This window comes from Streptomyces sp. NPDC005393, from assembly GCF_040606675.1.
GTDB lineage: Bacteria > Actinomycetota > Actinomycetes > Streptomycetales > Streptomycetaceae > Streptomyces.
The window spans coordinates 57,672-154,781 of the sequence record NZ_JBEXFG010000012.1 but is presented as its reverse complement, the minus strand read 5'-3'; the positions used below and the strand labels follow the sequence as shown (position 1 = coordinate 154,781).

At 70.5% G+C, this 97,110-nt stretch carries 87 protein-coding genes and 3 pseudogenes (1 of these 90 cut by a window edge); 48 read left to right on the top strand and 42 right to left on the bottom strand.

Annotated features, from left to right (window positions below):
* Positions 1–658 precede the first annotated feature (658 nt).
* Together ABZS71_RS13835 and ABZS71_RS13830 are read right to left on the bottom strand one after the other, a co-directional pair.
* Positions 659–2,338, bottom strand: coding sequence for a DEAD/DEAH box helicase (locus tag ABZS71_RS13835; protein WP_356209833.1), 1,680 nt, complete (start codon positions 2,336–2,338; stop codon positions 659–661).
* Positions 2,339–2,425: 87 nt separating this feature from the next.
* The gene (locus ABZS71_RS13830; RefSeq protein ID WP_356209831.1) at positions 2,426–2,803 is read right to left on the bottom strand and encodes a DUF2267 domain-containing protein; all 378 of its coding nucleotides are present in this window, start codon (positions 2,801–2,803) and stop codon (positions 2,426–2,428) included.
* 622 nt (positions 2,804–3,425) lie between these two features.
* Between ABZS71_RS13830 and ABZS71_RS13825 the strand changes: the two genes are divergently transcribed.
* Positions 3,426–4,187: an SDR family oxidoreductase gene (locus ABZS71_RS13825; protein WP_356209828.1), complete on the top strand. Its 762-nt coding sequence runs from the start codon at positions 3,426–3,428 to the stop codon at positions 4,185–4,187.
* Between the two features lie 88 nt (positions 4,188–4,275).
* Here the strand turns inward: ABZS71_RS13825 and ABZS71_RS13820 are convergent, their stop codons facing one another.
* The 5 genes from ABZS71_RS13820 to ABZS71_RS13800 all read right to left on the bottom strand — a co-directional run bounded on the left by ABZS71_RS13820 (position 4,276) and on the right by ABZS71_RS13800 (position 8,215).
* Positions 4,276–4,533, bottom strand: coding sequence for a hypothetical protein (locus ABZS71_RS13820; RefSeq protein ID WP_356209826.1), 258 nt, complete (start codon positions 4,531–4,533; stop codon positions 4,276–4,278).
* Positions 4,534–4,566: 33 nt separating this feature from the next.
* Complete coding sequence (locus tag ABZS71_RS13815; protein WP_356209824.1) at positions 4,567–5,163, bottom strand: dihydrofolate reductase family protein; 597 nt, start codon at positions 5,161–5,163, stop codon at positions 4,567–4,569.
* On the bottom strand, positions 5,144–5,806 hold the full coding sequence (locus ABZS71_RS13810) for an FAD-dependent oxidoreductase (RefSeq protein ID WP_356209822.1): 663 nt from the start codon (positions 5,804–5,806) through the stop codon (positions 5,144–5,146). The genes ABZS71_RS13815 and ABZS71_RS13810 overlap by 20 nt, the downstream gene beginning before the upstream one ends.
* A gap of 449 nt (positions 5,807–6,255) precedes the next feature.
* Positions 6,256–7,023, bottom strand: coding sequence for an NPP1 family protein (locus ABZS71_RS13805; RefSeq protein WP_356209820.1), 768 nt, complete (start codon positions 7,021–7,023; stop codon positions 6,256–6,258).
* Positions 7,024–7,519: 496 nt separating this feature from the next.
* The gene (locus tag ABZS71_RS13800) at positions 7,520–8,215 is read right to left on the bottom strand and encodes a CBS domain-containing protein (protein WP_356209817.1); all 696 of its coding nucleotides are present in this window, start codon (positions 8,213–8,215) and stop codon (positions 7,520–7,522) included.
* A gap of 201 nt (positions 8,216–8,416) precedes the next feature.
* Between ABZS71_RS13800 and ABZS71_RS13795 the strand changes: the two genes are divergently transcribed.
* Entirely contained in the window at positions 8,417–10,135 is a 1,719-nt protein-coding gene (locus ABZS71_RS13795; protein ID WP_356209815.1) for a GAF domain-containing protein, read from the top strand.
* A gap of 98 nt (positions 10,136–10,233) precedes the next feature.
* On the opposite strand, the gene ABZS71_RS13790 is transcribed toward ABZS71_RS13795, so the two are convergent.
* Positions 10,234–10,947 carry a response regulator transcription factor gene (locus tag ABZS71_RS13790; RefSeq protein WP_356209813.1) on the bottom strand — a complete coding sequence of 238 codons (714 nt, stop codon included), beginning with the start codon at positions 10,945–10,947 and terminating at the stop codon, positions 10,234–10,236.
* Between the two features lie 397 nt (positions 10,948–11,344).
* On the opposite strand from ABZS71_RS13790, the gene ABZS71_RS13785 reads away from it, so the two are divergent.
* The gene (locus ABZS71_RS13785; protein WP_356209810.1) at positions 11,345–12,232 is read left to right on the top strand and encodes a universal stress protein; all 888 of its coding nucleotides are present in this window, start codon (positions 11,345–11,347) and stop codon (positions 12,230–12,232) included.
* Between the two features lie 124 nt (positions 12,233–12,356).
* Here the strand turns inward: ABZS71_RS13785 and ABZS71_RS13780 are convergent, their stop codons facing one another.
* Together ABZS71_RS13780 and ABZS71_RS13775 are read right to left on the bottom strand one after the other, a co-directional pair.
* Positions 12,357–13,142, bottom strand: coding sequence for an SDR family NAD(P)-dependent oxidoreductase (locus ABZS71_RS13780; RefSeq protein ID WP_356209807.1), 786 nt, complete (start codon positions 13,140–13,142; stop codon positions 12,357–12,359).
* 30 nt (positions 13,143–13,172) lie between these two features.
* Positions 13,173–14,015: an NAD-dependent epimerase/dehydratase family protein gene (locus ABZS71_RS13775; RefSeq protein WP_356209805.1), complete on the bottom strand. Its 843-nt coding sequence runs from the start codon at positions 14,013–14,015 to the stop codon at positions 13,173–13,175.
* A gap of 150 nt (positions 14,016–14,165) precedes the next feature.
* Here ABZS71_RS13775 and ABZS71_RS13770 point away from each other — a divergent pair, with 150 nt between their 5' ends.
* On the top strand, positions 14,166–14,654 hold the full coding sequence (locus ABZS71_RS13770; protein ID WP_356209802.1) for a MarR family transcriptional regulator: 489 nt from the start codon (positions 14,166–14,168) through the stop codon (positions 14,652–14,654).
* 149 nt (positions 14,655–14,803) lie between these two features.
* Here the strand turns inward: ABZS71_RS13770 and ABZS71_RS13765 are convergent, their stop codons facing one another.
* The 7 genes from ABZS71_RS13765 to ABZS71_RS13735 form a co-directional block, all read right to left on the bottom strand.
* Positions 14,804–14,944: a DUF4180 domain-containing protein gene (locus ABZS71_RS13765; RefSeq protein ID WP_356209846.1), complete on the bottom strand. Its 141-nt coding sequence runs from the start codon at positions 14,942–14,944 to the stop codon at positions 14,804–14,806.
* A 27-nt stretch (positions 14,945–14,971) separates the two neighbouring features.
* Positions 14,972–16,171, bottom strand: a complete 1,200-nt coding sequence (locus ABZS71_RS13760) for a 4-hydroxybenzoate 3-monooxygenase (protein ID WP_356209800.1) — start codon at positions 16,169–16,171, stop codon at positions 14,972–14,974.
* A gap of 477 nt (positions 16,172–16,648) precedes the next feature.
* Positions 16,649–17,035 (bottom strand): DUF4186 domain-containing protein, encoded by a 387-nt coding sequence (locus tag ABZS71_RS13755; protein WP_355853447.1) that lies wholly within the window; start codon positions 17,033–17,035, stop codon positions 16,649–16,651.
* A 32-nt stretch (positions 17,036–17,067) separates the two neighbouring features.
* Positions 17,068–18,012, bottom strand: coding sequence for a phosphotransferase (locus tag ABZS71_RS13750; RefSeq protein ID WP_356209797.1), 945 nt, complete (start codon positions 18,010–18,012; stop codon positions 17,068–17,070).
* 439 nt (positions 18,013–18,451) lie between these two features.
* Positions 18,452–19,003, bottom strand: coding sequence for a hypothetical protein (locus tag ABZS71_RS13745; RefSeq protein WP_356209795.1), 552 nt, complete (start codon positions 19,001–19,003; stop codon positions 18,452–18,454).
* 88 nt (positions 19,004–19,091) lie between these two features.
* Positions 19,092–20,333 carry an MFS transporter gene (locus tag ABZS71_RS13740; protein ID WP_356209792.1) on the bottom strand — a complete coding sequence of 414 codons (1,242 nt, stop codon included), beginning with the start codon at positions 20,331–20,333 and terminating at the stop codon, positions 19,092–19,094.
* Between the two features lie 264 nt (positions 20,334–20,597).
* Positions 20,598–21,284 (bottom strand): hypothetical protein, encoded by a 687-nt coding sequence (locus ABZS71_RS13735; RefSeq protein WP_356209790.1) that lies wholly within the window; start codon positions 21,282–21,284, stop codon positions 20,598–20,600.
* Between the two features lie 258 nt (positions 21,285–21,542).
* On the opposite strand from ABZS71_RS13735, the pseudogene ABZS71_RS13730 reads away from it, so the two are divergent.
* From ABZS71_RS13730 to ABZS71_RS13720, 3 genes and pseudogenes are all read left to right on the top strand, one after another.
* Positions 21,543–22,786: pseudogene (locus ABZS71_RS13730) on the top strand (aminotransferase class I/II-fold pyridoxal phosphate-dependent enzyme).
* Positions 22,787–22,994: 208 nt separating this feature from the next.
* Positions 22,995–23,348: an MFS transporter gene (locus ABZS71_RS13725; protein ID WP_356209787.1), complete on the top strand. Its 354-nt coding sequence runs from the start codon at positions 22,995–22,997 to the stop codon at positions 23,346–23,348.
* A 145-nt stretch (positions 23,349–23,493) separates the two neighbouring features.
* Positions 23,494–23,652 (top strand): hypothetical protein, encoded by a 159-nt coding sequence (locus ABZS71_RS13720; RefSeq protein ID WP_356209785.1) that lies wholly within the window; start codon positions 23,494–23,496, stop codon positions 23,650–23,652.
* A 104-nt stretch (positions 23,653–23,756) separates the two neighbouring features.
* Here ABZS71_RS13720 and ABZS71_RS13715 read toward each other — a convergent pair whose 3' ends face one another.
* The 7 genes from ABZS71_RS13715 to ABZS71_RS13685 all read right to left on the bottom strand — a co-directional run bounded on the left by ABZS71_RS13715 (position 23,757) and on the right by ABZS71_RS13685 (position 29,880).
* Positions 23,757–24,719, bottom strand: coding sequence for an alpha/beta hydrolase fold domain-containing protein (locus ABZS71_RS13715; protein WP_356209782.1), 963 nt, complete (start codon positions 24,717–24,719; stop codon positions 23,757–23,759).
* Between the two features lie 241 nt (positions 24,720–24,960).
* Positions 24,961–25,509, bottom strand: coding sequence for a hypothetical protein (locus ABZS71_RS13710; protein WP_356209779.1), 549 nt, complete (start codon positions 25,507–25,509; stop codon positions 24,961–24,963).
* On the bottom strand, positions 25,443–25,685 hold the full coding sequence (locus ABZS71_RS13705; protein ID WP_356209776.1) for a hypothetical protein: 243 nt from the start codon (positions 25,683–25,685) through the stop codon (positions 25,443–25,445). The genes ABZS71_RS13710 and ABZS71_RS13705 overlap by 67 nt, the downstream gene beginning before the upstream one ends.
* Positions 25,686–25,844: 159 nt before the next feature.
* Positions 25,845–26,660: an ABC transporter permease gene (locus ABZS71_RS13700; RefSeq protein WP_356209773.1), complete on the bottom strand. Its 816-nt coding sequence runs from the start codon at positions 26,658–26,660 to the stop codon at positions 25,845–25,847.
* Between the two features lie 35 nt (positions 26,661–26,695).
* Complete coding sequence (locus ABZS71_RS13695; RefSeq protein WP_355851172.1) at positions 26,696–27,580, bottom strand: ABC transporter permease; 885 nt, start codon at positions 27,578–27,580, stop codon at positions 26,696–26,698.
* 7 nt (positions 27,581–27,587) lie between these two features.
* Entirely contained in the window at positions 27,588–28,781 is a 1,194-nt protein-coding gene (locus ABZS71_RS13690; protein WP_356209770.1) for an ABC transporter substrate-binding protein, read from the bottom strand.
* Between the two features lie 61 nt (positions 28,782–28,842).
* Complete coding sequence (locus tag ABZS71_RS13685; protein WP_356209767.1) at positions 28,843–29,880, bottom strand: ABC transporter ATP-binding protein; 1,038 nt, start codon at positions 29,878–29,880, stop codon at positions 28,843–28,845.
* Between the two features lie 101 nt (positions 29,881–29,981).
* Between ABZS71_RS13685 and ABZS71_RS13680 the strand changes: the two genes are divergently transcribed.
* The 4 genes from ABZS71_RS13680 (at position 29,982) to ABZS71_RS13665 (ending at position 33,880) form a co-directional block, all read left to right on the top strand.
* Complete coding sequence (locus ABZS71_RS13680; protein WP_356209763.1) at positions 29,982–30,776, top strand: GntR family transcriptional regulator; 795 nt, start codon at positions 29,982–29,984, stop codon at positions 30,774–30,776.
* The gene (locus ABZS71_RS13675; protein WP_356209761.1) at positions 30,769–31,566 is read left to right on the top strand and encodes a hypothetical protein; all 798 of its coding nucleotides are present in this window, start codon (positions 30,769–30,771) and stop codon (positions 31,564–31,566) included. The genes ABZS71_RS13680 and ABZS71_RS13675 overlap by 8 nt, the downstream gene beginning before the upstream one ends.
* A 143-nt stretch (positions 31,567–31,709) precedes the next feature.
* Entirely contained in the window at positions 31,710–32,069 is a 360-nt protein-coding gene (locus ABZS71_RS13670; protein ID WP_356209758.1) for a hypothetical protein, read from the top strand.
* A 236-nt stretch (positions 32,070–32,305) separates the two neighbouring features.
* Positions 32,306–33,880: a GMC family oxidoreductase N-terminal domain-containing protein gene (locus ABZS71_RS13665; protein ID WP_356209756.1), complete on the top strand. Its 1,575-nt coding sequence runs from the start codon at positions 32,306–32,308 to the stop codon at positions 33,878–33,880.
* A 25-nt stretch (positions 33,881–33,905) separates the two neighbouring features.
* On the opposite strand, the gene ABZS71_RS13660 is transcribed toward ABZS71_RS13665, so the two are convergent.
* A complete protein-coding gene (locus ABZS71_RS13660) occupies positions 33,906–35,027 on the bottom strand; it encodes a DUF3533 domain-containing protein (RefSeq protein ID WP_356209753.1) in 1,122 nt (373 codons plus the stop codon).
* 88 nt (positions 35,028–35,115) lie between these two features.
* On the opposite strand from ABZS71_RS13660, the gene ABZS71_RS13655 reads away from it, so the two are divergent.
* On the top strand, positions 35,116–35,781 hold the full coding sequence (locus tag ABZS71_RS13655) for a TetR family transcriptional regulator (protein WP_356209751.1): 666 nt from the start codon (positions 35,116–35,118) through the stop codon (positions 35,779–35,781).
* 93 nt (positions 35,782–35,874) lie between these two features.
* Here the strand turns inward: ABZS71_RS13655 and ABZS71_RS13650 are convergent, their stop codons facing one another.
* Complete coding sequence (locus ABZS71_RS13650) at positions 35,875–37,080, bottom strand: alpha/beta hydrolase (RefSeq protein WP_356209749.1); 1,206 nt, start codon at positions 37,078–37,080, stop codon at positions 35,875–35,877.
* A gap of 481 nt (positions 37,081–37,561) precedes the next feature.
* Here ABZS71_RS13650 and ABZS71_RS13645 point away from each other — a divergent pair, with 481 nt between their 5' ends.
* From ABZS71_RS13645 to ABZS71_RS13605, 9 genes are all read left to right on the top strand, one after another.
* Positions 37,562–38,014 carry an ATP-binding protein gene (locus tag ABZS71_RS13645; protein ID WP_356209747.1) on the top strand — a complete coding sequence of 151 codons (453 nt, stop codon included), beginning with the start codon at positions 37,562–37,564 and terminating at the stop codon, positions 38,012–38,014.
* Positions 38,015–38,182: 168 nt separating this feature from the next.
* Positions 38,183–39,367 (top strand): Scr1 family TA system antitoxin-like transcriptional regulator, encoded by a 1,185-nt coding sequence (locus ABZS71_RS13640; protein ID WP_355851205.1) that lies wholly within the window; start codon positions 38,183–38,185, stop codon positions 39,365–39,367.
* Positions 39,354–39,542, top strand: a complete 189-nt coding sequence (locus ABZS71_RS13635) for a DUF397 domain-containing protein (protein ID WP_356209745.1) — start codon at positions 39,354–39,356, stop codon at positions 39,540–39,542. Before ABZS71_RS13640 ends, ABZS71_RS13635 begins: the two co-directional genes overlap by 14 nt.
* Positions 39,543–39,789: 247 nt before the next feature.
* Positions 39,790–41,133: a monooxygenase gene (locus tag ABZS71_RS13630; RefSeq protein WP_356209743.1), complete on the top strand. Its 1,344-nt coding sequence runs from the start codon at positions 39,790–39,792 to the stop codon at positions 41,131–41,133.
* Positions 41,134–41,387: 254 nt separating this feature from the next.
* Entirely contained in the window at positions 41,388–44,174 is a 2,787-nt protein-coding gene (locus ABZS71_RS13625) for a BTAD domain-containing putative transcriptional regulator (protein ID WP_356209741.1), read from the top strand.
* Between the two features lie 221 nt (positions 44,175–44,395).
* Positions 44,396–44,740 (top strand): STAS domain-containing protein, encoded by a 345-nt coding sequence (locus ABZS71_RS13620; RefSeq protein WP_356209739.1) that lies wholly within the window; start codon positions 44,396–44,398, stop codon positions 44,738–44,740.
* A complete protein-coding gene (locus ABZS71_RS13615) occupies positions 44,737–45,702 on the top strand; it encodes a sensor histidine kinase (protein ID WP_356209736.1) in 966 nt (321 codons plus the stop codon). The genes ABZS71_RS13620 and ABZS71_RS13615 overlap by 4 nt, the downstream gene beginning before the upstream one ends.
* A gap of 152 nt (positions 45,703–45,854) precedes the next feature.
* Positions 45,855–46,244: a TraR/DksA C4-type zinc finger protein gene (locus ABZS71_RS13610; protein WP_356209733.1), complete on the top strand. Its 390-nt coding sequence runs from the start codon at positions 45,855–45,857 to the stop codon at positions 46,242–46,244.
* Between the two features lie 274 nt (positions 46,245–46,518).
* Positions 46,519–47,154: a pentapeptide repeat-containing protein gene (locus ABZS71_RS13605; protein ID WP_356209731.1), complete on the top strand. Its 636-nt coding sequence runs from the start codon at positions 46,519–46,521 to the stop codon at positions 47,152–47,154.
* Between the two features lie 115 nt (positions 47,155–47,269).
* Here ABZS71_RS13605 and ABZS71_RS13600 read toward each other — a convergent pair whose 3' ends face one another.
* From ABZS71_RS13600 to ABZS71_RS13570, 7 genes and pseudogenes are all read right to left on the bottom strand, one after another.
* On the bottom strand, positions 47,270–47,626 hold the full coding sequence (locus ABZS71_RS13600) for a hypothetical protein (RefSeq protein ID WP_356209728.1): 357 nt from the start codon (positions 47,624–47,626) through the stop codon (positions 47,270–47,272).
* A gap of 379 nt (positions 47,627–48,005) precedes the next feature.
* Positions 48,006–48,338: pseudogene (locus ABZS71_RS13595) on the bottom strand (CHAT domain-containing protein); the annotation flags it as partial.
* 53 nt (positions 48,339–48,391) lie between these two features.
* On the bottom strand, positions 48,392–49,459 hold the full coding sequence (locus ABZS71_RS13590) for a LacI family DNA-binding transcriptional regulator (RefSeq protein WP_355851347.1): 1,068 nt from the start codon (positions 49,457–49,459) through the stop codon (positions 48,392–48,394).
* Positions 49,459–51,144 (bottom strand): glycoside hydrolase family 13 protein, encoded by a 1,686-nt coding sequence (locus ABZS71_RS13585; protein WP_356209725.1) that lies wholly within the window; start codon positions 51,142–51,144, stop codon positions 49,459–49,461. Before ABZS71_RS13585 ends, ABZS71_RS13590 begins: the two co-directional genes overlap by 1 nt.
* Before the next feature lie 26 nt (positions 51,145–51,170).
* Positions 51,171–52,043, bottom strand: a complete 873-nt coding sequence (locus tag ABZS71_RS13580; protein ID WP_355851232.1) for a carbohydrate ABC transporter permease — start codon at positions 52,041–52,043, stop codon at positions 51,171–51,173.
* Entirely contained in the window at positions 52,040–53,050 is a 1,011-nt protein-coding gene (locus ABZS71_RS13575) for a sugar ABC transporter permease (protein WP_355851235.1), read from the bottom strand. Before ABZS71_RS13575 ends, ABZS71_RS13580 begins: the two co-directional genes overlap by 4 nt.
* 24 nt (positions 53,051–53,074) lie before the next feature.
* Positions 53,075–54,349 (bottom strand): extracellular solute-binding protein, encoded by a 1,275-nt coding sequence (locus ABZS71_RS13570; protein WP_356209723.1) that lies wholly within the window; start codon positions 54,347–54,349, stop codon positions 53,075–53,077.
* Positions 54,350–54,763: 414 nt separating this feature from the next.
* On the opposite strand from ABZS71_RS13570, the gene ABZS71_RS13565 reads away from it, so the two are divergent.
* The 16 genes and pseudogenes from ABZS71_RS13565 (at position 54,764) to ABZS71_RS13490 (ending at position 73,889) form a co-directional block, all read left to right on the top strand.
* On the top strand, positions 54,764–55,810 hold the full coding sequence (locus tag ABZS71_RS13565) for a LacI family DNA-binding transcriptional regulator (protein WP_356209720.1): 1,047 nt from the start codon (positions 54,764–54,766) through the stop codon (positions 55,808–55,810).
* Positions 55,811–56,025: 215 nt separating this feature from the next.
* On the top strand, positions 56,026–57,321 hold the full coding sequence (locus ABZS71_RS13560) for an aminotransferase class III-fold pyridoxal phosphate-dependent enzyme (RefSeq protein WP_356209718.1): 1,296 nt from the start codon (positions 56,026–56,028) through the stop codon (positions 57,319–57,321).
* Entirely contained in the window at positions 57,318–57,725 is a 408-nt protein-coding gene (locus tag ABZS71_RS13555; protein WP_356209716.1) for an ATP-binding cassette domain-containing protein, read from the top strand. Before ABZS71_RS13560 ends, ABZS71_RS13555 begins: the two co-directional genes overlap by 4 nt.
* Before the next feature lie 55 nt (positions 57,726–57,780).
* Positions 57,781–58,065: a hypothetical protein gene (locus ABZS71_RS13550; RefSeq protein ID WP_356209713.1), complete on the top strand. Its 285-nt coding sequence runs from the start codon at positions 57,781–57,783 to the stop codon at positions 58,063–58,065.
* 41 nt (positions 58,066–58,106) lie between these two features.
* Positions 58,107–58,919 (top strand): ABC-2 family transporter protein, encoded by an 813-nt coding sequence (locus tag ABZS71_RS13545; RefSeq protein ID WP_356209711.1) that lies wholly within the window; start codon positions 58,107–58,109, stop codon positions 58,917–58,919.
* The gene (locus ABZS71_RS13540) at positions 58,916–59,716 is read left to right on the top strand and encodes an ABC-2 family transporter protein (protein ID WP_356209709.1); all 801 of its coding nucleotides are present in this window, start codon (positions 58,916–58,918) and stop codon (positions 59,714–59,716) included. Before ABZS71_RS13545 ends, ABZS71_RS13540 begins: the two co-directional genes overlap by 4 nt.
* A gap of 8 nt (positions 59,717–59,724) precedes the next feature.
* The gene (locus ABZS71_RS13535) at positions 59,725–61,197 is read left to right on the top strand and encodes a hypothetical protein (protein ID WP_356209706.1); all 1,473 of its coding nucleotides are present in this window, start codon (positions 59,725–59,727) and stop codon (positions 61,195–61,197) included.
* 2 nt (positions 61,198–61,199) lie between these two features.
* A complete protein-coding gene (locus tag ABZS71_RS13530; protein WP_356209704.1) occupies positions 61,200–63,302 on the top strand; it encodes a glycogen/starch synthase in 2,103 nt (700 codons plus the stop codon).
* Complete coding sequence (locus ABZS71_RS13525) at positions 63,295–64,407, top strand: sugar phosphate nucleotidyltransferase (protein ID WP_356209701.1); 1,113 nt, start codon at positions 63,295–63,297, stop codon at positions 64,405–64,407. The genes ABZS71_RS13530 and ABZS71_RS13525 overlap by 8 nt, the downstream gene beginning before the upstream one ends.
* On the top strand, positions 64,404–65,324 hold the full coding sequence (locus tag ABZS71_RS13520) for a carbohydrate kinase family protein (protein WP_356209698.1): 921 nt from the start codon (positions 64,404–64,406) through the stop codon (positions 65,322–65,324). The genes ABZS71_RS13525 and ABZS71_RS13520 overlap by 4 nt, the downstream gene beginning before the upstream one ends.
* A gap of 15 nt (positions 65,325–65,339) precedes the next feature.
* Positions 65,340–68,357: a Cof-type HAD-IIB family hydrolase gene (locus ABZS71_RS13515; protein WP_356209695.1), complete on the top strand. Its 3,018-nt coding sequence runs from the start codon at positions 65,340–65,342 to the stop codon at positions 68,355–68,357.
* Positions 68,354–70,437, top strand: a pseudogene (gene malQ, locus ABZS71_RS13510) (4-alpha-glucanotransferase). Before ABZS71_RS13515 ends, malQ begins: the two are co-directional and overlap by 4 nt.
* Complete coding sequence (locus ABZS71_RS13505) at positions 70,409–71,584, top strand: sedoheptulose 7-phosphate cyclase (protein WP_356209693.1); 1,176 nt, start codon at positions 70,409–70,411, stop codon at positions 71,582–71,584. Before malQ ends, ABZS71_RS13505 begins: the two are co-directional and overlap by 29 nt.
* Complete coding sequence (locus tag ABZS71_RS13500) at positions 71,577–71,948, top strand: cupin domain-containing protein (RefSeq protein WP_355851277.1); 372 nt, start codon at positions 71,577–71,579, stop codon at positions 71,946–71,948. Before ABZS71_RS13505 ends, ABZS71_RS13500 begins: the two co-directional genes overlap by 8 nt.
* The gene (locus ABZS71_RS13495) at positions 71,929–72,969 is read left to right on the top strand and encodes an ROK family protein (protein WP_355851280.1); all 1,041 of its coding nucleotides are present in this window, start codon (positions 71,929–71,931) and stop codon (positions 72,967–72,969) included. The genes ABZS71_RS13500 and ABZS71_RS13495 overlap by 20 nt, the downstream gene beginning before the upstream one ends.
* Positions 72,966–73,889 (top strand): sugar nucleotide-binding protein, encoded by a 924-nt coding sequence (locus tag ABZS71_RS13490; protein ID WP_356209690.1) that lies wholly within the window; start codon positions 72,966–72,968, stop codon positions 73,887–73,889. Before ABZS71_RS13495 ends, ABZS71_RS13490 begins: the two co-directional genes overlap by 4 nt.
* Before the next feature lie 376 nt (positions 73,890–74,265).
* On the opposite strand, the gene ABZS71_RS13485 is transcribed toward ABZS71_RS13490, so the two are convergent.
* Genes ABZS71_RS13485 through ABZS71_RS13475 form a run of 3 tightly spaced genes read right to left on the bottom strand, consistent with a single transcriptional unit; the run spans position 74,266 to position 77,425 of the window.
* The gene (locus ABZS71_RS13485; protein ID WP_355851286.1) at positions 74,266–74,652 is read right to left on the bottom strand and encodes a DUF742 domain-containing protein; all 387 of its coding nucleotides are present in this window, start codon (positions 74,650–74,652) and stop codon (positions 74,266–74,268) included.
* Positions 74,649–75,080, bottom strand: coding sequence for a roadblock/LC7 domain-containing protein (locus tag ABZS71_RS13480; protein WP_356209687.1), 432 nt, complete (start codon positions 75,078–75,080; stop codon positions 74,649–74,651). The genes ABZS71_RS13485 and ABZS71_RS13480 overlap by 4 nt, the downstream gene beginning before the upstream one ends.
* Entirely contained in the window at positions 75,077–77,425 is a 2,349-nt protein-coding gene (locus tag ABZS71_RS13475; protein ID WP_356209684.1) for an ATP-binding protein, read from the bottom strand. The genes ABZS71_RS13480 and ABZS71_RS13475 overlap by 4 nt, the downstream gene beginning before the upstream one ends.
* A gap of 592 nt (positions 77,426–78,017) precedes the next feature.
* Here ABZS71_RS13475 and ABZS71_RS13470 point away from each other — a divergent pair.
* Positions 78,018–78,905 carry an adhesin gene (locus ABZS71_RS13470; protein WP_356209681.1) on the top strand — a complete coding sequence of 296 codons (888 nt, stop codon included), beginning with the start codon at positions 78,018–78,020 and terminating at the stop codon, positions 78,903–78,905.
* A gap of 394 nt (positions 78,906–79,299) precedes the next feature.
* Here ABZS71_RS13470 and ABZS71_RS13465 read toward each other — a convergent pair whose 3' ends face one another.
* Both ABZS71_RS13465 and ABZS71_RS13460 read right to left on the bottom strand, forming a co-directional pair.
* The gene (locus ABZS71_RS13465) at positions 79,300–80,844 is read right to left on the bottom strand and encodes an MFS transporter (protein WP_356209679.1); all 1,545 of its coding nucleotides are present in this window, start codon (positions 80,842–80,844) and stop codon (positions 79,300–79,302) included.
* 4 nt (positions 80,845–80,848) lie between these two features.
* Entirely contained in the window at positions 80,849–81,463 is a 615-nt protein-coding gene (locus ABZS71_RS13460; RefSeq protein ID WP_356209677.1) for a TIGR03086 family metal-binding protein, read from the bottom strand.
* 187 nt (positions 81,464–81,650) lie between these two features.
* Between ABZS71_RS13460 and ABZS71_RS13455 the strand changes: the two genes are divergently transcribed.
* From ABZS71_RS13455 to fabI, 5 genes are read left to right on the top strand one after another with little or no spacing between them, the layout of a single operon-like run.
* Complete coding sequence (locus ABZS71_RS13455; RefSeq protein ID WP_356209674.1) at positions 81,651–82,361, top strand: SGNH/GDSL hydrolase family protein; 711 nt, start codon at positions 81,651–81,653, stop codon at positions 82,359–82,361.
* On the top strand, positions 82,358–83,464 hold the full coding sequence (locus tag ABZS71_RS13450) for a methyltransferase (protein WP_356209671.1): 1,107 nt from the start codon (positions 82,358–82,360) through the stop codon (positions 83,462–83,464). The genes ABZS71_RS13455 and ABZS71_RS13450 overlap by 4 nt, the downstream gene beginning before the upstream one ends.
* Positions 83,461–85,971, top strand: coding sequence for a hypothetical protein (locus tag ABZS71_RS13445; RefSeq protein ID WP_356209666.1), 2,511 nt, complete (start codon positions 83,461–83,463; stop codon positions 85,969–85,971). Before ABZS71_RS13450 ends, ABZS71_RS13445 begins: the two co-directional genes overlap by 4 nt.
* Positions 85,972–86,008: 37 nt before the next feature.
* The gene (locus ABZS71_RS13440; RefSeq protein WP_356209663.1) at positions 86,009–86,896 is read left to right on the top strand and encodes an alpha/beta hydrolase; all 888 of its coding nucleotides are present in this window, start codon (positions 86,009–86,011) and stop codon (positions 86,894–86,896) included.
* Positions 86,893–87,663 (top strand): enoyl-ACP reductase FabI, encoded by a 771-nt coding sequence (gene fabI, locus ABZS71_RS13435; protein ID WP_356209661.1) that lies wholly within the window; start codon positions 86,893–86,895, stop codon positions 87,661–87,663. Before ABZS71_RS13440 ends, fabI begins: the two co-directional genes overlap by 4 nt.
* A 63-nt stretch (positions 87,664–87,726) precedes the next feature.
* Here fabI and ABZS71_RS13430 read toward each other — a convergent pair whose 3' ends face one another.
* Genes ABZS71_RS13430 through ABZS71_RS13420 form a run of 3 tightly spaced genes read right to left on the bottom strand, consistent with a single transcriptional unit; the run spans position 87,727 to position 90,654 of the window.
* Entirely contained in the window at positions 87,727–89,079 is a 1,353-nt protein-coding gene (locus ABZS71_RS13430) for a PLP-dependent aminotransferase family protein (protein WP_355851329.1), read from the bottom strand.
* A gap of 4 nt (positions 89,080–89,083) precedes the next feature.
* Positions 89,084–90,049: an alpha/beta hydrolase gene (locus tag ABZS71_RS13425; RefSeq protein ID WP_355851332.1), complete on the bottom strand. Its 966-nt coding sequence runs from the start codon at positions 90,047–90,049 to the stop codon at positions 89,084–89,086.
* A 14-nt stretch (positions 90,050–90,063) separates the two neighbouring features.
* Positions 90,064–90,654 carry a TetR/AcrR family transcriptional regulator gene (locus ABZS71_RS13420; protein WP_356209842.1) on the bottom strand — a complete coding sequence of 197 codons (591 nt, stop codon included), beginning with the start codon at positions 90,652–90,654 and terminating at the stop codon, positions 90,064–90,066.
* Between the two features lie 226 nt (positions 90,655–90,880).
* On the opposite strand from ABZS71_RS13420, the gene ABZS71_RS13415 reads away from it, so the two are divergent.
* Both ABZS71_RS13415 and ABZS71_RS13410 read left to right on the top strand, forming a co-directional pair.
* Positions 90,881–91,957, top strand: a complete 1,077-nt coding sequence (locus tag ABZS71_RS13415; RefSeq protein ID WP_356209659.1) for an alpha-hydroxy acid oxidase — start codon at positions 90,881–90,883, stop codon at positions 91,955–91,957.
* A gap of 258 nt (positions 91,958–92,215) precedes the next feature.
* Entirely contained in the window at positions 92,216–93,598 is a 1,383-nt protein-coding gene (locus ABZS71_RS13410) for a class I adenylate-forming enzyme family protein (protein WP_356209657.1), read from the top strand.
* Between the two features lie 5 nt (positions 93,599–93,603).
* Here the strand turns inward: ABZS71_RS13410 and ABZS71_RS13405 are convergent, their stop codons facing one another.
* On the bottom strand, positions 93,604–94,272 hold the full coding sequence (locus ABZS71_RS13405; protein ID WP_356209655.1) for a 4'-phosphopantetheinyl transferase superfamily protein: 669 nt from the start codon (positions 94,270–94,272) through the stop codon (positions 93,604–93,606).
* A 20-nt stretch (positions 94,273–94,292) separates the two neighbouring features.
* On the opposite strand from ABZS71_RS13405, the gene ABZS71_RS13400 reads away from it, so the two are divergent.
* The 3 genes in view from ABZS71_RS13400 to ABZS71_RS13390 are tightly spaced (at most 54 nt apart) and all read left to right on the top strand, a layout consistent with a single transcriptional unit that may run on beyond the window.
* Positions 94,293–94,556: an acyl carrier protein gene (locus ABZS71_RS13400; RefSeq protein WP_355853277.1), complete on the top strand. Its 264-nt coding sequence runs from the start codon at positions 94,293–94,295 to the stop codon at positions 94,554–94,556.
* A gap of 54 nt (positions 94,557–94,610) precedes the next feature.
* Positions 94,611–96,263, top strand: coding sequence for a class I adenylate-forming enzyme family protein (locus ABZS71_RS13395; protein WP_356209653.1), 1,653 nt, complete (start codon positions 94,611–94,613; stop codon positions 96,261–96,263).
* Positions 96,260–97,110 carry the 5' portion of a beta-ketoacyl-[acyl-carrier-protein] synthase family protein gene (locus tag ABZS71_RS13390; RefSeq protein ID WP_356209651.1) on the top strand. It continues 424 nt past the right edge of the window, so only the first 851 of its 1,275 coding nucleotides appear in the window; it begins with the start codon at positions 96,260–96,262; its stop codon lies off the right edge, out of view. Before ABZS71_RS13395 ends, ABZS71_RS13390 begins: the two co-directional genes overlap by 4 nt.

Here is a 97,110-nt window from a genome sequence, read left to right as displayed (position 1 = left end):
AACGCGGGCAACCAGTGCATCCAAAACCGTTCGGGATGCGCGCAGTGCCTGGCAGTGGGTCCAAGACTCACTCCTGCTCACTGATTAGGAACGGTCCCAGCAGATCACTCGGCGGGGTGCGCCGAAACCGTCGTCGCCTTCGCCCAGGATGGAGGTGATCCCCCACAGCAAGCTGAGCGGCAATCCCACGGCCCACCAAAGTGCCCACCAACGAGGCGGCCCCCGGTAGCCCCGGACGGCGGGGCCCCACCGGCTCCACGGTCCACTGCGTCCGGCCGATCCGCAGGAGGGCGCGGCGGCGGAGTGTGATCCTCCCGAGCGGGGCGCCGTACGGATCCTCGACGCGGTAGACGACGGCGCGCCCGCTCACGCGCGAGCCGAGGGGCTGCTCGGTCGTCAACCCGCGCGATGGGGGTCCTGCCCGTCGGGGACGACGTGGAAGGCGCGGACGGAGCGACGGTGGTCACGCTAGGGGCCGTTGGGATCATGGTGCCGCGGCGGACTTCGGCTCGACGGCTGAATCCGCCAACCGACCGTTCCTCAGCAGCACTACGAGCCCGTCCAGAGGTGAATCCCGGGTGCCCGGACCGTGGACGCCCGAAGGGAACGGCCCGCAGCGCCAACGCAGGACCCCTGCGACCGTGGTGGAGCGGTACGGTCAGACCGCCCGGCTCCGCTCCCTGCGGACGGCTGGTTTCCGCCCCTTGATGGTGGTGCCGCGCAACGCGCGGATCACGTCGTCGGCAGCGGACGCGGGGACCTCCACCAGGGAGAAGCGGTCGGCGATCTCGATCGAGCCGATATCCCGCCCGCTCAGCCGGGACTCGCCGGCGATGGCGCCCACCAGATCCTGCGGCCGGATCCCCGCGCTGCGCCCGGCACCGACGAACAAGCGCGTCATGCCCTCCGTGGGGGCCCTGTTTCCCCGCGGTGGACGGGCCGGGGCACCGCGCCGCTCACGATCCCCGCGCCCGCTTCGGGGAGCGATCTCGGGGATCTCCTCCTCGTCGACCGCCGCGCCGCCTGCCTCATGCGCCAGCTTGACCGCGGCCAGCGCCACATCCATCACGTCGAACTCGTCCGCGAGGGTTTCCACCACCACCCGGAAGTGGTCAAGGTCGTCCTCGACGATGCTCTCCTGCAATGCCGCTCGTGTCAGTTCCAGGCGGCGAGCGCGCAGGTCGGCGACGGTCGGCACCTTCTCCACGCGGATCTGCCGCCGGGTCGCCCGCTCGATCGCCTTGAGCATCCGATGTTCCCGGGGCTCCGCCAACGTGATGGCAACGCCCTCCCGCCCGGCTCGCCCGACCCGGCCGATCCGGTGGACATAGGACTCCGGCGCGGACGGCACGTCGTAATTGACCACATGCGTGAGCTGCTCGATGTCCAGCCCGCGGGCGGCCACATCGGTGGCGACCAGCAGGTCCGCGGTGCCGCCGCGCAACCGTCCCATCACCCGGTCCCGTTGTTCCTGGCTCATCCCGCCGTGCAATGCCTCGGCCCGGTACCCCCGCCCGTTGAGGGTCTCGGTGAGGCGGTCGACCTGGTCCCGCGTCCGGCAGAAGACGATGCTGGCCTCGGGCGACTCGACGTCCAGAATCCTCCCGAGCGCGGTGGGCTTCTGCGCCCGCGCGACGACGTAGGCGGACTGTCGCACCCGCGGGGCCTCCCCCGGGGCCGCCTTCTCCCGCTCGATCTGGATGCGCACCGGATCACGCAGATGACGCCGGGCCATGGCGTCGATGCGCGCCGGCATCGTCGCGGAGAAGAGCACTGTCTGGTGATCCGCCGGAACGCCCTCGAGTATCGAGTCGATGTCCTCGGCAAAGCCCATGTCGAGCATCTCGTCGGCCTCGTCCAGCACGAGTGTCACCAGGCTGTCGAGCCGCAGTGTCCCTCGCCCGATGTGGTCCAGCGCCCGGCCCGGTGTCGCCACCACTACGTCGACGCCGCGCTCCAGGGCGCGCAGCTGCCGCCCGATCGGCTGCCCGCCGTAGACGGGCAGGACCCGGGTGCCCAGGTCGCGTCCGTAGCGATGGATGGCCTCGGACGCCTGCATGGCCAGCTCCCGGGTGGGCACCAGCACCAGCGCCGAAGGCTCCGTTCTGCCGCCGTCCTGACTGATGCGCTGAAGCACCGGCAGGGCGAACGCGGCGGTCTTCCCGGTGCCCGTCGCGGCCTGGCCCAGCAGATCACGACCGTCCAGCAGCGGAGGGATGGCCTCCCGCTGGATCGGGGTCGGCTCCTCATAGCCCAGCCCTGAGAGTGCCCGCAGAAGCTCAGGCCGCAGCTCCAGGTCGGCGAAGCCGACCTGTTCGGCGGTCGCGTCTGTTGTCATGGCCTCACTCCTGGGCGAGGCCCCGCCCTGGTGGGCCGCCGTGCAGCCGGTGGCGCGCACCAGGACGGCGGCTCCGGTCGGGGCGGGTCAGGCCGGCATATGGACGAGTTCCTCGAACTCGTTCGGCAACTGCGACATGACATGGCGGAACTCACCGCCGCTGACCGCGTCCCGGACCGTACTCAGCACCGCTGCCGCGCCCTCCCGGGCGGTTTCCGGGCTGGCCTCGGCCCGAGTGCTCACCCTGTTGACGAACTCCTCGAGTCCGAAGGCTTCGGCCTCCGGAGTCGGAGAGACGAGCGATTCCTTCAGCTGCTTGGGCAGCTCCGAGGCAAGGTCATCCGCCTCGCCCCTGGTGATCCGTTCGGCCAGGGTTCCCAGAGTCGCGTGGATGACGGCCTCCGCCTTCTCGCGGGGGAGGCCGGAACGCTGGGTGACGGTGTCGACGAACGTCGCGTAATCCATGAGAGGCCTTCCTTTTTCGGGCGTGCGTGAGCTTGCGGTGGAAGTGACATGTGCTTGCGGGCCTCCCGGATGCCGGGCGCACGCAGAGTACGTTCTGCCACCGAGGTTCACCAGCATGGCGATCCAGGCGGCCTGCCGCGTACGCACGCGAGGTCCAAAATCCGCGGCCTTGCTCGATCTGCCGTGCCGAAGCGGCCGGTCGGCGGGCTGTCCGTATGCGTGCCCGCATGTCCCGCAGCCGCACCGTGCCGTGCCCTTTGCCGTGCGGTTCCGGGTCAGTACCGCACCACCGCGACCTGGTGCGGATGTCCTGGACGGGCGCGGGGCCGGCCGGTGGGTCGGCGGTCGTCGTCGATGAACCGGCCCCTCCAGGCGCGCGGCCCCTCCAGGCGCGCGGCGCCTCACCCGGCGGCGGCGTGGCCGGCAACTCGCGGGCGGCGTCGCACAGTTTGGCCGGCCCGTCCCGGTAGGCGGCCGCTCCCTGGCCGTCGGCGGTCTCCCGTCGCCGTCAGTTGCCAACTGGGGGCGCCTCCACTTACAGTAAGGAAGTGGAGGCTCCTCCACTTTCACCGCGGGGCATGCACGCCCACCTCCGCAGCACCCACCGCCACAGGAGAAGAAGATGAGCCTCTCGCTCGAAGGAAAAGTCGCCGTTGTCACGGGCGGCGCGTCCGGTGTCGGCCTGGGCATCGCCCAGGAGTTCGTGGACCACGGCGCCCACGTCGTCATCACCGATCTCCACCAGCCTCAGCTGGACAAAGCCGTCGCCGCGATCGGACCGGACTGTACGGGGATCGTGGCTGACGTCACCCGGCTCGCCGACATGGAGGCGATGTACCGAGAGGTCGAGTCGCGCTACGGACGGCTCGACGCGGTCGTCGCCAATGCCGGGATCGGCGACCACGCCCCCCTCGGCTCCATCACCGAGGAGCAGTTCGACCGGACCTTCAACGTCAACGCGAAGGGCGTCCTGTTCACCGTCCAGCCCGCGCTGCCGCTGATGCGGGCGGGCGGAACCGTCGTGGTCATCGGATCGACGGCATCCATCCAGCCTCCCCAGGCGATGAGCCTGTACGGCGGCTCCAAGGCCGCGGTGCGCAACTTCATCCGTGCCTGGATCCAGGACATCAAGGGATCAGGCATCCGGATGAACGTCCTCAGTCCCGGAGCCGTCGACACGGCCTCCCTCCGGAGCGCGGCAGCGATGGCACGGGGAGCCGACCAGGTGGACGCCATGGTCACGGCGATGGGCGAGGGCAACCCCACCGGGCGGATCGCGGACCCCCGCGAGATGGGCAAGGCCGCGGTGTTCCTCTCCGGCGACGCCTCCAGCTTCATCACCGGCGTCGAGCTGTTCGTGGACGGCGGCATGGCACAGGTGTGAGCCGCCGAGCGGTCCGGCCACCGGCCCGGGCCGCCACCTGCCCGGGCCGCCACCTGCCCGGGCCGCCACCTGCCCGCTGCCGCTTGTTTCAGTCGGCGTGCCGCCCGTGCCCTTCCGGGCGGCGTTCTCGTTCCCGGCCGAACACGACCGCGTCCCCGAGGAACGGCGTCATCTCCGCGGCGATGTCAGGTATCAGATCGTCCGCGGAGTGCGGCATCGGCTCGGCGAAGCGGGCTCCGCGGCCGGGCAGATGGGCGGGCGTGGACGTCGAGGCGGGAGCCGAGCGCGGGCAGCCAGGCGTGCTGCCCCGCGGATCGGCGCCGGTGAGCCGGGAGCTGTGCGGCATCGCCCCCGGACAGGTCCGTCCCCAGCACCCGGCCTACCCCTCGGCGACCGGCCGGTAGGTGAACACCTGCGCGCCCGTGCCGCTGGCGACCGTGGAGACCAGCTCGAGCGTGCGCAGCGCACCGTCGTCGGGGAAGATCGTCTTGCCGCCGCCGAGGATCACCGGCATGAGCATGAGCCGGAGCTCGTCGACCAGGCCCTCGCTCAGGAGGGTGCGCACCAGCGTGGGGCTCCCCATGACCAACAGGTCGCCGCCGTCGGTCTTGTGCAGCTCCCGGATGCGGGCGACAGCCTCCTCGCCGGGGATGCGCGTGGTGTTGTCCCACGTCAGCTCGTCGTCGCCCAGCGTCTTCGACACGACGTACTTCGGGATGGCGTTCATCCGGTCGGCGAACGGGTCGCCCGCTCGCTCGGGCCACGCCGCGGCCATCGACTGCCACGTGCGGCGCCCGAACAGCAGCGCCTCGGCCGTGGTCATCGCGTCGGCGAAGGCACCGCCCACCACCTCCGGATCGAAGAACGGGTGCGACCAGCCGCCGTGGGCAAAGCCACCCTCGGTGTCCTCCTCGGGTCCGCCCGGCGCCTGCACCACACCGTCCAAGCTCATGAACTCACTGATCACGATACGCATGGGACTCGCTCCTCTTCCGCGCTTCGGGGTTACGGCTGTAAAGACGGTCGCGCCACCCGGAAATCATCGCCCCCCTCGATCCCGCGGGCCTAGCGTTTGGGTGAGAAGCGGGCAACGCGAGCGAATCGTGACCCTCGGGTGAGCGCGGAGGCGACGATGTGACCGGAGACGCCGCCCAGCCCCGCCCCAAGAGGGCCGGCGAACGGAGTTCGCTGCTCATCAGCCCGCCGATCGATTCGATGTGGTCACCCAGCCGGCCCAGGCCGGCCAGGTACGCGGCCCCATCGGCTTCGTGTGCGAAGCCTGCGGCGGTGCGTTCCGGGTCCCGGTGCGCCGGCGTGACCCGTCCGTCATCGGCCACGCTCGCAGTGACCCATTCATCGGTGTTGCGGTACTCCAGCCCATGCCGGCGCAGCTGCTCCCCGAGGCTTGCGAAGGCCGGGCCGGAGACGAACAACGGGTGCCAGGAGGAGTAGGTGTCGTGCAGATAGCCGGGCAGGGTGCGCTCCTCGGTCGCGATGAACCCGCCGATGTCATGGTTGCGCTCCACCAGGACGACGGACCAGCCGGCCAGGGCCAGCTCCGCCGCGGCGACGAGGCCGTTGACACCAGAACCGACGACGACGGCATCGGCTTCAGCCATCCGGTATTCCTCCTCCTCATGCGTTGGCCGCAGCCCAGGGAGAGGCGCCGCGATGTGAGGCCCTTTCGGCTCGCGGTGGCCGGCGCCGTCATGCTGCCATGGTTCATGGGGCGGTTCGCCCATCAGTACCGGGGTTGATCCGGGCGGGGTGGGAGCGGGCCGCGCGGCTGGAGCGTGAGCAGCGGCTGACCGCATAGGCGGCAAGGGTCCCGACCTCGAGCCGTTCCGGCCCCGTATCGCGTATCTGTTTCCATGGCCACTGACCGTAGGAACGGAAGCGGCCCGGCACCTCAGCCGAACGGCAGGGCGAGACCTACACCATCGTCAGGATTGACGCCGCGCACTTCCGCCCCTCCCCCACCTACCACGACCACGGAGGCGTCCGCTCCCAGTGCCGGCCTGGGAGCGGACGAGGTACGTCACTGGGCCACCGGCCGCCGCAACGCTCCTCAGGCGTTGGGGTCGAACGGAATGCCGGCCGGCTTGGCCTTCTCGAGGTGATAATTGAAGTTGCCGTCCTTGAGGCCGAAGACGGCACTGCCGAAGTCGGCCTGGCTCAGCTTGTCGCGCAGACCCGCGGGGTAGCCGTTCCAGCCGACCAGCGCGGGGAACTGCCACCCGTGATAGTGGTTCTCCGGTGGCTCGTCGTTGGAGTTCGCCGGGCGGAAGCAGTGCGTGCTCACGCCGTCCTTGTGATACACGACCTTGGGATGGGTGCCGTCCCACCGGATCTGGTCACGGCTGTAGACCTTGAAGTTGCCGTGGGCCGAGGTGGAGACGTACCGGGCCTCGTTGTTCTGGACCCACACCACGACATGCTCCCAGTCGTGGCGGTGCCCGCCGAGACCACTGCCGGCCACGGCCTGGTCCTTCTCGAAATACAGGCCGTACATGATCGCGCACCAGCCGTTGTTGCACTTGTACCGGGCGTACCCGTTGGTGTTGTCGAGATCCCAGGAGTCGCGGCACTGGCCGTTGAGGGCCCCGCTCGGGTTGAGACCGGGGGCTACCGTCCCGTCGGATCCGATGGCGGGCGTGGGGTAGCAGCCGTCCGTGTCGTAGTCGTAGGCCGGCTGGAACGTCTGCTCCAGTCCCTCCGCGTTGGCGGGCAAAGCCTTGGGCGGGTCCGCGAGCGCACTGCCCGGAAAGGCAACGACCAGCGCGACGGCGCTGCCAAGGATGAGGGACACTCTGCGCGTCCGCGAACTCGTCTTCACTGCGTCCTCCTGATCAACCGCGGCGTGGGGGCCACACCGCATGATTGGCATGCCCAAGTCAGCATGATCGCACCTGCCGACCCGCCGAAGCTCGGCGGGTTGCACAGCGATGAAAAGTCAACCAACAGAGCAGGCAGGCGACTTGGGGCCGGGTCAGGACAGAGTCGATGGCACAGCGACTCCGGTCCAGCCGCTGGTTGTGGAGGCAACCGGCCCCCACGGGAATGCCGGACAATGGTGCATGGTTAAACTATGTGCGGGTGCCAGTCGGTGGGACAGTGTCCCCGGGCCTCACCCATCGTCCGTGGCGAAGATCGTTCGGCTGAAGCTCCACGGTGCCTTCGCCGCGAAGGCGACCGCCACCACTGGCAGCCCGCACCCCTGAGCCGGGCGCCGGCCAGGTCCCCCCGTCCTGGCCGGCGCCCTTTCCACGCCGGTGGGGCGTCGAGCAGGTCGGCGAGCTCGCCAAGGCTGCGCCCCTCGGCCCCGGCGGTCGCTACGTCGACGGGATCCGGTCCGCGCTGATGTCCACTGCCGCGAGGGTGTCATCGGTGCGAAATCCGAGCTGGTCGGTGACCGCGACGACGCCTTCGACGCACCGGCACAGGCGCACCAGTACGGAGACCAGGCTCTTGCGCTCGACTATGCCGCTGAGCGTCACCTCTCCGTCGTGGACACGGACATCGACCGCGTCCCGGGGCAAGCCGAGCGCACGGCTGATCACATCACGCCGAATCTCTTCGAGGATCGCCTGGTCGCGGCGGAGGAAACCCCGAAGCAGGTCGCTGCGGCCGACGACGCCGACCAGCCGCCCGGCCTCATCGACCACCACCAGTCGTCTGACCCCCCGCCGGCCCATCACTCGGGCGGCTTCGACCACGGTCCATTGCGGCGAGGCGCACACGGCCGGGCTGGTCATGAGACCGGCCGCGTTCGTGGCCCGGCTCTTCAGGCGGGCATCCGGCGACAGCCGCGGGGTGAGCATCAGCCCGGTCGGGTCTTCCTTGGCGGCCTCGTTGCACAGCAGATCGGCCTCGGAGACGACGCCCAGTGGCCGGTCCTGGTCGTCGAGCACAGGCACTGCGGTGAGATGGTGCTCGACGAGTACGTTGAGGATCTCCTTGAATGACGTATCGGGCCGCACATGCACGACGGCCGTCGTCATGGCCTCTCCCACGATTCGGTGTTTCATCGCCGTACCACGGTTCCCTTCTGGAAACGGAAGGTGAAGAGCCGAGGCCGGCCTCGGCCTCTCCACTGTGGCCTCGCGCTGTATCCCCCGGAGTGGGCCGACGGGCCCCGGTGCGCCGCCGGCCGGCCCGTCGTACCGCCATGGCCCGCTAACGTGAGGACCGTAGAGCGTGCCTTCCAGCAGTACACAAGGAGGATGCCAGTGGGCGGGAACGAGGCGCTTCCCCGGATGCCGCAACTGCGCCTGGATGAGCTGCTGGAGGAGCTGCAAGCACGGATCGACGCCGCGCGCGGTACGCGTGACCGGGTGCACAGCCTGCTGGAGGCCGTGCTGTCGGTAGGGCGGGAGCTTGATCTCACCCAGGTGCTGCGGCGTATCGCGGAGGCCGCCGCCATCCTGGTCGACGCGGAGTACGGGGCGCTGGGCGTGATCGGGCCGGACGGACACACCCTGTCCCAGTTCCTGACCGTGGGGCTGACTCAGGATGAGATCGCCGCGATCGGCCCCTTCCCGGCCGGGCACGGAATTCTCGGGGAGCTGATCCACCATCCCAAGCCGCTGCGACTGACCGACCTGAGCGCGCATCCCTCTTCCTATGGCTTCCCCGCCCACCATCCGCCGATGCGCTCCTTCCTCGGGGTTCCCATCCGGGTACGCGAGGAGGTCTTCGGCAACCTGTATCTGACCGACAAGCGTGGTGGGCATGACTTCGACGCCGAGGACGAGGCCGTGATCACTACCTTGTCCATGGCCGCCGGTGTGGCCATCGACAACGCCCGCCTGTACGAGGAGGCGCAGCGCAGGCAGCGTTGGCTGGAGGCGAACGCCGAGATCACCAGCAACCTGCTCTCGGGACACGCACGGGGGGATGTGCTGGAGCTGATCGGCTTACGGGCTCAGGAGATCACGAACGCCGCGGTGGCGGATATCTCGGTGCCCGTGGCCGGCGCCGACGAACTGATGGTGGAGCTGGCGATCGGCGGGCGGGCCGAGGCGCGCCGGGGACTGGTGGTACCCGTCAAGGGGACTCTGTCGGGAGCCGCTTATCAGGCGGGCACCCCTGCGACGACCGCCTGTATGGCCGACGACACCCGGTTCACGGCCGGCCCGCGGCGCGTTGCCGGAATCGGAGCGGCCGTCGCGGTCCCGCTGGGCACCGCGGCCGCGGAGGCGCGCGGCGTCCTGCTCTTGGGCCGTGCCGCTGGAGAACCGGTCTTCACCGACGAAGAGATCGGCCCCCTGCTGGGGTTCGCCGCACAAGCGGCTCTCGCACTGGAGCTGGCCGAACGGCGCCGGGACGCCGAGCAGTTGGCGCTGCTCGAGGATCGCGACCGCATCGCCAGGGACCTGCACGACCTCGCCATCCAGCGGCTCTTCGCCACCGGAATGACGCTGCAGAGCGCGGCGCGTCTCATCGAGAACACGGGAGCCGCGGAACGCGTCACACGGGCCGTTGGCGATCTGGACGACACCATCAAGATCATCCGCTCGACGATCTTCGGACTCCGGGCCATGGACACGGATGCCGCGCCGACGCTGCGTGCTCGAGCGGCCCGGGCTGTCGGGGAGGCAGCCGCGGCCCTGGGCTTCCCGCCGCGTCTGAGCCTGGAAGGGCTGCTGGACACCGATGTAGCCCCGCAGGTGGCGGATCACGTCATGGCCGTCCTCAGCGAGGCTCTCAGTAACGCGGCCCGGCACGCCCACGCGACACGGGTCGAGGTGACGTTGAAAGCCACCGGCAAGGAGATCGCACTGACGGTGAGCGACAACGGCGTCGGTATCCCGGAACAGGGTCGCCGCAGCGGCCTGAACAACCTCGCCGACCGCGCCCGGAGCCTCGACGGCGCCTTGCGCATCGAGAACCCTCCGGACGGCGGCAGCCGCCTGATATGGACAGCGCCCCTGGTGGCCGGGGCATAAGCGTCCACCCCCGGACCGTCACACGACACGGCGGCGGGGCCAGGCCCGCAGATCACCCCTTCGGCGCGGGCTCGCATGCGTCGCGGCGGCCCGTACCGCTATCCGCCGCCCGCGCTCGGCAGGGGACCTCCGCGTCGATCGCCGGCCAGGGCCTCGGTGGCGATGACCGCGGCCTGGACGCGGCGCTCCACCCCTAGTTTGGCCAGCAGCCGGGAGATGTGGTTCTTCACTGTCTTCTCGGCGAGGTAGAGTCGCTGCCCGATCTGACGGTTGGTCAACCCCTCTCCGATCAGCACCAGGATCTCGCGTTCGCGGTCGGTCAGCCCCCGCAGGGCCTGCGGCTGGCGCTTGTCCGCCTCGTCTCCCCTCAGGCGTGCCATCAGGCGAGTCGTCGCGCCCGGGTCGAGCATGGACTGGCCGGAGGCCACGGTGCGCACGGCTGTGACCAGATCGGTTCCGCTGATCTGCTTGAGGATGTAGCCCGCCGCGCCCGCCATGATGGCGTCCAGAAGTGCTTCCTCGTCGTCGAAGGAGGTCAGCATCAGGCACGCCAACTGCGGGATGCGCGAGCGCAACTCCCGGCACACCGTCACGCCGTCTCCGTCCGGCAGCCGTACATCGAGTACGGCGACGTCCGGGCGCAGGGCGGGGATGCGGGTCAGTGCCTGCTGCACGGTGCCCGCCTCGCCGACCACGGTCAGGTCGGGCTCGGCCTCCAGCAGATCGTGTACGCCCCGGCGCACCACCTCGTGATCGTCGAGGAGGAAGACCCGCACCGATGTCCGGGAGTCATCCGCCGCACTGTCCGACATTCCCACGCTCTCCCTCACCTGAACGGCCCGTCGGCTGAAGGGGTGTGACGGGTACCTGCCTCCTGACCCTGACCGTCTCAGAGGCATCCGGCCAGGGCCCAACGGCCCCAACCTGCGTGCCTGCTGTCGGCCCCGTCGCCCTCGGCGGCGTCGCGCCGCGGCCGGTGACACCTGGGGCTTCGGAACGGCCTGGTCGCGCCCGCCACTCGTGCGCGCCCGCCACTCGTGCGCGATCACTGCTGGCTGCGCGCCGAACGTCGCCCGGAGGGTCGTCCCGCGCCATGACCTCGGCCTCCGCATGGGCCGGTCGGCCCCAGACCGGGACCTCGGACCCATCCCGCCGCAGGCCCCCGGGCCGACAGGGTGGGAGCGCTTGCCTCACAAGGAGGTCCCCCTCATGTCCCGCACCGTCACCGTCGGCCTGGACGGTTCGCCTCAAAGCCTCGCCGCGGCACGCTGGGCGGCCCGGGAGGCATGGAGTCGCCGACTGCCGCTGCGCCTCGTATGCGCGCTGGACTGGCACTCGTTCACGTACGCACCACTGACCGGAACCGACACGGTCACGCGATGGGCCCGGCGCATGCCGCACGAGGCCGAGGCGAGGCTGCGACGTGACCACCCCGACCTGCGGATCATCAACGAGCAGGTCACCCGGGAACCCGTCACCTCGCTGCTGACCGCCGCCGAGGACGCCGAGCTGCTGGTCCTCGGCTCCCGGGGCCTGAGCAGGGTCACGGGATTCCTGGTCGGCTCCGTGGCCCTGTCGGTCATGGCCCGAGCCGAGCTTCCCCTCGTCCTCGTACGAGCCGATGAGGCCGCCGAGAAGGAGCGCCGGCGGGACTCCGCGGCGATGGCCTCCCGGACGGCCGCGTGCCGCGATGTGGTGCTGGGGCTCGATCTTCGGCGGCCCGCCGACCCGGTGATCGAGTTCGCGTTCGACGCCGCCGCCCGCCGAAAGGCGGCACTGCGCGTCCTCAACGGCTGGAGCCGGCCCTTCCCGTACGGCTACACCGCCCCCTTCGACGCCGAGCCGGCGGTACAGAACGCGAGCGAGCTGAGGGACGTACTGCGCCCGTGGCGGGAGAAGTTCCCCGACGTCGAGGTGAGAGAGCGGTCCGTGATCGGCAGCGCCGCGGGGCACCTGGTGGACGCCTCGGCCGACGCCGCCCTGGTGGTCGTCGGCCGCTTCACACACGGCCCGTGGCCCGGCCCGCGCATCGGTCCGGTCACCCACGCCGTGCTGCACCACTCCGCGGCGCCGGTCGCCGTGATCGCACACGACTGACGCCCATGAACCGCGCCGGCAGCTCTGCGGGCGCCTCCTCGTCCCCACGGGGGGACAGACCGAGGGCCGACCGAGGACGTCGAGCCTCTCCGGCTGCCCTGTAGGTGCCGGTGACTCGGCGCGCCTACCGCTCGCTCTCGAGCATGGACGCGACGGTCGCCTGCCAACCGGCGTCGTCGCTGTTGGCGCGCTGTGCGATGAGTGCTGCGACGGCGTCGTCGGCAGGCACCCGCAGCGCGGGGCGGGGTGTCTCCAGGGTGTCGGCGAGCCTGACGGCGACCTCCTGGGCGCTCGGTGCGTTGGTGACACCGCGTGCGTAGAGCCTGTCCCGCCGTCGGTGCAGATCGGCGTAGGCGGAGCCGGTGCGCCGGGGCGCGGAGACCGCCATGCCGGTGGCCATCGCCCCGACTTGAAAGAGCACCACATCCACCTGGAAGGGTGCCGTCTCCAGCCGAAGCGCCTCGGTGAGTGCTTCCAGCGCGTGCTTGCTGGCGGCGTACGCACCGCTCAGCGGCAGGACGGCCCGGCCGGCGCCGGAGGAGATGTTGATGACCGCGCCGCTTCGCCGCTCACGCATCGACGGAAGGAACGCCGAGATCGTGCGCAGCGGCCCGGCGACATTGGTCTCCCATATGCGGGTCGCGTCCGCGGCGGGCGTATCCTCCACGGCGGCGGTCAGGGTGATGGCGGCGTTGTTGATCAGGATGTCGACCGGCCCGGCCGCCGCTGCCGCAGCCGTCACCGACGCGTCGTCGGTGACGTCCAGCTCCAGGGCGGCGTGGGCGTCGAGGCCTGCCAGGTCACCTCTGCGGCGGGCCGTGGCGATGACGCGGTAGCCGCGGTGGGCGAGTTCCCGGGCGGTGGCGCGGCCGAGACCACGTGCGGCGCCGGTGATCAGGGCAGTTCTCAACTGGGAGCTCCTTCGGCGAGGGTGGCGGGGTCAGGCAGCTGTGTCGCGGTAGGAACCGGCAGTGAGGTCGGTGACGACATCGGTCTGCCGAGGGATCCAGCCGAGCTCTCGCCGGGCCTTGGCCGACGAGACGACCGACTCCATGGCGAGTGTGGGAGCGAGTGGGCCGAAGATCCGCTCGGCCTGCTCCTCGGTGATCTGACGGACCTGCCCGCCCACGCCGGCCGCTGCGGCGAGGGCTTCGGCCAGCCGACGGGTTGTCACGGGATGCCCGTCCTCCGCGAGATAGACCGAGCCGTGCTCGGCGCCTTCGAAGGCCAGTGCGTACAGCCGGGCGAGATCCTCGACATGGACGAATGAGTGCCGGGCCGCGCCGTCACCGGTATGTACGGCCGCCCCGGTCCGCCGGGTGAGTTCCAGCAGTCGTGCCGGACCGCCTCCGCCGTTGCCGTAACAGCTGGACGGACGGATCACGACCCCTCGCACGCCCGGGGCGGACCGTACCTGACGCTCGATGGCGGCCTTGAACGCCAACGCCGCGGGTGGCGCCAGAGGCGAGTCCTCCGTGGCGGCCCGCCCGTCGGTCGGCCCGTGCATCAGGCTCCCGCTGGTGTACAGCAGCGGGCCTCCGGTGCCGGACAGCGCGCCCAGCAGCGCGCTGATCGCGGTGCGTTCCGTTTCCGGCCACTGGGGAGTCGGCGCGCCCGCGGCGTACACGACGCCGTCGGTGCCGTGGACGGCGCGGGCCAACAGCTCCACGTCGGCGAGGCCGCCGGCCAGTGTCTCGTATCCGGCTGCGTCAAGGGCGGCCGTCGCGGCGTCGCTCGCTGCCAGGCCGAGAACGGTGGCCGCGTCGGGCGAGTTCGGCGGCAATCGCCGATCCTAGGTAGCCGGTGGCGCCGATCATCAGTACGCGGGACATGCCAGCCCTCCATCGGTATCCAAGTAGTGAAGTCGCTTCACTACTCTACATTTAGTGAACGTACTTCACTAAGATGTCGGAAAGAGTCGAGGAGGTGACGGATGCCGAGTGGACAGGACACCGGAACGGACGCGGACACGGGCGCGGACACGGCGCTGGTCGAGGTGCTCGATTCCGTAGTCGGCCTGTATCGCGGTTGGCTCGACGCCTGGTTGCGTGAGAGGGGCCTGAGCGCGGCCCGGGTCGGCGTGCTGACCCGGCTGCGCTATGACGGCCCCCAACCGATGAAACAGCTCGCCGCCCGTCTGGCGGTGACCCGCCGCAACATCACTGGCCTCGTCGACTCCCTTCAGGCCGACGGGCTGGCCTGCCGCGATGCCAACCCCGACGACGGAAGGTCGACCCTGGTGTCCCTCACCGACGCGGGTGCTCAGTTGATGGACGAGCTGAAGCGTGAGCACACGACCGCCGCGGGCGCACTCCTCGGCACGCTGCCGGACACCACACGCGAACAGCTACGAGCGCCGCTCGCCGCATTGCGGCGGGTCCTGCTCGACATCCACGAGCACCGAGGACCCGACCGCCCTTGACGGCAACGCTTGCGCACCGCCCTCACGCGCGCCTTCACATGCATGAAGGCGGCACGGTCACCCAGGCAACCGTCCGCATCCTGATCACAGGAGAGCGCCACCGCCGGCGCCAGCCAACCGAATCCGTCGACGCGGTCGACTCGGCGGGCTCATCGCCTGGACGGCCGCCGCAACCGCTGCCGCTTCTGGTCGAGTTCTTCCTCTGTTGTCACGAACCACACCTGACGACCGCGGTTCGCCTCGCGCGCAAAGTCACGCAGGGCCTGGCTCCCGGCTACATGAGGAGCGATGTCGCGCCACCGCCCCGTCGCTCCTGCTCAGAAGTCGGTGTGTTTGCCGATGTACAGCTCGGCGAACGCTTGGGCCGCCGTCGGCGATCCCAGCAGCCGCCGCAGCCGCGCCCGCGCGGCGCGGGCGCGGAACGGGTCGGGGGACGGACCCAGTTCGGCGGACGGGCCGTGCAGCACCTCCGACAGCCACTGCGAGAACTCCTGGATCTGCCAGACCCGCCGCAGGCACGCGCCGTCGTAGCCGGCCAACGGCGCGTCGTCGTCCCGGTACCAGGAGGTGAGCGCCGCGGCCAGAAGCAGTGCGTCGTGCAGCGCGAGGCTCATGCCCTTCGCCGCGATGGGGGCCACCAAGTGGGCCGACTCCCCGGCGAGATACAGCCGGCCGTAAGACATCGGCTCGATGACGTAGTTGTGCATCTCCAGGACCCGCTTCTCGATCAGCCGGCCCTCGGTGATCTTCCCGTCGGGCACGGCGAGCCGGGTCTGCAGCTCCTGCCACACCCGCTCCTCAGGCCAGGCGGCCGGATCGTCCCCGGCCGGACACTGCAGGTAGAAGCGGGTGACCTGCGGGCTGCGTGCCATGTGCGCGGCGAAGCCGCGGGGGTGGATACCGAAGACCACGCCGTCCGAGGACGGCGGGGCCTCGGCGAGCAGGGCCAGCCAGCCGATCCCGTAGTCGTGCCGGGAGACCCGCGTGGTGTCCCGGGGAAGGTAGGTGTTCGAGACGCCACGAGCGCCGTCGCAACCCGCCACGTAGTCGCACTCGACGCGGTGCCGCTCGCCGGTGTGCGGATCCGTGTAGGACACGGACGGCCGCGGCGAGGTCAGGTCGTGCAGCCTGACGTCCCCCACCCCGAACCGGGCATCGCCGCCGCCGTCAACGAACAGCCCCACCAGATCCGTCACGAGCTCCTGCTGCGGGTACACGAAGTGGTGGTGGCCGGTGAGCTCGGCGTAGCGGAAGGTGTGCCGGGCACCGTCGACGCGGAACTCGAAGGCGCCCTGGCGCTCCGCCTGCCGCACCAGGCGGTCGGCCAGTCCGTGGCGCTGAAGGGCGCGGACCGCCCACTCCTCGAGGAACCCCGCGCGGGGCCGCCCCTCGATGAAGGCGCGGCTCTCCGCCTCCAGCAGCACGCAGTCGATCCCCTGCCTCCGCAGCAGGTTGGCCACCGTCAGACCGGCCGGCCCGGCGCCGACGACGGCGACCCGGGTGTTCGTGGATGCCACGCGCTGTCTCTCCCCACTACGTGCCAGATACCGCGGCGAGCGTAAGGCATCAACGCCCCTGCCGTGGAGGGCTCGCGTCTCCGGCCGCGCACCCATTCCCGCACGGTCGGAGGGATCGGCGGGCGACCCCCTCCCCCGCCAACGCGCCCGCCCACTCGCCCGAGATGACGCATCGACATCAGCGCGACGCCACAGCAACATTTCGGAGGCTGATCAGGCCAGACGCCTCGGATGCTGACCGTTGGGGAGGGCCCTTTGCAGCGCCGGTCTCGCGCCGACACTCCGCGTAGCCCCAGCGCGGGACCGACGTGGCGCCAGTTTGTGCGCACCCTCTCGCAACTGTCGACATCGAGTGGGCCCTGGAGGAGGACACCGACGAGCCAGTGGTGCTCCAGGCCCGGCCCATCACTCGGGCAGTTCCGATGCGGTGAGGTCGCATCTGTGACGTCCGGGGCAGCGCGAGCATCTGGCCCGGGTCTACTCGGCTCCCGACGAGCCCGCCACCTCGCGTTCGATCCAGCGGCAGATCACGTCCACCACATAGGCGCGCTCCGCGCGGCTCAGTTCCCGCCCCTTGGGGATCTGGTGCCAGCGCTGGAGGCAGGTACGGCAGCAGGTGGCGGTCGCGTGTTGGGCCACGAAAACCGGGTGGCCGCGGTAGGGGGTCTGCTTGCCGTCCTTGTACGGCTCGGCCGGGGCCAGCCGCTTGGCGATGAGGTCGTAGGCATGCCATCGCATCGTGGACGGCCCACTCAACTCGGCCGTGGCCCGCTCGCGACCGCGCAGATGGAACTTCGCACGGAACGGATGCCGCGCGATGGCGTCCAGCCGTTGGTCGAGCGAGTCAGGCGTCGGATCAGGCATCGGATCAGGCATCGAGCGTTCCAAGGCAGGCGTCACCGGTCCAGGGCATCGGCGACGGCGGGGTCGTTCAGCACCGAGGTGCACCAGGCGAAGTGCTCGTCACCGCCGCCCGGGGCGAAGGCGTCACTGGTCGCCATCGCATAGGCGGCGCGGTACAGCAGCAGGTCATCGACGTGGTAGCCGAACTCGTCGGCGAAACGCGTGGTGAGCTGCCGGGTGATCTCCGGTGCGTGCTCGGTTCCCGTGGTAAAGATCGCCGCACTGACAGCGGCGTCGAACCGGGGATCTCCGGCCGTGGACAGGAAGCCGTAATCCACCAGGGCGCAGGGCCGCAGATCGTCGTCCACCCAGATGGTCTCGGGGAAGAGGTCACCGTGGACGAGCGTCTGCGGGGCCTCGGGCAGGGACCGCAGTTTCTCGGTGAGGCGGGCGTGCTTGCCCTCGAAGTCGGTGATGTCCGCGGTGAGCGGGTCACCGCAGCGGGCGACCCGCCGATCGAGGAGGTCCGCGAGGGCGGAGGCAAAGGTGGCATGGCCCTCCCACAGCGGACGGTCCTCGTCCAGGACATGCAGCTGCTTCATGTCGTCGACGTCATGGACGGCCGCCAGGGCGTCCAGTACCGCGACCAGGCAGTCGACGGCTTCCGGTAGCAGCTCGGGGCCCTCGGTGGACACCTTGCCGGCCAGTGGCTCGCCGGTCAGCTCCTGTTCCAAGGTCATCGGGACGCCGGCGATGTCCTGGACGGCGAGGATCTGAGGTGAAGCGAACGGCAGGTGCCCGGCGGCGTCCGCGTAGAAACCCTGCATCCGTCGCAGCTCGGCCGCCTGGCGGTGCTCCCAGACCTTGGCCACCGTTCCATCGCCCAGCCGGTAGACCGCTCCTTCCACCGCCGCTTCGACGGGCTCGGCATCGGGATATCCGGCGTCGACGAAATGCCGGACACGTTCGGCCGTCCGGGCCTGCATCGCATCGGACATCTCGCGCCTCCTTCCGCCCCCCGCGGGGACCACGGGACCCGCACGTCACGTGTGCGGCTCCCAGGGCACGCGCGCGACCGTCGGCGGATCGGGGCTGCCCGGATGGGGCTGCGTGTGCCGACTGTGCCTGCGCCTACGTCCCACCGTAAATCCTTCGCCCCGACACGGCACCGGACAGACGCTCCGCCTCTCGCGCGACGGCTGACGGCCGGCGGCTGGCGGCTGACGGCGCAGGTGGGCATCACCCGGCTTCGCCGTCCAGGTACTGGTCGGCGGGTCGGGCCACACCGTGGTGATCTCGCAGTGTGCGCCCGGTGTACTCGGTGCGGAACAGACCACGCTCCTGCAAGATCGGTACCACTCGGTCGACGAAGGCATCCGTAGTGCTCGATGTCGGTGTCCGCCAGCGGATCGCTTTCCGGAAAACCGCCAGGCCGACTCATGATGGCCGACGCTGCTCAAAAACGCATTGAGGTGCAGCTTCCGGGTCACCGTGCTCCCCCTTTGACAACTCCGGGAACCCTCCGACCTCCCAGCCGTACTCGGGCAGCCATTGCTCGAGGTCGTCCAGCGAGGTGATCACGGGATGCCCCGAGGCATACCGGAACATGTTGATGATGTTGGCTTGGAGGTCCGATCCGGGTGCGGGCCACTCCGGGTCGCCGGTGAGGAAATCCGAAGGCCCCAGTTCACGGGCGCTCTTCAGTAGTTTCTCGGCCTCTCCCCGCACCTCTGGGACGATGGGCGCGTCGACGGGCTGGTTGCCCTTGTTGTCCGGCCCCTGGGCGTCGTCGAGATTGATCGCGACACGCTCGACGGTGATGTCCGGGCGGCTGCCCCCTTGGCCGGTGGCGACGACCAACTCGGGCTCCACGCGAAGGGTCACCTTGCGCAGGGCTTCTATGGAATCACCGAATACGCACGGCAGTAGGACGACTTCCAGTTCCAGTCCGGCCGGGGGTCGTCGGCCACCAGTCGGCAGGCCTCCCACGCGGAATTCAAATAATTTCTACCGAAAGGTTCGACTGCGGTCAACAGGACGCGGGAAACGGTAGCCTCCGAGTAGCTAGGCGGTCGTGTCAGACGGCGTGCCGCAATCCCCGTACCGAGGGGACCGCAAGGGGGCAGAGGGTGAGGACGATCCACAGGAATCCGCCGACCAGCGCCACACGGGAAGCCCCGAACACGCTCGCCAGTGGAGCCGCAGAGAGTTGCCCCGCCGGAATGGCGATGAAGGAACCGAGATTGTCGTACGACGAGATGCGCGAAATCATATTCTTGGGGATCTGCTCCTGCAGCGTGGTTTCCCAGGCAATGCTGTAGAGACCAAGGCTCAGCCCCGCGATGAATGTGGAGGCCGCGAGCCAGTACACATTCGCCACGAGTCCCAGAGCGATCAGGGGAAGACCCACCAGCGCCGCACAGGTCTGCGCCACGGGCAGCAGACGCTTCAAGGTGATCCGGTACATCACGACGGCCATGAGCAGCACGCCCACCGCCTTGACGCTGAGCACGAAGCCCCAGGACGTCTCGCCGATTCTCTCCTTGGCGATCAGCGGCCCAAGGACGGTCCAGATGCCGACCTGAATGTAGTTCGCCACGCCGAACGAAGCGACGATCGTCCACACCCAGGTCCTGGATTTGAATTCCGTCCAGCCCTCACGAAGAGACACAAAGACACTCGCCTTGCGAGGGGGCGTCTTACCGGTCTCCCTCAGCCTGGCCATGCAGACCGCCGCGACGAAGTAGGTGGCGGCGTCGATGGAAATAGCCCAGCCACCGCCCGCGGTGGCGACGATCGTGGCCGCGGCTGTCGGCCCCAGCACTTTCGCTGCGTTCTTCGCCGACCCCAGAACTGAATTCGCCCGCTGAATCTGTAACTTGGGGACGATGTCCGGGACGATGCCGCGCAGGGCCGGATTCGTGAAGGCCGCCATCGTTCCGTTGAGGGCTTCCAGCAGGATCAACGAACCGAGGCTGTAGTTCCCCGAGATCAGCAGGAATGCGACGATCGCTTGCGTCAGTCCGGCACCCAGGTTCGAGAGGAGGAGTACCAGTCGCCGCGAGAACCGGTCACCGACGACGCCGCCGGCCAGCGTGAAGACGATGAGAGGAATCGTGTTGGCGGTGAGCACCGCTCCCATATCGCCGGCACTGTTCGACGCGTTGAGCACCGCGAGGGACAATGCGACGGGAGTCATCGCGCTACCCAGCAGTGAGACAAGCCGTCCCGTGAAGAACCATCTGAACGCCGGCAGACCGAAGGGGCTTCCGGCTTCCTGGTCCGGATCTTCAGCGGTGGTTTCGGTTTTCAGGCTCATTCTCTCATCCTGCTCGATACGGACGGAACGCGGTGAAGAGACGCCAGAGCCTAAACGCCAACTCTTCACCCTCGCAACGCGATTGACGGTACGTCGCTTGCATTTTGCGTGGATGACGTCGTGCCTTCCTCTGGAATGGTCCGGAACCAGACTGTCGCCGGCCGGGACAACCGGGCTACCCGGAAAACCGACCGGCGGTCCCCGACGCGGACGGGCGCGGCAGGCGCCGTGCCCGTCCGCCGGCTCTTCGTTAGTGGTCGTAGCTCATGGGGCACCTCCTTCTTGGTCGGTCGGCGGTTGATCACAGGCACGGCGCTTCTCCCGGCTCTCGACGGAGGCCCGGGAAAGCGACGACTCGCACGCCGTCACCGGCCTGCGCGTCCGCGCCCGCCCGGCACGGTAGGAGGTGATCTCCTTTGCCGCCCCGTCGCCGAGCACCTCGTCCCAGGTGCCGGCCAGCGCCTGTGCGGTCGCGCTCGGCTGATCCCGCTTCGCCGCGGTGTGGCGTTCGAGCACGCTGGCGGCTGGCAGTTCGGGCAGCCGCCGGGCAATGCGCGTCGCGGTGCTCACCAGGTGGTTCTGCGGCCAGTGCGCCACGGACAGGTTGACGGCCCGTACGACCGGCACATGCGCGGACAGCTCCCTCGCGGCCGCCAGTTCCCCAGGAGCGAGGTCTGAGGCGCAGATCACCAGCGCGGCGCCCGTCTCCTTGCAGTACGCGGCGGTCCGCAGCAGAACGGCTCCGCGGCTGGCGTCGATGACCACGGTGGGCGGGCGGACCGGCTCGCTCTGCGACGTCGGCGCCGCGCCCCACGCCTCGCTCGTCGCTGTCCAGGTGACGGGGATGCCGCGTCGGGAGCACTCCCCGACGATGCTCGACCCCAGTCGTCCGGTGGCGCCGACCACTCCGACCAGTTGCGGCCGCTCGTGGGAGTGTTGATGAGGGGGCATGCGGGCGTCCTCCAGGGGAGTCGGGCGGGGGTAGGGGGAGGGGCGGGTCCATGCCTCGCCTCAGCGCAGCACGTTAGTCACGCCCGATTGCCCTGAGCGGCAGTTGGAGTGGCAGATGATCAGGGCGGCGCTCATGCGCCGGAAGAGCGCCGGCCACCTACGGACGGGGCTTTTGTAAGGTGCTGGCGACGTCTCGTTCCGTACGCCGCGCGTCCTAAGGAGATCGCCATCAATCCCACCGAGCCCAGCACCGATGCCCTGGTCGCCCACCGAGATCGCGCGCAGCGGGACTACGCCGAGCTGGTGGGGCGGCGCCTCTCCCTCGACCTCACGCGCGGGAAGCCGGCTGCGGACCAGCTCGACCTCTCCGCACCGCTGCTCGCCCTGCCGGGCGACACATATACCAGCGCCAAGGCCGTGGACTGCCGCAACTACGGTGGTCTGCAGGGCCTGCGGGAGCTGCGGGAGATCTTCAGCGAACCGCTCCAGGTCCCCGTCGAGCAGCTCGTGGCCGCGGCAACTCCAGCCTGGAGCTGATGCACGACTGCCTGGTGCACGCGCTGCTGAGCGCGATGCCGGGGGCCAAGTCCCGCTGGGTGGACGAGGAGCGCATCGCCTTCCTCTGCCCCGTTCCCGGATACGACCGGCACTTCGGCGTCTGCGAACGCCTCGGTGTCGAGATGATTCCGGTTCCCATGACCGACCAGGGGCCGGACATGGAGGTCGTGGAGCGGCTGGTGACCGAGGATGCCTCGATCAAGGGCATCTGGTGCGTGCCCAAGTACAGCAACCCGGACGGGATCAGCTACAGCGACGAGGTCGTCGCCCGGCTCGCGGCCATGTCCACCGCCGCCCCGGACTTCAGGATCTTCTGGGACAACGCCTACGCGGTGCACCACCTGACCGACGAGCGCGTGGAGATCAGCGATCTGCTCGCCGCCTGCGCGCGCAACGGCCATCCCGACCGGGCCTTCGTCTTCGGATCCACCTCCAAGATCACCTTCGCTGGCAGCGGCGTCGCCTTCTTCGGCTCCTCCCCGGACAACGTCGCCTGGCTGCTGGCCAACACCGCGAAGCGCACCATCGGCCCGGACAAGGTGAACCAGTTGCGCCACGCACTGTTTCTCAAGGGCGAAGCCGGCGTCCACGCCCACATGGAGCTCCATCGCGCCAAGTTCCGCCCGAAGTTCGACGCCGTTCTGCGCATCCTCGAAGCCGAGTTGGGCGGCACGGGTCTCGCCACGTGGACGGAGCCCAAGGGCGGCTACTTCATCACCCTGAAGGTCCTCGACGGCTGTGCCCGCGCAGTGGTGCGCCGCGCTGCCGAAGCGGGCATCGTCCTCACTCCCGCGGGCGCCACCCACCCCCACGGCCAAGACCCGGACGACTCGGTTATCCGGATCGCGCCCAGTTTCCCCACCCTCGACGAGCTGGCGCAGGCCATCAGGGGCGTCACCGCCTGCGTGCGGCTCGTCGGCTACGAGAAGCTATTGGCGAGGTAACTGCCGGTCCGGCTGCCGCTCATGAGGGGCAGCCGGACCTACGGTTGACGGCGTCGCGCTCCGTGGGGGGCCGCCGCGCCGTCGGGCACACCCAGCGATGATGCCGAACTCGCCGAGCCCGATGATCACGGTGACGATGTTGCCGTTGCGGAAGGAGGCGACAGAGAACAGGCGGACGTCATAAGGGCCTGCGTGGCGTCGCCGCCTCGTGCTCCCCCTGTGGCTCCAGTTCACCCTCGGCTACGGCGCCCTCCAGGCCGGACTCGCCCTGGTCCCCCTGGCCATGGGCAGCTTCGTCGCCAGCGGCGCGAGTTTCGGGGCGGCCTCCAGGATCGCGCCGCTCGGCCAGGTCCGTATCGGTATGGCTCTTGAGGTCGCCGGCCTCGCCTGGCTGGCGCTGACCGCCGCCACGGACAGCTCGTGGTGGTCCATCGCGCTGGTGCTCTTCCTATACGGCACCGGAGTGGGATCCGCCACCGCCCAAGTCACCAACGTCGTCCTCGCCGACGCGCCCGAGCACAGTGCCGGACAAGCCTCGGGCATCCAGAGCGCCTTCCGGTAGCTGGGCTCCGCCCTTGGCATCGCCGTTCTCACCACGATCTTCTTCACCACCCCCGGCTCCAAGCTGCACAACCGCCTCACCGGGACCGGCATGTCCACCGCGCAGTCCGACAAGCGCCTCAGCCGCCGACGCGGCACACGCGGCGATGACCGAGGCCATCACCCTCGGCGGCTACGTCGCCGCGCGCTTCGTCGCCCTCGGACTGATCGCCACCGCCCTCATCCCCACGACCCCCACCACCCCCACCGGGACAACCACCGCAACCGCCCCCTACCCGGCCGAAACGGAAAGGGCACACCCCTGACACCGTCCGGCCCGCCGTGAGGAGGGCCACCCGTCAGCCGGGAGAGCACGGCACAAGGCTGCTTCCGGCCCGCCGCCGGTTCTGCATGGCTCACCAGCGCATTCTCACAGGGCGGAGATCACGCGTCTGCGGTCATCCATGGCCCGGCGTGCGAGCAGGGAGGTCGGGGCGAGGCGGTCGTAGCCGTGGACTGCGCCACTGTGGACGTGCAGTTCTACCGGAATGGCGGCGTCGGCGAGCCGTTGCGCGTAAGTGACCGACTCGGCCCGGAAGATGTCGAGCTCGCCGACCTCGACGTAGGCGGGTGGGAGACCCTCAACGGTGTCCAGGCGAGCGGGTGCCGCTGCCGGCGGGACGGCGTCGGTGCGGAACGCGTTGCCGAGCAGGGCGTGCCAGCCGGTCCAGTTGTCGTCCCAGGTCCAGGCGAGATAGGGCTTGAGTCGCGGGTCCGCTGTGAGATTGCGGTCGTCGAGCATCGGATACATGAGGAGCTGGCGGGCGAGGTGGATGCCCCTGTCGCGCGCAAGGGTCGCTGTTCCCGCGGCGATTCCTCCGCCGGCGCTGTCGCCCATGACGGCGATGCGGTTCGGGTCGACTCCGAGGTCGGCGGCCTGGTCGCGCAGCCAGGTCAGTCCGGCGAACATGTCCTCGGCAGGGTCGGTACCGGTTGCTTCGTCGGGGGCCAGGCGGTAGTCCACGGACAGGAACGGCACCCCGGTTGCCTGCACGTATCCGGCGATGACTGGATCGTAGAGGTCGACGCTGCCGAAGATCATCCCTCCGCTGTGGGCGTAGACGACCGCGGAGCCCGGCGCGGAGTCGGCCTTCCCGTAGTAGCGGACGGGGATCTCCGCTCCGTCCCGGGACCGCACGGTGTGCGAGGACGCCTTCACGTCGGGATAGCCGGACGGATAGGCGGGGAGCAGTGAGGTCATCCATTGCATCCCGGCTGTGCCCATCGCGCGCAGCGACTGCCAGTCGTCGCGCTCGGGCAAGGGAGCGGGGCCGCTCTGCTCGGCGAGGGCTTGAAGGGCCGCGGCGAGCTCAGGGTCAAGCGTGTAGGTCATGGTCGATTCCATTCAGGGACTGCGGGGCAACTGCCGTGCGGCCGGACTTGCTCGGCCGGATCCGGGTAGGTCCGCCGATGGTCCGGCGATCTCATCAACGCGATCTCATCAACGCGGCCTCATCGGTCGGCGGGGACCAGGGGCAGCAGGTTGGCGTGACTGTCCTCTGAGATTCCAGCATTGCGCTTGAGCGTCGGTACAGACGTGAGCAGGGCGGTCGACGTTGACGCGGATGCCGCGGTCACGGGTTGTTGGACCAGGAGCGGGCGAAGGCGCGCAGCGCCGCCGTTGACACGCCGTACCCGGCCGGACCGATGAGCCCGGCGCTCCCGCTGATCGAGCTCGGCTGGAGGACATACGGGCCGGCCTGGACCTGGCCGACGCGGAAGGAGACGCCGAATCCGCGCGGCGGCTGTCGGACCGGGCCGGGGACCTGACACTGGCCGAGGGAAGGCCCGAGGACGCGCTGCCGTACTACGCGCGGGCAGGGCGCTCTGACCGGTTGAGCCACTGCCATGAGCAACTCGACGATTTCCGGGCGGCTTTGGAGACCTGCCCGGCGCACGAGCCGGAACGCCTGGCGCATCTCGCCGGTGAGTGCCAGGCGGAGATTGACGTCCTGGTCGAGCAGGGGGAACGCGCCGAAGCCGTACGGCGGACCCGCGCACTGCTGAGCCGGCTGGACCAGGCGGAACCGGCCGAACCGGTGGCGCGCCGCCGCGATCAGTTGGAGGGCCTGCGCCAGGCCGTGATGGCGGTCGAACGCCGACGCCTCCAGGGCCTTTTCCACACCGCCCCCGACGACGGCGCCGCAGGTCGGTGCACGAGGAATGGAGCCGCTTCGAGGAACAGGCCGGGGAACTCCTCGAAGCGGCCAGGCACGCCGAGGACGCCGAGGAGCACTACCGTGCGCACCGCCTCTACCAGGCGGTCGAGCGCTTCGGCGACGCCGACCGCGTCCTGCACAACGACGACTCCCCGGAAGGTCTGGCCGCCCGGGCAGCGACCCGTCAAGGGTTCCCTGACAGGACGTCCCTCCTCCGGAACCTGCTCGTAGGGATGCGGCATCAGCTCGGGACCCCACGGGTCCGGAGCGTCGCGGGAGCCCCGGGCCATGGGGGTTCCTCAGATCCTGCTGCCCGAGGCGGTGTCGGACGACAGCCGCTGGGCGAGGTAGATCGGTATGACCGACAGCAGGACGAGGACCGCGGCGACAACGTTGACCACGGGTGCCTGCCGGGGCCGGGCCATGTTGGAGAAGATCCAGACGGGGAGGGTCTGGACGCCGGGCCCGGCCGTGAAGGTCGTCACCACGATCTCGTCGAAGGACAGGGCAAAGGCGAGCAGCCCGCCTGCCACGAGCGCGGAACGCACCAGGGGGAAGGTGATGTCGACGAAGGCGCGGAAGGTGTGTGCGCCCAGGTCCATGGCGGCTTCCTCGTACGAGCCGGCCATTCGGCGCAGCCGGGCGACCACATTGTTGAAGACGACCACGACGCAGAAGGTGGCGTGACCGACGACGACCGTGAACATGCCGAGGCCGACGCCGAGCGGTTCGAGGACCGTACGGAAGGCGGTGTTGAGCGCGACGCCGGTGACGATGCCGGGCAGGGCGATCGGCAGGACGATCACGAAGGAGATGGTCTCCCGGCCGAAGAACCTGAAGCGCTGGACGGCGAAGGCGATGAGCGTGCCGAGGACCAAGGCGATCGCGGTAGCGCCGAGCCCGGCCTTGACCGAGGTCCACAGTGCGGCGCGGGCACCGGTGCTTCGCCATGCGTCGCCCCACCAGTGAAAGGTGAGTCCGGGCGGCGGCCAGCCCGAGCTGCGGTCCGGGTTCAGGGAGTTGACCAGGACCAGCAGCAGCGGGAGGTAGATGACCGCGAAGCCGAGCACGGCGGCGATGCGCACGGTGATACGCGCGGGGCGGGAGAGATTCATCGAGGGGCCTTCGGTTTGCGTACCGTCAGAGGCTGTCAGAGGCTGCTGAGGGCTCCGGTGCGGCGCACCGCGAGCAGATAGAACACGATGATCACCACGGGTACGGTGCCGAGCGCCGCGGCGAGCGGCAGGTCGAGGGTGATGTTGGAGTAGATGAGGTTCCCGATCAGCTGGGTCTTGCCGCCGACGATCTGCACGGCGATGTAGTCGCCGAGGCTGAGCGAGAAGGTGAAGATCGAGCCGGCCGCGATGGACGGCAGAATCATCGGCAGCACCACCAGGCGGAAGGTCCGGCCGGTGCGGGCGCCGAGGTCGGCGGAGGCGTCCAGCAGGCTGGCCGGGAGCTGTTCGAGTCCGGCGTGGATCGGCAGGATCATGTACGGCAGCCACAGGTAGGTCAGCACCAGGACGGTGGCCGTCAGTCCGTAGCCGGGTCCGTGGAGGCCGAGGGGCGCGAGCAGCCAGTCCAGCAGACCGCCCTCGGCGAGCATGAGCCGCCAGGCGTACGCCTTGACCAGATAGCTGGCCCACAGCGGGGTGAGGATGGCGACCACCAGCAGGGGCCGCCACCTGGGCCGCGCGATCCGGGCCGTGTAGAAGGCGACCGGGAAGGCGATCACGGCGCACAGGACGGTGACCACGAGGGCGACGCCGATGCTGCGCAGGGCGACCTGGCGGTAGACGTCGGTGGTGAACAGGGCGGTGAAGTTGTCCGTGTTCCAGACCTTCACCACACTTGAGGTGAAGCTGTCCGTGGTCCAGAACGCGGACATGAACAGCGCGGCGAGCGAGCCGAGGTAGGCGAGGACGAGCCAGGCCAGCGGCGCGGAGAGCAGCAGGGACAGTTGCAGCCGGGGACGGCGGTGCAGGGTCCCGGCGAACCGCCGGACGAATCCGGCGGTCGGCACGGTCTTCGTCATGTGATGCTCAGCCCTTGATCTCGGTCCATGCCTGGACCCACTTGCTGTAGGGCACGCACTTGGTGTCCTTGCGGCCGTCCAGGCACTGCGGGACGGGCGTGGTCCAGAAGTGGACCTTCTTCCAGTACGGCTCGTCGGCCGCGTGGTACGTGGCGCAGTGGTCCTTCACCGAGGTCAGGGCACAGGACTTGGCGTTGGACGGGGCCTCACCGAAGTACTCGGCGACCTGGGCGTTCACCTTGGGAGAGATGATCCAGTCCATCCACTTGTAGGCGCAGTTGGGGTGCTTGGCCTTGGCGGAGATCATCCAGGTGTCGGACCAGCCGGTCGCGCCCTCCTTCGGCAGCACCGCCTTGACCGGGGCCTTCTCCGCCTGTGCGGCGTTGACGATCACCTGCCAGGCGGTGCCGACGACCGAGTTACCGCTCTTGAAGGCGGAGATCTCCTTGAGGTAGTCGCCCCAGTATTCGCCGATGTTGGCGTTCTGCTCCTTGAGCAGATGGACGGCGGCGTCGAACTGCTTCTGGTCCAGGGCGTAGGGGTTCTTGATACCCAGCGACGGCTTGCTCTTCATCAGGTAGAGGGCGGCGTCCGCGATGTAGATCGGTGAGTCGTACGCGGTGACCTTGCCCTTGTGGGCCGAGGCCTTGTCGAAGACGGCGGACCAGGAGTCGGGGGCCGGGGAGACCTTCTTCGTGTTGTACATGAGGAGGTTGGCGCCGCGGCCGTGCGGGATGCCGTACGGGACACCGTGGACGGAGTTCCAGTCCTGGTTCTTGAGACCGGCGAAGACGTCCTTGTAGTTGGGGACGAGCTTGGTGTTAACGGGGGCGGCGTCGCCGGAGGCGATCAGGCGCAACGAGGCGTCGCCGGAGGCCGAGACCGCGTCGTACTGACCGGACTTCATCAGGCTGACCATCTCATCGGAGGTGGCCGCGGTCTTGGCGCTGACCTGGCAGCCGGTCTGCTTCTCGAAGTCGCTGGCCCAGTCGACCTTCGGGTCGTTGGAGCCGTCCTCGACATAGCCGGCCCAGGCTATGAGGTTCACCTTGCCCTCGGTCTTGCCGAGCTTCTTCTGCGCCTTGAGGTCGGGCGGGTTGAAGCCGTCGGCTGACGAGGACGTGCCGGACGAGCCGCAGGCGGTGGCGAGGAGGAGGGCGCCGACCGCGGTGGCGGCCTTCAGCGAACGGGACATGCGCACGGAGAGCTCCACAGGGGATGGGGGGAAAGGTGGCGGCGACAGGACGTGCGGGGTGGTGCGATCACTGCGATTCCGGAACACGGACGTTGTGGCGTGGCTGCCACTGGAGCCTGACCCGCGAGCCGCGATAGGCCGCGACGTCCTCGGACGAGGTCTCCAGGTTCTGCTGGAGGGCGGTGAGCCGCCCCCCGGCGTCGAGGTCCACGAGGAAACGAGTCGCGTCCCCGAGGTAGACGACCTCAGCGACGGTGCCGACGGCGCTGGAGCACTCCGGCTCGCCGCTGTCCCGGTCCTCCTTCAGCACGCGGATCTTCTCCGGACGGATGCTGAAGGTGCCGGCCGTGCCCACCACCCGCTCCGCGGCCTGGCCGGTGAGCAGGTTGGAGGTGCCGACGAAGCCGGCGACGAAGGGCGTGGCGGGACGTTCGTAGATCTCGGCGGGGGTGCCGACCTGCTCGATGCGGCCCTGGTTGAAGACCGCGATGCGGTCGCTCATGGTCAGCGCCTCGTCCTGGTCGTGGGTGACGAAGACGAAGGTGATGCCGACCTCGCGCTGCAGCTCCTTGAGCTCGATCTGCATCTGCTCGCGCAGCTTGAGGTCGAGGGCGCCCAGCGGCTCGTCGAGCAGCAGCACCCTGGGCGTGTTGACCAGGGCCCGGGCCAGCGCCACGCGCTGCCGCTGGCCTCCGGAGAGCTGGGACGGCCGGCGGTCGCCGAAGCCTTCGAGCCGCACGTTCGCCAGGGCCTCGCGGGCCCGCCCCAGGCGCTTGGCCCTGGGAACCTTGCGGATCTTCAAACCGTAGGCGACGTTCTGTTCGAGCGTCATATGCGGGAAGAGCGCGTAGTCCTGGAAGACGGTGTGCACATCCCGCTCGAAGGGGGCGAGGCGGGTCACGTCCCTCCCGGCGAGTTCGATGGTGCCGCTGGTGGGCGGCTCAAAGCCGGCGATCATCCGAAGCACGGTGGTCTTGCCTGATCCGGACGGCCCCAGCATCGAGAAGAACTCGCCGTCCGCGATGTCCAGATCGACCCCGGCTACCGCCTTCGTCTGCCCGAAGGACTTGCACAGGCTCTGCAGTCGGACGGCTTTCCCTTCCATGGGCGGGAACCTTTCTGGCGCTGCCGGACGTTGACCTTAAACATATGAAGTCATAGTTCTAGTTTCAATACCTCGCTAAGGTAAAGCCTGAGTCAACGAACATGGGGGTGGTTGCCGTGACGCGAGAACTGGGCGGCGCCCGGCGGACCGTCTTCACACCCGTCGACAATCAGGCCCGGGTGGACGCGGTCGTGCGGCGGCTCGGCGACGCCATCGAGCTCGGGCTGCTGGCGGACGGGGAGCAACTGCCCGGCGAGTCCGACCTCGCGACACAGCTCGGGGTCTCGACCGTCACCCTGCGTGAAGCACTGATGGCGCTGCGCCAGCAGGGGTTGGTCACCACCCGCAGGGGGCGGGGCGGAGGGAGTTTCGTCACCGTTCCCGAAGGTCCCGCCGAGGAGCGGCTGCGGAGCCTCCTCGCCGGCTGGAGCACCGAGGAACTCCGCGACCTCGGCGACCACTGGGCCGCCGTCTCGGGGGCCGCCGCCCGGCTCGCGGCCCAGCGCACCGAGCCCGGGGATCTACTCCCACTGCGCAGGTCTGTTGAGCAGTTGACGGAGGCGGCTGACGGCGCGGCACGCAGCCGGGTGCACGGGCGCTTTCACGTGGAACTGGCCGCCGCGGCCCAGTCCGCGCGGCTGACCCGGGAGGAGATCGGCATCCAGACAGAGGTGGGGGCGCTGCTGTCTCTCGTGCTCGGCGAGGAGGGGTATCTCAAGGACGTGTGCGATCGTCACCGCACCGTGATCTCCGCACTGCAAGATGGTGCGGACGAGCAGGCGAGAGCCCTGACCGAGGGGTGCGTCCAGTTGTGCATGGCGCGCTTGGTCGAACTCCGCCTCGGCACCTCCGGCTCCGCTGGTGGTCCCCATCCCCAGGAGAACACCTATGGGTAGCAGTCCCCGTCCCACAGGCGGCGGACCCGACAACCTTGACGAGGTGACGGCCGCCGACGTGGCAGCCTGCGTCCGCGACACCCTGGAGGGCGTCTTCGACGCCGTCTCCGAGACCCGTACGGACGCGGCGGCACTCCTCGCCTCGGCCACCGAGAGCGGCCGGCGGCCCCTCACCGGCGACCTCGCCGCGCTCCGCCCCGGCCTGCACACCCGGCTCACGCGACTCGATCTGGTCTCCGGCGCCGGGTTCGTGGCCGCTCCGGGGCTGCTCGCCGACGTATCGGCATGGCTCGAATGGTGGCAGATCGGCGCGGGCGGTGCCGTGCGCCCGCTGCTGCTGGACCTGGACCCGGAGCGCTCGGCGTACTCCGACTACACCCACTGGGACTGGTTCGCACTGGCCCGCGACACCGGGCGGCGCGCGGTCGCGGGGCCGTACGTGGACTATCTCTGCTCCGACGAGTACAGCCTCACCCTGTCCGTGCCGGTGGCGGTCGGGGGCCGCTTCACGGGAGTGGCCGCGGCGGACGTGTACCTCTCGCATTTCGAGGCGGCGGTGATGCCGGTCATGCAGAAGCTGCCCGGCCCTGCCTTCCTCGTCAACGCGCGCGGCCGTGTCGCCGCCTCGGCCTGTGCCGACTATTTGGCCGGTTCTCTCGTCAAGGGCCCGGACTTCGGGGCCGTACTGGCCGGACCGGCGGACGGCGTCGAACACGGCGGGCTGCGGCTGCGACCCTGCGGTGACATCCCCCTCATCCTGGTCACGACTCCGCCGGTAGGGCGTGCGTAGGTCTCCGAGCCTCCCGCCTACCGGCACTGCCGACCCGGCCCGGACGAGCGTCACCCGCTGTACTGCGCCGGCACGTTGCCGCGCCCAGGCCCTGCTGGGCTGACCGGGCACTGCCGCCTCTAATGGCCAACACGGGGGCGCCCGTGCCGATCGTATTGATCTTCCTGATCGCCATCGGTGTGGTTCACGCCGCGTTGACGGGCACTCAAGCGGCCTGGTTCGCCGGACTGTTCACCACCAGCACGCGGACGTCCGGAGCCTCGCTGGGATACCAGACGGCAGCGTCGTTGGCCGGCTTCGCCCCGTTCCTCGCCGTGCTGCTGGCGGAGTCCTTCGGATGGACGGGGCCTGCGCGGTTCTACGGGTGCATCGCGGTGGTGGGCCTCCTCGGGGTGCTGTCCACTCGCGAGACCTGGGGTCGCGAGCAGCGCGCGGCCGTCCCGGCCACCACGGAACAACCGACCGGCGTCCCCACCCAACCCCCCGCCCAGCAGCACCACTGACGGTCCGCCAAGGAACCACCAGGCCGCTGACGGCTCGGACACCGGACCGATCATAGTCGGCCATCCCTTCGGATACGTCCTCGTGCGCTCAGGACGCGGTGGCATGCTCTCCTTGCGTCCTGAGGGTGCTGAGGCCCGCGGCCGGGTGACGCCGCTTTCCCGCTGTGCGCCGCGGGCCGGCTGCCCGCCGGACGGCACCCGGCACGGCGTTCCGTTCATCGGAGAGGGGAGAGCCCGTGCTTGTCGAGAGCCACGACTACCTTGTGGTCGGAGCAGGTTCCGCCGGCTGTGTGCTGGCCGCCAGGCTGAGTGAGGACCCTGGCGTCCGCGTACTGCTGGTGGAGGCCGGCCCGTCCGACGATGCCCCGGAGATCCACATTCCTGCGGCGTTCGGAAAACTGTTCAGGACCACGTACGACTGGGACTACACGACGGAGCCCGAACCCGGCCTCGGCGGACGCCGCTGTTACCTCCCGCGCGGCCGGATGCTCGGCGGCTCGTCGTCCATGAACGCGATGATCTACATCCGCGGCAACCACCGGGACTACGACGCCTGGTCCGACGCCGGCGCCAAAGGGTGGAGCTGGGACGAGGTCTTCCCGTACTTCCTGCGCGCGGAGGACCACCATGGCGGCCCGTCCGACTGGCACGCTGCGGGAGGCCCGCTCACCGTCAGCCAGGGGCGCTCCCGCAGCCCGCTCATGGCGGCATACCTGGAGGCGGCGCAGCAGGCGGGCCATCCGCTCAACCCGGACTTCAACGGCCCTGAGCAGGACGGGGTCGGCTCCTACGAACTCACCCAGCGGAATGGACTGCGGTGCAGCACATCGGACGCGTATCTGCGGCCCGCCATGGAGCGGCCGAACCTGACGGTGCTCTCCGGGGCGCAGTGCACCCGGCTGCTGTTCTCCGGTGATCGTGCCCTCGGCGTGGAGGTCGAACGGAACGGAGCACTGGAGGAATTACGCGCCGAGCGGGAGGTCATCCTCGCCGCGGGCGCCTACAACTCCCCTCAGCTGCTCATGCTCTCCGGGATCGGCGTCGCCTCGGACCTCGAAGCCCTCGGCATCACCCCCCGTGTCGACCTCCCCGTCGGCGAGAACCTGCAGGACCACGGGCACCTGCCCCTCATCCATTTCACCGATACCGAGTCTCTGCTGACCGCGGAGTCCCCGCAGAACCTCGCGCTCCTGGAGTCCGAGGGCCGCGGACCGCTCACCTCCAACGTGGGCGAGGCGGGCGGCTTTGTGCGCACGCTCGACGGGCTGGCCGCGCCGGATGTGCAACTCCACGCACTTCCGGCCATGTTCCACGAAGAGGGCCTCGGCGCCCAGACCGCACACGCCTTCCACCACGGCGCGGTGCTCCTGGGCGCCACCAGCCGCGGCAAGGTCTCCCTCCGGTCGACACTGCCCAGCGCCAAGCCGCGCATCCTGCATCACTACCTCGCCACGGAAGAGGACCGTGCGGCAGCGGTACGAGCCATGCGGGTGCTCCTCGACATCTCGGCCCGCCCCGCCCTGCGAGCACACCGGCGGTCCGACTACCGCATGCCGCGCTCGGACACCGACCGCGACCTCCTCGACTTCGCCCGACGTGAGCTCCACACCCTCTACCACCCCGCGGGCACCTGCGCCATGGGCCCGGTCGTCGACTACACACTGCGGGTGCACGGGGTGACCGGGCTGCGCGTGGCAGACGCCTCGGTCATGCCGACCCTCGTCCGGGGCAATACCAACGCACCCACGATCATGATCGCGGAGAAGGCCGCCGACCTGATCCGCGGCACCGCCGGCACCTCTCCTTCCTGAGTGGTCGGACCGCGCGAGTGTCCGGTCAGGCGAGAGCGCCGGCCGGGTCCATCTCGGGCGACAACCGCCGGTGCACCAGGGTGGCCGTCAGGAGGGTGACCAGGACCCCGCCGAGCGCGTAGGCAGCCAGCACCGCCAGGTTCGCGGCGGTGCCGTGGCCGGCGAAGTACATGATGTGGCGTACGGCGTGGGTCGCCGCGCCATTGGGGAGGGCGGGGCTGATCGCCCGCCAGAACGGCGGCAGCAGTTCGGGCCCGTAGGCGCCGCCGGCACTGGGGTTGCCGAGTACCACGAAGAGCAGCACCGTCACCCCGATCCCCAGCACGCCGAAGAGGACCTGGAGGGCTATCGTCACGGCCGCGGCGCCGAAGACGACCAGCGCGCCGATCCCCCACAGGGCGAGGAAGTGACCGTTCAGGGCGCCGAGCAGGGGGCCCACGATCGCCGCACCACCCAGGCCGGACAGGACGGCGTACGGAACGGCCGTCAGCAGACGCTGCGCGGCGCGGCGTACGGTGGCCGGCCGGGCGCCCTTGGACACGCCCAGGAGCGCGGCGAACAGATAACCGCCGACGGTCCATCCCACGACGAGGTAGAAGCTGCTCAGTCCTCGGGCGTCACCTGCCTGCGCCGGTACCGCGTCGACGACCGACGCGGTACGGTGCTGCGCCTTCTCGGCCTGGGCGATCACGGATTCCAGCACGTTCGCCGTGGAGGCGCCCCCGGCGCCGGCGACCAGCAGAGTGTCGGTCCGGGACGTGGAGTCCACGATCAACGCGCCACTGGCGTCCCCCGTGCGCAGCCCCGCGCGGGCCGTCGGCTCATCGGCGGCTTCGGTGGCCTTCAGCGGGTGACCGGGTATCGCGTTGAGTTTCCCGACGACGCTCGGGGACATCTGCTGCGGCGCCACGACCGTGATCGGGATCCGGTGGGGCTGCGGATGGTGGAACGCGCCCACATAGGAGAGCACGAAGCCCAACTGCAGCAACAGAGCGCCCAGGACGAGGACCGCCATGCGTGGTGCGGCCGCACCACGCAGCTCGGCCCAGAACCCAGCGGGCGCCGCGCGGCCGGCTTGAGGCCGTTCCCCCCGCCGCTCCGAGCTCGACCCCGAGGTCTCGTCGTGGTCCGTGTCCACCTGGCTCATTGGTCCGCACTTCCTCACTGCGTCTGGATCCGGCGTTACGATACAGAACTGTATCGGATGCATTGATGTATCGGATTAGGATGGGTGCATGACGGAAGCCAGTAACAGCGCGGTCGACCGGCGAGCACTGCGCACCGGCCGGCGAGCGGACGGCACGCCCGCACGCGTCACCCGGCGTCGAGCCGAGACACGGGAACGCCTGCTGAACGCAGCGCTCACGGTCTTCGCGGAGCGTGGCTTCGGCCGGGTGGGAATCGAGGAGATCTGCGAGGCGGCCGGCTACACCCGTGGCGCCTTCTACTCCAACTTCGACAGCATCGACCAGCTGTTCTTCGTCCTCTACGAGCGGCAGGCCGAGCTCGTCATGGCCCAGGTGCATGACGCGCTGGCCGGCGCCACGCCGGACGAGGGGCTGCCGGCCTTGCTGGACCGGGTCATCGATGCCCTGCTCATCGACCGGACCTGGGTCCTGGTGCGCACCGACTTCCTTCTGTACGCCGCACGCAACCCCGATACCGCCACCGCCCTGATCCAGCACCGCGAAGCGATCCGCGAAACGCTGCAGCCGGTCGTCGTGGGCGTGGTGGACCTGGACACCATGCCGCCCGCGCTGCGCGACCCCGAGGCACTCACCGCCGCCGTCCTCGCCCTCCACGACGCGGCGGCCGGCAGGCTCCTGCTCGAGCCGGACCTCGCCACTCTGCGGCCCTGGCTGCGCGACATGCTCACCGCCCTCCTCAGCCCCCGCCGGTAGCGTCTCCGCGACAAAGACCGGTGACATGGCCTGCTCGCGCCGACGGCTGCGACGGGCACACGGCCCCGCGGGGAAGAGGGGCGCCGAACGCACCTAGGTCCGAGGTGTCGCTCCGTCCAGGAAGCGCAGGAGGAGGGTCCGGCTGATGGTGCCGGCGATGCTGTGGTACGTGGCGTCGAAGGCGTGGTCGCTGTAGGGGACGGCGTCGAACTGGGCGCGGTCGTGGGCTTGGCGCAGCCGGTCGGCGAGGGCGTGGACGCGGGATTGCCGGATGAGGTGGTCGGAGGCGCCGGTGACCAGGAGAGTAGGCATCAGGCCCGGGCGGACGCGGCTGGTGGCGGAGGCGTAGCGGTAGCGCTCGGGGTGCTGGGCGGGGGTGCCGCCGGTGTAGGCCTCGGTGATCTCTCTTCCGTAGCCCAGGAGGCCGTTGTCCTGCCAGGTTCCCTTGAGGTCCGAGGCGGGATAGAAACCGGCGACGGCGACCGGCGGGGCGGGCAGGCGCGTCGTGCAGCTGCTGTGGATACGGCCGGTCTCCAGCCCGTACGCGACGTTCAGCGCGAGGCTCCCGCCCGCGGAGCCGCCGACCAGCACGGTGCGGGAGGAGTCGATACCGTACGGGCGGACCTGCCTGGCGAGGCGGGACATGGCGCAGATGACATCGCCGGAGGCGTCCTTCCAGCGCGGTGGGGGCGTGAGCCGGTAGTCGATGGATACGACCGGGTAGCCGTGGTCCGCCAGCCAGCGGTAGTCGCCCTCCCTCTGGTCCCGGCTGCCGGTGGAGAATCCGCCGCCATGGACCCACACCACCATGGGCCTGGCCCCCTGCGGATGCCCTCCGGGCGGCGTCCACAGTCCGGCCTTGAGCGTCCGGCCACCGAGGCGGGCGTAGTCGATCACGTGGTCCGGCGGCGCCGCGGGCTGATCGACGGCGAGGACATCGGCGGCGGACACCGGCACGTGGTGGGAATGGGCGTCGAGCAGTTGCGTGGTCAGCACGGCCGCCGCGCCGATGGCGGTGACCGCTGAGGTGACCGCGGTCCACAGCGCCGTCCTGCGCATCCTGCGGACCCATGCCACCGCGGCGCCCACGGCGATGATCAGCCCGAAGACCACAAACCACAGCGGCCGGGGCCCGACCCACTCGGTCCCGACATACCCGACGACCGGAACGGCCGGAATGATCGCACCGAGCACGAGCAGCGCCACCAGCACCGAGGCCACGACCCACAGGACGAGACCTGCACGGCGCCACCAGCGGGTGTGGGGGCTGCGGGCTTGCATGCGGACACGGGCGTTCATCGGGGCGTTTCTCCTGTGTCGTCGGCGTGGCTCAGGCCGGAGGCCATCAACAGTGAGGAGCGCCCAGCTTTCGCATCAGGGTAGACGCGAAGAGGCTCGGGCCCGGACCGCGAGGGCCGCCGGGTCCCGGTAGGGCCCGATGCGGGGCGGTCGGCTCGGAGACAGGGCATACGCGGCGGTAACAGCAGCGACGAGCCGTAGGCGGCTTACTGCCGACATACCACCGCTCTCCTCGCCTCCTGCATGGTGCCCCACACCCACCGGCCGACGCCGTGGACGTTCCATCGGCCGCACCATCCCATTCACTCCGGCATACGGAGCCGACATGACTTCTCCTGACTTCCCCCGCCCCCGCGCCGCGCGTTGCTCCTCCGCATCCTTCGACAGGGAGGTTCTGGGTCCCTGGGAGGCCGTGCCGGCTGCCCGCGGCGACAGCGACAAAGCGAGGCTGCGGAGGACCGTCGGCGGAGGTGCCGGGACGGTGAGCGTCCGCAACCTCGCTTGTGCCGACTGCGACCTGGCCTTCGACTGGCATCTGCACCTCCATCTGCCCCCGGCGCCGGAAGAGGTAAGCAGGGTGCGCCGGGGTGTACATACGGCCCTCTCCTCGTGGGGCTGCCCGTCCCATGTCATCGACGACAGTGTGCTGCTCGCCAGCGAGCTGGTCGGAAACGCGGTCAAGTACGGGACTGACGCATTGATCACGGTGAACCTGCTGCAGGTCGGCGACCGGCTGCTCCTGGAGGTCACCGACGCGTCCTCCGCGCGCCCCGCGGTCCGGCGAGCTGACCCCGAGGACGAGCAGGGCCGCGGAATGTACCTCGTGCAGGCGATCGCATCGGCGTGGGGTTCGCGTTGGGACTCCTGCGGTGGCAAAACCACGTGGTGCACTCTCGCTCTCGACGGCAGCGGCGACACGACCCCACCTCGGTGACCCTCGGCGTTCCGGCCGTCGGTGTCACGGACGTGCCGGACCGAGACCCAGACCGAGACCGAGCCCTGGCCGATGTGCGCTCTTACCGCCGATATACCGCTGCTCGCCGTGCCGCCTGCACGGTGGAGGGGCAATCTCCGCCTCCGTAGGCGACCCGAGGGAGGACATGTGAACGACGTAACGAACAACAAGGAACAGAGTGCTCCCGCGCCACGGCACGGAAGCCTCTACCGGTGGGACATCCACCAGGTCTCCAACAGCCGGCACCAGCAGGGGCCATGCGGCACCTGCACGACCGAGGACAGTGCGCGCGCCTGCATCGAGGCGGCCCTGTCCGCCGCCGTCGGTCCGGGCGTGTACGCCTGGGGGCTGCTCAGCCGCATGCCCGCGGGGCTGAGGGAGCCCACGCCGTCGTCGCCCCGTACTCCCCTCGCGTGGGCCGCACCCGGGCCGGACGGGACGGTCGCCTGGCTGCCTCATGCCGGACGGCCGCTCATCACGGAGGAGACGAGCGAGACGCCGGTGGTGTCCTCCGGCCAGAGCATCTCGTCTTTGCTGTCCCGTTTCGGCGGCGAGGTACAGCGGTACCGGCTGATAGCCGGACTCACCCAGGGGGAGCTCGCCGAGCGGGCGCACTGCGCCACGACGACGGTCCAGCGCCTGGAGAACGCCGAGCAGATGCCCTCGCGCGTCTTCGCGCAACGGGTCGACCGGCTTCTCGGCGTCGACGGCGCACTGGTGAAACTCTGGCCGTCGCTCATCCGGTCCGCGTACCCGGACTGGTTCTGGCAGGTCATCGAGCTCGAACAACAGGCCAGTTTCATCCAGGAGTTCGAGACTGTCGCCGTCCCCGGCCTGCTGCAGACAGAGGCCTATGCGCGCACCATCTTCACCGCGGCCCACCCGGTGGCCTCGAAGCTGCGGATCGAGCAGTTGGTAGGCGCCCGGATCGACCGGCAGCGCATACTCACCAGACGTGAACCACCCCAGATCATGATCACGCTTGATGAAGGAGTGCTTCGCCGCCGCATCGGGGGGAACAGCGTCATGAGCGAGCAGCTGGGGCACTTGCTGCAGACCGCTGACCTGCCCAAAGTGCACCTTCAGGTGCTCCCTTTCAACGTCCGGGAACACCCCGGGGGCATGACCCCGTTCCGCCTCATGGGATTCCGGGACGGCCCTGACGTCCTATACGGGGAGACGTTCATAGGCGGTCAGACGACCAACGACGCCAGTCAGATCCAACAGCACAAGCTGGCCTTCAACCTCATCCAGTCCAAAGCACTCTCCCGAGACGACTCATGCGTTTTCATACGCGATGTGAAAAAGGAAATCGACCGTGAATCTGACTGAACTCCCGTGGCGGAAAAGCAGCTACAGCATGGGGAACGGCGGAAATTGCGTCGAAGTCGCGGAGGCCGAGAGCTTCATCCACGTACGGGACAGCAAGAATCCCGACGGGCCGGCGCTCAGGTTCGATCGCGAGCAGTGGCAACTCCTCGTCAAAGCCTTCAGGAACGACTGCTGAGCCTTTCTCATCGGGTCGACGCGGTCTCGCCTCCGCTACGAGGCCGACCCCGGCGCGGAAGCCGAGGACGCCGGTGAACAGGGCCGGGTGGCGTGGGACGCGTCCAAGGCGGCGGGCTGCGACACCCGGCCCGATCGGGCGACTCCGGGGAGGTGACACCTCCCCCACCACAGGCTTAGACTCGGCCCCCCGCTGCCGCGAATTCCCGTGGCGTCATACGTTGATGCGGATTTCTTGAGGAGGGTGTATGAGTGCAGTCGGCGGGCATGCGGTGGTCATCGGCGGCTCAATGGGAGGACTTGTCGCAGCGCGCGTACTGAGCGGCAGATTCGCCCGGGTGACGGTGGTGGACCGGGATGCCCTCCCCGAGGACGCGCAGGACCGGCGCGCGGTGCCTCAGGGCGGCCACGTGCACGTATTGCTCACCAGCGGGCAGAGGACACTGGAAGAGCTGTTTCCCGGCCTCACCCATGAGCTGGTCAAGGGTGGTGCAGTGCCATTTGATTACGGCTCGGACCTTTTATTCCACCAAATGGGGGCCCACCGGATCCGCTTTTCCAGCGGCAAGCCGGGGATCAGTCTCAGCCGCGCCTTTCTGGAGCGCACCATACGGAAGCGGGTGGCCGCGCTGCCCGATGTGGACGTCCGTGACCGGCTCGCGGTCCGCGGGCTGACCGGCGCCGCAGGCAGGGTGACCGGGGTCGAGCTGGATGGCGGCGAGGCGCTGGCCGCCGACCTGGTCGTGGACGCCACGGGCAGCAGCGGCGAGCGGACGGACCGGTGGCTGCGGGCGTTCGGCTGCCAGACCCCCGAGACGGTCACCGTCAAGGTCGATGTCGGGTACACCACCCGGCTGCTGCGGCGCCGTCCCGACGAGCGGCTGCTCGACGACGGACTGCTCTACCTGATGGCCACCGTCCCGCCGCACGACAAGCGGGCGGCCGCCGCCTTCCCCGTCGAGGGCGACCGATGGATGGTCACCCTGGCCGGCTGGCACGGGGCTCACGCACCCGTCGACCCCGAGGGTTTCGCCAAGTTCGCCGCCGAGCTGCCGACCCCGCACATCGCCGAACTGATGGACCGCGCGGAGCCGGTGAGCGAGGGGGATGCCCGCAAGTTCACCTATCCGCAGGCCCGCCGGCGCTACTTCGAGCGGCTGCGGCAGCCCCCGGCGGGCTATGTGGCCCTCGGCGACGCCGTGTGCAGCTTCAATCCGCTGTACGGGCAGGGGATGAGCGTCGCCGTTCTGGAGGCGGTGGAGCTCGGCCGCTGCCTGGACCGGTCCGGCACCGCGTCCTCGGAGATGGCCCGCGCGTACTACCGGGCGGCCGCCAAGGTGACCGCCGCACCGTGGCAGCTGGCGACGGGCGGCGACTTCATGTACCCGGAGACCGTGGGTCCCAAGCCGCCAGGTGTCGACCTGCTCAACCGCTATGTACGCCAGGTGATGCTGGCCAGTCATGTCTCGCCGGATATCCACGACGTCATGCTCGACCTGCAGAATCTGCTGGCCCCGCCGACCGCGATCCTGCGGCCCGCCACGGTCGTGCGATCGCTGCTGGCCGCCCGCCGGTCACCGGCTCGGCGGTAGCGCGGAAGGAAAGCCCGCAGGAGCGGTGCCCGGCAGACCGGGCGCCGCTCCTTTGTGCTGGATGCGTATTCCCTTGCTCTCCCGGGAGTCCGGCCCAAGAATGTCGGGATCGCCGCGCTCCGCGTTCTCGTCGCCCCCGGGAGGGACACATGATGGTCGGCCAGGTCCGGTCAACCGGCCCTCGCCCGCATCCGATCCCGCAAGGTGCTTGCACCACGCCTTCCCTGTCCGGGTGACGACTTACGGAGCATGGCATGCGGTATCGGGTCCTTGGGCCACTCGGGCTGTGGCGCGGCGGTCAGCAGATCCCACTCGCCCCCGGGAAGTGGCGAATGCTGTTGGCGGTGCTGCTGTGCGACGCCAACCGGGTGGTCCCCACTGACAGACTGGTCGCGGAGCTGTGGGGCACCCGGCCCCCGCAAAGCGTGAGCAAGCTCCTGCAAGGCTATGTCTCGCGGGTGCGGCGCACGCTGGGCGACGAGACAGGCCGGCTGCTGGTGACTCATGTGCACGGTTACCGGGCCCATGGCTACCGGCTGGTCGTCGGACCGGACGAGCTCGACGCGCACAGGTTTGTGGAACTGATCAAGCAAGGGGGGCAGGAACTCGACCGGGGTTCGGCCGAGACTGCCGCGGCCCGGCTCGGCGAAGCGCTGGACCTGTGGCGCGACGCCCCCTTCGCCGACGTGCCGCTGTCGCCGACCGTGGAGGCCGAGGTCACCCGCTTGGCGGCATGCCACACACAAGCGCGGGAACTGCTCATCGAAGCGCGGCTGCGGCTCGGCCGCCATGAGGCGGTGCTGGACGAGCTCGAGGCGCTGGTGGCCGAGCATCCACTCCGGGAGGGCCTGCGGGGTCAGTTGATGCTGGCGCTGTACCGAGCCGGCCGGCAGGCCGACGCGCTGGCCGCCTATCGGGACCTGCGTCACCATCTGGCCGAGGAACTGGGAATCGAGCCCGGCCCGCCGCTACAAGAGCTCCATCAGCGGGTCCTCACCGCCGACACCTCGTTACTCCTCGAACCCGAGCCTCCTGCCGACCGCCCGAAGATCGCAGCACGGACGCCGTCCGTGGTGCCCAGGGAGCTTCCCCACATCAGCACCGCCTTCGTCGGCCGCACCAGCGAGAGCTCAGTGCTGCACAAGCTGCTGGAGCGCAGTGGCGCGGGGCAGGTGACGATCGCCGCGATCGACGGCGCCAGCGGCGTGGGCAAGTCGGCCCTGGCCATCCACACCGCCCACCAGGTCGCCGACCGGTTCCCGGACGGCCAGTTCTACGTCGATCTTCACGGATCGACCGCCGGGCTGACGCCCCTGGAACCGGCTGAGGTGCTCGGGCGCTTCCTCAACACACTCGGGGTACCGGAAGTGGCCATACCGGCCAACACCGACGAGGCAGCGGCCAAATTCCGCTCACTGGTCGCCGACCGCCGCATCCTCATGGTTCTCGACAACGCCGCCGGTGTGGACCAGGTGCGTCCCCTGCCGCCCGCCGGGCCGGGCTGCGTCGTACTGATCACCAGCCGCGAGATGCTCACCACCCTTGAGGGCGCCACCCACCTCCATCTCGGCGTCATGTTTCACGACCAGGCGACGGCCCTGCTGGAGCGGCTCGTCGGTCCGGAGCGGGTCGCGTCCGACCCCGAGGCGACGGACGCGATCATCCGGATGTGCGGCGGTCTTCCTCTCGCCCTGCGGCTCGTCGGGGCCCGGCTGGCAGCCCGCCCCGGCTGGTCCCTGAGCGCCTTCGTTCAGCGGCTGACCGACGCCCAGAGCCGCCTCGACGAGATCCGCGTCGGCGACGTGTCGGTACGCGCGAGCTTCCATGCGAGCTACGACGCCCTCTGCCAGAGCGCGAACTCCGTCGACCAGGCCGCCGCACGTGCCTTCCGGCTCTTCGGGGTGGTACCGGGGTCGACCATGAGCCTGTCGGCCGGGGCCGCGCTGCTCGGCGTGGAGAACTGGGCGGCCGAGGACGCACTCGAGCGGCTGGTGGACGCGCATCTGCTGGACAGCCCCGCCGCTTCCCGCTATCAGATGCACGACCTGCTGCGGCTGTTCGCGCGCGAGCAGGTGCGTAGCGAGGAACCGGCGGCCGAGCGCGAACGGGCGCTTGAGCGCATACTGCGCTTCTATCTCGCCATGGCACAGCAGACCGTGGCGTTCCTTGACGTTCCGCCGCGGCTGCCCCGGCCCACGGACGAGCCCGAGGGCGCCACCACGTCCGCCTGCCCAGCGAAGACGATCACGAGCCGCCGTGAGGCGGAGGCATGGCTGGATACCGAGCGCGCGAACCTGATGGCCGCCATCACCCACGCCGCCACGCAGTCCGACACCACGGCGCGCCTCGCGGTGCGGCTGACGCGGCCGCTGCAGTGGTACCTCTACCCGCACGCCCGCGCGCGGGAGCTGCGGACCTTGGGCGAGCTGGCCATCCACACCGCCCGGCGCCTGGGCGACCGGGAGAGCGAGGCGTGGGGCCTGGACAACCTGTCCGCGGTGTACTGGCTGCACGGCGAGTACGACGGGATGCGGCAGTGCCTTGAGGCGGCGCTGGCCATCTGGCGTGAGATCGGCGACCGCGACGGAGAGCAGCGTTCCCTGTTCAACCTCGCGGACGCACTGGCGGAACTGGAGCTCTACGAGGAGGCCGTTGCCGTGCAGTCGCGGCAGCTCGAGGTCGCGCGCGAGGCCGGCGACCGCCTGGCCCAGGTGTCCGGCCTGGGCAACCTCGCCCGCGCAATCCGGGGCCTGGGCCGTCTTGAGGACGCCCGGTCCTGCCTCGAGAAGAGCATCCAGCACGCACGGGACATCGGGGAAGAGGCTCTGGAGAGCTTCGCGCTGCGCGAGATCGGTCTCGTCTGCCTCGATCAGGGCAGGATCTCGGAGGCGCGGGAGTACCTGAGGCGGGCCGCCGCCGCCGTCGTGGGAGAGAGCCTCACGGTGTATGTGAGCTGGCGCGGGCACGCGTGGAGCGCGTTCTTTCCCGCCTGCCTGAGTCTGCGCATGGGCCCGGAAGCCCTTGGCCCGCCGCCCGTTTGAGGGTGCGCCGGGTGGTGAAGGCGGTGTGGTGCCTCGGTGCACCGGCTTACCGCCGCTATACCGATCGCGCGCACAATGAGGAACACCCGTTGTCAGGTGCGGAACCCCGAGGGAGGCCCCACCGCACGCTTCGGTTCGGGGACTCCCGGCAAGCCCCGGCCTCCTCCACGGTCAGGCGCGGCTCCGCTCACACCCACCATCCCAGGACTCGGCAGGCCCTTATGGAAGTCATTCCGGAATCGGACGAGCGAATCTTCCGGATCACCCGGATCGTCGACCCTCCCAGCCTTCGCCTGGAGGGCGAACTCGACGCGACGCGGCACAGCGATGTCACGGAGGCACTGTCCCCCCTGGTGGCCCAGGGCAGTGAAGTGCGGCTCGACCTCGCCCAGTTGCGCTTCATCGACCTCGGCGCCCTCAGTTTGCTGACAGGCTTCGTGGAAGGCCGCGACAGCGGGGTCCGGATCGTCCTGGACAATCTGCCGCCCGATGTGGAGCACCTCATCGAGACAGTGGGTTGGGAGCGTCTGCCCGGGCTCGTCCAGGGCCGGAAGGGAATGTCATGACCATCGGGACACATGCGGATCAGTCCGTGGAAGACGGCCGGAAGGATCAACTCCACACACTCGAGCACCAGGGACTCCTGTACCGCGGCGAGCGGGAACTCCTCGCCGCAGCCCTTCCCCACCTGCGCGCGGGCGTCGACGCCGGCGACGCGACGTTCGCGGTCGCGGGAAAAGCAGAGACCGAGGCACTGCGCGACTCGCTCGGACGGGACGCCGCCGCCGTGCAGTTCATGGACCCGTCGGAGCTCTACAAGAACCCCGTCCGGGCCATGGCCGCTTTCACCGCCGTCGCCAGGACGCTGGGCTCACGCCCGGCCTGGGTGCTGGTAGCGGACGACTGGTCGAACAAACCGGATGTGAAGGAGTGGATGCGTTACGACTCGATCGTCAACCTGGCCTTCGCGAGCAGGGATTTCCGGGGATTCTGCTGCTACAACGCCGAGAACCTGACCCCTGAGGCCATCGCGATGGTGCGCCGGACCCATCCGAAGATGGTCGAGAGCGGGTCACTGCGGGACAACCCGGACTACATGGACCCCCAGTCCTTCGTCGCCGATCTTGACCGGCAGCCGCTTCCGCCCTCGCCGCACTCCGCCGTCTCGATGCAGATCCGGCCCACCGATCTGCACACCGTGCGGGCCTTCGTCACCGAGCAGGCGAAGCGCTGCGGGGTGGCAGGCGATGCGCTGCACAACCTGCTCGTCGCCGTGACCGAGGTCGCCACCAACGCCATCCGCCACGGCGGCGCGCCGGTGACGCTGCGCGCATGGCCCGACGACGGCCTGATCTGCGAGATCACCGACTCCGGCCACTGGCAGCCCGAGGAGTTGCTCACCTGGACACCGCCGGAATCCGCCCTGGAGGCCGGCTTCGGACTCTGGGGAGTGGGGATGCTGTGCGACACCGTGCGCGTACGGACGGGGTCGAAGGGCACCACCGTGCGGCTGCGGACCTGTGCCTGACCGAGGCGCCTCGGCCGACCTGCTGCCACGCCGACGCCGCGACCGGTGGCCGCTCGCGCGAATCCGCACGTCACTGGCCATGGGCTGGGATTTCGACACCCAAGGCGCGGGATGCGCGGAATACGAACCCGGGTGCTGATGTTGTCGTATCGGTGAGCGATTCGTCCGGTGATGCCGCTTTCCCCCCGACCGACCGCGAGTCCGTCCGCGAGCGGCTGGCGGCCGAACGTGCCGGCACGACCGCGCAGATCGCGGCATTGAGCCGTGACTTCGACGGGATCGTCGAGGCGAATGCCCTGGTGGCGATCGACGACGAGCACGACCCGGAGGGGTCGAGCACCGCCTTCGAGCGGGCCCATGTCGCCGCCTTGCTGGCACAGGCGCGCGACCATCTGGCCGATCTGGATCGGGCGCTGGAACGGCTGGAGCGAGGCGAATACGGGCGGTGCGAGCGGTGCGGCGAGCCGATCCCGGCGGAACGTCTGGAGGTGCGCCCGGCGGCGAGCACCTGCGTACGCTGCGCCGCGGCCCGCCCCCGCTGACCGGGGCGGGCTGAGTCCGCCGCCCAGTGGGACCTGTGCCGCTCGAAAAAGGCATCGCCGCAGGTGGGCAGGGTGCGGGTCCGGAAGGCAACACGCGGGAACCACGGCGACTACCGCTCCGGCTCCCGAGACTCGTCTACGCTGGCGTGAGGCGCCGGCCCCGCCGATGTCACGGGCCCGCACCCTCATCGGTACTGCTCGGCACTCCGCGACCAAGCGGTGGCAGGGATGGCCCATGAACACGCGTTGGCCTCGTTCGCTCTCGTGCCTCATCGTGACCGCCGTGTCCGCCGCCTTCCTCATCGGCTGCGGGCAGGACAGGCATGGCCGGAGCTGTCCCCACCGCACGGGCAAAGACCTCTCCGGCCGCACCGTCGCCGGTCCCGAGCTATGGCAGAAGAAACTGCGGTGCGTCAACCTCGAACGCTCTACACTCACCGGGCTGGTGTCCGAAGCGAACCTGAGCCGCGGCAACCTCTACGAAGCGCGACTACCCGGTGCGTCGCTGGAGAACGTCGACCTGCGCGGCGCTGACCTGCGCCGCGCCAAGCTCACCTCCGCCACCCTCTCGGAGGTCGACCTGCGCGGCGCCGACCTGAGCGGGGCCGTGCTCGGCAAGGGTCTCCTCACGAACGTCAGCCTCGACGGTGCACAGCTGGCGGGCGCAGATCTGCGCGCGGCATCGCTCACCCACGTCGGCTTCACCAAAGCGGACCTGCGCGGCGCCGATCTGGCCGGGGCCACGCTGTCCGACTCGGATCTACGCGGCGCGCGGATGCAGGGGGCTGATGTCTCGAAGACGAGCTGGGAGAACGTCGTCTGCCCGGACGGCTCCAGATCGAACGCCAGGCTGTCCTGCACGGACCATCTCGCCCAGGCGGGCCGGCACCCCGGTCAGCCGGACAGCTGACCGGCACCGCATCCGCCTGAGGAAGCATGGCGGGGCATCACCGGGTTTCCACGGCACCGGGATGCCCGCCCCAGCGCCCGGCTCCGCGACGACGGTCGCGCGCCCAGCCCCCGGGTCAGCTCCCGGTGCCGTCGGCCGCCTTGTCGACCCCGTCCTGCGATTGGTCCTGTGCGGCCCGGGTCGCTTGGTGGAGGCCTTCCAAGTAGGCGTCGAGGTAGTCGGCGTCCGACAACGGGACGCACGGCTTGGGGACGGGCTCGGAGCGGACTGCTCCGCCCTTGGTGGCGGCGGCTCGGTCGGCGATGGCGTCGACGCAGCGCCGGATGATCTCGGCTTTGCTGAGCGCGGCCTCGGTGGCGGAGGCCGAGGCGCCGGCCGGGGTGGGCTTGTCGCGGCCGTCGCTGGTGGAGCAGCCGGTGAGCAGCAGGGTGGTGGCGACGACGGCCGCGGCATTGGTGGTGTGGGTGCGCATCTGTCCCCCAGGTGCGTGGATGGTGGGGTGCATCATCCGGCGTGCAGGGGGCGGCGTGGGAGTGCTGTGGGGGCGTTGTGATGGAATGGTGACCGAGTAGGCGCGCGCAAGGGCCGCTCCCTCCACCTGACGGAGCGGCCCTTGTTCGTGCGGCGGGGTCAGTCGACGGGCCTGCCACCTGCGGTCCCTGGCCCCCGGCTACGGTCCGGTGTGGACGTACGGCGCCCAGCTCGTCGGTGCGTGCGGGACCGGTCCCGGATCCGGAGGATCGCGGTGTGCAGGGCGAACGCCGACGCGCCCGTGCCAAGCCGTCGCACCTCGTCGTGCACGAGCGCGGCGACGTCGGTCGCGATCGTGTCGTCGATGGGCCGATGACGTGCCGGTAACCGGCGAGGTTGAGCGCGTACGCCACGCTGATCGCCTCGTTCACCAGGGCCACGCTGCTGCCGCCGGTATCGCAGGCCGACAGATACGCGAACTCCGCGTGGTCCAGGCGGAGTCCGACGATTTCGCGGAGCGGGAGCGCCCGGTCGTGCAGGAAGAGCGCATTGCGGGAGGGGCGGCCGAGGTCGTACGCGCGGTGGGAGGCGAAGTGCGCCCAGGAACAGCGGGCGAGGGCGGCAAGCACCGCGTCCGCCGTCCCGGACGGGCCGGTGAGCAGCTCGGCGTCCGGATACCGCGCCCGGTGGAGGCCGGGTGGGCGGTTTCTCAATGCAAGAACTTACGCAAGCATGGCAGAGGCAAGTCTCCCGCCAGAGGTGAGCCTCACTCGCCGTCGTCGCGTCGCCGCATCGCCTGGGCCGTCGATCCGCGCACCACCAGCTCCGCCTGGAACACGAACTCCGTCCGCTGCACCGGGTTTCCCCCGATCTCCTCAAGGAGCGCTCCCACGGCGGCGGTGGCCATCGCCTGGACCGGCTGTCGCACGGTGGTGAGCGGCGGATCCGTGAAGGCGATCAGCGGCGAGTCGTCGAAGCCGATCACCGAGATGTCCCGCGGCACATCGAGGCCGCGCTCGCGCACCGCCCTGATCACGCCCAGCGCCATGAGGTCGCTCCCGCAGACGATGCCGGTGCACCCCTGGTCGAGCAGCGCCCCGCCTGCCGCGTGCCCGCCTTCGACGGTGAACAGCGTCCGCTGGATCAGCTGCTCGGCCTCCTTCCGCCGCGTTCCGAGCATGCTGTGCAGGGCCGCGACGAAGCCCTCGGCCTTGCGCCGCGACGGCACGAACCGGGTCGGGCCGATGGCCAGACCGATCCGTTCGTGCCCCAGATCGACGAGGTGGCGCACGGCCATCCGGGCGGCCGACCGGTCGTCGGGGGAGACAAAGGGCGCGTTGATGTACTCGTTGAACCCATTGACCAGGACGAACGGCACGCCCCGGCCCGCGAGTTTGACGTAGCGCGCGGTGTCGGCCGTCGTGTCCGCGTGCAGTCCGGAGAGAAAGACGATGCCGGTGACATCGCGTTCCTCCAGTTGCTCCACGAGTTCGTCCTCCGTGGACCCGCCGGGCATCTGTGTGCACAGCACCGGGGTGTAGCCGTACCCGGCGAGCACCTGCTCGATGATCTGGGCGAAGGCCGGGAAGATCGGATTGGTGAGCTCGGGAATGACCAGACCGATGAGTCCGGCGCTGCGAGAGCGCAGGCGTACCGGCCGCTCATAGCCCAGGACGTCGAGGACGGCCAGGACCCGCTGCCGGGTCGCGGGGGCGACACCGGGCTTGCCGTTGAGTACCCGGCTGGCGGTGGCCTCGCTGACTCCGGCCTGCGTCGCGATGTCCGAGAGCCGCGGGGTGCCGCCGTCGACACCACCCCGCGGCGTGGGAAGCATCACGTCGCCCACCAGACCGCGCTGTCCGCGGGCAGCTCCGTCTCGTCCCCGGGCGCGGCCAGCGGGACGCTGGCCAGCAGCGGCCGACCCGGAGCGGGCAGGCGCACGGGCTCACTCGTCGTGTTCACGGTGCAGAGGAAATCGCCGTGCCACGCGGCGCCGCCATCAACCCGTGCCGTGCGCCGGAACGCCAGGACGCCTTCGGGGGCGTCCAGCCACTCGACCGCGTCACCCGCGCCCAGCGCGGGGTGTTCCCGGCGCAGGGCCAGCGCGCTGCGGTACAGCTCCAGCGTCGAGTCGGGATCACCGGTCTGCGCTTCGACGCTCAGCTCGGCCCAGCTCGCGGGCTGCGGCAGCCAGCTGGGGCCGCCGGCCGCGGGGCCGAAGCCGTACGGCGCCTCGGTTCCGGACCAGGGGAGGGGAACCCGGCAGCCGTCGCGCAGCCCGTCCTGGCCGTTCTCCTTGAAGAAGGACGGGTCCTGGCGCACCTTGTCGGGCAGGTCGGTGACCTCGGGGAGGCCGAGCTCCTCGCCCTGATAGACATAGGCCGATCCGGGCAGTGCCAGCATCAGCAGCGCCGCGGCGCGCGCCCTGCGCAGCCCCTGTTCCGCGCTCTCGTCGGCGAAACGGGTGGCGTGGCGGACGACGTCGTGGTTGGAGAGCACCCAGGTGCTCGGGGCGGCGACGGGACGCATGGCGTCCAGGGACGCGTCGATGGCCTCCCGTAGCGCGGCCGCGTTCCACCCGGTGCCCAGATAGTGGAAGTTGAATGCCTGGTGCAGCTCGTCGGGGCGCAGATAGAGCGCGGTGCGCTCGGCGCTCGGTGTCCATGCCTCGGCGACGCCGATGCGGTCACCCGCGTACTCGTCGAGGACCTTCCGCCACGAGCGGTAGATCTCGTGCACGCCGTCCTGGTCGAAGAACGGCAGGGCCTGGTTGCCGAGCAGCCTCAGCTGCCCGGCGTGGCCCATGTCGGGCAGCCCCGCCGCCTTGACCAGCCCGTGGGCGACATCGATACGGAAGCCGTCGGTGCCCATGTCGAGCCAGAAGCGCAGGATGGAGCGGAACTCGTCCTGGACGGCCGGGTGTTCCCAGTTGAAGTCGGGCTGCTCGGGAGCGAAGAGGTGGAGGTACCAGTCCCCGTGGGTGCCGTCCGGGTTCTTGGTGCGGGTCCAGGCGGGGCCGCCGAAGATGGACTCCCAGTCGTTGGGGGGCAGTTCACCCTCGTGACCTTGGCCGGTCCGGAAGTGGAATCGCTCCCGCAGCGGGGAGCCGGGCCCCTCGGCGAGGGCCCGCTGGAACCAGTCGTGCTGGTCCGAGCAGTGGTTGGGCACCAGGTCGACGATGATCCGCAGGCCGAGGGCGTGTGCGTCGCGGATCACCGCGTCGGCGTCGTGCAGGGTGCCGAACATCGGGTCGATCGCGCGGTAGTCGGCGACGTCGTAGCCGGCGTCGGCCTGCGGGGACGCGTAGAACGGGCTCAGCCAGACAGCATCCACGCCGAGAGCCTTGAGATACGGCAGCCGGCGGCGTACCCCTTCGAGGTCACCCATGCCGTCGCCGTTGCCGTCGGCGAAACTGCGCGGATAGACCTGATAGATCACCGCCTCTCGCCACCACTCCGGCCTTTCGCCAGGGTTGACGGATTCCGTACCAGAGGTGGGGGCAGCAAGGTGCTGAGTCATGTCTTCCCTGAATACGATGGGGGTGGTCAGGACTTGGTGGCGCCCGCGGTGAGTCCCGAGACGAGGTGGCGCTGGACGAAACCGAAGACCACCGCGGCGGGAACGGCGATGATCACAGCGGCCGCGGTCAGCGAACCCCAGTCACTCGTGTACTGGTTGACGAAGGTCTGCAGACCACCGGCGAGCGTGAGGTTCTCCTCGCCGGTCATGAAGGCGGAGGCGTACGCCACTTCGGCCCAGCCGGTGATGAAGGTGTAGAACGCGGTCACCGCGAGCCCCGGCTTGGCCAGGGGCAGGATCAGCCGCCAGAACGTGCCGAAGGGGTTGAGGCCGTCCACCCGCCCGGCCTCGTCGATCTCGACCGGGATGCCGTCGAAGTAGCCCTTCATCATCCAGGCGCAGAACGGTACGGCGACGGTGAGGTAGGTGACGACCAGGCCGCTCGGCTGGTTGAGCATCCCCAGGTTCGCCAGCAGGTTGTAGAGCGGCACGATCAGGACCGCGACCGGGAACATCTGGGTGATCAGCAGCAGCCACATCAGCGGCCGCATCCCGGGGAACCTGAAGCGGCTGACGGCGTAGCCGGTGGTGGCGGAGATGAAGACACCGACCACGGTGGTCAGGCCGACCACGATCAATGAGTTCTGCAGCCAGGACAGAAAGTCGGTGTCGTTCACGACATGGCTGTAGTTGCCCAGCGTGAAGTCCTTCACCAGCGCGGTGTCGAAGGCGTCGGTCTTGGGCTTGAACGAGGTCACCACCAGCCACAGCGGCGGGAAGACCGCGATGACGGAGGCGACCAGCAGGGTCAGATGGAGTCCGATCGAGGCCAGCGGGCCGCGCTCGCCGCGCTTCCTGGGGCCGGTGCGCGTGGGCCTCTCGGTTGTCAGGTCGGTCACCAGGCGTCTCCCTGCTTGCGGAGTGCGCGGCGGTAGACCACCGCGAAGAGCGACAGGACGGTCAGGATCAGTACGCCCCACGCCGCGGAACCCGCGAAGTCGCGCGGGCTGATGACGAAGGAGAGCCGGTAGGCATACGTCACCAGGATCTCGGTGGCGTCCCCCGGGCCGCCCCGTGTCAGCAGGAAGATCACCGGGAACATGTTGAACGTCCAGATGGCGCTGAGCAGGACGACCGTGCTGGAGACCGAACGCAGTCCGGGCAGGGTGATGTGGCGGAAACGCTGCCAGGGGCTCGCTCCGTCCATCTCGGCGGCCTCGTAGAGCTCACCGGGGATGGACTGCAGTCCGCCGAGTGTGGCGACCAGCATGAAGGGCACACCGAGCCAGATGTTGACAGCGATCACGGCGACCTTGGCCCACGTCGGGTCGTTGAGCCAGGAAATCGCGTCGAACCCTCCGCCGGTGAGGAGCTTGTTGAACAGACCGCTGCGCTCGTTGAACAACAGCCGCCAGGTGAAGACCGAGACGAAGGCGGGCACCGCCCAGGGCAGGATCAGAGCCATCCGGTAGAACGTGCGGCCCTTGATCTTCCGGTTCAACATGGTGGCCAGGGCCAGGCCGAGGGTGAACGAGAGCGCGACACAGGTGACGGTCCACACCAGGGTCCAGCCGAGCCGGTCCCAGAAGACACTGTCGGTGAGGATCGCCTTGTAGTTGTCGAGGCCGACGTACTTGTAGGTGGCGGGGATGTGGTTGACCCCGATGGTTCGCTCGACATTGGCCTCGTTGGCGTCCGTGAGCGAAAGGTAGACACCGCGCGCCAGGGGATAGCCGACGATCAGGCCGATCACGGCCACCACCGGGGCAACCATGCTCCAGGCGTACCAGTGGGTGGCGAGCGCCCTGCGCAGCCGCCCCGGGTTCCTCTCAGTGCGGCGGCCCCGGCCGCGGGCGCTCGGCGCGCCCGCGGCCTTCGCCACCGACTGGCTGGTCTCGACAGCCATTGGTTGGTCAGCCCTTCCCGTGGCTTACTTGTAGTCCTTGAGCAGCTTGCGGTAGGCGTCACCGGTGGCCTTGGCCGCCTTGTCCGGGCTGGTCTTGCCGGAGAGCACGTTGGCCATCTGCAGTCGGAGCGGCTCGAAGAGGGCGTTGCCCTGGGCGATCCACGGCCGCTCCACGGCCTTGTCCACGGCCGGCTTGAAGAACTTCACCATCTCGTTGCCCGCGACGGACGGGTCCGCGTACACGGAGGTGCGCGTCGGCAGCAGGCTGAGCTTCTCCGTGGTCGCCTTCTGCACCTTCGCCGAGCTCATGTACTTGACGAACGCGTAGGAGGCGTCGAGGTTCTTCGAGCCCGCGTACACGGAGAGGTTCCAGCCGCCCTGCGGGGAACCCTGCTTGACGCTGCCGGCCGGAACAGGCGCGACACCCAGGTTCGACTTGTCCTTGAACTGCGCTCCGGCGCGGGCGTCCTCGATCGCCCACGGGCCGTTGACCATCATCGCGACCTTGCCGGACTTGAAGGCGTTCTCCATGTTGTTCCAGCCGTCCGAGGCATCGGTGATGGCGGCCTTGGAATCAACGAGGTCCTTGATGACCTTGTACGCCTTCACACCGGGCTCGTCGTCGACGGTGACCTTCTTGCTCTTCTCGTCGACCAGGTCACCGCCCTCGCCGTAGAGGTAGGGAAGGAACCAGTACGGGTCGTCGCCCCGCAGGTAGAGACCGGTCTTGCCGGACTTCTTCTTGATCTTCGCGGAGGCGCCCTTGAGCTCGTCGAGGGAGGCCGGGACCTCGACCCCGGCGTCCTTGAGTATCTTCTTGTTGTAGAAGAGCGCCAGGGTGTCGATCACCTGCGGCGCCGCGTAGGTCTTGCCATTGAACTTCGTGCTCGCTGCGGCGGTCGGCAGGTAGTCCTTCTCGTTGTCGAGCGCGGCTGTGCCGTCGAGCGGGGCGAGGTAGCCGATGCTGGCGAAGTCCGCCACCCAGGCCACCTCGGTGCGCATCACGTCGGGGGCGCCGGAGTTGCCGCCCGCCGCGTTCTTGAACTTGGCGTTGGCGTCGCCGAAGGGGACGTTGACGTACTTGACGTGAACCTTCGGATGTTCCTTCTCGAAGCCTTCGGCCAGGGCCTTGTAGGTCCCCTTCTCGGCCTCGTTCGAGGTGTCCCAGAAGGTGACGGTGCCGGAGAGCCCCTTGCCGCTCTTCTGGCCGCTGTCCCCGCTGTCGCCGTCCCCACCGCACGCTGCCGCTGTCATCGCCAGGGCCGCGACCAGCGCGGTGGCCGCTATGCCACGCCGCATGTGAACTCCTTCACGTGTTCCCGGACTGGCGGAGACGAAGACGCCTCCTGCCAACCGCCTCCTCGCGGCGCCGGGTTCCGAGGAACGTAACAGGGTTGAAAAGCTCTCGAAAGACCTTGCGACAGATTTCTGCAAGAGGTGCTGATCGTTACGGTGACGTGTCCCGAGAGTTGCCGACGGATCGCTTGACAAGGCCGCGACCGTGCGGTTTGGGCCCAACGCACGCCCGCGACCGCTCCGGAGAGCCGTTCACCGCCGCCGCCCCACAGGCGTTCGTCGGCCAGTCGACTTCCTGCAACTCCTTGCAGCCACACCCCCGCACGCGCCGGCCGGGACGCATGGATATCCGGATATGTAAGTCGAATCCGCCAGCCGGTGGGCAATCCCACGGGCAGCCCGGTACAGTCCCGTCCCATGACCGCGCGGCTCTCCGACATCGCAGCCCAAGCGGGGGTCAGTGAAGCCACCGTCAGCCGCGTACTCAACGGCAAGCGCGGAGTGGCCACAGGCACCCGTGAATCCGTGCTCACCGCACTCGACACGCTCGGTTACGAGCGTCCTGTCCGGCTGCGTGCGGCGCGCAGTGCGGGGCTGATCGGTCTGATAACCCCCGAACTGGACAACCCGATCTTTCCCGCGCTCGCGCAGGTCATCGGGCAGGCTCTGACCCGGCAGGGGTACACCCCCGTGCTCGCCACCCAGACACCGGGCGGCTCCACGGAGGACGAGCTCACCGAAATGCTGGTGGAGCGAGGCGTCGCCGGGATCATCTTCGCCTCCGGACTGCATGCCGACACCACCGCCGACACCCGGCGCTATGCCCAACTGCTCGGTCAGGGTGTTCCGTTCGTCCTCATCAACGGGTTCTCGCCCGAGATCGAGGCACCCTTCGTCTCGACCGACGACCGGGCCGCGATACGGCTGGCCGTGACGCATCTGGCCTCGCTCGGCCACACCCGCATCGGTCTCGCGGTCGGGCCCAGGCGGTTCGTGCCGGTCGCGCGCAAGATCGAGGGCTTCCGGCTCGGAATGCAGGAACGGCTGGGGCTTGCTCCCGAGGAGTCGGACGCGCTGGTCCAGCACTCCCTGTACACCGTGGAGGGCGGCCAGGCCGCGGCGGCATCGCTGCTCCAACGGGGTTGCACGGCCCTCGTATGCGCCAGCGACATGATGGCGCTCGGCGCGATCCGGGCCGCCCGTCGGGCGGGTCTGCAGGTGCCCGGGGACGTGTCCGTGGTCGGTTTCGACGACTCCCCCCTCATAGCGTTCACCGATCCACCGCTGACCACGATCCGCCAGCCGGTGCAGGTCATGGGGCAGACGGCGGTCAGGACCGTCCTCGATGAAATCGGCGGAACTCCCGCCCCGCGCACCGAGTTCATCTTCATGCCCGAACTGGTAGTCCGCGGATCAACGGCTGCCGGCCCCCAGAGCCTGGGCGCCTCCGCTCGGCGGAGCTGACGCCCTCTCGCGGGTACGCACTCCCGGCACACCCCGGCCTGAGGATTCACGCGGCCTCTTGTCCGACTCAAGCAGATCGGAATGACCGCCCGCAAGAGCCGTCTGAAACTTTCTGCAATCTCTTGCTACAGCCGTCGCGATGATGTTTGACTGAGGCCGAATCGCCCGACCGCGCTGCCCTGCGGGCCAGTTCGCACACCGAGTGGGGGGCCGGAGTGATACGTCGTCACCACCAGCGCAAACAGCTGGACCGGGAGGCACAGCACCTGGCGCCCGGCGCTTCGGAGGAGGCGGCCATCGGACGGCGGGTGTTCGCCGAGGGGCGCGGCCCTGTGCTGACCGACCTCGACGGGAACCAGTACCTGGATTTCGCCGCGGGCACCCTGACCCAGTCGCTCGGCCACACCCACCCCGAGGTCGTCGAGGCGCTCACCACGCAGGCCCGGCGCCTGTGGAACGTGCACGACTCCGCCACGCCCGACCGGGCCGAACTCCTGGATCTGCTGGCCCGGCTGCTGCCCGACCACCTGGACACCTACGCCCTCTTCTCCACGGGCGCCGAGGTCGTCGAGGCAGCCCTGCGCGTGGTGCAGGCGACCGCGCCGCCCGGCCGGAACAGAATCGGCGCACTGCGCCACGGTTTCCACGGCAAGACCATGGGCGCTCGGATGCTGGTGCAGTGGGACGTCGGCCACCAGGCCTTCGCCGGGAACAGCATCCTGGGCTACTCCCCTTACTGCTACCGCTGCCCCCTCGACATGGAGTACCCCTCATGCGGTGTGCGGTGTGCGTCCTTGGTGCGCAAGCACATCGCCGACAAGCCGAACGTCTCCGCGCTGGTCTTCGAACCCGTCCTCGGCGCGGCCGGTGTGATCGTTCCACCGCCCGGCTACTGGAAGCAGATCTCGGACGCCTGCCGCAGCCAGGGCGTTCTGCTCGTCGCCGACGAGGTACTGACCGGAGGCGGCCGTACGGGGGCCTTTCTCGCCAGCGAACGGCTGGGCATCGAACCGGACGTGGCCGCACTGTCCAAGGGGACCGCGAACGGCTTTCCGTTCGCGGTCCTGGCCGGGCGGTCCGCGGTCCTGCACGACCCGGCGGCCGCCCGGCCCGGAGCCTACGCGTCGACGTATGCGAGCAATCCGCTGGGCATCGCCGCGGCCCGCGCCACCCTGGAAGTCATCGAACGGGACCAGCTGGTCGAACGCGTGCGGGTGCTCGGGGAGTTACTCGACGCACGGCTGAACGCCCTGCACGCCCGCTTCGAGAACCTGGGCGATGTGCGCGGGCTCGGACTCCTGTACGGCCTGGAGTTCGTCACCGACCGGAGCAGCCGCAGGCCGGCCCCCGAGATCGCCCGCGCCGTCTACGCCACCGCGCTCGACCTGGGTCTCAGGGTCGCCCTCGGAGGCCACATTCTCCGCCTCGCCCCACCGTTCACCATCGACGAAGCGCTTCTCGACGAGGGCGTGAAGCTGCTGGAGAAGGCCATCGAGCAGGTGGTCGCGTGATCGTCGCGGAGAACCTGGTCAAGGAGTTCCGCATCGCCGAACGGAAACCCGGACTGATCGGCAGCCTCTCCACCCTCTTCACCCGCAGACACCGGGTGGTCCGGGCGGTGGACGGCGTCTCCTTCGAGATCCCGGCCGGCTCGAAGACCGCGTACATCGGGGCCAACGGGGCCGGCAAGTCCACCACGATCAAGATGCTCACCGGCATCATGACGCCCACCTCCGGACGCTGCCTCGTCGCCGGCCTCGAGCCCTACCGTGAAAGGCAGCGCAACGCCCGCACCATCGGCGTCGTCTTCGGGCAGCGCAGCCAGCTGTGGTGGGACCTGTCGGTGCCCGACTCCTGTCCTGATCAACCGCGCCAACCGGGAACTGGGCACCACGGTCGTCCTCACCAGCCATGACATCGCCGATATCGCGGCGATCTGCGACAGCGCCCTGGTCGTCGACCAGGGACGGGTGGTCCATCAGGGCAGCATCCAGGAGCTGCTGCGCACCGCCGACCGGCGCTCGGTCCTCTTCGACCACCGGGACGGGCCGGCGCCGGAGGCGGCGTGCGCCCGGGTGGAGCAGGGCCTGCCGGGTGTGCGGGCCACACTCACCGACGGCGGGCGCATCAGGATCGACTATCCGGCCGACCGCTTCACCTCACGGCAGGTGCTCGCCTTCCTCCTCGACCGCTTCGACCTGGCCGACTGCTATGCGCCCGAGCCCGGCCTGGAGGACGTACTGCGGGAGATCTAGGGCCGCTCCCGGGTCCCGGCCGGAGCCGAAGGCGGTGCGGTATGAGGCCCCGCGTCCGTCCCTATCTGCCGTTCGCGACCGGAGGTCTCCAGTCGCTGTTGCAGTACCGCTCCATGTTTGTGATCAGCGGGGTGACGGCCGCCGCGGGCGCCGCGGTCACCGTCTTCCTGTGGCGGGCCGTGTACGCGGGCGCGCCGGCGGGCGGCGGGCCCGGCGGCTTCACCGCCGCGAGCATCACCACGTATCTGCTGGTGGCGCAGGTGCTGCAGGTCCTGCACACCAACCGCGTCGACGACGAGGTCGCGGCCGAGGTGTACCGGGGCGACGTCGCGGTGATGCTGGTGCGGCCCGTCAGCTACCCGGTGGTGCGCTTCTTCGCCTGCCTGCCGGTGGTCGGGGCCAACGCCGTGCTGGTCGGCGTCCCGGTCCTCGTCCTCTTCTCGTTCCTGGTGCCGCTGACCGTGCCCCGCCCCGCGGACGCGGTGCTGTTCACGCTCTCCACCGTGCTGTCCGTGCTCATCGCCTTCTGTGTGAACCTGCTGACCGGCATGACCGGTTTCCTCACCACCAACACCTGGGGGGTGCGGATGGTCAAGCAGAGCGTGGTCGCCTTCTTCGCCGGTCAGCTGGTGCCGATCGCGCTGATGCCGGGGCCGCTCGCGGCGCTCGCGTCGGCGCTCCCCTTCCGCGGGATGGTCGACGGTCCGCTGACGCTGCTGCTCGGGCGGTACGACGGGTGGCCGGGGGCCGCGGGGGTGCTGGCCCAGCAGCTGGGCTGGGCAGCCGGTCTCATGCTGCTGTGCGCCGCGTTGTGGCGGGCCGCGCTCAGCCGTCTGGAGGTGCTGGGCGGATGAGACGCACGGCACTGCGCTACGCCCGGCTGTCCTGGTTCCTGGGCGGGGTCGGCCTGCACCGCCTGACCATGTACCGCCTCGACTTCGCGCTCGGCGCGGGGGCCTTCCTCGTGCGGGTGGGCATCCAGACCGCGGTCGTGGGCCTCGTCTTCCGGCAGGTGCCCGCGGTGGGCGGCTGGTCGTACCACGAGGTCCTGTTCCTGCTCGGCTTCTCGCTGCTGCCGCGCGGGCTCGACCACCTCTTCACCGACCAGCTGTGGGAGCTGGGGCGCAAGCTGGTGCAGCGCGGCGAGTTCTACCGCTATCTCATCCGGCCGGTGAACCCGCTCTTCTCCCTGCTGTCCGAGCGCTTCTTCCACCCCGACGGCCTGGGCGAACTGGCCGTCGGAGCGGTCCTCGTGGGCTATGCCGGCTCCGAGCTCGATCTGGAGCCGACCGCGGCCCAGTGGGCACTCGCACCGCTCCTGGTGCTGTGCGGGGCGCTGATCCACACCGCGGTGAAGCTGTTCTTCGCCTCCCTGTCCTTCTGGACCGTGACGAGCCTGCCCGCGATGTACGCGGCGAGCCAGGTGTCGGACTTCGCCGCCTATCCGCTCGACATCTACCACTCTTCGCTGCGCGCCCTGCTGACCTGGGTCCTGCCGTTCGCCTTCACCTCCTATGCGCCGTGCGTCTATCTGCTGACCGGCGCGACAGACCTGGTGATCTGGCTTCCCGCGGTGACGGCGGGGGCCCTGCTGATCGCCCTCACCGTGTGGCGGCGCGGCATCGCCACGTACGAGATGACCGGGAGTTGACACCCCGCATGATCCGCGACGAAGACCTCGAGCCGCTGCTGCGCACCGCCCCCTGGATGTCCGAGGACGGGCGCGAGGCCGAGCGGTACGAACGGGTGGACCACGCGGTCCTCGGCTCCGCCGCCCTGCTGCTCGTGGTGGCCGCGGTCGGCGGGCCCGCGGCGGGACAGCGGTTCTTCGTCCCCGTACACACACCGGACGGCACGGGACGACTCGAAGAGGCCCTGGGCAGCGCGGAGTTCACCACCGCCGCGGTGACCGCGGCCCTCGCCGGCCGGCGGCTGCGCACCGCCCGCGGCGGCGTCGTGGAGTTCCGCGGCGCTTCGGCCACGGCGGGCGAGATCCGGCGGCTGCCCTTCGAGCGGGGCTGGTCCTCCAACGCCCTTTCCCTGGTGGAGATCGGCGGCATCCGGCACATCCACAAGACCTACCGGCGACTCGACGAGACCGTACACGAACCCGAGCTGCTGAGGCTCATGAAGGGCACGGGCCGCACTCCGCAATGGGCCGGGGACTACACCTACACCGACGCGTCGAGCGGCACCCGCCACCCCCTGGGCCTGATCTACCGCTACGCGCGGGGGGACGGCATCGACGTACCCCTGAGAGAGAACCTGCGGTCGATGTGGCCCCGGCTGACGGACACGGAGCGGCCGACCGACGTCGTACGGTCCCATCTGCGCCCGCTGGAGCCGCGGTTGCGCGCCGCCGGGGACTTTCTGCGCGGCTTCCACCACGATCTGGCGAGCCGCCTGGGCGGCTCCACCGCCGCGCGGTACCCGGCCGGTGAGGCCCTGACGCAAGCCTCCGCGCGGCTCGCCGCACTCGCGAACGCCGAGGTGGCACTGGAGGACACCGCGCTGAAAGCCGCCTTCGCCGCCCTGGACGCCGAGGTCGCCGCACTCCGCGAGCGGTTCGACGGCCCCGAGGCGGCGGGCTCCGCCGGACCCTGCCATGGCGACCTGCACCTGTCCCATCTGGTGTGCGGCCCGGAACTCGGCGGCGACGGCACCTGGCGGATGAATGTCATCGACCTGTCCACGCCCGCCCTCGGGCCCGGCGAACCAGGCTGGGACGCGCAGTCGCCCTTGCAGGACCTCGTCGCCGTCCAGCGCGCGCTGGAGTACTTCGCGGCCGACGAGGCCGCGTACGAGAGTGCCCGGCGGCTCGGCGTGGACCAGGAGGAGACCATGCGCGGCGCCCTGGACGGCGCCCCGGGGTGGCCGCTCGGTCAACAGGCCGTGCTGCGGCAGGTGTTCCATGCGGCCGACGTATGGCGCGAGCGCGTCCTGCACCTGCTGCTCGGCCCGGGCGTCGACAGCCCGCTGCGGCGCCTGCTCTATCTGCGGCGGCTGCTGCACGAGCTCGCCTACAACCACGCCCACGCCCGCCCCTACCACGCGGCGATCGACCTGCGCCACGCCATCGGGTCAGGCGCGCATGCCCCGGCCCTCTCCCCCTCCCCCTCCGCGAGGACGTGAACGTGACCGAGCCCCGGATGCACATCATCGAGACGTATTTCGAATGCTGCGGTTTCGACCACACCTTTCTGCAGGGAGGCACCTCGGTCTACCTGTGGAACCTCTCCCGTGCCTTCGCCGCGCGCGGCCACCGGGTTTCCATCGTCACCCCGGCGCACGGCCGGCTCGACGATCTGCGCGGCCGGTACGAGGTGGAGGACCTGCCGTACGACGACGTCTACACGCTGCCGATCGTCCTCGACCCGGACGTGTGGACGGGCTTCCCAGCCGAGGCGAAGCTCACCTTGCACACCACCGCGCACCGCATCCGGCTGGACGGTGTCGACCTGTACTTCCTCGCCAACGAGTATCTGAACCGGCTCCCCGACACCTTCTACCCGCCGTACTCCGCCAAGGGCCATGACCTGGTCTTCTTCAAGCCACTCGTCTTCCAGGTGGACAGCGTGCGCTTCCTGCGCTCCTGGTTCGGCGACGAGAGGGCACTCGTCCACGCCCATGAGCCGTACTACCACTATCTGCTCCCGGCCGCGCTGCGCGACGACCCCTCGAAGCTGGTCGTCAGCAATGTGCAGAGCAATATGCCGATCGCCAAGAAGGTGTACGGGCCCAAGGTGCGACGCCTGTTCGAGCTGCTCGACGTGGACGTGGAGCTGCCGGCCCCGGAACCCCCGTCCGGTGACGGCGCGCCCGAGGCGATCCGGCAGTACCAGCAGCTGACCCATCTGCACTACGACTATCCGCCGGATCATGTCGCGATCTACGAACTGACCGCCGACCACGCCGACTTGATCGACTTCCTGTCCCTGGGCCAGCTGGACTTCTACGCGTCCTTCCGCGACACCCCCTTCGAGCGGCTCTTCAGGCGGCTGCCGATCGCCCGGGTCGTGCGGCGCAACGCGCACAAGATGTTCGTCGGCGGTTGCGCGATCTCCGACGAGTGGCTCGGCTGGGACCCCGCCACCGTCGACCGGGCCGAGGTGCTCGGCGGCCTCGGCCTCGATCCCGCGCTGCCCACCTTCTTCCACAACGCGCGCTACGCGGTCCACCACAAGGGTCAGGTGGAGCTGATACGTGCCGTGGACCGGGTCCTGACCGCCGGCCTCGCGGCCAACTTCATCGTGCGCTGCATCTCCGGCAACGGCATCGACGACCCGCTCTTCCACGAGATCGCGGCGCGCCACAGGGGACGTCTGCACCTGGAGTGGGAGCGCGTCGACGAACGGCGCGTCTTCTCCTACGCCGCCAGCGCGGACTTCGGTCTCTTCCCGTCCAAGTTCGAGATGGACACATTCCTCATCGCCCAGGGCGAGGCCATGGTCGCCGGAGCCGTGCCCATCGCCACGGACCAGCGGGGCATGGCGCACTTCCGGCATGCGGACGGCCCCGCCACGAGCACCGGCTTCGCCGTGAACCGCTCATTCGCGGAGGACGACGAGCTGCTCACCGCGGCGCTCGCCGGGCGCATCCAGGAAGCGGTGACCCTGTGGTCGCGGGACCCCGGCCGATACCGGGAACTGTCGACCCGCGCGGCGGCCGTCGCACGAGTCTTCACCTGGGCGCACTGCGCGGAGCTGCATCTGGCCGCGTTCACCCGGCTGTGGAAGGGCGAGCCCGCGGTCCTCCCGGCCGGGCGGGCGCTGCGCCACGGCTGGTTCGACCTGCTCTCCGACGGACAGATCACCCCGGACGCGGCGGTCGAGCACGGCGACATCGCCGCGTACGAGCGGTGCGCCCCACTGGACACCGAGGCCGCCTCGCGGATCTTCCGGGCCGCGTGGGAGCGGGCCGACTTCGCCGCCTGTGAGCGGGTCGTCGAACGCCTCCCTGATGCCGTGCCACGGCAGGATCTGGCCCGGCTGCGGTCCCGTTGCACGCTCACCGGCGACGGGCGGCTCCGCTACCGGCTGCCGCACGCCGAACGCGTCGAGCTGGTGATCCCGACCGGGGCATCGTCCCGTGCGCTGCCCGAGGTGCGGGCGCTGCGGCGCACCGCCCCCGGTGCGTTCGAAGGCGCCGCGCCCGGTCCGGACGCGGGGCCCGGGGCGATGCTGCTGCTGACCCTGGACTCCGGCCGCGTCACCTGGGACGAGGTGCGTCATGGCTGAGCCGGGCGCGGTGCGCGCCGTGCTGCTGGCGGGCGGCGAGGGCAGACGTATGGGCCGGCTCGGCACCGGACGCCTCAAGCCGCTGATCCCGTACGGCGGGGCGTGCCGCCTCATCGACTTCAGCCTCGCCAACGCGCGTGGATCGGGTCTGGACGAGGTGCTGCTGCTCTCCCAGTACGAGGAGCGGCGGCTGATGGACGACCTGCACCGGGTGTGGAACGCGGAACCCGGTTTCCGGGTGCACTTCGGCCCGTACGACACCGCGTACCGCTCGGCGGGGACCGACGTCCCCCGCGAGATCCCTGCGCGGCGCGGTCCGCTGGAGCGGGGTACGGCCGACGCGCTGATCCGCAAGAGCGAGTATGTCTTCGGCGGCGGCGCCGAGCAGATCCTCGTACTCCACGCCGACCATGTGTACCGCTTCGACTACGAGCCGCTCATCGCCGGGCACCGCGCCTCCGGCGCCGCGCTGACGATCGCCTACCAGCGCATCGAGCGGCGCTGGGTGCACCTGTTCGGGATGGTCCGCTTCGACGGGGACGGCAACCTCACGGAGTTCACCGAGAAGCCCGAGAACCCCACCTCCGACCTCGTCTTCGCGGCCTTCTGCGTCTTCGACGCCGCGGTCTTGAAGCGCTATCTGGAACAGCTCGACGGCACGGACTGGCAGCACGACATCAGCAGGGACGTCATCCCGGCCATGCTGGCGGCCGGAGAGCGCGTCCGCGGCCATGAAGTGGCGGGCCACTGGGAGGACATCGGCACCGTCGAGCGCTTCCACCGCGCCCATATGGCCCTGGCCACGGACCCGCGTACCGGACTGCCGGTGGATGAGATGCCCTGGACGGTACGGCCCGGGGTGCGGCGTGGCTGGGTGGCCGACACCCCGGGGGTGCGCGCCTCGTTGGTTCCGTCGGACCTGGTCAACCACGGGCTCGTGGAGGAGAGCGTGCTCTTCCCCGGCGTGCGGATCGGCGCCGGGGCGCGGGTGCGGCGCAGCGTGGTGCTGCCCGGTGCCGACGTCGCTCCGGGCGCGGACATCGACTCGGCCGTGGTCCTGGAGGACGGACACATCCAGCAGGTGACAGAAGGAGTACGCCCATGAACTCGCCCGCATACGACGTTCTGGTGGTCGGCGGCGCCGGAGTGGACACCATCGTCCGCGTGGACGCGCTCCGCCTGCCGCCCGGAGATTCGGTGTTCGTGCCCCCGGTGTACGACTATGTGGCGCACACCGGCAACGGAGTGGCCCTCGGCTGGCACTCCCTCGGCCTGGCCACCAAGTTCATCGACTTCCTCGGGGACGACCTCCAGGGCCGGTCGATCCTCGCCGCCTACGGGGAGATCGGCCTCGACTTCAGCCATGTGGTGTCGCCGCACGGCACCCCGCGCGGCGTCAACCTTGTCGACGCGCAAGGCCGGCGCTTCTCCTTCTACGACGGCCGCCACCCGGTGGACCTGCGGCTCCCCCGCGACTTCTACCTGCCGTATCTGGAACGCGCCCGCCATGTCCACCTGTCGATCGTCGGCCACAACCGCGACATGTACGAGGACATCCACCGCCTCGGCATGACCAGCTCGACCGACCTTCACGACTGGGACGGCCGCAACCCGCACCACCGTACGTACGCGCTGGCCTCCGACTACGTGTTCCTCAGCGCCGCCGCCATCCACGACCGGCTCGAGCCGGTCCTGCACTCCGTCATCGAGGAGGGCCGCGCCCGGCTCGTCGTCGCCACCGACGGCGCGGACGGCTGCCATCTGCTGATGCGCGGCGAGGACAAGGTCCGTCACTTCCCCGCGGTACGTCCCGAGCGGCCCGTGGTGGACAGCAACGGCGCCGGGGACGCCTTCGTCACCGCCTTCCTCCACGCCCTGTCCGAGGAACGCCCGGTGGCGGAGTGCGTCCTGGCCGGGTCGGTCTCCGGGGCCTTCGCCTGCGGCAGCGCGGGCACCCACACCGAGTTCATCGACCTGCCGGGGCTGCGCGCGGCCTGCGCTCGCGCCGCGGCCGACCGGTAGAGGGGAAACGGCGACGTGCACATCATCACCTTCTCCTTCGAATGCGGGGGCTTCGACAACCGGCTCATGCGCGGGGGGCTCTCGCCACTCGTGTGGAATCTGTCGCGTGAGTACGCCGCGCGCGGCCATCGCGTGTCGCTGATCACTCCTGCGCACGGCCACCTGGACAGGCTGCGCCGCAGCCATCGGATCGAGACCCTCGACTACCGGTACGAGCATGCGCTGCCGCTCGTCCTCGATCCCAAGGTGTGGCCGGACCGTCCGGCCGAGATCACGCTGGAGCTGACCACGCGCGCCCACCGCCTGCGCATCGACGGCGTGGACGTGTACTTCCTGTCCAACGAGTACCTGGACCTGCTCGCGGACCGGCTCTACCCGCCGCCCGGCACGGAGGGCCGGGACCTGTCGTACTTCAAGCCACTGGTCTTCCAGGTCGACGGACTGCGCTTCATCGAGCGGTACTTCGGGCGCGAGCCCGCCGTGGTGCACGGCTTCGAACCGTACTACCACTATCTGCTGCCGCCGGTCCTCGCCAAGGACCCGCTGCGCCGGACGGTGGCCACGGTCGCGGCCAACGCGCCGATCGCGCAGAAGGTCTACCGGCCGCAGGTGGAGCGTCTGCTCTCGCTCTTCGGCGCCGACGAGGCGGAGCTCAACGCCCTCGACGCCCTCGACGGGCCGCTGCCCGCCGAGGACAGTCCGCAAGCGGTCATGGCGCGGGCCCTTGCCGGCACCCGCATGCACATCGAATACGGCCCGGACTACGTCGGCTTCCTTCCCCTGATCGCGTCCCACGCGGACCTCGTCGACTTCGTGTCCCCGGGCCAGCGCGACTACTACAGCACCTTCCGGGACACGCCGTTCGAGGCGCTGTTCGAGACCCTGCCCGTCGCCGGGCTGCTGCGCGAGCAGGCGCACAAGCTGCTGATGGGCGGCTGCGGCATCGCGGACAGCTGGCTGGCACGCGATCCGGAGGCCGTCGACCGGGAGCGGGTGCTGCGGGAACTCGGCCTCGACCCGGCCCGCCCCGTCTTCTACCACGCTGCCCGCTACGCCGTGCATCACAAGGGGCAGCTGGAACTGATGCGGGCGGTCGAACGGGTCCTGGCCACGGACCGGGAGATAAGTTTCGTCATACGCTGCTCGACCGGTGGCGGCGGCGAGGAGTCGGCGACCGCGGCGAACGCGTACTTCCAGCGCGTCGCCGACCGGTACCCGGGCCAGGTGCACCTGGACTGGCGCCTGGCGGATGAGAACACCCTCTTCGAGCAGGCCGCCTGCGCGGACTTCTGCGTGTTCCCGTCGAAGTACGAACTCGACGGCTTCCTCATCGCCCAGGCCGAGGCGATGGCCTGCGGGGCGGTACCGATCGCCACGGCCCAGCGGGTCACCGGGCACTTCGGGCACGCGCTGCCGAGGGACCATCCGCAGGCGACGGGCTTTCCCGTGCGGGGTTCGTTCCGCGACGACGACCCCGCCCTCGCGCGGGAACTCGCCGAGCGCATACGCCAGGCCGCGGCGGTCTTCCGGGACACGCCGGAAACCTACGGCCGGCTGTCCGCCAACGCCCGGGACACCGCACGGGGATTCACCTGGGCGCGCTGCGCGGAGTCGCGCCTTACGGCATTCGAGGGCCTGCTACGCGGGCGTACCCGCGAGTTCCCGCCCCGGGAGTCGATCCGGTACGGCTGGTTCGACTCCCTTCCCTCCTCGGCCTGGGCCACGTACCCCCAACTGATCCGGCAGTCGGCCGGCGCCCTCGGCGACCTGGCGGCCTACGGGCGCTGCGCCCCGCTCGACGCGGCGGCGTGCGAGCGCCTCTTCGAGGCGGCCTATGGCCGGGCGGACTTCATCCGTTGCGAGGAAATCGCTCGGGCGGCGGGCCGGGGTGACCTGACGGCGCGCGTCCGCGACCGCAGCCGGGTCCGCCGCGGGGACGGTGGCCGCTGGACGGTGGAGTACGTCCATGACCACGTCGAACGGGTGGAGGCGGTGGTCCCCGGCACGACCCCCGTCCCGCCGGCCCTGGAATCCACCGCGGAGGCGATGGCATCCGACGAGGCCGTGCCCCACGACAGCGGGGCCGTGCTCCAGGCACTCGTCCCGGACGACGACGGGGTCTTCAGAGGCGTCCTGGACGGCCCGCCCGTCGGCCGCAGCCCCGTCGTCATGCTGACCCTCAGGTCCGGCCGGGTCACCTGGGACACCCTGCCTGCCGAGCCCGCACCGTTCCGGGTCGTGGCGACCGACCTCGACGGCACCTTGCTCCGCAGCGATCTGACCGTCTCCGAACGCACACTGCGCGCCCTCGCCCTGGTGGCCGAGGCGGGGGCGCACCACCTCGTGGTCACCGGCCGGCCCGCCGCCGCCTGCAAGGAGTTCCTGGCCGCACTCGGCTACCGCGGACTCGCCGTGTGCGGACAGGGCGCCCAGCTGTACGACGCGGGCGCGGCCCGGCTGCTCGCGTCGGCCTCCCTGGACCGTGCGCTCGCCCGCACCGTGGTGGACCGGGTGGAGGCGGCCCTGGGGCGCCTGGAGCTCGGCGTCGTGACGGCACCCCCCGAAAGCCGCTTCAAGGTCACCCCGGGCTTCGGCGAGCGCGTCCACCACGGCTGGGACGTGACAACCGACCGTGAACTTCTGTGGACGGACCCCATCGACAAACTGGTCCTGCACCATCCAGAGATATCCAAGGATGAACTCGCCGACACAGCACGGCAGTTGTGCGAGGGATCCGTGACGGTCGTGCACTCCGTGAAGGGGATGGTGGAGGTGTTGCCCCCGGGCACCACCAAGGGCACCGGTGTCGAACGAGCCGCACGCCTGCTGGGGTTCACCGGCGCGGACACCGTCGCCTTCGGCGACATGCCCAACGACATCCCCTTGCTGGCCTGGGCCGCCCACGGAGTGGCCGTCGGCAACGCCCACCCCGCACTGCGCGCCATGGCCGACGAGGTGGCGCCCGGCAATGACGAGGACGGAGTGGCCGTGGTCCTCGAACGTCTCTTCGACCCCGCGGAGGCGCGCGTATGACCAGCCCCTTGCCGGCGCTCGCCCGCGCCCATGGCATAGCCACCGCATACGCCACCGACCGGGGCCGACGCGTCACCGTCGCGCCGGACACCCTCGTGGCCGTCCTCGCCGCGTGCGGAGTGGACGCGGCCACCTCGCACGCGGCCCGGGAAGCCCTCGACGCGCACCGTGACCGCCAGGCTGCTCGGCTCCTGCCGCCCTGCGTCGTGGTCCGCTCCCCCGGGTGCGTACAGCTGAGCCTTCCCGACCACCTCTCGGCGCAGGTGCGGTTGGAGGACGGGGACCGGCTTCCCCTGTCCGCCCCGCTTCCGCCGGGCTGGCACACCGTGCACGTCCATGGAGCGGGACGGTCGGAGTCCGCCCCGCTGCTGGCCGTGCCCGAGCGCCTCGCCGCTCCGGAGGGACGCAGCTGGGGATTTCTCATCCAGCTCTACTCCGTCCTGTCGCGCCGTTCCTGGGGCATGGGCGATCTCGCCGACCTCGCCGACCTCGTCGCCTGGTCCGGCCAGACCCTGGGGGCCGGTTTCGTCCAGCTCGGCCCGCTGCACGCCGCCGAGCCGGGACCGCTGCCCGACCCTTCGCCCTACCGGCCCAGCTCCCGCCGCTTCCCCGATCCCCTGCACGTGCGCGTGGAGGCCGTACCCGAATACGCGTATCTGACGGCGAGGCGCGGCGGGCCGCCGATGCCTGTGCCGCCCGGGCGCGGGCGATCAACGAGGAGGTGCTGAGCGGAGACTCGCTCATCGACCGCGAGGCCGTCCGCGCCCTCAAACACCAGGCTCTGCGGAGGGTGTACGAGGTGCCGCTCGCTCCGGGTCGCGCGGCGGCCTTCGCGGCCTTCACCGCGCGCGAGGGCCGGGATCTGACCGACTTCGCCACCTGGTGCGCACTCGCGGAGGTCCACGGGGGCGCCTGGCGGTCCTGGCCCGCCCCCCTGCGTGATCCGCGGTCCGCCGCGGTGGAGCGCGCCCGTGCGGAGCTGTCCGAGGCCGTCGCGTTCCACCGGTGGCTCGCCTGGATCACGGACGAACAACTCGCCGCCGCGCAGTCAGCGGCGGTCGACGCGGGCATGAGCATCGGCCTCGTCCACGATCTGGCGGTCGGCGTGGCACCCGAGGGCGCCGACGCCTGGGCGCTCCAGCACGCTCTGGCCACCGGGATGAGCGTCGGCGCGCCACCGGACGACTTCAACCCGCGCGGCCAGGACTGGGGGCAGCCGCCCTGGCGCCCCGGCGCCCTCGCCACGGAGGGCTACCGTCCGTTCGCGGAGCTGCTGCGTGCCGGGCTGCGGCACACGGGGGCGTTGCGCGTCGACCATGCCATGGGCCTGTTCCGGCTGTGGTGGGTGCCCGAGGGACGGCCGCCGTCCGATGGGACGTACGTGCGCTACGACGCCGAGGCGATGCTCGGCGTTCTGACGCTGGAGGCGCATCGCGCGGGAGCGAGCGTGATCGGCGAGGACCTCGGCACCGTCGAGGCGGGCGTGCGCGAGGAGCTGGCGGCACGCGGCATCCTCGGCACCTCGGTGCAGCGCTTCGAGTACGTGGGGGGCTCCGAGGGACGGCACGGCCCGCTGCCGCCACAGCAGTGGCGGGAGAACTGCCTGGCCACCCTCACCACGCACGACCTCCCGACGACCGCGGCCTGGCTGAGTGGTGAGCATGTCGAACTCCGCGCTCAGCTGGGCCTGTTGACCCGTTCCGCAGCAGAGGAGAAGGCCGAGGCGGCAGCCGAGCGTGACGGCTGGCTCGCGGAGCTGGAGCGGCTGGCTCTGCTCCCCGACGCTCGCGGCGAGGTGGTGGCTCTGCACCGCTTCCTGTGCCGCACCCCGGCCCGCATGCTCGGCGTCTGGCTCCCGGACGCCACCGGCGACCGCAGACCGCAGAACCTGCCCGGCACCTCGACGGTGCACCCGAACTGGCGGCTGCCGGTGAGCGATCCCCAGGGCCGCCCCGTCCCGCTCGACGAGCTGGCCGGCCAGCCCCTCGTACAGGCCCTTGCCCGTGTGTTCGCGGAACTTCAGCCGCACCGAACGAAGACCGAGGAGAGAGATGTCAGGCCAGGTTCTTGCTCAGGTTGAGGGCGTCCACGAGAACGCCGCGGGCTTCGACCTGCTGGCACCCGACGGCACCGGCTACCGGGTCGACGTCACCGACGACGGGGTATTCAACCAGGACAATCCGCTTCTCGCCCGCTATGTCGAGGGTCGCAGGGTCGTGGCCTTCATCAGCCCGACGGTCGACCGCCTCTACGGTGACCGACTGCGCGCCTATCTCACCGCTCATCTGGAAGCGGGAAGCTGGAGTCTGCACACCATCCGCACCGGCGAGCGCCACAAGACCCTGGCGTCGGCCGAGGAGGTCTGCGCCATCGCCAAGGCGACAGGGCTCGACCGGCACGGCGTGATGCTCGCGGTGGGCGGCGGGATCGTCGCGGACATCGTCGGCTTCGCCGCCTCCATGTACGCCCGCGGCGTCCGCTACATCAAGATCAACACCACGCTGGTCGCACAGGTGGACGTCGGAGTCGGAGTCAAGACCGGCGTCAACGCGCTGCACATCAAGAACATGTTCGGCGCCTACCACCCCGCCCATGCCTCACTCAACGACCCCGCGCTCCTCGCGTCCCTGCCGGAGCGGGAGATCCGCTGCGGTCTCGCCGAGATCGTGAAGATGGCCGTGATCCTGGACGGGGAGCTGTTCCGGGTGCTGGAGGAGCACCCGGACGCCTTCCTGACGTCCGGCGACGCGGAGCTGGAGACGTACATCATCCGCACCTCGATGCGGCTGATGATGGAGGAACTCTGCCCCAACCTCCGCGAGCACGAACTGGCGCGGCTCGTGGACTTCGGCCACACCTTCAGCCCGGTGATCGAGACGGCGAGCGGGCACCGCCTCGAGCACGGCGAGGCCGTCGCCGTCGACATGGCGCTCTCCGCACACCTCGCACGCCTTGTGGGCCTGGCGGACACGGAGACCTGCGCGCGGATCGTGCGGCTCCTGAAGCGGATCGGGCTTCCGGTGTACGACGCCGACACCTGCACACCCGACCTGATGACCGAGGCGCTGCAGGCCTCCTGGCAGCGCCGGGGCCGCAAGCTGCACCTCGTCCTGCCGACAGGGCTCGGCAAGGCGGCGTTCGTGGATGAGCTGGAGGACATCCCCGACGAGATCCTGCGGGCGGCGCTCGATGCCCTGGCGGGGGAAGAGGGCCGGCACCATGGCTGAGGACATCGTGAACATGCGGGACCTGCTCACCGGCAAGCCACACGACCACGGTGGCCTCGGCACGATCCTCGCGCACCGGGTCTTCGCGCGCCAGGCGGACGGCACGGGCGCGGAGTTCATCGACGTCGCCGTCCTGCCACCCGGCAGCTCGATCGGCCGGCACCGGCACGGGGCCGACCGCGAGACCTACATCGTGCTGGCAGGCAGCGGCCTGATGTTCCGGGACGGCGAGGAATTCCGGGTCCGGGCCGGAGACATCGTCGTCAACCGCCCGTACGGCGAGCACGGTCTGCTCAACGACGCCGACGGGGAACTGCGTCTGCTCGTCTTCGAGGAGGACCTCCGTGACCACCCCGCCCTCTGACGCCTCGTTCACGGTCCTTGACGTGGGCGGCACCACACTCCGCGTGGGGAGCTACGACCCCGCGTCACGAGCGGTCTCGCGGGTGCGCCGGGTGCCGGTCGACGGGCTGGGGCGCGATCCGGCCGCGCCCGTAGCCGTACTGCAGCAGCGGGTGGTGGACCAGATCGTGCGCGAGGCGGGCGCGCACATGGCCGGCGTGGGGCCGCGGGCCGTCGGGCTCGCCTTCGCCGGACCGATCACCGCGGGCGGCCTGGTCCTGGCCGCCCCCACCATATGGGGGCGGCGCGGAGAACCACTGCCCCTGGCCGGGCTGCTCACGGAGCGCCTCGGCGTCCCGGTCGTCGTCGTGAACGACCTCACCGCGGCGGCCTGGCGCTACGCCGCCACCGAGCCACAGCCGTTCTGTCTGCTGACCATCAGCTCCGGCATCGGCAACAAGGTCTTCCGCGGCGGCGAGATCCTCCTTGACGCCGACGGCCACGGCGGGGAGCTCGGCCACTGGGTGTGCGACACCTCGCCCGACGCGCCGTTGTGCGACTGCGGGGCCCGCGGCCACCTGGGCGCCATCGCCTCGGGGCGCGGCGTCCTCGCGGCGGCACACCGGGCGGCAGCCGCCGATCCGGCCCGCTTCGCCCGCTCCCGCCTCGCCGCGCTGAGCGACGGCCGCGCGGCGGCTCTCGACAACCGGGGGCTGGCCACGGCCGTACGCGAGGGCGACGCGTTCGCCACAGAGGTACTGCGCGGCACACTCGTCCATCTCGCACAGGCGATCACTGCCGTCTTCACGTCGATCGGGGTGTGCCGCTACATCGTGATGGGTGGCTTCGCCCTGGCGATCGGGGAACGCTACCGGGAGCTCCTGGTCGGCGAGTTGGTGCGGCTGGGATGCTTCGGGCTTGCCGCGGGCCAGGTCGATGCCATGGTGTCGCTGGGCGTCGCCGACGACGACCACGGCCTGATCGGCGTGGGACGGCTGCTGGCCGGCCGGATCCCGGCGCCCGCCGTCCAGGAGGCCCGATGAACGGGCCGCGTACGCTCATTGTCGGCAGCGGATTCGTCGGGACGGCCATCGCCCGGCGCCTCGCCGCGTCGGGCGGCGCGGTGACGCTCGCGTCGCGTGGTCGCCCCGCGCAGCCCCCGGAGACGTACGGCGCCCGCTGGTCCGCGCTGGACGCCACGGAACCGGAGGCCTGCGGCCGCCTCCTCGCCCGCGTACGTCCGCGGTACGTCGTGCTCGTGCACGGCCCCTCGGACGTCACCTGGTGCGAGGCCCACCCCGCGCAGGCGGACCGGGCGCACACGACGGTGGCGAACACCTTCGCCTCCATGGCCGCGCAGTCACGGATCGTCATGATCTCCACCGACAACGTCTTCGACGGAAGGTCGGCCGACAACGTGGAGACCACACCGGTGTCTCCCACGAACGCCTACGGCCGTGCGAAACGTCGCGCCGAGGAGACCCTTCTGGGCCAGGCGGCGGAAGCCGTCGCACTGCGGGTCAGCCTCGTCTACGGCCATGAGCCGGCCGCGGCGGGCAAGTGGCTCAACTTCTTCGCGGCCTGCGCCCATCGGTTGCTGCGCGGTGAACACGTACAGGCCCCCTACGACCAATGGACCACCCCGGTGCAGGTGGACGACGTGGCCGAGGTGACGTCCGCGGTCCTGCACATGGACGCGCCCCCTCCCCCGGTCCTTCACCTGGGCGGACCGGACCGGGTGACACGCGCGGAGTGGGCCACGGTGATCGCCCAGGCCCTCGGGGCGCCACCGGAGTTGGTGGACCCGGTGGCGAAGGCCCACACCCGCTACGCGTCCCGCCCGGAGAACGCCTGCCTCTCGAGTGACCTCCTGTCCGATCTCCCGGCTACGCGCCTGATACCGGTCCGCGGCGTACGGGAGGGCGCCCGATCCCTGGCAGCCGCGTTCAGGGGGGCGTCGTAGGCCACACCGCGCCGCCACGTCGCGCGACCCCGGATGCCGTGGCGCCGGTGTCGGGGCGCCGGTGTCAGGGCGCGGGCATCGGGGCGCGGGCATCGGGGCGCCGGCCTCGGGGCGCCGGCCTCGGGGCGCCGGCCTCGGGGCGCCGGCCTCGGGGCGCGGGCCTCGGGGCGCGGGCCTCCGCGTCGGTGGGATGGCCGCCGACGGCGGTGGTCCGGCGGGAACGTGGCGCGCGGACTCCCCGCCGACCGGTGCCTACCCGCGCACGCCCACAGGCGCCCTGCCGAAAGCGCGCACTGTTCCCGATCCTGACCACGCCCACCGCAAGGGGCCGGCAGCTCCGTCAGTGCGGGCAGTGGGCCGAGGGGCGATGCGTTGTTCAGAGCTCGCGCAGGCGCGCGGCCACTTCCCGCAGCAGCCTGGGGTCCGGCCTGCTCCCCTGGCCGGTGGGGCGGCCGATACGGACCACTCCGGCGGCGGCGAGATCCCCGAGGAGGACCCGCACGACCGTGAGCGGCAGATCGGCGTCGGCCGCGAGTTCGGTGAGCGGCCGGGGCCCGCGGCGGACCAGTTCGAGCAGGGAGGTCCGGGCATGGTCGAGCGCCTGCCGGGGGTCCGCTCCTTCCACCGCGCTGATCTGCGCCATCAGGTCGATGGGGACTTCCGTGGCGGGGCGGGTACGGCCCCGGGTCACGGTGTAGGGGCGCACCATCGGCCCGGTCTCGTCCTCGTACCAGTACGCCTCCTCGTCCTGTCTTCCTGTCATCCGTCGGCGGCCTCGGGCACCGAGCGTGCCGGCGAGGCCATGTGCCGGCCGGCCCGCTTGACGAGCAGCGACATCTCGTAGGCCAGCTGGCCGACATCGGTCTCCGTATCGGCCAGCACCGCCAGGCAGCTGCTGTCGCCCGCCTGGGCGACGAAGAGATACGCGCCGTCGAGCATGACCATGGTCTGGCGCACCGCTCCGACCGCGAACCGGTCGCTCACGCCCTTGGCGAGGCTGTGGAAGCCGGAGCTGACGGCGGCCAGGTGGTCGATGTCCTCCTTGCTCATCCCTTCGGACGCGCTCGTGGCGAGGCCGTCCGAGGACAGCAGGACGGCCTGGCGGACGTGGCCGGTGCGGTCGACCAGGTCGTCCAGCAGCCAGTCGAATTCGCCGGCCGGTGCTTCGGTGTTCCGCTCGTCGCGTGTCATCGGGTCCTCCCGTGGTCGGTGTCCGGCTCCGGCTGCTCATCGGCGCGGCCGCGTTTCAGCCCGCGCTGGTAGGCGCCGAAGATGGCGCCCATCTGCTCCGGTGTGACCTCTGGGGGTTCGTCCTCTGCCTGTCCGTCGCCTGCGCGGCGGCCGTCCTGCGATGATCCCGGCCCCTCGTCGCGCAGCTGCGGCGCCAGGCTCGCCTGGCGCACCCGGGTGGGCAGCTTTCCCGCGCCCGCTCCCGTGGCCTGGGCGGGCGGTTCCGCCGCGGGCGGCGCGCCGGTTGACGGCCGCGCGGCGGGCTCGGCGACGGCGGCAACGGGCCCCAGCCTCCTCTGCCGCCCCCGTCCGGCCTGGTGCTCGCCGGGCTGTCGCCGCGCGGAAGCGCCGCCGAGAGGGTGTGCCGCCTCCCGTACGGGCCACGCGCCCGGAGCGGCACCGTCCTCGTGCGGGATCCCTCCTTCCGGGGCGGCAGCGGCGACGTCCGCGAGGATCGCGTGCGGCAGCAGGACCACGGCCGTGGTGCCGCCGTACGGGGACCGGCACAGGGTCACCCCGATCCCATGGCGGCCGGCCAGCCGCCCCACGACGTACAGGCCCAGCCGCTCGGTCTGTGTCGGGTCGAAGTCGCCCGCCCGCGCGAGGGTGCGGTTGGCCTCCTCCAGCTCTTCGCCGTCCATGCCCAGCCCGCGGTCGTCGATCTCCAGGACGAATCCGTGCCGGGCGTCACCGAGCCGCATGGTGACCTGGGTGTGGGGTGGCGAGAAGGAGGTGGCGTTCTCCAGGAGTTCGGCGACCAGATGGACGACGTCGGCCACCGCCTCGCCGACCATCCCGACAGCGGGCATCGGCGGCACGACCACGCGGCCGTACTCCTCGATCTCGCCCGCCGCCGAGCCGACCACCTCGACCACGGGGACGGGGTTGCGCCAACGACGGCCGGGGGCAGCGCCGGAGAGGATGATCAGGCCCTCGGCATGCCGCCGCATCCGCGTCGTCAGATGGTCGATACGGAACAACTGCTCCAGCGCGTCCGGGTCGGTGGTCCGGCGTTCCAGCGTGTCGACCAGCTTGAGCTGGCGGTGCACCAGCGCCTGGTTGCGGCGGGCGATGTTCAGCAGGACCGCGAAGACGCCCCGGCGCAGACTGGCCTGCTTGACGGCGGCCTCGACCGCCGCCCGGCGCGCCGTGTTCAGCGCCCGGCCGACCTGACCCAGCTCGTCCTGGCCGGCCGCGTCGTCGCCGTACGACAGCGGCGGGGCCGCCACGGCCGCGTCGACCTCCTCCCCCGCCCCGAGCCGTGCCATCACCTCGGGCAGCTGCCGGGTCGCCAGGACGTCGGCGGCGTCGCGCAGCCCTTCGAGGCGGCGGGAGATACGGCGGCCGGTGCGGACCGAGAACCGGATGGAGAGGCCCACGGCGGCCAGCCCCGCCCCTCCCGCGATGCCGGCCCGCAGCAGCTCGCCCTTGGCGAAGCCCCGGCCGCGGGCGGCGGAGTTCCGGGCCGCGTCGCTGCACAGCAGCATGTAGCGCTTGACGGCCCGGTCCATGGTGGTGCGCCAGGAGTCGGCGGTGACGGCCTTGCCCGCGCGTGCCTGACCGGCTTTCAGCAGCGTGTCCTCGCCCGAGGTGAGCGCGGTGAACTCAGGGCCGTGCCGGAAGTCCTCGAACAGCTTGCGGGAGTCGTCCGGCAGGACGGGCACGTACGTCCGCTGGAAGACCCGTCGGTCCTCGATCGTGGCGGTGAGGACGCGGTACTGGCGGGACTCGAAGCGGCCGGCCGCCCGGGCTCCGGCCACCAGGGCGTCCTCGCGGGACACGAACTCCCGGACCCGTACGAGCTCGACGACGACCTGGGCCTCCCGGGCGAGCTTCCCGGCCTGGAGCGCGGTGAGCGCCGACTGGACGGCGAACGTCGGCTCGACAACCGCGGTGTAGCCGTCGACCGCCCGGTCCCAGGCCACCTTGCGGGCGAGAACCTGTTCACGCAGCGCGGGAAGTTTCTCCGTGGCGGCGAGCATGGCGTCGAGGGCGGAGCGCTGCTCGGCGGTGAGGTCCCCCTGCCGGTCCGGAGCGGCCGCGGCGGCGCGCATGGCGCGTACGGCCGCGTCGGTGGAACGGTGCTGACGGGTCAGTTCCGCGACCCGCGTGGCGCCGCCGCGCGAGCCCAGGTATTCGGCGGACATCCGCCGCTCGATCTGGATCTGGCCGACGGCGGTGTCCACGGGGGTGCCGAAGTGCTCGTACACCCCCTGCAGACGGATCAGCGCCCGCAGGTCGCCGGTCATCGAGACCATGGCGAACCCCCACAGGGCGAGCAGCGCCGCGCTCGGTATCAGGGACAAGGCAACGATCCGGGTGCGGATCGTGGGACGGCCAGTTCGCCGGCGCATGGTCTCCCCGGGGGTGGGACGGGTGCGGGAGGCAGGGTAACCGGCGCCGGGCGACCACGTCGCCCGTTCCGGGAACCAGCACGGTAGCGGGCCTGGGGCCCCGCTGGTTACTCACTGGTAGCAGGAGATGACATACGTCACTCTTTTCCCGTTGTCACACGGTCGCCCATGCGCCCGCGCAACGCGTGGAGGGACAGGTGCACCGAGCCGTCGAGGCGGCCCTCCGCGCGCTCCGCGTGACGGCGCCACATCCAGCACCACGATCTCCCGCTCGCCCAGCGCCAGGGCGGCGGACAGCTCGGCGAAGGTGGCGCCGGGGGAAGGCCGACGGTTGATCGCCTGCCTCGCGTCTCCTCGCCTGACGCCGTGTCAACTTCTTGGCGCTGTCAGACCACTACCTCTGCGTTGTGACCTCATGCATAGTGGTCCCCCCTTGAAGAACTTGATCGGCTGGTGAGTACGGGGACCTTCGATGGCATGTGAGCGGTGCGGCGGCGATGGAAAAGCGCTGTCCGGAAGTCCCTGTTCCTGCCGGTTCGGCACGATGAGGAAACAGCGCCCGGATCCGTGGATCATCCGCGAGACGGGCGTCGCGCTGGGCGCCCTGCTTCTGATGTCCGGGCTGGTCGGCGGCGGAGCCCTGCTCGTTTCACCCTCCCTCTTCTCCGCCCCGGAGACCACGCAGGGCAGGGAGGCCGACGCGGGGGTCCGTGCCGTGCCGAGGCCGAGCCTGATCCTGCCCACGGACGACCCGGCCCTGCCGGAACCGACCGCCTCTGGCTCGGCGTCCTCCACCCGTTCCGCCGGGCCGGGTCGCTCGCCCCACCCCAAGCCGACCAAGAACCCCGCCTCCGACTCACCCCGCCCCCGCCCGACGAAGAACCCCGCCCCGGTCGATCCGGAACCCGCTCACTACTCCGCCTGGGCCGGGCACGGCTGTTCCTCCGGCGCGTACGGCGGCTACGGCGAGTACGGCCGCTACACCGACGGCAGCGAAGGCTGGTACACCGTTGATTACGGCGGCTACGACGGCGGTTCCTGCGATGGCTCCTACGCCGCCGTCCCCATGTCGGGCAGCCGGACAGAGGACCACGACAACTCGGCGCTGTGGTGGTGGTCGGTGGGCCCCGGCCACGACACGTGCACGATCGGGGTGTTCGTACCCAACGGTGACAGCACGGACGTGGGCGGCGACCCGACGACGTACCGCGTGCTCTCCGACCCGCAAGACGAGGACAGCGCGTACGCGACCTTCCAGGTCGATCAGCGGGCGAACCGGGGCCGGCTCGTGGATGCGGGCACGTACCGCGTGGAGGACGGCCGTATCGCGGTGAGGATGCTCGACCGCGGACAGGACTGGAACGACAACGGCCCGACGTACGCCCACCATGCGGCGGGCCAGATGAAGGTCACTTGCCAGGCTGGGTCCTGAGAGCCGCGGCGTCCTTTCGGGTGGGCAGCCGGCCGCGGCGCGTCCGCGAGTCCGGCGCGTACCGGGGTCACAGGAATCGGCGGATGGGGAGGACGGCAGCCTCGCGGGCCCGCTGTGCGAGCGTAGGCAGTCCCCCCGTGACGCGTCGCCTCGTCGCCACCGACGAAACTCGCGTCTCCCGACGCGATCGACTCGGCGGTCTCATGCACGCGTACACGCAGGTCGCATGGGGTGACACGGGTTTCCGGCGCCCACAGGCTCGTGGCTCGGTCGGTTCAGGTGTTGGGACGCTTCCCGTGGTTGGCCCTCTTCTTCCTACGGGCGCGTCGCTTGTTGCCTCGCTTGGACATGGCACATGTCTCCCTCATTCAGGATGTTCCACGCCTTCGTCAGTCTAGATTCGGCTCTTGCGGTCCGCATCAGCTGTACCGCTCGCCCGTTCCTCGGCGCCGCGTCGGCGCGGCCGGGCCGTGCGGGGCAGGCCGAAGAGGGCGACCAGGATGACGGCGGTCCACACCGCGGCGCCGATCACGAAGCCGATGGTGAACTGGGACTCGGCGGGCAGCGGGGGCAGACCCGGTGGCAGGCCCTGGATGCTCTTCGAGGCCAGCAATGTGGTGATCGTGGCGCTGCCGATCGCGCTGCCGACGGAGCGGGAGATCGAGTTGATGCCGTTGGCAAGCCCGGTCATCTCGCGCGGGACGCCCGCGGCGATCAGCGCGGGGAGCGCCGCGTAGCCGAAGCTGATGGCCGCGCCGGTGATGAGGCTGGCACCGATCACGGACGCGGTCGTGTCATGGGCCGTCGACAGCCAGACGAACCCGGCAGTGCCGAGCACCCCGCTGACCGTCAGCACCAGTTGGGGCCCGTAGCGCTGGACCAGGGCGCCGCCCAAGGGTGCGGTGAGCAGCGAGACCAGGGTGCTGGGCAGCAGGTATTCGACCGAGGCGCGCAGTACGGAGGCGCCGAAGCCGTATCCGGCGATGCTTCCGGGCATCTGGACCAGGAACGACAGCCCGATGAACTGGGTGAACATCACAAAGCCGATGAGCAGCCCGGCGACATTGGTGAACAGCACCGGACGGTGGGTGAAGGTCGGCAGGTCCACCATGGGTTCGCGGACGCGGCGCTCGGTGAACCACCATACGCACGCCATGACCGCCGCCGCGATGAAGCAGCCCGTCGTACGCCCGGAGGACCAGCCCCATTTGCTCCCCTGTGAAATGGGCAGCAGCAGAAGGACCAGGAATCCGCCGAAGGTGAGCGCGCCCAGCACATCGGTGCGACCGCCGGTGTGGTCGTGGTCGGTCGGCACCAGGAGCGCCACGGCGCACAGCGCCATGAACGCGAGGGCCGCGGCGACCCAGAAGACGCGGCGGTAGTCGGAGCCCGCGTTCTGGGTGAGCAGGCCCGTCATCACCAGCGCGAGACCACTGCCGAACCCCAGGGTGCCGCTGACCAGGGCCATCGACCCGGCCAGTCGCTGCGGGCGGATCTCGTGGCGCAGTACGGCGAGGGCCAGGGGGAAGAGCGCGGTGGCGCTGCCCTGGAGCACCCGCCCGACGATGAGCCAGAACAGGGAGTGCGTCAGGGCGGCCAACAGCGAGCCGGCCGTCATGACGACGAGGGCCGCCATCATCGTGCGTTTCCTGCCGTGCTGGTCGCCGAACCGGCTGAGCAGCGGGGTGAACACGGCGGCGGACAGGAGGGTGGCGGTGTTGGCCCAGCTGACGTTGGCGGCGGAGGTGTGCAGTGCGGCCTGGATCACGCCGAGGATCGGCACGATGAGCGTCTGCGCCATGGAGACGACCATGGCGGCGATGGAGAGGGCGACGATGATGGCCGTTTCGCCCCGCGCGGCGCCCGAGGGCGGTATGAGCGCGGTTCGGCCGACGGAAGGTGACGTGGTGTCGCCGGGCATCTCGGGGGTGACCTCCATGGTTTCAGGCGACCCGTCGGGCGCCGGACGGGCCGGCGCCCGGGAGCGTGCGCCCGAGCATGACGACGAGCCGGTCCAGGGGCGGGGCGCCGCTGGGCAGGTCCACGGACGGCTGGAACGCGGCGCCCGGTACTCGGCGTGACGCGTCGTCGGGGACCAGAGCCGCGATGCGCAGCGCCTCCTCGATGACGTGATCGGGCAGTTCGAGGGGGATGCCGAGTGCGGTGGCGACGTCCCAGGCATGGACTACGTAGTCGAGGAAGTGGAAGCCGATCGCCACGGAGGCGGGGAAGTCGAAGTCGGGGATGACCTCGGGAAGCTGGAAGCTGCGTTCGAGGATGCCGTCTCCGGCGAAGGCGTCGAGGACCCGCTGCGCCGACTCCCGGTAGGTGTCGTACGGCCGGCTGCCGAGCGGCCGGTCCCGCCAGGCGTCGAGATCGCCCGCGCCGCCGGCGGCGGATGCGGCGAACCCTTCGTGCTGACCGGCCATATGGGACACGAGCTGCCGCAGATTCCACTCGGCGCACGGTGTCGGCCGTTCCCAGTCGTCCTGGCTCGCCTTCTCGACCAGCCGTAATGACTCCAGTACGGCGATCCGGTCGAACTCCACGATGTCCACGGGATCCCTTTCTCGCAGGGCCTAGGGGCCGGCAAAATCTATTAGCACGACCGATCGTATTGACTCATTGAGGGTTGGGCAAGCACCCTTGCGCCAGGCCGTGTTGTTGTCACGGCGAGGCCAGGACTGCCCGGACCATCCGCCGGGTCACGCGACAGAGCCCGACGAAGGGACATCAACGACCGTCATGCTCAGGGAAAATGAAGCGGAGAGTGCCGACCCGTACTGCCTTCGCGACGGGGAGGCGAAACGACTGCTGAGAGGTCACCCCTGGCGGCGCTTCGTCGTCATGGGGGACAGCGTGGCCGAGGGGCTCGGGGACCCCGTTCCGGGCTATCCCGACCAGCCCTGGGCCGACCGGATCGGCGCCGAACTCGTCTGGCACCAGGCCGCTTTGACCTATCACAATCTGGGACGGCGCAACACCCGGGCCGCCCATGTCCGCGCGACTCAGCTCACCAGGGCGCTGGAGTGCGCCCCCGATCTGGCGCTGGTTGCCTGCGGCGGCTACGACACGCTCGTCGCCGCCTTCGACGCGGACCGCGTCGGCGCCGAGATACGGACGATTGTGACCGCGCTGCGCGAACGCGACTGCACCGTGATCACCGTCAGCATGATCGACGGATCGCGCTCCCCCCAAGTGCCCGACGCCTTCCGGGACGGGTTCGGCCGACGGCTGAGGGATCTGTCACGCGTCACGCAGGCCATCGCGCACGACCTGGGCACGCTGCATATCGATCTCTTCGACCACCCGGTGGGCAGCGCGTCCGACATCTTCAGCGCCGACGGCAGGCACGCCAACCGCCGCGGCCACGCCATCGCCGCCGCCGAGGCGATACGCGCGATCGGCGCGCATCTCGGAACAACCGCGGCGGCCGAGAACGGAATCGCAGGATGACCCAGTCCGACACCGCTCCCACGCCCACCCCGGATCACCTCGCCACGCCCTCGCTCGCGGACCGCGCGGCGCTCTTCTCCGTCCTCACCGGCGGCTGGCTCTCGCAGTCCTGCTACGCGCTCACCAAGCTCGGCGTCCCGGACCTGCTCGCCGACGGACCACGCCCGGCCGGTGAACTCGCCGCCGCGGCCGGTACCGACCCGCGTGCCCTGCGCCGCGTACTGCGCGCCCTCACCGCCGCCGGGCTGTTCCGCGAACCGTCCCCCGGCGTCTTCGCGCTCACCCCGGCGAGCCGTCTGCTGTGCACGGACACCACCCGGTCCAGCCGCTCCGCCGCGATCCTGTTCGGGGAGGAGGTCTACCGGTCTTTCGGCGAGATCCTGACCGTCCTGCGTACCGGCCGGCCGGCCTTCGGCGAACTGCACGGCAAACCGTTCTACGACTACCTGGACGAACAACCCGAGGTCCGCGCCAGGTTCACCGCCGCCATGGGCACCGCCCCGGTCCCCACCGCGCTGGCCGAATGCGATCTCACCGGACTCGGCACGCTGGTGGACGTGGGCGGCGGCGACGGTGGGCTGCTGGCCAAGGTGCTCGCCCGCGTCCCCGGCGCGCGGGGCATCCTGACGGAACTGCCGGAGGCGGTCGACCGGGCCCGCGCCAAGCTGGCCGGACTGGGGCTGGCCGAGCGTGTCGGCTTCGTACCGGGCAGCTTCTTCGACCCGCTGCCCGGCGGCGGGGACGTCTACACGCTGTCCCGCGTGCTGCACAACTGGGACGACGAACGGGCGACGCTCATCCTGCGCCGGATCCGGGAAGCCATCCCCGACCACGGCAGGCTGCTGGTCCTCGAACGCCTGGAGACATCGGCGGAACCGCTGGACGCCGCGCCCTCCGCGTTCGCCGCGCAAGGGAAGCTGATCGACCTGCTGATGCTGGTCACTCTCGACGGCTGGGACCGCACCGAGGCGGAGTACCGCGCGCTGCTGCGGCAGGCGGGCTTCGAGGTGCGTACCGTACACACGCCCCCCTTACGGTCGGCCCGCGCGGAGAGCGCCATCGAGGCCGTACCCGCGCATCCGGCCGAGGGAGGCAACCGTTGAAGGCCGCCCCCACCGCCCCCACCGCCTCCACCGCACCGACCGCCTCCACCGCGCCGCCCGCGCGCCCTGCCGAACGGCTGCTCGTGGTCAGCGTCGGCAAGGGATCCGAACTCCACGACACCGTACGCACCGCCCTGGCCGACATCACCGGTGCGGCGCTCTCCGGCGACCCGCTCTCCCAGGACGGCCAGGACGCGGGCGACTGGCCCCAGCCGTACCAGGAGGCGGCCCGCCGGGCCCGCCGCTTTCTGCACCGCGCCCTCGCCGCCGACGAGGTGCGGCACCTGAGCGCCGACACCGTTCCCGCCGCCGTGGCCGCCCTGCGCGCGGAGGCCGCCCGGCAGGAGGGACCGGTCACCCTCGCGCTTCTGCTGATCGACGCGGTGCCCGCCGGTCTCTGCGCCGATCCGCTCGCCGAGACCGTGGGCACGGCGCTGGCCGAGTTGCACCGGGACCTCCCGGCGGGCCTGGACGCGGACCTCTCGGCCTACACGGTGCACGTCTACGACAGCGCCGAGGAGTCACAGGTCCGGCTCGGCCGGCCGTACGCCCTCAAGCGGCTGCCGGACGAGCCGTGGCTGCTGGCCGCCGCTGTCGTGTGCGCCTTCGCCGACCAGGTGCAGTTCCGGCACGCCGCACAGGTGATCCGCGCCGGCACCGTCCCCGAGCGCCTGCTCGCCCAGGGACTGCACGACTTCCTCAGCGCCCGCGCCGGAACCGGTTGGGGCCTGCACTACTACACCGGCTCCCTGGTCACCGGGCTGATCGGCGAACTGGAGCGGGCCGCCGAAGAGTCCGGCAACCCCGTCCTGCGCGGTCCGAACGAACACGGCCTGGCCTGCGGCGCGCTGGCCCGGTGGCAGCTGGACGGCGCCCCGTTCCTGATCGTCGTCACCAACGGCATGGTGGACGAGTTCAAGGGCACCCTCGCCAATCTGCGCGAGGCCCGCGCCCGTGGCTTCATCATCTGCGCCGACGCCGACGCCGGCGAGTGGTACCCCTTCCAGGGCACCGTGCACCGGGCCGAGGACTCTCGCGAGGTGCTGCGGGCGCGGCGGCTGCACACCTTCTACCTCGACGACCCCGCCCGGCTGCCGGACCAGCTCGCCGCCGCGCAGGCCGCCTACGACGCCGCCGAGGGGCCCGTCTTCCTGCTGGTCACCGCCGCCGTCCTGAACGCGCCCGCCGATCCCGCCGGGCAGCGCCGCCCCGCCCCGGCCCCCGCCCCCGCGCCGCGGGCCCGCGTCCAGGAGAGCGCGCTGGCTCCGGTGGTGCGCATCCTCAACGAGGACCCCGCCCGCATGCTCTGGCAGTGCGGACAGCTCGACGACGAGGAACGCGACCTCACCTACGCCATCGCCCGGTCCTCCGGCGTCGCACTCGCCGACTCGCTGACCCGACCCGGCACCGTCAGCCGCTACCACGAGGGCAAGCAGGTGCCCGAATATCTCGGCACCCTGGCGAAGATGGGCTGCTCCGCGCGGGTCCACAACTATCTGCACGCCGACGGACACCTGCGCAACCGGCGTGAGCTGGCGCTGCTCTTCCTCAAAAGCCGGATCGCCGAACTCGCCACGCCCTTCACCCCGCGGACCCTGGACCGCCAGATGCGCATCGTCCAGGTCACCGACGACGCGGCCCATGTGGCCCCGTTCGCCGACCTCCCCGTGGCCGCCGAAGCCCGCGGCTTCCTGCGCGAGGTCCACGGCAGACTCGCCGTCGACCCGGAGGTGCTGGCGCTGCGCCGCGCAGCGCTCGCCGCGACCCACGACAGCGCCTCGGACGTACTGCACCAGCTGCCGCTGCGGCCCATGAGCCCGAACTACTACTTCCACCGCATGGCCCGGCTCCTCGATGGGCTGATCACCCGCCACGGATATACCTACACCGGCATCTTCGACGTGGGGCGCGGCGGCATTTCCGCCGTACGGAACCTGCCGCGCACCGGGCCGGGCTTCTCCGGCTGGTACGGGCGCGCGCTGATGGGCGACGCCCTGCAGTCGGTGCCCGCCGTCGCCCTCACCCGCGACGACAACGTGCTCGCCTTCGTCGGGGACGGGGCCAGCGCCCTGGTGCCCGACATCGTGCCCACGCTGGTGCAGCAGGCGCTGCTGTACGGCAGGCGGCCGGCGGGCAACGTCAGCGTCTTCCGGCTGGTGGACGGCGGACACTCCGTCATCCGCACCTATCGGGAGACCCAGACCGCGGTCGCCGCCGACCGCCAGACCCAGGTGCTGCATCTGCTCGAGCCGGAATGGTCGCGGACGTACGGACCGCTGACCGTCTCCCACCGCCACCTCACCGACGTACCGGAGGACGAGCTGAGCGAACGGCTGCGCCGGCCGGGCACGGTCGACCTCTACTCGGTGGAACTGGCCCACACCAACGAGGGCGACGGCATGGGCCTGGCCGGGGCCCTCAGCTGGCAGCGCGACGAGCTGCCCGAACTCGCCTTCACCGTGGCCCGCGCCACCCGCAGGGCCGCCGGAAGCCGATCGGCGCGCTGAGCACCCACCACCAGCCACAAGAGAATGAGGACCGGATATGGAACAGGCCGCCGCCCTGATCGGCAAGGCACTCAACGCCACCTCCCTGCTCGCCCCGCGCTTGGCCGGCGCCGGCGCCTACCGCGTCTTCCGGCTGCCGCTCAAGCGCGCCGCTGCCCGGCCCGCCGAGCAGGAGGTGCTGGCCGACGCCGATATCGGCAAGCTGTCGGTCGGCGGCGAGACGGCCGTCACGTACCGCTGGGGCAGCGGTGCGCGGCCGGTGCTCCTCGTGCACGGCTGGCAGTCGCGCGGCTCCTGCTTCGCCCGGTTCGTACCGGGGCTCCTCGAACAGGGCCTGAGCCCGATCGCCTTCGACGCCCCCGCCCACGGCGACGCCACCGGCGACACCACCAATGTGCTGGCCTTCCAGGACGCCATCCTCCAACTGTCCGAGCAGTACGGCGCGTTCGAGGCCATCATCAGCCACTCGGTCGGCGTCATGGCGTCGGCCCTCGCCCTGCGCTCGGGCGTACGGGCGGGGCGGCTGGTGGCCATCAGCGGGGTGTGCGAATTCACGTATCTCTTCGACCAGTTCTGCGATCAGCTGGCCTTGCGGCCCAGGCTGCGCGCGGAGCTGCGCGGGCGTATAGAACGGGACATCTTCCCCGGTGAGCAGGACATCTGGCAGCGCTTCTCCGCCGTGCACCGGGCGGCGGAGCTCACGCTGCCGATCCTGCTCTTCCACGACGAGAACGACCAGCGGGTGGGCATGGACCAGGCGCGGCGCATGGCGACCGGGTTCGGCGACCGGGCGCGTCTGGTCACCACCAAGGGGCTGGGCCACCGCCGGATCCTGGACGACCCGGATGTCGTCCAGGGCGCGCTGGACTTCGTGGCGGCCGCCCGGAACGACGGCTCCGCCGGGGCGGAGGCGGTCACGCGATGAGCGGGCTTCTGGCGGGCAAGCGCATCCTGGTGACCGGTGTCCTGATGGATTCCTCGATCGCCTTCCATACCGCCCGGCTCGCCCAGGAGGAGGGCGCCGAGGTCGTGCTCACCGGCTTCGGGCGGCTGAGCCTGGTGGAGCGGATTGCCCGGCGGCTGCCCAAGCCGGTGCCGGTCATCGAGCTGGACGTGACCGACCAGGAGCGCCTGGACGCTCTGCCCGGGCTGATACGGGAGCACGTCGACGGGCTGGACGGCATCGTGCACTCCATCGCGTTCGCGCCGCCGGACGCGCTCGGCGGCACCTTTCTGCAGACCGGCTGGGACTCGGTGGCCACGGCCGTCGAGGTCTCCGCGTACTCGCTGAAGTCACTGGTCACGAGCTGTCTGCCGGTCTTCGGACCACGCGGCGGCTCGGTGGTGGGCCTGACCTTCGACGCCAAAGTGGCCTGGCCGGCCTACGACTGGATGGGGGTGGCCAAGGCGGCCCTGGAGTCGACGTCCCGCTATGTGGCGCGGGACCTGGGCGGCCGGAACATCCGCTGCAACCTGGTGGCCGCGGGTCCGATCCGGACGATGGCGGCCAAGTCCATCCCGGGGTTCGGGACGTTCCGGGACATATGGGCCCAGCGGGCGCCGCTGAGCTGGGATGTCACCGACCCGGAGCCGACCGCGCGCGGAGTGGTGGCGCTGCTGTCGGACTGGTTCCCGAAGACCACGGGCGAGATCGTCCATGTGGACGGCGGGGTGCACGCCATCGGCGCCTGAGCCGCCGTACGCGGACGTGAACGAGGGAAGCCCCGGCGGCAGGCCGGGGCTTCCCTCGTCCTGTCAGCCGGCCGGCCGGTCCGGTTCGGCGGCGGCCTGGTCGGTGATGAAGCGGGCCAGCCGCCGCACGCCCTCCTCGATGCGCCGGGGATCCAGGGCGCTGCAGGAGAGCCGCAGCTGACGCGTGCCGTCGCCGTCCAGGTAGAAGTCGCTCATCGGGGTCCACAGCACGCCGAATTCGCGGGCCGAGCGCTCGAGGGCCTTGACGTCGGCGGCGAACGGCACGGTCATCAGGAGGAAGAAGCCGCCCTCCGGCTGGTTCCAGGACACCCCGAGCCGGGTCCGGTCCGGCTCGGGGAAGGACCGGTCGAGCGCGCCGACCAGGGCGTCCATGTTGGCTGCGTAGAAGGCGATGCTCTCGGCGTTCGCCTCCCGCAGCCGGCAGCCGGACTCGACGAGCAGACCGCCGATGACCGCCTGGCTGACGGCCGGGGTGTTGACCGTCGTCATACTCTTGATCTTCGACAGCTCGTCCGCGAGCAGGGTACGCCTGCCATCGGGACCGAACACCTCCTGATCGGCGAGGATGTAGCCGACGCGGGCGCCGGGCAGCGCGGTCTTGGCGAAGGAGCCCAGGTGGATGACGCGCCGGTCGCGGTCGAGCGATTTGAGCGTCGGACGGCGCTCTCCGGTCCGGGAGAAGAAACCGTAGGGGTTGTCCTCCAGCAGCAGCAGATCCTCGCGCTCGGCGACTTCCAGCATCCGGTGGCGGCAGTCCACCGGGACGCTGGCTCCCGACGGATTGGCGAAGTCCGGTACGAGGTAGAGGGCGCGCGGCCGGCCGCCGGCGGCCCGTACCTCCGCGGCCGCGGCCGCCACGGCGTCCGGGTCCGGGCCCGCGGGGCCCTCCGGGATCGAGTGGACGCGGATGTCGAGCAGCCGGGCGGCGCCGGTCACCCCCACGTACGCCGGAGAGCTGATGAGCAGCGTGTCCTCGGGCGTGGCGAACAGGGCGCGCAGGACCAGCAGCATGGCCTCCTGGCAGCCGACGGTCACCACGACCGACTCGGGGGCCACCCGGATGCCCTCGTCGTTCTCGACGGTGCGGGCGATGAGGTCGTGGATGACGCCGTTGGTGCGCCCGTACTGGAAAAGCTGGGTGCGCACCTGGTCCCGGGACCAGCCCCGGTCGCGCTCCAGATGATCGGTGTAGCTCCGCACGAGGCGGGCGAGGTCCTCGGGTTCGAAGGCGCCTTCCCAGGGGCGCCCGGCGGCGAAGGAGATGGCGTCGGAGAAGCGCGAGGCGACCTCGTTGAGGAAGTTCATCGCGTCGAGCAGCGGATCGGTGAGGGAGGCGTGCAGCTCCCCTATGTTCAGTCCGCGCGGCGGCACGGTACTCGTACTCGTGTCGGCCATGGTGTCACTTCCCCTCGGTGGCCGCCGCCGCGAACGCCTCACGCAGGTGGGTGGCGGCCTGCTCGATGGCGCGGCGACCCGCGTCCAGCGTCCCGGCCATCGCGAAGAAGCCGTGGATCATGCCGGGGTAGCGGGTCAGGGTGACGGGCACACCGCTCTCGCGCAGCCGGGCGGCGTAGGCTTCGCCCTCGTCGCGCAGCGGGTCGTATTCGGCGGTGATGACCAGAGCGGCCGGCAGGCCGGTGTGGTCGGCGGCGCGCAGCGGCGAGGCGCGCGGATCGTCGCCGTCCTCAGCGCGGGCGAGGTAGTTGCCCCAGTACCAGTCCACCGACTTGTCGTTGAAGAACGCCGGGTCGGTGTTCTCCCGGCGGGACGGGGTGTCGGCACGATGGTCGGTGTTGGGGTAGACGAGGAGCTGGGTGGTGAGGGCGGGCCCACCGGCGTCCCGGGCCAGCAGGGTCATGACGGCGGACAGGTTACCGCCGGCGCTGTCGCCGCCCACGGCGATACGCAGGGGGTCGGCGTCCGCGAGCGGGCCGGTGCGGCCGGCGGCGGCGGCGATCCGGCGCAGCGCGGCGAAGCAGTCGTCGACGGCCGCGGGGAAGGGGTGTTCGGGGGCGAGGCGGTAGCCGACCGAGACGGTCAGGCAGCCGGCGGCGTTGGTCAGGCTGCGGCAGATCGCGTCGCTGGTGTCGATCGTGCCCAGCGTCCAGCCGCCGCCGAAGAAGTAGACGAGTACGGGTAACGGGCCGTCGCCCGCGGGCCGGTAGACGCGCGCGGGCAGCGGCCCGGCGGGCCCCGGCAGTTCGATGTCGGTGACCTCGTGCACGGGTTCGGGTGATCCGGACGCGGCCTGGATCGCGGCCAGGTCCGCCGCCCGTGCCTCGTCGAGCGACATGGTGTACAGGGGGCGGATGCCGGCGGTGGCCCGTTGTGCGTACAGGGCCGCGAGCTGTGGGTCGAGTGCCATGGTCTCCCGCTAGGTCAGGGGGCGTCGGGCAGCAGCGAGGGGTCGGTGACGACGGTGTGGAGCCGGGCGAGGATGGCGGTGGAGGCACGGCCGTAGACGGCGGTGTCGCCGCTGAGCATCGACTCGCCGTTGGCCGTCTCCATGAAGGCGATCAGCTCGAACACGAGCTGCGGAATGTCGGTGTCCGGGCGGAGTTCGCCCGCGACGCGCGCTTCCTCGGCGGTCTGCTCGACAAACGTACGCCAATTGACCTGGGCCGCGGCGACGGTGTCGCGCACCGGGCCGGGGCGGGCGTCGAACTCGGCGGAGACGGAGTAGAAGAAGCAACCGCCGGGAAAGACCCGGTCCCTGGAGTAGGCCAGCCACCTCTCGCACAGGCCGTGGAGCCTGGCCGCCCCGACCGGTGTCCGCCTCGCCGGCACCACCACGTGTTCAAGGAACACGGTGATCGCGGCTCGCACCGTCGCGAGCTGGAGCTCCTCCATGGAGCCGAACAGCGAGAAGACGCCGCTCTTGCTCAACTTGAGCTCGGTCGCGAGCCGGCCGAGCGACAGCCCCTCCAGTCCCTCCACCGAGGCGATGTCCACACTGCGGCGCAGGATCATCTGCCGCGTCTGGTTGCCCCGCGCGATACGGCCGTCCAGGCGCGCTCCCGCCTCGCCCGTGGATGTGTCAGCCACCGTCGTCACCTACCTCACGAAGTCCCGGAACAAGGTGCGTTCCGGGTGCTCACTATAAGGCGCACGACGACCCAGTGTACGCACGATCGTGCAGTCATCATGTTACTGTGGGCGGGCGATCAGACTGGTGGACGCAACGGGGGAAGCAGCCATGACCCAGTTCAGCCTGCACGATTACGAGAGAGCGGCGAGGGCCCGACTGCCCGCCGACGTCTGGGACTTCCTGGCGGGCGGCAGCGGGACGGAGTCGATGCTGATGGCCAACCGCACGGCGCTGGACCGTTTACGCCTGCGTCCGCGCTGCCTCGTCGACGTCTCCCATGTCGACACCACGACCACCCTGCTCGGGGCGCCGCTCTCCGCGCCCATCGGGATCGCCCCCATGGCGTACCACCAACTCGCCCACCCCGAAGGGGAAGTGGCCGCGGCGCGCGCCGCCGGCGAGACGGGCTCCCTGCTGACGGTGAGCATGTTCGCCAGCCGCACCCTGAAGGACATCGCCCAGGCGGCCACCGGCCCGCTGTGGCTGCAGCTGTACTGGCTGCGCCGGCGCGACGCCCTGCTGGATCTGGTCCAGCGGGCGGAGGACGCGGGCTTCCAGGCCCTGGTGCTGACCGTCGACGCGCCACGCGTCGCCCGAAGACAGAGGGACGCGCGCAACGGCTTCGCCGTCCCGGACGGCATCCGCGCCGTCAACCTCGACCCGGAGATCATGTCCGCGTCGCATACGGGACGCACCGGCGATTCCGCCGTCGCCCGGCACTCCCGGGAACAGTTCGACGCCTCCATCACCTGGTCCGACCTGGCCTGGCTCACGGAGCGCACCTCACTTCCCCTTGTGCTCAAGGGAATCCTCACTGCCGAGGACGCCCGGCTCGCCGTGCGGTACGGAGCGGCCGCCCTGGTCGTGTCCAATCACGGCGGCCGGCAGCTCGACTTCGCCCAGCCCGCCATCACCGCCCTGCCCGAGATCGCCGACGCGGTCGGTGACCGGGCCCAGGTCCTTGTCGACGGCTCCATCCGGTACGGCGCGGACGTCGTCAAGGCGCTGTGTCTGGGAGCCACCGCTGTTCTCGTCGGCCGACCGCTGATGTGGGGGCTGGCACACGCGGGCGCCGAGGGCGCGGCAGCGGTGCTGCGGCACCTCGCCGAGGAGACGGAGGAAACCATGGCACTCATGGGGGCTCCGGCGGTCCGTCAGCTGCGCCGGGCCGCAGTGACGCATTGATGAACGGTTAATGCATTTTCCCCGCGCACGGGAATAACCATAGTCAATAAACGATGCCCCGCCGCCTTCCATTTCCCCGGCAGGCAGGCGTGATTGGCGCGTCAAAAAATGACCCGCGAATACTAAGGAATTCTTTACTTGCATCGCCGGTTCACATCTGGTGAAGATAGACGCACGGCGCCGGCTGGCACGCTTGTTCGGCAAGCAACAAACTGTCCTTCGTCAGGTGGGGGTTGCGGTGAGCAGAGGTCGGTTCACATGAACGGAAACTGGGTCGACACGTGGTTCCTCAAGGGGCCGGGCCCGCGCAAGGCGTTGACCCTGGGGGCCACCTTCACCACGACGCAATTACGTGAACACATCGAGTTTCAGCAGCAGCGGCTCACCGAAGCAGGTCTGTTACCGAGAGGAACGGCAGCACTGCGGCTGCCCCCTTCGCTGGCCTCCATCACGACCCTGCTGGCCGCTTGGCGCATCGGAGCCCAGGTCTCGCTCATCGACTACCGGCTGACCGAACACGAGGCCGCGGCGTCGATCGCCCGGATCAACCCGCAAGTCGTCGTCGCACCCGACCGTGAGATCACCGGCCGATTACGCGGGTACTTCGAGACCGGCTCGGTGATCACCACGCGCCCAGACGGTGCCCCGGCCCACACCGACCATGTACTGCTCCAGCTCAGTTCCGGCTCCACCGGCCCCTCGAAGGTCATCGGACGGACCGCCACGAGCCTCATCGAAGAGGTGGAGCGCTACCGCCTCATCGACGGCTTCCCCGGCAGTGGCGAGCGCATCGTCGTCCTCGCCTCGATCATCCATGTGCTGGGCCTGGTCGGCGGACTGCTCTACGGACTGCACCACGACATTCATCTGGTGCTCCCCAGCAGCCATACCGTCGACGCCATCCACCACGCCGTCGCGGCGGACCCGGCGCCGACCACGATCCTCGGTGTCCCGGCCCAGGCCGGCCTTCTCTCCGCCGTCCAGTCCCCGCCCCCGCTGCCCCAGCTCAAGGCCATGGTGGTCGGCGGCGACAGGCTCAAGACCGAGGCGTGGCAGCGCTTCACCAACTGCTACGGCGTACCGCTCGGCCTGATGTACGGGATGACCGAGGCCGGCGTCATCGCCTCCGACCTCAACGGCGCACTGCGGCCCCGCCTCACCCTCGCGCCCGGTATCTCCGTACGCATCGAGGACGGAGAGATCCTGCTGAGGCTGGACGCCGGCCCGTACGTCGGACAGACCGACCCTTCCCGGTACGTCGACGGCTGGCTGCGCACCAAGGACGCCGGAACGCTCGACCCGGACACCGGTCTGCTGTCCGTGCACGGCCGCCTCGACCAGCAGGTGTCCGTGGCCGGGCTCAAGGTCGACCTGCTGGAGGTCGAGGAGCTGCTGTCGCGGCTGCCCGGCGTCCGCGACGCGGTCGTGGTGCACGGCGCGGGCATCGAGGCCTATGTGGCGGTCTCTGACGGAGACGTCACCGGCGACCTGCTCAGCGAGACGGTCGCCGCGCGACTCGCGGTCTACAAGCGGCCGCGCCGCCTCCACATCCTGCCCGCGATTCCCCGCACAGCCACCGGCAAACCCCTGCGCAACCCCGAGGCGCTGCGCGCCGCTGCCCGCGCGGCGGTGACGCTGTGACCAGCTCAACCACCCTCGTCCACCGGCTCGGCGCGGCATACCCGGACGCGGGCGGCCGCCGCCCCGCCAGGGCCGTGCACGGCCACCCCGACCACATATCGGCCGCCGCCGGTGAGCACCGCGGCGGAGGCCGTGTCCGGATCGAGCGGCAGTCCGGCGAGCGGCGGTGCCTCACCGGCCCCGGCCGGTGGCCACACCGCGGGCACCGGGACGGGCCGGCTCATGCCGCCGCCCCGCAGCCCCAGCCCGAGCGCCTTGCCGACGGCCTCCTTCTGTGTCCATAGCCACATAAACGCCGTCTCGCGCTCGACCGGGCCGAGACCGGCCAGCCAGCGCGCCTCCGCCGCGGCCAGATAGCGGCGGGCCAGCCCCAGGGCCGGCAGCGGCCGTACAACCTCCACATCGACCCCCAGCTCGAACCGCGACGACCCGCCGAGCGCCACCGCCCACACGCCCCGCCCATGACTGAGGCTCACCTGGAGCCCCCGTGCGGCACCGTCCAGGAACGGACGGCCACCGGCTTGGTGAGCCACCCGTATTCCGGACGCCGCGACGCCGCGCAACCGCGCCGCGGCCCGTACCGCGACGGTGTGCGCCTTACGGCGTTCATCACCATCCGCGACGGACCACCACACCGCGACCGTGTCCGGGTCCCACCCCGGCTGCGTTCCCATGAGATCGGAGTGAACCACACATGCAGAAGACCGAGATCACCCAGTTCATCATCGATGCCCTGAACAACATGAACTACGACGTCTCGGAGGTGACCGGCGAGACCCCGCTGGGCCCGGCCGGGCTGGATCTGGAGTCTCTTTCCGTGGCCGAGATCGCGATACAGGTGGAAGACACCTACGGCGTGAAGTTCGACGAGGACGAGATGGAGACCGTCGCTCTGCTGACCGTCTCCGGCCTGGTCGACGAGATCATCAAGCGCGTGTCGGTCGTCCACGCCGACTGAGGGGCGTGCCTTCCTCACCCCACGGAACCAACCCCGTCATCGAGGAGCCACCCCGTGCAACCAACCAACGACCGCGCCCAATTGGCGGCCGACCCCGAACTGGGCGTCGGCAACGTCCTGGCGTCGCTGGTCGCCCGCGGCGCCGGGCTCGACAAACCGTCCCTGACCTTCGACACCGAGGTCGACGGGCACCCTGCCTGGCAGGCGCTCACCCTGCAAGAACTCGATCAGCGGGTGGCGGCGCGCGCGGCCTCCCTCCACGCGCTGGGCATCGCACCGCGCGACCCGGTCGCCGTCTACGTCACCACCGGCGCCGACATGGTGCTCAGCTACCTCGCCCTCGCCCGGATCGGGGCGATTCCCGCCCTGGTCAACGGGAAAATCCCCGGCGAGACCGCGGCCGAGTTCATCCGGCGGCTGCGCGCCGCCGGGGTCCTCACCGACGCGGCCCACCGCGCCGAACTGGCCCCGCACGGCCTCGATACGCCGCTGCTCCCGGACGTCTCCGGGCTCGGGGCAGCCGATCCGGCCGGCGCCCCCAGGCCCTACCGGCACCACGGGAACGAGCCGGCGGTCATCACCCACTCGTCCGGGACCACCGGCCTGCCCAAAGCTGTGATCCACTCCCACCACAGCCTCTTCGCCTCCATCCGGCACCGGCTCTCCCTGCCCAAGGGCCAGGGTCTGGACCGGATGCTCGGGGCCCTGCCGACCGCGCACGCGGCGACCGTGATCGCGGTCAACCTCGCACTGTGCAACCGCGTCCAGCTGGCGGTCCTCTCCCGGCAGAACGGCACCGCCGTTCTGGACGCGGTGGAGAAGTGGAAGCCGCAGAGCGTACTGGGCTTCGCCTCCACCTGGTCCGAGCTGGCCGCCGAGGACCTCTCCATCCGTGACCTCGACTCCGTGAACGCCTGGTGGAACACGGGTGACTGCGCGCACGAGGCGCATATCCGGCGGCTCGTCGCGGCCGGCAGCCGTAAGGCCGCCACCTCGCGGGGCATCGTGCGCGTCAAGGGCTCGCATTTCGTGGACGGCCTCGGCTCGACCGAGATGGGCCACTCGCAGTTCTTCATCACCCACACCCCCGACACCGACCGCTACAACCGGTGCATCGGCCGCCCGCACGCCTTCTCGGACGTCGCCGTGCTCGACGACGACTGCGAGCCACTGGGCCCCGGCGAGGTCGGGCAGCTCGGCATCAACGCGCCGACGCTGTCCCTGGGGTACTGGAATGACTCGGTCACCACCTACCGGACCCGCAGAAACGGCTACTTCCTCACCGGCGACCTCGTCTACCGCGACGAGGAGGGCTACTTCTACCACGTCGACCGCGCCGTGGACTCCGTACAACTCGCCGACGGACGGCGCCTGTTCACCGCCGTCAGCGAGGAACGCATCCTCGCCGGCTGCCCCGACGTGCTGGAGTGCACGGTCGTCGCCGTACGCGAGGACGACCGGGTGACCACCACCGTGCTGCTGATCCTCGACGCCAAGGCCGACCAGGACGCCGAACGCACCGAGCAGGTCCTGGCCGTGCTGGAGGACCATGTGGCCCAGACCGTGGACCGGGTCGTCGCCATCGACCCGGAGCGCCTCCCGATGGGCCCCACCGGCAAGGTCCGCAAGTCGCTGCTGCGCGACCGGTTCCTGGCCGGTGAACTGCTCGGTACCGGCGGCACGGCCCAGGCGGTGTCGCAGCCATGACCGCGACCGTATCCGCCGAGGGTGCCGTCATCACGGGCCTGGGCACCTTCACCGCGCTGGGCCGCGGCGCCGCTGACACCTTCGACGCCCTGTGCGCCGGCAAGACGGGGCTCATCGCGCCGCCCGCCGACCATCTGCTGGCCGGGTCCGTGGACGTCGCCGGCATCGCCCCGGACATCGAGGCGACCGAGGTGCTGCCCGCCGGGGAGCGGCTGGTCGACCGGTACGCGCTCATGGCCCTGGCCGCCGCCGACGAGGCCATCACCGACGCGGGGATCACCATCGGCGAGGACGTCGACCCGACCCGGGTCGCGGTCGTCCTCTCCAGCGGCGCCGGCGGCCTGACCACGTACGAGGACCAGACCCGAGCCCGGCACGAACGCGGACCGACCGCGGTCAGCCCGTATCTGCTGCCCGGCATGCTGCCGAACATGGCGGCGGCCCGGATCGCCATCAAATACGGCATCCGCGGCTGGAGTTCGGCGATCGCCACCGCCTGCGCGGCGGGCGCCCACGCCGTCGCGGAGGCGGCGCGGCTGATCCGCTACGGCGAGGCCGACGTCGTGGTCTGCGGCGGCGCGGAGGCCCCGCTCAACCCCACCTCGGCACTGGCCTTCAAGCACGCCAGGGCCCTGGCGCGCGGCTGGGAGGATCCGGCGGCCGCCAGCCGCCCGTTCGACCGGAGGCGCAACGGCTTCGTGCTCGCCGAGGGGTCCGGGGTGCTCGTCGTGGAGCGCGCCTCCCTCGCCGACGCGCGCGGTGCCGCCGGCTACGCGGACCTGCTGGGCTGGGGCGCGTCCACCGACGCGTACAAGCCGACCGCCCCGCGGCCCGACGGCACCGGCGC

Coding starts and splice junctions, on each gene's coding strand:
- ABZS71_RS13835 (WP_356209833.1), bottom strand. CDS start 2,338: ATGACAACAGACGCGACCGCCGAACAGGTCGGCTTCGCCGACCTGGAG.
- ABZS71_RS13830 (WP_356209831.1), bottom strand. CDS start 2,803: ATGGATTACGCGACGTTCGTCGACACCGTCACCCAGCGTTCCGGCCTC.
- ABZS71_RS13825 (WP_356209828.1), top strand. CDS start 3,426: ATGAGCCTCTCGCTCGAAGGAAAAGTCGCCGTTGTCACGGGCGGCGCG.
- ABZS71_RS13820 (WP_356209826.1), bottom strand. CDS start 4,533: ATGCCGCACAGCTCCCGGCTCACCGGCGCCGATCCGCGGGGCAGCACG.
- ABZS71_RS13815 (WP_356209824.1), bottom strand. CDS start 5,163: ATGCGTATCGTGATCAGTGAGTTCATGAGCTTGGACGGTGTGGTGCAG.
- ABZS71_RS13810 (WP_356209822.1), bottom strand. CDS start 5,806: ATGGCTGAAGCCGATGCCGTCGTCGTCGGTTCTGGTGTCAACGGCCTC.
- ABZS71_RS13800 (WP_356209817.1), bottom strand. CDS start 8,215: ATGAAACACCGAATCGTGGGAGAGGCCATGACGACGGCCGTCGTGCAT.
- ABZS71_RS13790 (WP_356209813.1), bottom strand. CDS start 10,947: ATGTCGGACAGTGCGGCGGATGACTCCCGGACATCGGTGCGGGTCTTC.
- ABZS71_RS13785 (WP_356209810.1), top strand. CDS start 11,345: ATGTCCCGCACCGTCACCGTCGGCCTGGACGGTTCGCCTCAAAGCCTC.
- ABZS71_RS13770 (WP_356209802.1), top strand. CDS start 14,166: ATGCCGAGTGGACAGGACACCGGAACGGACGCGGACACGGGCGCGGAC.
- ABZS71_RS13755 (WP_355853447.1), bottom strand. CDS start 17,035: ATGCCTGATCCGACGCCTGACTCGCTCGACCAACGGCTGGACGCCATC.
- ABZS71_RS13750 (WP_356209797.1), bottom strand. CDS start 18,012: ATGTCCGATGCGATGCAGGCCCGGACGGCCGAACGTGTCCGGCATTTC.
- ABZS71_RS13740 (WP_356209792.1), bottom strand. CDS start 20,333: ATGAGCCTGAAAACCGAAACCACCGCTGAAGATCCGGACCAGGAAGCC.
- ABZS71_RS13735 (WP_356209790.1), bottom strand. CDS start 21,284: ATGCCCCCTCATCAACACTCCCACGAGCGGCCGCAACTGGTCGGAGTG.
- ABZS71_RS13720 (WP_356209785.1), top strand. CDS start 23,494: ATGACCGAGGCCATCACCCTCGGCGGCTACGTCGCCGCGCGCTTCGTC.
- ABZS71_RS13715 (WP_356209782.1), bottom strand. CDS start 24,719: ATGACCTACACGCTTGACCCTGAGCTCGCCGCGGCCCTTCAAGCCCTC.
- ABZS71_RS13700 (WP_356209773.1), bottom strand. CDS start 26,660: ATGAATCTCTCCCGCCCCGCGCGTATCACCGTGCGCATCGCCGCCGTG.
- ABZS71_RS13695 (WP_355851172.1), bottom strand. CDS start 27,580: ATGACGAAGACCGTGCCGACCGCCGGATTCGTCCGGCGGTTCGCCGGG.
- ABZS71_RS13685 (WP_356209767.1), bottom strand. CDS start 29,880: ATGGAAGGGAAAGCCGTCCGACTGCAGAGCCTGTGCAAGTCCTTCGGG.
- ABZS71_RS13680 (WP_356209763.1), top strand. CDS start 29,982: ATGGGGGTGGTTGCCGTGACGCGAGAACTGGGCGGCGCCCGGCGGACC.
- ABZS71_RS13675 (WP_356209761.1), top strand. CDS start 30,769: ATGGGTAGCAGTCCCCGTCCCACAGGCGGCGGACCCGACAACCTTGAC.
- ABZS71_RS13660 (WP_356209753.1), bottom strand. CDS start 35,027: ATGAGCCAGGTGGACACGGACCACGACGAGACCTCGGGGTCGAGCTCG.
- ABZS71_RS13655 (WP_356209751.1), top strand. CDS start 35,116: ATGACGGAAGCCAGTAACAGCGCGGTCGACCGGCGAGCACTGCGCACC.
- ABZS71_RS13650 (WP_356209749.1), bottom strand. CDS start 37,080: ATGAACGCCCGTGTCCGCATGCAAGCCCGCAGCCCCCACACCCGCTGG.
- ABZS71_RS13630 (WP_356209743.1), top strand. CDS start 39,790: ATGAGTGCAGTCGGCGGGCATGCGGTGGTCATCGGCGGCTCAATGGGA.
- ABZS71_RS13625 (WP_356209741.1), top strand. CDS start 41,388: ATGCGGTATCGGGTCCTTGGGCCACTCGGGCTGTGGCGCGGCGGTCAG.
- ABZS71_RS13620 (WP_356209739.1), top strand. CDS start 44,396: ATGGAAGTCATTCCGGAATCGGACGAGCGAATCTTCCGGATCACCCGG.
- ABZS71_RS13615 (WP_356209736.1), top strand. CDS start 44,737: ATGACCATCGGGACACATGCGGATCAGTCCGTGGAAGACGGCCGGAAG.
- ABZS71_RS13600 (WP_356209728.1), bottom strand. CDS start 47,626: ATGCGCACCCACACCACCAATGCCGCGGCCGTCGTCGCCACCACCCTG.
- ABZS71_RS13590 (WP_355851347.1), bottom strand. CDS start 49,459: ATGCTTCCCACGCCGCGGGGTGGTGTCGACGGCGGCACCCCGCGGCTC.
- ABZS71_RS13585 (WP_356209725.1), bottom strand. CDS start 51,144: ATGACTCAGCACCTTGCTGCCCCCACCTCTGGTACGGAATCCGTCAAC.
- ABZS71_RS13575 (WP_355851235.1), bottom strand. CDS start 53,050: ATGGCTGTCGAGACCAGCCAGTCGGTGGCGAAGGCCGCGGGCGCGCCG.
- ABZS71_RS13570 (WP_356209723.1), bottom strand. CDS start 54,349: ATGCGGCGTGGCATAGCGGCCACCGCGCTGGTCGCGGCCCTGGCGATG.
- ABZS71_RS13565 (WP_356209720.1), top strand. CDS start 54,764: ATGACCGCGCGGCTCTCCGACATCGCAGCCCAAGCGGGGGTCAGTGAA.
- ABZS71_RS13545 (WP_356209711.1), top strand. CDS start 58,107: ATGAGGCCCCGCGTCCGTCCCTATCTGCCGTTCGCGACCGGAGGTCTC.
- ABZS71_RS13540 (WP_356209709.1), top strand. CDS start 58,916: ATGAGACGCACGGCACTGCGCTACGCCCGGCTGTCCTGGTTCCTGGGC.
- ABZS71_RS13535 (WP_356209706.1), top strand. CDS start 59,725: ATGATCCGCGACGAAGACCTCGAGCCGCTGCTGCGCACCGCCCCCTGG.
- ABZS71_RS13525 (WP_356209701.1), top strand. CDS start 63,295: ATGGCTGAGCCGGGCGCGGTGCGCGCCGTGCTGCTGGCGGGCGGCGAG.
- ABZS71_RS13520 (WP_356209698.1), top strand. CDS start 64,404: ATGAACTCGCCCGCATACGACGTTCTGGTGGTCGGCGGCGCCGGAGTG.
- ABZS71_RS13505 (WP_356209693.1), top strand. CDS start 70,409: ATGTCAGGCCAGGTTCTTGCTCAGGTTGAGGGCGTCCACGAGAACGCC.
- ABZS71_RS13500 (WP_355851277.1), top strand. CDS start 71,577: ATGGCTGAGGACATCGTGAACATGCGGGACCTGCTCACCGGCAAGCCA.
- ABZS71_RS13490 (WP_356209690.1), top strand. CDS start 72,966: ATGAACGGGCCGCGTACGCTCATTGTCGGCAGCGGATTCGTCGGGACG.
- ABZS71_RS13485 (WP_355851286.1), bottom strand. CDS start 74,652: ATGACAGGAAGACAGGACGAGGAGGCGTACTGGTACGAGGACGAGACC.
- ABZS71_RS13480 (WP_356209687.1), bottom strand. CDS start 75,080: ATGACACGCGACGAGCGGAACACCGAAGCACCGGCCGGCGAATTCGAC.
- ABZS71_RS13470 (WP_356209681.1), top strand. CDS start 78,018: ATGAGGAAACAGCGCCCGGATCCGTGGATCATCCGCGAGACGGGCGTC.
- ABZS71_RS13465 (WP_356209679.1), bottom strand. CDS start 80,844: ATGGAGGTCACCCCCGAGATGCCCGGCGACACCACGTCACCTTCCGTC.
- ABZS71_RS13455 (WP_356209674.1), top strand. CDS start 81,651: ATGCTCAGGGAAAATGAAGCGGAGAGTGCCGACCCGTACTGCCTTCGC.
- ABZS71_RS13450 (WP_356209671.1), top strand. CDS start 82,358: ATGACCCAGTCCGACACCGCTCCCACGCCCACCCCGGATCACCTCGCC.
- ABZS71_RS13440 (WP_356209663.1), top strand. CDS start 86,009: ATGGAACAGGCCGCCGCCCTGATCGGCAAGGCACTCAACGCCACCTCC.
- fabI (WP_356209661.1), top strand. CDS start 86,893: ATGAGCGGGCTTCTGGCGGGCAAGCGCATCCTGGTGACCGGTGTCCTG.
- ABZS71_RS13430 (WP_355851329.1), bottom strand. CDS start 89,079: ATGGCCGACACGAGTACGAGTACCGTGCCGCCGCGCGGACTGAACATA.
- ABZS71_RS13425 (WP_355851332.1), bottom strand. CDS start 90,049: ATGGCACTCGACCCACAGCTCGCGGCCCTGTACGCACAACGGGCCACC.
- ABZS71_RS13420 (WP_356209842.1), bottom strand. CDS start 90,654: ATGATCCTGCGCCGCAGTGTGGACATCGCCTCGGTGGAGGGACTGGAG.
- ABZS71_RS13415 (WP_356209659.1), top strand. CDS start 90,881: ATGACCCAGTTCAGCCTGCACGATTACGAGAGAGCGGCGAGGGCCCGA.
- ABZS71_RS13410 (WP_356209657.1), top strand. CDS start 92,216: ATGAACGGAAACTGGGTCGACACGTGGTTCCTCAAGGGGCCGGGCCCG.
- ABZS71_RS13405 (WP_356209655.1), bottom strand. CDS start 94,272: ATGGGAACGCAGCCGGGGTGGGACCCGGACACGGTCGCGGTGTGGTGG.
- ABZS71_RS13400 (WP_355853277.1), top strand. CDS start 94,293: ATGCAGAAGACCGAGATCACCCAGTTCATCATCGATGCCCTGAACAAC.